The 111,129-nt window shown below is 69.9% G+C and carries 114 protein-coding genes, 1 tRNA gene and 4 pseudogenes (1 of these 119 only partly in view); 46 read left to right on the top strand and 73 right to left on the bottom strand.

Translation table 11 applies throughout. The features are described from left to right. Positions 1-20, top strand: a pseudogene (locus LXN57_RS14700) (AAA family ATPase); its annotated part reaches 482 nt to the left of the window's first position; the annotation flags it as partial. Between the two features lie 282 nt (positions 21-302). Here the strand turns inward: LXN57_RS14700 and LXN57_RS14695 are convergent. The 8 genes from LXN57_RS14695 to LXN57_RS14660 form a co-directional block, all read right to left on the bottom strand. Then, positions 303-1,451 carry an endo-1,4-beta-xylanase gene (locus LXN57_RS14695; RefSeq protein ID WP_251798690.1) on the bottom strand — a complete coding sequence of 383 codons (1,149 nt, stop codon included), beginning with the start codon at positions 1,449-1,451 and terminating at the stop codon, positions 303-305. A gap of 148 nt (positions 1,452-1,599) precedes the next feature. Continuing rightward, positions 1,600-2,139: a cupin domain-containing protein gene (locus LXN57_RS14690; protein ID WP_251798689.1), complete on the bottom strand. Its 540-nt coding sequence runs from the start codon at positions 2,137-2,139 to the stop codon at positions 1,600-1,602. 39 nt (positions 2,140-2,178) lie between these two features. Then, positions 2,179-3,795: a long-chain fatty acid--CoA ligase gene (locus tag LXN57_RS14685; protein WP_251798687.1), complete on the bottom strand. Its 1,617-nt coding sequence runs from the start codon at positions 3,793-3,795 to the stop codon at positions 2,179-2,181. Further along, complete coding sequence (locus LXN57_RS14680; protein WP_251798686.1) at positions 3,795-4,664, bottom strand: SMP-30/gluconolactonase/LRE family protein; 870 nt, start codon at positions 4,662-4,664, stop codon at positions 3,795-3,797. The genes LXN57_RS14685 and LXN57_RS14680 overlap by 1 nt, the downstream gene beginning before the upstream one ends. A gap of 10 nt (positions 4,665-4,674) precedes the next feature. Continuing rightward, positions 4,675-5,697, bottom strand: coding sequence for an ABC transporter permease (locus LXN57_RS14675; RefSeq protein WP_251798684.1), 1,023 nt, complete (start codon positions 5,695-5,697; stop codon positions 4,675-4,677). After that, positions 5,694-6,686 carry an ABC transporter permease gene (locus LXN57_RS14670; RefSeq protein WP_251798682.1) on the bottom strand — a complete coding sequence of 331 codons (993 nt, stop codon included), beginning with the start codon at positions 6,684-6,686 and terminating at the stop codon, positions 5,694-5,696. The genes LXN57_RS14675 and LXN57_RS14670 overlap by 4 nt, the downstream gene beginning before the upstream one ends. Then, positions 6,683-8,221 (bottom strand): sugar ABC transporter ATP-binding protein, encoded by a 1,539-nt coding sequence (locus tag LXN57_RS14665; protein WP_251798681.1) that lies wholly within the window; start codon positions 8,219-8,221, stop codon positions 6,683-6,685. The genes LXN57_RS14670 and LXN57_RS14665 overlap by 4 nt, the downstream gene beginning before the upstream one ends. Beyond that, positions 8,218-9,258, bottom strand: coding sequence for a sugar ABC transporter substrate-binding protein (locus LXN57_RS14660; RefSeq protein ID WP_251798680.1), 1,041 nt, complete (start codon positions 9,256-9,258; stop codon positions 8,218-8,220). Before LXN57_RS14660 ends, LXN57_RS14665 begins: the two co-directional genes overlap by 4 nt. Before the next feature lie 151 nt (positions 9,259-9,409). On the opposite strand from LXN57_RS14660, the gene LXN57_RS14655 reads away from it, so the two are divergent. From LXN57_RS14655 to LXN57_RS14645, 3 genes are all read left to right on the top strand, one after another. Then, positions 9,410-11,194, top strand: coding sequence for a helix-turn-helix domain-containing protein (locus tag LXN57_RS14655; RefSeq protein ID WP_251798679.1), 1,785 nt, complete (start codon positions 9,410-9,412; stop codon positions 11,192-11,194). Between the two features lie 126 nt (positions 11,195-11,320). Next, complete coding sequence (locus LXN57_RS14650) at positions 11,321-11,935, top strand: hypothetical protein (protein ID WP_251798678.1); 615 nt, start codon at positions 11,321-11,323, stop codon at positions 11,933-11,935. A gap of 144 nt (positions 11,936-12,079) precedes the next feature. After that, positions 12,080-12,391: a hypothetical protein gene (locus LXN57_RS14645; protein WP_251798677.1), complete on the top strand. Its 312-nt coding sequence runs from the start codon at positions 12,080-12,082 to the stop codon at positions 12,389-12,391. 261 nt (positions 12,392-12,652) lie between these two features. On the opposite strand, the gene LXN57_RS14640 is transcribed toward LXN57_RS14645, so the two are convergent. Continuing rightward, positions 12,653-13,441 carry an SDR family NAD(P)-dependent oxidoreductase gene (locus LXN57_RS14640; protein WP_251798676.1) on the bottom strand — a complete coding sequence of 263 codons (789 nt, stop codon included), beginning with the start codon at positions 13,439-13,441 and terminating at the stop codon, positions 12,653-12,655. Between the two features lie 117 nt (positions 13,442-13,558). Here LXN57_RS14640 and LXN57_RS14635 point away from each other — a divergent pair, with 117 nt between their 5' ends. After that, positions 13,559-14,107, top strand: a complete 549-nt coding sequence (locus LXN57_RS14635; RefSeq protein ID WP_251798675.1) for a TetR/AcrR family transcriptional regulator — start codon at positions 13,559-13,561, stop codon at positions 14,105-14,107. Between the two features lie 7 nt (positions 14,108-14,114). Here LXN57_RS14635 and LXN57_RS14630 read toward each other — a convergent pair. The 10 genes and pseudogenes from LXN57_RS14630 to LXN57_RS14585 all read right to left on the bottom strand — a co-directional run. Next, positions 14,115-14,192 (bottom strand): annotated as a pseudogene (locus tag LXN57_RS14630) (IS5/IS1182 family transposase); the annotation flags it as partial. A gap of 765 nt (positions 14,193-14,957) precedes the next feature. Beyond that, positions 14,958-16,274: a nitrate/nitrite transporter gene (locus tag LXN57_RS14625; protein WP_251798674.1), complete on the bottom strand. Its 1,317-nt coding sequence runs from the start codon at positions 16,272-16,274 to the stop codon at positions 14,958-14,960. Continuing rightward, on the bottom strand, positions 16,271-16,573 hold the full coding sequence (locus tag LXN57_RS14620) for a Rieske (2Fe-2S) protein (protein ID WP_251798672.1): 303 nt from the start codon (positions 16,571-16,573) through the stop codon (positions 16,271-16,273). The genes LXN57_RS14625 and LXN57_RS14620 overlap by 4 nt, the downstream gene beginning before the upstream one ends. After that, on the bottom strand, positions 16,570-19,026 hold the full coding sequence (gene nirB / locus LXN57_RS14615) for a nitrite reductase large subunit NirB (protein ID WP_251798670.1): 2,457 nt from the start codon (positions 19,024-19,026) through the stop codon (positions 16,570-16,572). The genes LXN57_RS14620 and nirB overlap by 4 nt, the downstream gene beginning before the upstream one ends. Continuing rightward, entirely contained in the window at positions 19,026-19,373 is a 348-nt protein-coding gene (locus LXN57_RS14610; protein ID WP_251798669.1) for a molybdopterin oxidoreductase, read from the bottom strand. Before LXN57_RS14610 ends, nirB begins: the two co-directional genes overlap by 1 nt. Positions 19,374-19,389: 16 nt before the next feature. After that, positions 19,390-21,447 carry a molybdopterin oxidoreductase family protein gene (locus tag LXN57_RS14605; protein ID WP_285904623.1) on the bottom strand — a complete coding sequence of 686 codons (2,058 nt, stop codon included), beginning with the start codon at positions 21,445-21,447 and terminating at the stop codon, positions 19,390-19,392. 68 nt (positions 21,448-21,515) lie between these two features. Further along, positions 21,516-22,166: a sirohydrochlorin chelatase gene (locus LXN57_RS14600; protein WP_251798668.1), complete on the bottom strand. Its 651-nt coding sequence runs from the start codon at positions 22,164-22,166 to the stop codon at positions 21,516-21,518. A 97-nt stretch (positions 22,167-22,263) separates the two neighbouring features. Continuing rightward, positions 22,264-23,370: a uroporphyrinogen-III synthase gene (locus LXN57_RS14595; protein ID WP_251798667.1), complete on the bottom strand. Its 1,107-nt coding sequence runs from the start codon at positions 23,368-23,370 to the stop codon at positions 22,264-22,266. Between the two features lie 93 nt (positions 23,371-23,463). Next, positions 23,464-23,661, bottom strand: a complete 198-nt coding sequence (locus LXN57_RS14590; protein WP_251798665.1) for a hypothetical protein — start codon at positions 23,659-23,661, stop codon at positions 23,464-23,466. Positions 23,662-23,665: 4 nt separating this feature from the next. After that, complete coding sequence (locus LXN57_RS14585) at positions 23,666-23,851, bottom strand: hypothetical protein (protein ID WP_251798664.1); 186 nt, start codon at positions 23,849-23,851, stop codon at positions 23,666-23,668. Between the two features lie 219 nt (positions 23,852-24,070). Here LXN57_RS14585 and LXN57_RS14580 point away from each other — a divergent pair, with 219 nt between their 5' ends. Genes LXN57_RS14580 through LXN57_RS14565 form a run of 4 tightly spaced genes read left to right on the top strand, consistent with a single transcriptional unit; the run spans position 24,071 to position 27,587 of the window. After that, a complete protein-coding gene (locus tag LXN57_RS14580) occupies positions 24,071-24,574 on the top strand; it encodes a GyrI-like domain-containing protein (protein WP_251798662.1) in 504 nt (167 codons plus the stop codon). 31 nt (positions 24,575-24,605) lie between these two features. Next, a complete protein-coding gene (locus LXN57_RS14575; RefSeq protein ID WP_251798660.1) occupies positions 24,606-25,292 on the top strand; it encodes a TetR/AcrR family transcriptional regulator in 687 nt (228 codons plus the stop codon). Continuing rightward, entirely contained in the window at positions 25,282-26,721 is a 1,440-nt protein-coding gene (locus LXN57_RS14570; RefSeq protein ID WP_251798659.1) for a flavin-containing monooxygenase, read from the top strand. Before LXN57_RS14575 ends, LXN57_RS14570 begins: the two co-directional genes overlap by 11 nt. After that, positions 26,718-27,587, top strand: a complete 870-nt coding sequence (locus LXN57_RS14565) for an SDR family NAD(P)-dependent oxidoreductase (protein ID WP_251798657.1) — start codon at positions 26,718-26,720, stop codon at positions 27,585-27,587. Before LXN57_RS14570 ends, LXN57_RS14565 begins: the two co-directional genes overlap by 4 nt. On the opposite strand, the gene LXN57_RS14560 is transcribed toward LXN57_RS14565, so the two are convergent. Next, on the bottom strand, positions 27,584-28,417 hold the full coding sequence (locus tag LXN57_RS14560) for an alpha/beta fold hydrolase (RefSeq protein WP_251798651.1): 834 nt from the start codon (positions 28,415-28,417) through the stop codon (positions 27,584-27,586). The genes LXN57_RS14565 and LXN57_RS14560 overlap by 4 nt on opposite strands. A gap of 93 nt (positions 28,418-28,510) precedes the next feature. Between LXN57_RS14560 and LXN57_RS14555 the strand changes: the two genes are divergently transcribed. Next, on the top strand, positions 28,511-29,083 hold the full coding sequence (locus LXN57_RS14555; RefSeq protein ID WP_251798649.1) for a mycothiol transferase: 573 nt from the start codon (positions 28,511-28,513) through the stop codon (positions 29,081-29,083). A 33-nt stretch (positions 29,084-29,116) separates the two neighbouring features. Here LXN57_RS14555 and LXN57_RS14550 read toward each other — a convergent pair whose 3' ends face one another. Beyond that, positions 29,117-29,404, bottom strand: coding sequence for a DUF1905 domain-containing protein (locus LXN57_RS14550; RefSeq protein WP_251798647.1), 288 nt, complete (start codon positions 29,402-29,404; stop codon positions 29,117-29,119). A gap of 146 nt (positions 29,405-29,550) precedes the next feature. On the opposite strand from LXN57_RS14550, the gene LXN57_RS14545 reads away from it, so the two are divergent. Beyond that, positions 29,551-30,144 (top strand): TetR/AcrR family transcriptional regulator, encoded by a 594-nt coding sequence (locus LXN57_RS14545; protein WP_251798645.1) that lies wholly within the window; start codon positions 29,551-29,553, stop codon positions 30,142-30,144. Between the two features lie 161 nt (positions 30,145-30,305). On the opposite strand, the gene LXN57_RS14540 is transcribed toward LXN57_RS14545, so the two are convergent. Together LXN57_RS14540 and LXN57_RS14535 are read right to left on the bottom strand one after the other, a co-directional pair. Continuing rightward, positions 30,306-30,743, bottom strand: coding sequence for a CBS domain-containing protein (locus LXN57_RS14540; RefSeq protein WP_221374897.1), 438 nt, complete (start codon positions 30,741-30,743; stop codon positions 30,306-30,308). Positions 30,744-30,842: 99 nt separating this feature from the next. Beyond that, complete coding sequence (locus LXN57_RS14535; RefSeq protein WP_221374898.1) at positions 30,843-31,427, bottom strand: TetR/AcrR family transcriptional regulator; 585 nt, start codon at positions 31,425-31,427, stop codon at positions 30,843-30,845. A gap of 118 nt (positions 31,428-31,545) precedes the next feature. Between LXN57_RS14535 and LXN57_RS14530 the strand changes: the two genes are divergently transcribed. Then, on the top strand, positions 31,546-33,726 hold the full coding sequence (locus tag LXN57_RS14530; RefSeq protein WP_251798643.1) for a glycoside hydrolase family 3 C-terminal domain-containing protein: 2,181 nt from the start codon (positions 31,546-31,548) through the stop codon (positions 33,724-33,726). A 315-nt stretch (positions 33,727-34,041) separates the two neighbouring features. Here the strand turns inward: LXN57_RS14530 and LXN57_RS14525 are convergent, their stop codons facing one another. Then, entirely contained in the window at positions 34,042-34,560 is a 519-nt protein-coding gene (locus tag LXN57_RS14525) for a CGNR zinc finger domain-containing protein (RefSeq protein ID WP_251798642.1), read from the bottom strand. A 50-nt stretch (positions 34,561-34,610) separates the two neighbouring features. Between LXN57_RS14525 and LXN57_RS14520 the strand changes: the two genes are divergently transcribed. The 4 genes from LXN57_RS14520 to LXN57_RS14505 all read left to right on the top strand — a co-directional run bounded on the left by LXN57_RS14520 (position 34,611) and on the right by LXN57_RS14505 (position 40,575). Beyond that, positions 34,611-35,375 carry a sulfite exporter TauE/SafE family protein gene (locus tag LXN57_RS14520; protein WP_251798641.1) on the top strand — a complete coding sequence of 255 codons (765 nt, stop codon included), beginning with the start codon at positions 34,611-34,613 and terminating at the stop codon, positions 35,373-35,375. 473 nt (positions 35,376-35,848) lie between these two features. Next, entirely contained in the window at positions 35,849-37,222 is a 1,374-nt protein-coding gene (locus LXN57_RS14515; RefSeq protein WP_285904627.1) for a M20/M25/M40 family metallo-hydrolase, read from the top strand. Between the two features lie 348 nt (positions 37,223-37,570). Next, a complete protein-coding gene (locus LXN57_RS14510; protein WP_251798638.1) occupies positions 37,571-39,205 on the top strand; it encodes a methyl-accepting chemotaxis protein in 1,635 nt (544 codons plus the stop codon). Positions 39,206-39,402: 197 nt separating this feature from the next. After that, positions 39,403-40,575, top strand: a complete 1,173-nt coding sequence (locus tag LXN57_RS14505; protein WP_251798636.1) for a calcium-binding protein — start codon at positions 39,403-39,405, stop codon at positions 40,573-40,575. 36 nt (positions 40,576-40,611) lie between these two features. On the opposite strand, the gene LXN57_RS14500 is transcribed toward LXN57_RS14505, so the two are convergent. From LXN57_RS14500 to LXN57_RS14490, 3 genes are all read right to left on the bottom strand, one after another. Beyond that, positions 40,612-41,214 (bottom strand): Crp/Fnr family transcriptional regulator, encoded by a 603-nt coding sequence (locus tag LXN57_RS14500; protein WP_438872874.1) that lies wholly within the window; start codon positions 41,212-41,214, stop codon positions 40,612-40,614. A gap of 65 nt (positions 41,215-41,279) precedes the next feature. Continuing rightward, positions 41,280-43,388, bottom strand: coding sequence for an adenylate/guanylate cyclase domain-containing protein (locus LXN57_RS48180; protein WP_308206621.1), 2,109 nt, complete (start codon positions 43,386-43,388; stop codon positions 41,280-41,282). Between the two features lie 63 nt (positions 43,389-43,451). Then, a tRNA-Gly gene (locus tag LXN57_RS14490) sits at positions 43,452-43,524 on the bottom strand. A gap of 246 nt (positions 43,525-43,770) precedes the next feature. Here LXN57_RS14490 and LXN57_RS14485 point away from each other — a divergent pair. Next, positions 43,771-44,091: an STAS domain-containing protein gene (locus LXN57_RS14485; protein WP_251798632.1), complete on the top strand. Its 321-nt coding sequence runs from the start codon at positions 43,771-43,773 to the stop codon at positions 44,089-44,091. Between the two features lie 89 nt (positions 44,092-44,180). After that, positions 44,181-44,384: a DNA-binding protein gene (locus tag LXN57_RS14480; RefSeq protein WP_221374918.1), complete on the top strand. Its 204-nt coding sequence runs from the start codon at positions 44,181-44,183 to the stop codon at positions 44,382-44,384. Here LXN57_RS14480 and LXN57_RS14475 read toward each other — a convergent pair. Together LXN57_RS14475 and LXN57_RS14470 are read right to left on the bottom strand one after the other, a co-directional pair. Next, positions 44,381-45,301, bottom strand: a complete 921-nt coding sequence (locus LXN57_RS14475; RefSeq protein WP_251798631.1) for a DUF5995 family protein — start codon at positions 45,299-45,301, stop codon at positions 44,381-44,383. The genes LXN57_RS14480 and LXN57_RS14475 overlap by 4 nt on opposite strands. Positions 45,302-45,642: 341 nt before the next feature. Beyond that, positions 45,643-45,921, bottom strand: a complete 279-nt coding sequence (locus tag LXN57_RS14470) for a hypothetical protein (protein WP_251798629.1) — start codon at positions 45,919-45,921, stop codon at positions 45,643-45,645. Between the two features lie 583 nt (positions 45,922-46,504). On the opposite strand from LXN57_RS14470, the gene erm reads away from it, so the two are divergent. Further along, positions 46,505-47,299: a 23S ribosomal RNA methyltransferase Erm gene (gene erm / locus LXN57_RS14465; RefSeq protein WP_251798798.1), complete on the top strand. Its 795-nt coding sequence runs from the start codon at positions 46,505-46,507 to the stop codon at positions 47,297-47,299. Between the two features lie 7 nt (positions 47,300-47,306). On the opposite strand, the gene chrA is transcribed toward erm, so the two are convergent. From chrA to LXN57_RS14445, 4 genes are read right to left on the bottom strand one after another with little or no spacing between them, the layout of a single operon-like run. Then, positions 47,307-48,443, bottom strand: a complete 1,137-nt coding sequence (chrA, locus tag LXN57_RS14460) for a chromate efflux transporter (RefSeq protein ID WP_251798628.1) — start codon at positions 48,441-48,443, stop codon at positions 47,307-47,309. Further along, positions 48,436-48,828, bottom strand: a complete 393-nt coding sequence (locus LXN57_RS14455; protein WP_251798625.1) for a VOC family protein — start codon at positions 48,826-48,828, stop codon at positions 48,436-48,438. The genes chrA and LXN57_RS14455 overlap by 8 nt, the downstream gene beginning before the upstream one ends. Further along, entirely contained in the window at positions 48,825-49,547 is a 723-nt protein-coding gene (locus tag LXN57_RS14450; RefSeq protein ID WP_251798623.1) for an arsenate reductase/protein-tyrosine-phosphatase family protein, read from the bottom strand. Before LXN57_RS14450 ends, LXN57_RS14455 begins: the two co-directional genes overlap by 4 nt. 9 nt (positions 49,548-49,556) lie before the next feature. Next, positions 49,557-50,639, bottom strand: a complete 1,083-nt coding sequence (locus LXN57_RS14445; RefSeq protein ID WP_251798621.1) for a M20/M25/M40 family metallo-hydrolase — start codon at positions 50,637-50,639, stop codon at positions 49,557-49,559. Positions 50,640-50,736: 97 nt separating this feature from the next. On the opposite strand from LXN57_RS14445, the gene LXN57_RS14440 reads away from it, so the two are divergent. From LXN57_RS14440 to LXN57_RS14425, 4 genes are all read left to right on the top strand, one after another. Next, complete coding sequence (locus LXN57_RS14440; RefSeq protein WP_251798620.1) at positions 50,737-51,402, top strand: GNAT family N-acetyltransferase; 666 nt, start codon at positions 50,737-50,739, stop codon at positions 51,400-51,402. Continuing rightward, a complete protein-coding gene (locus tag LXN57_RS14435) occupies positions 51,399-52,031 on the top strand; it encodes a MurR/RpiR family transcriptional regulator (protein ID WP_251798619.1) in 633 nt (210 codons plus the stop codon). Before LXN57_RS14440 ends, LXN57_RS14435 begins: the two co-directional genes overlap by 4 nt. Next, positions 52,028-53,137 carry an o-succinylbenzoate synthase gene (gene menC / locus LXN57_RS14430; RefSeq protein WP_251798617.1) on the top strand — a complete coding sequence of 370 codons (1,110 nt, stop codon included), beginning with the start codon at positions 52,028-52,030 and terminating at the stop codon, positions 53,135-53,137. Before LXN57_RS14435 ends, menC begins: the two co-directional genes overlap by 4 nt. A gap of 90 nt (positions 53,138-53,227) precedes the next feature. Then, positions 53,228-54,376 (top strand): alpha/beta fold hydrolase, encoded by a 1,149-nt coding sequence (locus LXN57_RS14425; RefSeq protein WP_438872872.1) that lies wholly within the window; start codon positions 53,228-53,230, stop codon positions 54,374-54,376. A 92-nt stretch (positions 54,377-54,468) separates the two neighbouring features. Here the strand turns inward: LXN57_RS14425 and LXN57_RS14420 are convergent, their stop codons facing one another. Next, positions 54,469-55,479 carry an aldo/keto reductase gene (locus LXN57_RS14420; protein WP_251798614.1) on the bottom strand — a complete coding sequence of 337 codons (1,011 nt, stop codon included), beginning with the start codon at positions 55,477-55,479 and terminating at the stop codon, positions 54,469-54,471. 191 nt (positions 55,480-55,670) lie between these two features. Here LXN57_RS14420 and LXN57_RS14415 point away from each other — a divergent pair, with 191 nt between their 5' ends. Further along, the gene (locus LXN57_RS14415; RefSeq protein WP_251798613.1) at positions 55,671-56,582 is read left to right on the top strand and encodes a fructosamine kinase family protein; all 912 of its coding nucleotides are present in this window, start codon (positions 55,671-55,673) and stop codon (positions 56,580-56,582) included. A gap of 28 nt (positions 56,583-56,610) precedes the next feature. Here LXN57_RS14415 and LXN57_RS14410 read toward each other — a convergent pair whose 3' ends face one another. The 7 genes from LXN57_RS14410 to LXN57_RS14380 all read right to left on the bottom strand — a co-directional run bounded on the left by LXN57_RS14410 (position 56,611) and on the right by LXN57_RS14380 (position 61,027). Then, positions 56,611-57,090: a serine hydrolase gene (locus LXN57_RS14410; protein ID WP_285904626.1), complete on the bottom strand. Its 480-nt coding sequence runs from the start codon at positions 57,088-57,090 to the stop codon at positions 56,611-56,613. Positions 57,091-57,117: 27 nt separating this feature from the next. Beyond that, on the bottom strand, positions 57,118-57,756 hold the full coding sequence (locus tag LXN57_RS14405) for a hypothetical protein (RefSeq protein WP_251798612.1): 639 nt from the start codon (positions 57,754-57,756) through the stop codon (positions 57,118-57,120). Between the two features lie 5 nt (positions 57,757-57,761). Next, positions 57,762-58,100: a hypothetical protein gene (locus LXN57_RS14400; protein ID WP_251798611.1), complete on the bottom strand. Its 339-nt coding sequence runs from the start codon at positions 58,098-58,100 to the stop codon at positions 57,762-57,764. Between the two features lie 8 nt (positions 58,101-58,108). After that, positions 58,109-58,834 (bottom strand): hypothetical protein, encoded by a 726-nt coding sequence (locus LXN57_RS14395; RefSeq protein WP_251798609.1) that lies wholly within the window; start codon positions 58,832-58,834, stop codon positions 58,109-58,111. After that, positions 58,827-59,144, bottom strand: coding sequence for a type VII secretion target (locus LXN57_RS14390; protein ID WP_251798608.1), 318 nt, complete (start codon positions 59,142-59,144; stop codon positions 58,827-58,829). Before LXN57_RS14390 ends, LXN57_RS14395 begins: the two co-directional genes overlap by 8 nt. Before the next feature lie 11 nt (positions 59,145-59,155). Then, positions 59,156-59,902, bottom strand: coding sequence for a hypothetical protein (locus tag LXN57_RS14385; RefSeq protein ID WP_251798607.1), 747 nt, complete (start codon positions 59,900-59,902; stop codon positions 59,156-59,158). 81 nt (positions 59,903-59,983) lie between these two features. Then, on the bottom strand, positions 59,984-61,027 hold the full coding sequence (locus LXN57_RS14380) for a hypothetical protein (RefSeq protein WP_251798606.1): 1,044 nt from the start codon (positions 61,025-61,027) through the stop codon (positions 59,984-59,986). Positions 61,028-61,240: 213 nt separating this feature from the next. On the opposite strand from LXN57_RS14380, the gene LXN57_RS14375 reads away from it, so the two are divergent. Beyond that, positions 61,241-62,125, top strand: coding sequence for an AbfB domain-containing protein (locus tag LXN57_RS14375; RefSeq protein WP_251798605.1), 885 nt, complete (start codon positions 61,241-61,243; stop codon positions 62,123-62,125). 52 nt (positions 62,126-62,177) lie between these two features. Here the strand turns inward: LXN57_RS14375 and LXN57_RS14370 are convergent, their stop codons facing one another. The 8 genes from LXN57_RS14370 to LXN57_RS14335 all read right to left on the bottom strand — a co-directional run bounded on the left by LXN57_RS14370 (position 62,178) and on the right by LXN57_RS14335 (position 70,555). Then, positions 62,178-62,954, bottom strand: coding sequence for an RNA polymerase sigma factor SigF (locus LXN57_RS14370; RefSeq protein ID WP_251798604.1), 777 nt, complete (start codon positions 62,952-62,954; stop codon positions 62,178-62,180). A 232-nt stretch (positions 62,955-63,186) separates the two neighbouring features. After that, the gene (locus LXN57_RS14365; protein ID WP_251798603.1) at positions 63,187-63,564 is read right to left on the bottom strand and encodes a CU044_2847 family protein; all 378 of its coding nucleotides are present in this window, start codon (positions 63,562-63,564) and stop codon (positions 63,187-63,189) included. A gap of 62 nt (positions 63,565-63,626) precedes the next feature. Next, entirely contained in the window at positions 63,627-65,291 is a 1,665-nt protein-coding gene (locus tag LXN57_RS14360) for a putative bifunctional diguanylate cyclase/phosphodiesterase (protein WP_251798602.1), read from the bottom strand. Next, complete coding sequence (locus LXN57_RS14355; RefSeq protein WP_251798601.1) at positions 65,288-66,106, bottom strand: SAM-dependent methyltransferase; 819 nt, start codon at positions 66,104-66,106, stop codon at positions 65,288-65,290. Before LXN57_RS14355 ends, LXN57_RS14360 begins: the two co-directional genes overlap by 4 nt. A gap of 128 nt (positions 66,107-66,234) precedes the next feature. Next, positions 66,235-67,431 (bottom strand): L-2-hydroxyglutarate dehydrogenase, encoded by a 1,197-nt coding sequence (gene lhgD, locus LXN57_RS14350; protein ID WP_251798600.1) that lies wholly within the window; start codon positions 67,429-67,431, stop codon positions 66,235-66,237. Positions 67,432-67,457: 26 nt separating this feature from the next. Beyond that, positions 67,458-69,395, bottom strand: a complete 1,938-nt coding sequence (locus tag LXN57_RS14345) for an ATP-binding protein (RefSeq protein ID WP_251798599.1) — start codon at positions 69,393-69,395, stop codon at positions 67,458-67,460. A gap of 7 nt (positions 69,396-69,402) precedes the next feature. Then, on the bottom strand, positions 69,403-70,053 hold the full coding sequence (locus LXN57_RS14340) for a 4'-phosphopantetheinyl transferase family protein (protein WP_251798598.1): 651 nt from the start codon (positions 70,051-70,053) through the stop codon (positions 69,403-69,405). Further along, complete coding sequence (locus LXN57_RS14335) at positions 70,043-70,555, bottom strand: GNAT family N-acetyltransferase (protein WP_251798596.1); 513 nt, start codon at positions 70,553-70,555, stop codon at positions 70,043-70,045. Before LXN57_RS14335 ends, LXN57_RS14340 begins: the two co-directional genes overlap by 11 nt. 325 nt (positions 70,556-70,880) lie before the next feature. Between LXN57_RS14335 and LXN57_RS14330 the strand changes: the two genes are divergently transcribed. Beyond that, complete coding sequence (locus LXN57_RS14330) at positions 70,881-71,252, top strand: VOC family protein (protein WP_251798595.1); 372 nt, start codon at positions 70,881-70,883, stop codon at positions 71,250-71,252. A gap of 7 nt (positions 71,253-71,259) precedes the next feature. Here LXN57_RS14330 and LXN57_RS14325 read toward each other — a convergent pair whose 3' ends face one another. Then, complete coding sequence (locus tag LXN57_RS14325; RefSeq protein ID WP_251798594.1) at positions 71,260-72,180, bottom strand: S66 peptidase family protein; 921 nt, start codon at positions 72,178-72,180, stop codon at positions 71,260-71,262. Positions 72,181-72,200: 20 nt separating this feature from the next. Between LXN57_RS14325 and LXN57_RS48330 the strand changes: the two are divergent. Then, positions 72,201-72,311 (top strand): annotated as a pseudogene (locus LXN57_RS48330) (cellulose binding domain-containing protein); the annotation flags it as partial. Positions 72,312-72,395: 84 nt separating this feature from the next. Here LXN57_RS48330 and LXN57_RS14320 read toward each other — a convergent pair. Further along, positions 72,396-73,802 (bottom strand): class I adenylate-forming enzyme family protein, encoded by a 1,407-nt coding sequence (locus LXN57_RS14320; protein ID WP_251798593.1) that lies wholly within the window; start codon positions 73,800-73,802, stop codon positions 72,396-72,398. Positions 73,803-73,807: 5 nt separating this feature from the next. Next, the gene (locus tag LXN57_RS14315; protein ID WP_251798592.1) at positions 73,808-74,497 is read right to left on the bottom strand and encodes a hypothetical protein; all 690 of its coding nucleotides are present in this window, start codon (positions 74,495-74,497) and stop codon (positions 73,808-73,810) included. Here LXN57_RS14315 and LXN57_RS14310 point away from each other — a divergent pair. Further along, positions 74,483-75,496 (top strand): sensor histidine kinase, encoded by a 1,014-nt coding sequence (locus tag LXN57_RS14310; protein ID WP_251798591.1) that lies wholly within the window; start codon positions 74,483-74,485, stop codon positions 75,494-75,496. The two genes, LXN57_RS14315 and LXN57_RS14310, sit on opposite strands and share 15 nt — an antisense overlap. 4 nt (positions 75,497-75,500) lie before the next feature. Here LXN57_RS14310 and LXN57_RS14305 read toward each other — a convergent pair whose 3' ends face one another. Continuing rightward, positions 75,501-76,022, bottom strand: coding sequence for a MarR family winged helix-turn-helix transcriptional regulator (locus LXN57_RS14305; RefSeq protein WP_251798590.1), 522 nt, complete (start codon positions 76,020-76,022; stop codon positions 75,501-75,503). An 85-nt stretch (positions 76,023-76,107) separates the two neighbouring features. Between LXN57_RS14305 and LXN57_RS14300 the strand changes: the two genes are divergently transcribed. Continuing rightward, positions 76,108-76,887 carry a hypothetical protein gene (locus LXN57_RS14300; protein ID WP_251798589.1) on the top strand — a complete coding sequence of 260 codons (780 nt, stop codon included), beginning with the start codon at positions 76,108-76,110 and terminating at the stop codon, positions 76,885-76,887. Here LXN57_RS14300 and LXN57_RS14295 read toward each other — a convergent pair. After that, the gene (locus LXN57_RS14295) at positions 76,872-78,491 is read right to left on the bottom strand and encodes a GGDEF domain-containing protein (protein WP_251798588.1); all 1,620 of its coding nucleotides are present in this window, start codon (positions 78,489-78,491) and stop codon (positions 76,872-76,874) included. The two genes, LXN57_RS14300 and LXN57_RS14295, sit on opposite strands and share 16 nt — an antisense overlap. 150 nt (positions 78,492-78,641) lie before the next feature. Here LXN57_RS14295 and LXN57_RS14290 point away from each other — a divergent pair, with 150 nt between their 5' ends. Beyond that, entirely contained in the window at positions 78,642-79,490 is an 849-nt protein-coding gene (locus tag LXN57_RS14290) for an aminoglycoside phosphotransferase family protein (RefSeq protein WP_251798587.1), read from the top strand. A gap of 136 nt (positions 79,491-79,626) precedes the next feature. On the opposite strand, the gene LXN57_RS14285 is transcribed toward LXN57_RS14290, so the two are convergent. Continuing rightward, positions 79,627-80,001 (bottom strand): amino acid permease C-terminal domain-containing protein, encoded by a 375-nt coding sequence (locus LXN57_RS14285; RefSeq protein ID WP_251798586.1) that lies wholly within the window; start codon positions 79,999-80,001, stop codon positions 79,627-79,629. Between the two features lie 331 nt (positions 80,002-80,332). Here LXN57_RS14285 and LXN57_RS14280 point away from each other — a divergent pair, with 331 nt between their 5' ends. After that, positions 80,333-81,244 carry a DUF4231 domain-containing protein gene (locus LXN57_RS14280; RefSeq protein ID WP_251798585.1) on the top strand — a complete coding sequence of 304 codons (912 nt, stop codon included), beginning with the start codon at positions 80,333-80,335 and terminating at the stop codon, positions 81,242-81,244. On the opposite strand, the gene LXN57_RS14275 is transcribed toward LXN57_RS14280, so the two are convergent. After that, positions 81,227-81,826 (bottom strand): HEAT repeat domain-containing protein, encoded by a 600-nt coding sequence (locus LXN57_RS14275; protein WP_251798584.1) that lies wholly within the window; start codon positions 81,824-81,826, stop codon positions 81,227-81,229. The two genes, LXN57_RS14280 and LXN57_RS14275, sit on opposite strands and share 18 nt — an antisense overlap. A gap of 115 nt (positions 81,827-81,941) precedes the next feature. After that, positions 81,942-83,432, bottom strand: coding sequence for an MFS transporter (locus LXN57_RS14270; RefSeq protein WP_251798582.1), 1,491 nt, complete (start codon positions 83,430-83,432; stop codon positions 81,942-81,944). A gap of 132 nt (positions 83,433-83,564) precedes the next feature. Here LXN57_RS14270 and LXN57_RS14265 point away from each other — a divergent pair, with 132 nt between their 5' ends. Together LXN57_RS14265 and LXN57_RS14260 are read left to right on the top strand one after the other, a co-directional pair. Further along, a complete protein-coding gene (locus LXN57_RS14265; protein WP_251798581.1) occupies positions 83,565-84,542 on the top strand; it encodes a phospholipase D-like domain-containing protein in 978 nt (325 codons plus the stop codon). Beyond that, positions 84,539-84,799, top strand: coding sequence for a hypothetical protein (locus LXN57_RS14260; protein ID WP_251798580.1), 261 nt, complete (start codon positions 84,539-84,541; stop codon positions 84,797-84,799). Before LXN57_RS14265 ends, LXN57_RS14260 begins: the two co-directional genes overlap by 4 nt. Here the strand turns inward: LXN57_RS14260 and LXN57_RS14255 are convergent, their stop codons facing one another. Genes LXN57_RS14255 through LXN57_RS14245 form a run of 3 tightly spaced genes read right to left on the bottom strand, consistent with a single transcriptional unit; the run spans position 84,800 to position 87,170 of the window. Next, the gene (locus LXN57_RS14255) at positions 84,800-85,453 is read right to left on the bottom strand and encodes a GOLPH3/VPS74 family protein (protein ID WP_251798579.1); all 654 of its coding nucleotides are present in this window, start codon (positions 85,451-85,453) and stop codon (positions 84,800-84,802) included. 23 nt (positions 85,454-85,476) lie between these two features. After that, the gene (locus LXN57_RS14250; protein WP_251798578.1) at positions 85,477-86,079 is read right to left on the bottom strand and encodes a response regulator transcription factor; all 603 of its coding nucleotides are present in this window, start codon (positions 86,077-86,079) and stop codon (positions 85,477-85,479) included. Beyond that, positions 86,076-87,170: a sensor histidine kinase gene (locus LXN57_RS14245; protein WP_251798576.1), complete on the bottom strand. Its 1,095-nt coding sequence runs from the start codon at positions 87,168-87,170 to the stop codon at positions 86,076-86,078. Before LXN57_RS14245 ends, LXN57_RS14250 begins: the two co-directional genes overlap by 4 nt. Positions 87,171-87,278: 108 nt before the next feature. Here LXN57_RS14245 and LXN57_RS14240 point away from each other — a divergent pair, with 108 nt between their 5' ends. The 7 genes from LXN57_RS14240 to LXN57_RS14210 all read left to right on the top strand — a co-directional run bounded on the left by LXN57_RS14240 (position 87,279) and on the right by LXN57_RS14210 (position 91,403). After that, the gene (locus LXN57_RS14240; protein WP_251798575.1) at positions 87,279-88,151 is read left to right on the top strand and encodes an ABC transporter ATP-binding protein; all 873 of its coding nucleotides are present in this window, start codon (positions 87,279-87,281) and stop codon (positions 88,149-88,151) included. A 9-nt stretch (positions 88,152-88,160) separates the two neighbouring features. Then, positions 88,161-88,868 (top strand): ABC transporter permease, encoded by a 708-nt coding sequence (locus LXN57_RS14235; RefSeq protein ID WP_251798574.1) that lies wholly within the window; start codon positions 88,161-88,163, stop codon positions 88,866-88,868. 17 nt (positions 88,869-88,885) lie between these two features. Next, complete coding sequence (locus LXN57_RS14230; protein ID WP_251798573.1) at positions 88,886-89,035, top strand: hypothetical protein; 150 nt, start codon at positions 88,886-88,888, stop codon at positions 89,033-89,035. 13 nt (positions 89,036-89,048) lie between these two features. Beyond that, a complete protein-coding gene (locus tag LXN57_RS14225; protein ID WP_251798572.1) occupies positions 89,049-89,342 on the top strand; it encodes a 2'-5' RNA ligase family protein in 294 nt (97 codons plus the stop codon). Between the two features lie 83 nt (positions 89,343-89,425). Then, the gene (locus LXN57_RS14220; protein WP_251798570.1) at positions 89,426-90,274 is read left to right on the top strand and encodes a DedA family protein; all 849 of its coding nucleotides are present in this window, start codon (positions 89,426-89,428) and stop codon (positions 90,272-90,274) included. A gap of 195 nt (positions 90,275-90,469) precedes the next feature. Further along, positions 90,470-90,628, top strand: a complete 159-nt coding sequence (locus LXN57_RS14215; RefSeq protein ID WP_251798569.1) for a hypothetical protein — start codon at positions 90,470-90,472, stop codon at positions 90,626-90,628. A gap of 85 nt (positions 90,629-90,713) precedes the next feature. Beyond that, the gene (locus LXN57_RS14210) at positions 90,714-91,403 is read left to right on the top strand and encodes an SCO2207 family protein (RefSeq protein WP_251798568.1); all 690 of its coding nucleotides are present in this window, start codon (positions 90,714-90,716) and stop codon (positions 91,401-91,403) included. A gap of 843 nt (positions 91,404-92,246) precedes the next feature. On the opposite strand, the gene LXN57_RS14205 is transcribed toward LXN57_RS14210, so the two are convergent. Beyond that, on the bottom strand, positions 92,247-92,456 hold the full coding sequence (locus LXN57_RS14205) for a hypothetical protein (RefSeq protein ID WP_251798567.1): 210 nt from the start codon (positions 92,454-92,456) through the stop codon (positions 92,247-92,249). Between the two features lie 436 nt (positions 92,457-92,892). On the opposite strand from LXN57_RS14205, the gene LXN57_RS14195 reads away from it, so the two are divergent. After that, complete coding sequence (locus LXN57_RS14195; protein WP_251798565.1) at positions 92,893-93,288, top strand: hypothetical protein; 396 nt, start codon at positions 92,893-92,895, stop codon at positions 93,286-93,288. On the opposite strand, the gene LXN57_RS14190 is transcribed toward LXN57_RS14195, so the two are convergent. From LXN57_RS14190 to LXN57_RS48325, 3 genes are read right to left on the bottom strand one after another with little or no spacing between them, the layout of a single operon-like run. Beyond that, complete coding sequence (locus LXN57_RS14190) at positions 93,260-93,967, bottom strand: transposase (RefSeq protein ID WP_251798564.1); 708 nt, start codon at positions 93,965-93,967, stop codon at positions 93,260-93,262. The two genes, LXN57_RS14195 and LXN57_RS14190, sit on opposite strands and share 29 nt — an antisense overlap. Continuing rightward, positions 93,877-94,110: a hypothetical protein gene (locus LXN57_RS14185; protein WP_251798563.1), complete on the bottom strand. Its 234-nt coding sequence runs from the start codon at positions 94,108-94,110 to the stop codon at positions 93,877-93,879. The genes LXN57_RS14190 and LXN57_RS14185 overlap by 91 nt, the downstream gene beginning before the upstream one ends. 5 nt (positions 94,111-94,115) lie before the next feature. Further along, on the bottom strand, positions 94,116-94,409 hold the full coding sequence (locus LXN57_RS48325) for a transposase family protein (RefSeq protein WP_369077281.1): 294 nt from the start codon (positions 94,407-94,409) through the stop codon (positions 94,116-94,118). 548 nt (positions 94,410-94,957) lie between these two features. On the opposite strand from LXN57_RS48325, the gene LXN57_RS14180 reads away from it, so the two are divergent. Further along, positions 94,958-95,482: a GNAT family N-acetyltransferase gene (locus LXN57_RS14180; RefSeq protein ID WP_251798561.1), complete on the top strand. Its 525-nt coding sequence runs from the start codon at positions 94,958-94,960 to the stop codon at positions 95,480-95,482. Positions 95,483-95,508: 26 nt separating this feature from the next. Here the strand turns inward: LXN57_RS14180 and LXN57_RS48320 are convergent, their stop codons facing one another. From LXN57_RS48320 to LXN57_RS14170, 3 genes and pseudogenes are all read right to left on the bottom strand, one after another. Next, positions 95,509-96,447, bottom strand: coding sequence for a phosphotransferase (locus tag LXN57_RS48320; protein WP_369077279.1), 939 nt, complete (start codon positions 96,445-96,447; stop codon positions 95,509-95,511). 17 nt (positions 96,448-96,464) lie between these two features. Further along, positions 96,465-98,936: a TIR-like protein FxsC gene (locus LXN57_RS14175; protein ID WP_251798560.1), complete on the bottom strand. Its 2,472-nt coding sequence runs from the start codon at positions 98,934-98,936 to the stop codon at positions 96,465-96,467. A 676-nt stretch (positions 98,937-99,612) separates the two neighbouring features. Then, positions 99,613-100,849: pseudogene (locus LXN57_RS14170) on the bottom strand (IS256 family transposase). A 307-nt stretch (positions 100,850-101,156) separates the two neighbouring features. Here LXN57_RS14170 and LXN57_RS14165 point away from each other — a divergent pair. The 3 genes from LXN57_RS14165 to LXN57_RS14155 are packed head-to-tail and all read left to right on the top strand — an operon-like array spanning position 101,157 to position 104,394. Beyond that, positions 101,157-101,831, top strand: a complete 675-nt coding sequence (locus LXN57_RS14165; RefSeq protein WP_251798559.1) for a class I SAM-dependent methyltransferase — start codon at positions 101,157-101,159, stop codon at positions 101,829-101,831. Between the two features lie 54 nt (positions 101,832-101,885). Next, complete coding sequence (locus LXN57_RS14160; RefSeq protein ID WP_251798558.1) at positions 101,886-103,265, top strand: DegT/DnrJ/EryC1/StrS family aminotransferase; 1,380 nt, start codon at positions 101,886-101,888, stop codon at positions 103,263-103,265. Between the two features lies 1 nt (position 103,266). After that, positions 103,267-104,394 (top strand): Gfo/Idh/MocA family protein, encoded by a 1,128-nt coding sequence (locus LXN57_RS14155; RefSeq protein ID WP_308206618.1) that lies wholly within the window; start codon positions 103,267-103,269, stop codon positions 104,392-104,394. A 151-nt stretch (positions 104,395-104,545) separates the two neighbouring features. On the opposite strand, the gene LXN57_RS14150 is transcribed toward LXN57_RS14155, so the two are convergent. Both LXN57_RS14150 and LXN57_RS14145 read right to left on the bottom strand, forming a co-directional pair. Continuing rightward, positions 104,546-104,836 (bottom strand): hypothetical protein, encoded by a 291-nt coding sequence (locus LXN57_RS14150; RefSeq protein ID WP_251798555.1) that lies wholly within the window; start codon positions 104,834-104,836, stop codon positions 104,546-104,548. 365 nt (positions 104,837-105,201) lie between these two features. Next, on the bottom strand, positions 105,202-105,405 hold the full coding sequence (locus tag LXN57_RS14145; RefSeq protein WP_251798554.1) for a hypothetical protein: 204 nt from the start codon (positions 105,403-105,405) through the stop codon (positions 105,202-105,204). A gap of 37 nt (positions 105,406-105,442) precedes the next feature. Between LXN57_RS14145 and LXN57_RS14140 the strand changes: the two genes are divergently transcribed. Next, positions 105,443-106,012 (top strand): hypothetical protein, encoded by a 570-nt coding sequence (locus tag LXN57_RS14140; protein ID WP_251798553.1) that lies wholly within the window; start codon positions 105,443-105,445, stop codon positions 106,010-106,012. Here LXN57_RS14140 and LXN57_RS14135 read toward each other — a convergent pair. The 4 genes from LXN57_RS14135 to LXN57_RS14120 form a co-directional block, all read right to left on the bottom strand. Then, positions 105,968-107,743, bottom strand: a complete 1,776-nt coding sequence (locus LXN57_RS14135) for an acyl-CoA synthetase (protein WP_251798796.1) — start codon at positions 107,741-107,743, stop codon at positions 105,968-105,970. The two genes, LXN57_RS14140 and LXN57_RS14135, sit on opposite strands and share 45 nt — an antisense overlap. 472 nt (positions 107,744-108,215) lie before the next feature. Next, positions 108,216-108,671 (bottom strand): MaoC family dehydratase, encoded by a 456-nt coding sequence (locus tag LXN57_RS14130; RefSeq protein WP_251798552.1) that lies wholly within the window; start codon positions 108,669-108,671, stop codon positions 108,216-108,218. A gap of 34 nt (positions 108,672-108,705) precedes the next feature. Beyond that, positions 108,706-109,587, bottom strand: a complete 882-nt coding sequence (locus LXN57_RS14125; protein WP_251798551.1) for an amidohydrolase family protein — start codon at positions 109,585-109,587, stop codon at positions 108,706-108,708. Continuing rightward, positions 109,588-110,502 (bottom strand): SDR family oxidoreductase, encoded by a 915-nt coding sequence (locus LXN57_RS14120; RefSeq protein ID WP_251798550.1) that lies wholly within the window; start codon positions 110,500-110,502, stop codon positions 109,588-109,590. Between the last annotated feature and the right edge of the window lie 627 nt (positions 110,503-111,129).

The following is a 111,129-nucleotide window of genomic DNA, read 5'->3' as shown; positions in this document are numbered from 1 at the left end:
CGACACGACCAGCGCCACCCCGGCCGACATCGTTGCTCGCATCATCGAACGGGCCGGGGCGCCGGGTTGTTTCCTCGACCCTCGTCGGGTGCGGCGGACGTCGTCCATCGACAGCGGCGGCGAGATCGAGGTTGTCCACCAGAGCCCACACTTCTTTGCCGTACGCGGTGGGCTGCGCCTCGACGCGGCTGTGCGGGCCGGGGAAACCTTGATTCCGGTGCGGCTTGTGGACGAAGCCGGGAGGTAGCGCATGCGGACAGCAGGCTGCCGCCGGCTACGCGCCGGCGGCAGCGGGGCGGCTCTCAGCGGCGCGGGGCGCCCGCGGCAAGCGCCAGATCCTGCTGCAGCACGTCGTACTGTCCCTTCGGATTCAGCTGCTCGTCGTAGATGAGAGCAGCGCCTTCCTGCGGGTCGGCGAACACGCCGGGCACCCACGAGTAGGCGTCGCCGAAGCCCCACGGCGTGAACGAGATGCAGGCACGGATGGCCAGGCATGCTTTGAGCGTGCGCGACCAGTAACTTTCCTGGGCGTACGGGGCAAGCGCGTCGACCGGCTCGTTGACCGCGTCCGCCTTGGTCAGCGTGCGGACGTCCACCTCGGTGAGGGCGACCTTCAGCCCCAGGGCGGCGAAGCGCTCGAGGTTGTTCGTGAGGTCGGGGTAGCCGTACTGGGTGGAGAGGTGACCCTGGAATCCGAGGCCGTGAATCGGCACCCGCTGAGCCTTGAGCGAGCGCACCAGCGCGTACACGGCGTCGCTCTTCACCCCGGTGAACTCGAGGTTGTAGTCGTTGTAGAAGAGCAAGGCCTTGGGGTCGGCCTGATGTGCCCACCGGAACGCGTCGGCGATGTAGCCGGTGCCGCCCCACGCCTTGTACCAGATCGTCTGGCGGGGCTGGCCGTTGTCGTCGAAGGCCTCGTTGACCACGTCCCATTGCCAGATGTCGCCCTTGAAGTGACGCGCCTGGTCGAAGATGTGCTTCTTCAGGACCGCCTTGACCTCGTCGTTCGACAAGGTGGTCGTGTAGCCGTCGGAGGACAGCCACGTGGGCAGCTGGTTGTGCCAGAGCAGCGTGTGGCCACGTACCAGTTGCTTGTTCTTCTTCGCGAACGCGACGAGCTGGTCGGCCTTCTCCCAGGTGTAGTTGCCGCGGGTGGGCTCCACTTCGGACCATTTCATCACGTTCTCCGCCGTGACCGAGGAGAACTGCTGCGCGGTGATCTGCGTGTACTTCTCGTTGGTGCCGAGCTGATCCATGTTCACGGCCGTGCCGACGCGCAGGCCTACGCGGGCGGCGAGCGCGCGAAGCGAATCGGCAGGGTAGGCCTGAGGCGGTGACGGTTTCGCAGCCGGCGGCGCGGCGCCGGCCGGAACCGAGCCGACAAAGGTCAGTTGTCCGCCCAGCAGCACTGCGGTGCTGGCAACAGCAAAGGTAAGTCGAAGACGATGCACCGGAACTCCTTGCGAAGAGGACGATGGAGACCGAAACTTCCGGAAACCTTCCGGAAGTAATGACAGGAATCTATGCGTTATCTCTTCGGGCGGTCAAGAGGCTTCCTTCCGGCGCCGCCTGACTGCGAGCGGAACAGGGCCGTACGCCTCAGACGCGCACCGCACCGATCTGCACGTAACACATCAGCGCCGGCTGATCGCTTTTGTTCTTCCACGCATGCCTGGTGCCGCGCTGGACCACGCATGTTCCCGGCGTCAATATCGTTTCCGCCCCGTTGTCGAGTTCGAGACTCAGCTCGCCCTCGATGCAGATCGCGTAGTCGACGGTGTCGGTCGTGTGCATGCCGTCGCCGTCGTCCTCGAATGGATCAAGCAGGCCGGGAAGCTTGTCCGCGACCTCGGCCTGGACACTTCGCGCATCCGGTACGAGCTCCGGATCCGACGATCGAGCCGCCCACCGGAGGAAGATGACCCGGCTGCCGCCGACACCGGGGAAATAGGGGCGCAGGACCGGCACGGCGTCCTTGTCGCCCACCGTCGGCGCCCCGTCCGCGGTGCCCCACATCAGGTAGAAGTCGGCTCCGGGAAGGGCCTGGACACTCAGCGGTTCGGGGTGGCGGTCGTCGACGAAGACGGCATCGCCGCCGGAGCTGTGGCCGGTGACGACCAGGCGCGGTTCGATCGGCATGGCGGTTCCTCTCGCTGGTGCGGTCTCAGTGATGCGGTCTCAGTGCGAATCGGTCGAGTCGGCGAACCGTTGACGGAGCGCTTGCTTCGACCATTTGCCGGTGGCGGTCTTCGGGATCTCGTTCATCAACTCGATGCGTTCGGGGATCCACCACGATGCGACTCGGTCGCAGAGGTGCGCGCGAACGTCCTCCGCGGTGAGGATCGCACCCTCGGAGGCAACGACGCAGGCCAACGGACGTTCACCCCAGCGTGGATCGAGGACGCCGATCACGGCCGCCTCCTTGACCCGCGAATCTGACATGATCGCGTTCTCGAGCACGACGGATGAGATCCATTCGCCGCCGGACTTGACCAGGTCCTTGGTGCGGTCGACGATGCGCAGATAACCCCATTCGTCGATCGTTGCCACATCGCCGGTGCGCAGCCATCCGTCCGGGGTGAAGGCATCTCCGTCCGCGCCGAAATAGGCGCCGGCGATGGTGGCTCCGGCGACCTGCAGTTCGCCCGGGGATCGTCCGTCACGCGGCTGTTCGACGCCGTCATCGGCGACGACCCGCATCTCGGTCAGCGGCACCGCCGGGCCGGGGCTGCCGAGCAGAAGCCGTCGCTCCTCGCCGGTGAGGCCGTCGTGGTGCGTCGCCAAGCGGGAGGTGGTGACGACCGGGCTGGTCTCGGTCATTCCCCACGCGTTGGTCAGCGGAATCCCGACCGCGTTCTCGTACGCCTGGGACAGCGCATCGTCGACGGCGCCACCACCACAGGCGATGTGGCGCAGGCTGCTGAGGTCGTGGCCGCTCAGCGACGGAATCACATCCCGCCAGACCGTCGCGACGGCAGCGCTGAACGTGACGCGGTGACGGGACAGGAGCGAGACCAGTTCGTCCGGGTTCTTGACCGGGCCGGGCAGGACCAGGTCGGCACCGCACTGCATCGCAGCGTACGGAAGCCCCCAGGCATTCACATGGAACATGGGCACGATCGGCGCCACGACGTCCCTCTCGCTCAGCGCGAAGACGTCCGCGCCGAGAAGAAGCAGGCTGTGCAGGACGATGGAGCGGTGGCTGTAGAGCACGCCTTTGGGGTTGCCCGTGGTTCCCGAGGTGTAGCAGAGAGACGCTGCCGCGTTCTCGTCCTCGATGACGTTCTCGAACGGCCCGTCCGCCTGCCGGCTCAGAAGTTCCTCGTAATCGAGTACGCGCGGGTCGTCGGGCAGCGGCATGTCCCCGCCGTCGTCCATGACGACGATGTGCCGGACCGTGCCGAACGAGGAGACCAACGGCCAGACCACCGGCAGAATCGTGCGGTCGACGAACAGCACGTCGTCAGCCGCGTCGTTGACGATGAACGTGATCTGCTCGCCGAAGAGCCGGTGGTTGATCGTGTGCAGGATCCGCCCGGAGCTCGGGATCGCGAGATAGAGCTCGACGTGCCGCTGAGTGTTCCAGGCGAAGGTGCCGACGCATGCGCCGGCCGGCACCCCGAGGCTCTCGAGGACCCGAGCCAGTCGGCGGACGCGCGGCGCCACCTCGCGCCAGGTAGTCACGGTCTCGGTGGCGCCGCCGGTGACGATCCGCTTGTGCCCGAAGGTGGTCTCCACCCGCGACAGCAACGTCGGCACGGTCAGCGGACGGTCCTGCATCAGGCCGTGCATCATCACCGGATCCCCGATTCCATGCTCGCGGGTCGCAGCGGGACGTCCACCTCGACCGCTTCTATCCGTCCGGCCCGTACCGTGGTCTCGGACGGCTGCCAGCTGTTCGACGTGAGCAGGAAGAGCGTCGTCCCGCGGGGCCCGCCGAGCACGCAGTCGGTGGCGCAGCGGCCGTCGACCTCGATCGTCCGAGTGATCCGGCCACCCGCCTCGACCCGGAGGAAGCGGGACGTGGTGATGGACGAGACCCACACTCCGCCGGCCTCGTCCACGCAGATCCCGTCGGGAGTCGAGCCCGCCGGAAGTTCGGCCCAGATCCGCTTGCCGGTCAGGTCACCGCGATCGTCGATATCGAAGGCGGTCAGGCGGGCCGCCCACGTCTCCGCCACCACCAGAGTGGCGGTGCCGGGCAGGACGACCATGCCGTTCGGGAAGACCATGTCCGTGGCGACGAGGGCGGCCCGGCCGTCGGCGTCGATCCGGAAGATGGGGCCCGGTTTCTGCGGAGCGTCGGCGTAGAGGTCGTATCCGAAGCCGCCGAGAAAGGTCTCCCCCGTCTCGGTGGTCACCAGGTCGTTGATCGGCGCGTCGGTGAGGCCCGACACGTCGGACAGGACACTCAGGCGTCCGTCCGGACCCAGTCGCCGGACTTTGCGATCGGTCATGCAGCTCACCAGCAGCGAGCCGTCAGGCAGCCAGCCGAGACCGGACGGTTGGTCGTCGACGACGGTCACCTCCTCGAGGGTCCGCGCGGCGGGGTTGGACCGGAACACCTGTCCGGTGTGCATGTCGGAGAACCACAGCCGGCCGTCGTGCCAGCGGGCGCCTTCGGGAAAGCGGAGATCGGAGAAGAGCAGTGACGGTTCTGGCATGACGCGCTCCTTAGGTCTGGTTGCCCGGCTGGGCACCCGCGGGTGACGGGCGACTGGTCCCGGCTCGGAGGCGTGTCCGCTCCCGGACGAGCGCGCTGTGCAGATCCGGGGCATCGATGACGACGATGATGCCGAGCAGGCCCGCGAAGAAAAGCTGGGTGACGTACACCGGCAGAGCGGCGACCGTCACGATCTCGGTGAGCAGGGCGACCCCCATGATCCCGCCGAGCAGCCCGAGCGGATTGCCGCGACCGCCGGTGAGGGAGACGCCCCCGAGCAGTGCGGCCGCGGCCGCCACGATCAGCGGCTGCACACCGGGGTCGGGGTTCGCCGAGCCGAGGCTGAAGCTCAGCAGCGAGCCGCCGAGCGCGGACAACACGCCGGAAGCCACGAACGTGCCCACGAGGAGACGGTCGACCCGGACTCCGGCCACCCGGCTCGCCCGCCGGTCTCCGCCGATCGCGCGGAGCTCACGGCCCCACCGGGTCAGCGACAGGACGACCGCGGCGAGGACGAAGAGCCCCAGGGTGATCAGGCTTCGCGGGGAGAAGTAGGTCAGGACCGTCCGGTCGACCCAGAGGGTCACCGACGCGTTGGAGTACGTCCTGGTGAGCCCGCCGGACAGCGCGCTGGTGAGTCCGAGCAGCGCGATGTAGGTCGCCAGGGTGACCGGCATCGAAGGGAGCTTGAGACCGGCGATCAGGCCGCCCTGCACCAGGCCGATCGCGGCGCCGGCGGCCACCGCGGCGAGCAGGCCGTAGGCGTAGTGCTCCTGACCGGCCTGGACGGTGAGCATCCCGCCCAACGCGTACGTGCCCACCACGGACAGGTCGAACTCGCCGGCGATCATCGTGAGCCCGAGCGCGAGTGCCAGCAGGCCGAGCCGCGCGAAGATCTGGAAGGTGTTGTAGACGTCGAACGACGAGAGACCCGCATCGGTGTACGCCGGGAGTAGCGCGAACGCCGTGACGGTGAGGCCGGCCGCCGCCGTCGGCAGCAACATCTCGGGTCGCCCGAGCCGTCGGGCGCTCATGCCCGGCTTCCCTTGGTACGCAGGTGCACGATGACGACGACGAACAGGACGATGAGTCCCTTCACCATGATCTGCACTCCGGTGGAATAGCCCCGCAGCAGGAGGATGTCCGATACCCCGGCGATCAGGACCGCGCCGGCCAGGGTGCGGAGCGCCGAGCCCCGCCCGCCCGCGATGGACGTGCCGCCGACCAGAACCGCGGCGATGGCGTCGAAGGTGAGCGTGCCGCCGAGGTTGACGTTCGCCGAGGTGTTGAACGCGGCGGTGAACGCCGCGGTCACGGCGAACAGCGCGCCCGCCCCGAGCCAGGCCACCGCGGTCGTCCGCCCTACCGGCAGGCCCGCGACCCGGGCCGCGGGTCGGTTCGCGCCGATGAGGTAGAGGGATCGCCCGAAGCCGGTCCGCCGCAACGTCCATTCGACGGCCACCGCCAGCACGATCAGCACGTAGACGCTGAGTGCCACCCCGCCGGGTGTCGCGTTCAGCCGGTCGTACCCCGATCCGGTGGGCGCGACCGATGCGCCCCCGCTGATGCCGATGGCCAGTCCGGTGATCGCGAAGCTCGCCGCGATGGTGAGGACGACGGGGTTCGCGGCGGCGTAGCCGACGACAGCGCCCTGCACCCCGGTGATGACAACGCCGCAGAGGAGGGCGATGGCCAGGGCCGGAACGAGACCGAGCGACTGGGCCGACAGGAACATCATGCCGACGGCCGCCACGGTCGGGGCGATGGCGAGCGAGACCGCCGATCCACCGATCGTGATCAGCGTCAGTCCGAGCGCGGCGATGCCGACCAGACTCGCCGACGTGATGATCGCCTTGGCGTTCGCGACGGTCGCGAAGCGATGGGTGGACAGGCCCACGACGATCGCCGCCAGCACAGCCAGGACCACGATCACGTTGATGACGACGTCGGCACGCGAGCGCTGCCGCCGCCCGCCCGGGGACGCGGCCGCATCGAGGCGGGCCGGCGCGGACAAGGCGTTCACCTCCGTTCCTCGGTGACGGTCGCGGCGCCGTGCGTCATCTCCCGCAGCAGGACCGAGCCGGCCGTGTCCCCGTCGTGCCGCCGGACCGCTACGCCCTTGTGCATGGTGACCACCACGTCGGCGAGGTCGAGCAGCTCTCCGAGGTCGGTCGAGCTGAACAGCACGGTCATGCCGCGGTCGGCGGCGTCCCGCAGGAGCGCGTGGATCGCCGCGCGGCCGCCGACGTCGACGCCGCGGGTCGGGTCGTCGAGCAGCAGGACCCGGACGTCGTCGCGTCCGAGGCACCGCCCGACGAAGACCTTCTGCTGGTTGCCGCCGCTGAGCGAACCCACGTCGTGGCCGGCGCGCCGGCCGTCGAGACCGCACAGGTCGATGAGCGCGGCCAGGGCCGCCGACCACCGCCGGCGGTCGAGGACCCCCAGCCGGGTGACGTGGGGCAGGCGCGTGGCGAGCAGGTTCCAGCTGACCGGCTTGTCGAGGAACAGCCCTTCGGCCTTGCGGTCGTTGGAGACGAACGCGATGCCGGCCCTGATCGCGGCGGCCGGACGGCCGGGGCGGACCGTGACCCCGTCGACGGTGATGCCGGCGGTGGCCGCCGGAACCAGGCCGGCGATCGCGCGCAGCACGTCGGAAGCGCCGGACCCGAGTTGACCGGCCACGGCGTACACCCGGCCCGCCCGCAGCGTGATGTCGAAGTTCCCGACCCGGCCGGGGACGGTCAGCCCGGAGACGGTCAGGACCTCGGCGGAACCCTCGATGTCCGGGCCGGTCGACCGGCCGAGCCGGTGCGGGGCCTCACCCAGCATCTGAACGATGAGCGAGTCGATCGTCAGGCCGGCGACGGGCGTGGTCGCCACCACGGCGCCGTCGCGCATCACGGTGACCCGATCGGACAGGTCGAGGACCTCACCGAGCCGATGCGAGACGAACAGCACGGCGCAGCCGGCCGCGGCCACACTGCGCACCGCCGTGTACACGTACGCGCTCTCGACATCGCTGAGGGTGGCCGTCGGCTCGTCGAGGATCACCAGTCGCGCGTCCTGGCCCAGGGCCCGTGCGATCTCGATCAGCTGGCGCTCGCCGATGCCGAGCTCGGAGAGTCGCTGGTCGAGACCGACGTGGCCGAGGCCGACGCTGTCGAGCAGGGTCCGGAACCGTACGCCGGAGGTGCGCCGGCGATTGACCCAGCTCGCCTTGATGTCGCCGAGCAGGAGGTTCTCCGCGACCGTGAGCGTCGGCACGACGCTGAGCTCCTGGTCGACCAGGGCGATGCCACCGCGTTGCGCCACCCGCCGGCTTCGCAGGTCGACGACCTCGGCGCCGACGCGGATGGTGCCGTCGTCCGGGACTTCCTGTCCGGAGAGCATCTTGACGACCGTGCTCTTGCCGGCGCCGTTGTGCCCGCACAGTGCGTGGATCTCACCGGGGGCGATGCCGAAGGACGCGCCCCGGACCGCCCGGGTGCTGCCGTAGCTCTTGACGAGGCCGTCGACCCGGACCAGTTCGCCGCCCGCCGTCGTGGACGCGGAGCTCATGCCTTGCTGCACTGTTCCGCGTACTGCGCGACGTTCGCGGCGGTCACGCGCTCTTCCTTGACGAGCTCCTTGGCCGGCGGCTTCTCCCCGTTGAAGTACCGGGCCACGTACGAGGCGGTCTGCTCGGCGATCGTGCCGGGATCCTCGGTCGCGGTTCCGTAGAGGGTGCCGGCCTTGATCGCGTCGATGCCGACCTTGAAGCAGTTGCTGCCGGTGACGACGACGCCGTTCTTGCCGGCCACCGCGCAGCCCGCCTGCTTGGCCGCCGCGATGATGGGCAGCGCCTGGTAGTCCGCCATGCCGTACGCGCCCTGGATACCCCCGCAGCCGTACTTGGCGAACAGCTGCGTGGCTATCTTGCCGGAGAGCGTCGGATCCCAGTTGCCGTCCTGGACGTCGACGATCTTGTACCCGGGCGTCTTGGCCAGTTCGGCCTCGAAGCCCTTCATGCGGTCCTGGGACGCGAATCCCGACTTGGTGCCGGTGATCGCGACGATGCTTCCGGATTCCTTGCCCTGCGCCTTCAGGCCTTCCACCAGGTTCTGCGCCGCGGCGGTGCCGAGCGCTTCGTTCTCGGAGAGAACCTGCATGACGTCGCCGTCGACGGACGGATCCGGCCGGCCGTCGAAGACAAGCACCGGGATGTTCGCCTGCTTGGCCTTCTTGATCGGGACCACCATCGACGACGTGTCGAGGAGGGCGGCCACGATGAGATCGGGCCGATTGGAGACAGCCTGGTTGAAGTTCGACACCGCGGTGCCGGGATCCATCGTGGTCAGATCCACGATCTTCGCGCCCTCGGCCTCGAGCTTGGCGGTGAAGACGCTGTTGAAGTAGGCGCCCCACGGGTTGTCCTTGCCGTACCCGACGAAGTCGATGGTCTTGCCCTTGAGCCCGCCGCCGGTCGCGGCCGCGGCGGTGTCGTCGGCCGAACCGTCTCCGCATGCGCCGGTCAGGAGCGCGATGCCGACCATCGCCGTGGCGAGCTTCATCACGGTCGGTGACCGGCGCTGGTGCACGAAATGGGAAATGGTCATGAGAGACTCCCGATTTGCGCATTGGTTGTGACTCGTGTCACACGCTTGTTCGGGAACTCTAGGTGCGCCGGAAGGCGCCGGTGAGGGATGATCACCCCACTGTTTGGCCGAAGGCAGTGGATGGATCCTCCACCAGGGGCAGGGCCGATCGATGAGCGAGCCGCCGGAACTTCGAACGTCGAGCCCGGATCTTGCGTCCTATCGCCTGCGGCGCGAACGGGAACTCGGTTCGCTGTATGCGACGGCCCGGTCGTTGACCGCCCTGGGAGAACTCGATGCGGTGCTGGCTTCGATCGTTCACGCGGCACACGAACTGATCGGCACCGATTTCACGTACCTCTCCTTGCTGGGGCCGGACGGTGAGGTGACCCTCAAGGCCTCGGAGGGGACGATCTCCTCGACGTTCAACGAAGCCAGGGTGCCTTCCGGTACCGGTGTCGGCGGCCGGGTGATCGCCACCGGCGCGCCGGCCTGGGTGAGCAACTACCTCAAGACGCGCGATGTCCCGCACGACCGGACGTTCGACGATCTGGTCATCCCGGAAGGCATGGTCGCGCTGCTCGGCGTCCCTCTCCTGGTGGGCGAGGAGGTGATCGGTGTGCTGTTCGCCGCGGACCGCACGGAACGGCCCTTCGAGCACGACGAGGTGGCACTTCTCAGCGCGTTCGCCGACCACGCGGCCATCGCTCTGAACAACGCCCGGCTGTACGACGAGAGCCGCTCCGCCCTCAAGCAGCTGCAGGCCGCGTTCCTCACCATCGAACAGCAGGTCGCCATGATGGAACGGGCCCAATCCGTCCATGAGTCCCTCACCAACGTCGTGCTGAAGGGCGGCGGAGCCGACGAGATCGCCCAATTGCTCGTCGAGCACCTGAAAGGCGCGGTCACGGTCTTCGACCGGACCGGCACAGTCACCGCGACGTGCTCGCTCGATGCGGAGGTCGTGCAGTCCGCACAGCGGCCGTCACCCGATGCAGTGGAGCAGGCCCGGCAGTCCGGGAGATGGGCGACAACCACCGACGGCACCGGGCTCTGGCACAGCGCGGCGGCGATTCAAGCGGGCGACACCCACCTCGGTGCGCTCCTGCTGACCCGCACCGAGGAGCCCGCCCCGGTCGACATACGCATGCTTGAGCGCGCCGCCCAGATCATGGGTCTGCTCATCCTGAAGGAGACCGCCGTCGCCGCGGCGGAGGAAAGGGTCAGCGGCGAACTGCTCACCGAACTTCTGGTCTCCGCTCCCCCGGTACGCCCGACCCAACGGGCCCGGGCTCACGCGCGGGGCGTGGACATCAATCTGCTGAACGTCGTCGTCGTCGCGAAATCGGCGACAAAATCGGCTTCGGAGATCGGCCGCCGTCTTCATGCGCAGTCCCCCGAATGGAACGGGCTCGCCGGGGAACATCTGGGCCGCGCGGCTCTCCTCGCCGCGGCGCCGGACCCCGCGCGACTGGCGGAGACGGTGCACCGGCGCCTCCGCCGGGAACTCGGCTCCGCAGTGCGGGTCGTCGCCGAGCCGGTGACCGACGACAACTGGCGAAAGGCGTTCGAGCTCGCCGGCAAATGCTGCGATCTCATGCAGAGCCTCGGGGTGACGGACCGCGGCTCGACGGCCGAGCCGTTCGCCATGTTCGCCCTGTTGTTCGACACCGAGCGGGCATCCGACCTCGACCGATTTCTCGCCGATTCGCTACAGCCATTGCTGTCCTACGACCGGCACCGGTCGACCCAGCTCGTAGCCACGCTGTCGTCCTACTTCGGAAACTCCGGCAACCTCACCCGCACGGCCGGCGCCCTCCAGGTGCACATGAACACACTGCTCAAGCGACTCGACCGCGTCGAGAGCATCCTGGGGGCGGACTGGCGCACGCCGGACCGGGCCCTGCAACTTCAGGTGGCACTGCGGCTGCACGACCTACGAACCCGGATCGAATGAGTTCGCGGCTACCGCGAGCTTCCCGATGATCAAGACCGGCGGCACACCCCTCGATATCCTCGGCGCCGGCGAGGTGGATGTCACGGGCAGGGCTGCGGCAAAGTCGGGTCGCACTAGACTCCGCGCATGCAGCACTGGGCAGATTCCCCCACCAAACGCATCGCGATCGGGGCGCTACTGCTGGTTTTGGCCATGGCAGGCTGCGGCTCCAATGTGGAATCGTCCCTCGGCGCCACGTGGTCGAGCCCTGACACCGCCCCCACCGCGACCGGCTACCGCGCTTCGTCCTCCCCGAACACCCGTGATGCCGAACGTTCCGCATCCTCATCCCCCATCGTGGACAAGACCGAGTCACGGGAAGCGGAGACGGCACCAAAGCCCCAAGCGCCACGGAAGACGAAGGCGCCGAGCGAGGGCGGCACCACATACGCGGAGTGTGCCGACGGCGACTGCAAAGTGTCCTTCTCCGGTTCGGTCGAATTCTCACTCCGCAGATGGACGGTGTCGGCTTCTGTGGAGGATGGCGGTGTCAGGGTGCGACTGACCAAACCCAATGGCATGGGCGGCGGTGGCGGTTTCCTGGCAGGCCCCGGATGCGCTGTGGCGATACACGCCGACGGCGGCGGGCGAGTCGGATGCGACGAACCCGAACCCGAAGCCAAGCCCGAACCGGGAGGGTACGTCGTACACCTGCTGAAACTGAACGGGGGCACCGCGGTCATCCGAGCGATCGTGGGCTGACGGTGAGCACACGCCGGGCTGCGGCGGGTCGAGTCCACGTTCCAGATCACCGGTGTCTACGGCCGGACCGTCGAAGACCTGCAGCTGGCCGGCGACTACGGCGACCCGCTGAGCGCGATCCTGGAGTTGTTCCGGCACGGACCGTTGAAGCATGGCCAGTCCTACCGGTGGCGGGCGCGGGGCACACCGCCGACGGTCGGGGCGGCCGGCTGGTCGCCCTGGTGCGAGTTCACGATTCCCGAGAAGGCCCCGGACGACCTGGGCCTGGACGACTCCCGCAACTTCCGGGCGACGTTGACCGCAGCCGAGTGGCGGCAGGTCCTGGCCGTCTTCGCCGACACCGAGGACGACGCCGCCGCCCGAGCCTCGATCGAGACCGCCACGAAGGCCGCCCGGCACCAGCGGCCGGACCCTCTCGATGCGGGCTCTCACGGCTGTCACAGCGATCGGACATGAGGTGTCGGACGAAGCCCGCGTGGTGGAAGCACTTCACCGAAGTCGATCGACCCCACACATGACCGGCACGGTGACCTCGCTGCTGGCATCACCAGGCGCAGCGCCGGTTCAACGGCCGTCATCCATGATTGCCACGTATTGACCCGCGGGACAGGGGTGTGGCGCTGAGAAGGCCGCGCGATTGTGAGCGCCCGTCCTTCGATCAAGAAGGACGTCCCAGCGAACCGGGTGATCCTCACCAGGTGCGGGCTGCGGGGAACGTCAGACGGCCTTTACCGAGCCGGCGTCCACCGCCCAGATCTCGCCGATCGTGCTCGGCATGACCGGGGAGGCCAGCAGCAGCACCGCGCGTGCGATCTCGGCCGGGTCAATCAGGGTGCCGGTCAGCATGCCTCCGTTCGCCGGCATCGCGGCGAGCAGGTCGGCGTGGTCGATACCCATGGTCGCGGCCACTGTGGCGAGGTAGCCGTCCTTGCCCGCCATCAAGTCGGTGTCCGTGCCGCCGGGGGTGACGACGTTTACCCGGACCCCGTCGGCGGCGACCTTTTCGGCGAGGCCCCGGGAGAACGTGTTCAGGGCGCCCTTGGCGCTGGTGTAGGCCAGCGGTGTGCCGAACGGGGCGCGGGCGCTGTTGGAACTGATGTTGACGATGGCTCCCCGCGATCGGGTCAGTGCCGGTAGGGCGTGGCGGGTGGTCCGTACGGTCGCGAAGAGGTTCAGGGCGTAGACCTCGTTCCACAGGTCGTCATCGCCGTCGAGCGGGTCGGCCATGGCCTCGGCTGTCGTGGTGCCGCCACCAACGTTGTTGATCAGGATGTCGAGGCGAGGGTCGGCGGCGAGCACGGTCTCGACCATCCGCCGCGGACCGTCCGGGTCGGCGAGGTCAGCCGGTACGAACGTGGCCGTGGTCGCGTCGAGCTCGGGGGTGCTGCGCCGGGACACGGCGGAGACCACGGCACCCTCGTCGAGGAAGGCGCGGACGACGGCGAGCCCGATGCCCTTGCTCGCACCGGTCACGAGGACGCGCTTACCGGCAAGGTTCAAATCCATGGTGGTGCTCCTGTTCGGCTGGTCTGATTCAGGCATGACAAATGCAACCCCCATGTCGCCGCTGTGTCAATAACTGAGTCAGTTGTGTCTCAGTTATGGGTTCGGTATGGTGATGCCGTGAGGGCAGACGCGGAGCGCAGCACCGCGCGGATCCTGGAAGCCGCCGAGAAGGTTCTCGCCGGAGACGCGAGCGCCTCTCTCGAGAAGATCGCCGACGCCGCGGGGCTTGCCCGCGCGACGGTCCACCGCCGCTTCGCGTCCCGCAAAGCGCTGATCGACGCCTTGTCCAAGCGGTTCAACGACCGCTACCGGCACGGCATCGACCAGGCCCGGGTGGGGACGGCGCCCCCACTGGTCGCCCTGCACCGCCTGACGGAAAGTGCCTTCGAGATCAAGGCGAGCTATCGCCTCGTCGTCGACCTCAGCTATGGGCCCGACGACGACGTCCTGGCAGGCATCGACCTGCTCTTCGCGCGCCTGTACGAATCCGGCGTGATCACCGCCGCGCAGCCAACCTGGTGCCGGAATGTCTACCTCGCACTGCTGCACGAGGTGTATCTGCTGCCCGCGGACGCTGCTGAACTGGCCGACGGCGGCGACGAGGTGGGAGCCCGATCGGCGCTGCTGATCCGCAGCGTGCTCGGCGCCCTCGGCGGCAAACCGTAACCTCGCTCGCGCGTTCGCCGCGGGCGCGGATCTTCGCGTGGGCGCGTCTGACGGCCTTCTGCCGCCGTGCCAGGTTCGGCCGGAAGGTGACACCCGGCGCGGAACGGCCCAGGGCAACCGTCCGGCCCCGGCGGGCGTAGGCGGCGCCGGCGTCGCCCGGCGCATTGATCAGCAACCGTCCGAACGGCGGATCGGCGTCGTCCACCGGCAGCGCGGCGACCCGGCTGACCTCGAGCGAGATGTCCCGGTCGGCCAGGGCCCGCATCGCGCCCGCCAGCACCCGCCCGTAGAACGGCTTGGCGCTCATGGCGTCCGGATCCGGGTCGACGATCAGAACCTCGACGCGTTCCCGCCTGCCCGCGCTGGCCCGCCCGGTAGCCAGCGCTCGAGCCACCGCGTGCGGCTCGAATCCGAGTTCCGCGGCCACCTCACGAACGCGTTGCCGGCCAGCCTCGGACGCGCCGTAGGCCCCGTTCATGGCTCGCGACGCGGCCGCCATCGAAACGCCGGCTGCTCGGGCCACATCGGCTGGCGTGGGGCGCTGATCCATCATGGTCCGACGATAGACGGCGGCGTCAGTCTCGTTGAAGAAGCGTAGACCGGCGGGTGGAGGTCTGCTCGATGGACCAGCGCCGCCGCACAGAAGCGGATCGACGTGAACGGACCGCCGCCCGGTCCGGCCGTCCGGCAGTCCGTTCACGAGGCCGGCGAGCTGAGCGCGCATGATGCGCCTCGACGGGCGTGGCCGGAAGGGGCGTGGGCCCAGGCGTGTCCGCCACGGAACCGCACGCCCCTTCCAGGTCGAACTCGACGGCGCTGACCGATGCGTCGATCCGTTGACGGGAAGGCCTCAGACGCGGGCGGTGGCCGGGCGCAGGTAGACGACCCAGGTGACCAGGACGCAGAGGGCGTAGAAGGCGATGAACCCCAGGTACGCCGCGTCCGCCTCCTTGGTGGTCAGGAACGACTGGCGGAAGGCCAGGTTGACCAGCACTCCCCCGAAGGCGCCGATCGCGCCGGCGATGCCGATGACCGCGCCGGAGAGGCGGCGGGCCTCGTGGTCGTCGTGCGGGTGCTTGCGCTTGAAGATGGCCGGGATCATCTTGTACGTCGAGCCGTTGCCCACGCCGCTGAAGACGAACAGGGCGATGAAGCCGACGATGTAGAGCGGCAGCGAGCGCATCTGGGCTGCGAGCAACACGATCGAGGCGCCGACGGCCATGGCGATGAAGTTGTAGAACGTGACCTTCGCCCCGCCCAGGCGGTCGGCCAGGGCGCCGCCGACGGGACGGATCAGCGAGCCGAGCAGCGGACCCAGGAACGTCAGGTAGGCGGCCTTGACCGGGGTGCTGAACACGTCGGCGAACTGCACCTGCAACACCTGGCCGAAGGCGAACCCGAAGCCGATGAACGAGCCGAACGTACCGATGTAGAGCAGCGACATCACCCAGGTGTGCGGCTCGCGGACGGCGTCGCGCATGCCGCGCTTCTCGTTGCGGGCCTGCGCGAGGTTGTCCATGTAGAGGGCCGAGCCCAGCGCGGCCAGCACGATCAGCGGGATGTAGATGCCGGCCACCAGCCCGGGATGGCCGGCGCCGAAGACGGCCAGCACGAAGAGGCCTACCAGCTGCACGGCCGCGACGCCCAGGTTGCCACCGCCCGCGTTGATGCCGAGCGCCCATCCCTTGAGCCGGTCCGGGTAGTACGCGTTGATGTTCGTCATCGACGAGGCGAAGTTGCCGCCGCCGACGCCGGCCACGGCCGCGATGATCAGCAGCGTCGAGAAGTCGACGCCGGGGCGGATGAGGAACGCCGCGAGCAGCGACGGGATGAGGAGCAGGGCGGCGCTGAACACCGTCCAGTTGCGGCCGCCGAAACGGGCCACGGCGAAGCTGTACGGGATCCGCAGCGCCGCCCCGACCAGCGTCGGCACGGCGGTCAGCAGGAACTTGCCGGCCGGGTCGATCCCGTACTCGGGCCCGAGGAACAGCACGAGCACCGACCACAGTGACCAGACCGAGAAGCCGATGTGCTCCGACGTGATCGAGAAGATGAGGTTGCGCCGGGCGATCGGGGCGCCGGTGGTGTCCCAGAACTCGCGGTCCTCGGGACGCCAGTCGTCGATCCACTGACCCTTCAAAGACGGCGCGGGCAAAGTGGCAGTCATGAGAGCTCCCCCAGCAGGATCTTGTCGTTGTCGATGTGCACGTCGTAGACCGCGAGATCGGGCTGGCCGCTCAGGGAGCAGCCGGTCGTCAGGTCCCAGGCGTTCAGGTGCAGCGGGCACAGCACCTGTTTGAGGTCGATCTGCCCGTCGGCCAGTGGGCCGCCCTTGTGCGGGCAGACGGCCTGAGTGGCACGGACCGAACCGTCGCGCAGCCGGAAGACGGCGACCATTTCCCCGTCGACGGCGAACGTGCGTCCTTCGCCGAGCGGGATCTCGTCGACGAACCCGATGGCCCTCATGCGCGCACCGGAACCTGAGGCAGCACTGTCAGGGGCAGCGACGTGCGGAACTGGCCCGGTGTCGCCGGATCGTCACGGTCCTTCCACGGGTCGCGATAGGCGGCGACCGACGCGGCCATCGCCGCGTCCAGCTCCGCGGCGATCCCGTCGGCGTCGTCGACCACAATGTCGCGGACACGCTCGATGCCGATGCGCGGCACGAACGCGTACGTCCGCTCCAGCCAGTTCGCGTTCTCGCGGTAGTACTGCAGGAACCGCCCGGTCAGGGTGATGACTTCCTCGGCCGTGCCGACCGTCGTGAGCAGATCCCCCTTGCGGATGTGGGCGCCGGCCGCGCCGCCCACGTAGATCTCCCACTTCCCGCCGTCGATGGCGACGACCCCGAGGTCCTTCACGTACGCCTCGGCGCAGTTCCGCGGGCAGCCGGTGACCGCGAGCTTCATCTTGCCCGGCCCCTCGATGCCCTGGTACCGCTCCTCCAACGCGATGCCGAGGGCGGTCGAGTCCCCCACGCCGAACCGGCAGAAGTCGGAGCCCACGCACGTTTTCACGGTCCGGAAACTCTTGCCGTACGCGTAACCGGATGGCATATCCAGATCGGCCCACACCTGGGGCAACTTCTCCTTCGGCACGCCGAGAAGGTCGATCCGCTGCCCGCCGGTGAGCTTGACCATCGGCACCTCGTGCTTCTCGGCCACCTCGGCGATGCGCCGCAGCTGGGCCGGTGTGGTGACGCCGCCCTTCATCTGCGGCACCACCGAGAACGTGCCGTCGCGCTGAATGTTGGCGTGCACCCGGTCGTTGATGAACCGGGCGTCGCGCTCGTCGACGTACTCGCCGCCCCACGTCATCTTGAGCAGCGAGGCCAGGCCCATCTTGCTTTTCGCGTCCTCCTCGCCGCCGAGCGTGGCGAAGACGGCCGACACGGACTTGAGCGAGTGCACGCGGATCGCGTTCATCAGCTCCGGCTTGGGCATCGGGATGCCCGGCACGTAGTACGAGGCGGCCGGGTCCTCCTCGACCTCGCCGCCGGCGGCCCACTCGACGATCCGTTGCACGAGTGGCTTGCAGGTGCCGCAACCCTTGCCGGCGCGCGTCTTGTCCATGACACCGGTGACCGTCTTGCAGCCGGACTGCACGGTCGAGCAGATCGCGCCCTTGCTGACGCCGTTGCAGTTGCAGACCTGCTCGTCGTCGGCCATCTCCTCGACCTTGACCTCGCCCGCCGGGCCGCCCAGGTCGAACATCAGCTCGGCCCGTTCCTCGGGCAGCGCCAGCCCACGGTCGAAGGCCTGCATGAGGAAGGCGACCTTCTTGACGTCGCCGACCATGGTGGCGCCCACGAGGCGTCCGTCGCGGATGATGACGTTCTTGTAGATGCCCTTGCGCGGCTCGGTGAACGTGAGCGACTCGTCGTCGTCGCGCTCCGGCTCCTTGAGGCCCATGGCCGCCACGTCGACGCCGGCCACCTTGAGCTTGGTGGCCACCTGCGAGCCGTGGTACTCGGCGAACGGGTTGACGCCGGTGAGGTGGTCGGCGAGCACCTTCGCCTGGTCCCACAGCGGCGCCACGAGGCCGTAGACCTCGCCGCGGTGCTGGGCACACTCGCCCACCGCGTAGATGTCGTCCTCGTCCTGGCAGCGCATCTGGTCGTCGACGACGATGCCGCGTTCGACGGGCAGGCCACTGGCCGCGGCCATCTCGGCGTTGGCCCGGATGCCGGCCGCCACCACCACGACGTCGCACGGGATGACCCGGCCGTCGCCCAGTTTCACGCCGGTCACCGCGTGCTTGCCGAGGATCTCAGTGGTCTGACCGTTGACGACGACCTCGATGCCCAGCCGCGATTCGATCGAGGACTTGAGCGTCTCGCCGGCGACCTCGTTCAGCTGGGCGTTCATGAGGTGGCCGGCGGCGTGCACCAGGGTCACGTGCGGCAGGTGGCTCTGCAGGCCGCGGGCGGCTTCCAGGCCCAGCAGGCCGCCACCGATGACCACGGCGCGCTGGTGCTCCTTGGCGTACCGGATCATCGACCGGGTGTCGTCGAGCGTGCGGAACGCGAAAACCCCTTGGTGGTAACCGCGGCCGGGCCGGTGGATGCCGGGGATCGGCGGCACGAAGGCCCGGCTGCCGGTGGCGATGATGAGCTTGTCGTACGGGGTCTCGGTGCCGTCCTCGGCGTAGACCCGCTTGGCGAAACGGTCGATGCGCTCGATGCGGGTGCCCGTGTGCAGGGTGATGCCGTTGTCGGCGTACCAGGAAAGGTCGTTCAGGAAGATGCCGGACTCGTCCTCGACGCCCGCGAGGACGTTGGACAGCATGATGCGGTTGTAGTTGCCGTACGGCTCGTCGCCGAACATCGTGATGTCGAAGTCGCCGCCGCGGGCCAGGATCTCCTCGACGGTGCGGGCGCCGGCCATGCCGTTGCCGATGACCACGAGACGTGTGCGCATCAGATCTCCACCAGCCCGAGGTCGACGACCACGGTGCCGGAGACACCGGCCGGCGCGGCCAGCCACAGCTCCATCGCGGTTCCGGCGACCAGGTCCTCGACCACGCGCAGCGGCACGTGGACGTCGCCCTTGGCCCCGATCGGGAAGTAACGCATCGGGCTGCCGTCCCGCATCAGCACGACGCTGACGAGTTCGGCGGCTGCGTTGCCGCCCCGGAAATAGACGGCTTGCGCGGTGATGCCGCTCGGCACCACATAGGACAGCGCGGGGTCGATCGGGGCGGGCCGGTCGAGACCCTTGCCCTCGAACGAATAGACGCCTTGCAGGAATCGTGGGGTGGAGTGCACCGCTGATCGGTTCCTCTCACTGAGGTTGCAGACGGGTGATGGCGACCGCGCACGCCTTGAAGGCGGGCATCCGCGAGTGCGGGTCGAGGGCCGGGTTGGTGAGCGCGTTCGCCCCCGGCCAGTGGAAGGGGGCGAAGACGGTGTCCGGGCGGATACCGTCGGACAGCCGGGCCCGCAGCACCGCGGCGCCGCGGCGGCTGCGCAGTTCGACCAGGTCGCCGTCGGCGATGCCGTGGCGGCGGGCCAGGTCGGGGTGGATCTCGGCGCGGGGCTCGGGCAGCGCCACGTTGAGCGCCTTCACCCGCCGGGTCTGTGTGCCGCTCTGGTAGTGCTGCATGTTGCGGCCGGTCGTGAGCACGTACGGGTATGTCCTGTCGGGCGTTTCCGCCGGGTCGCGATGCTCCACCCGGATGAATCGGGCGCGGCCGTCCGGCGTCGGAAAGCCGTCCGCGAACAAGCGGGGCGTGCCCGGGTGGTCCTCGGCCGGGCACGGCCAGAAGACACCGTCCTCGGCCTCGATGCGCTCGTAGGTGATGCCGGCGTAGTCGGCGATGCCGCCGGCGCTGGCCCGGCGCAGCTCGTCGAAGACCGTGCGCGGGTCGCTGCTCTCCTCGCGGCCCAGTCGCCGCGCCAGCTCGGCCAGCGTCTCCAGGTCGGTCTTCACGTCGGGCGGCGGGTTCAGCGCGCGCTTGCGGCGGATCACGCGGCCCTCGAGGTTGGTCATCGTGCCCTCCTCCTCGGCCCACTGGGCGGTCGGGAGGACGACGTCGGCCAGCTCCGCGGTCTCGGACCGGAAGATGTCGGAGACGACGAGGAAGTCGAGCGCTGCGAGCTTGCTCCGCACGAGGTTGCTGTTCGGGGCGCTGACCACGATGTTGCTGGCCAGCACCAGCAGCACCCGGAGGCTGTCGTCGGTGAGCATCTCGTACGCCGACCGGCCGGGTCCAGGCAGGTCGTCGGGGTCGATGCCCCACACCGCGGCGACATGCCGGCGGGCCGCAGGATCGTCCAGTTTCCGGTATCCCGGGAGCTGGTCGGCTTTCTGGCCGTGCTCGCGCCCGCCCTGCCCGTTGCCCTGGCCGGTGATGGTCCCGTAACCGGAAAAGGGCCGGCCCACCAGACCGAGGGCCAGGGCCAGATTGAGGTACGCCTGGGCGGTGTCGGTGCCGTTGCTGTGCTGTTCGGCGCCGCGCGCGGTCAGGATCATCGCCGGTCCCTGCGTGGCCAGCAGGCGCACGGTCTCCCGCAAATGCTTCTCCGGTACGCCGGTCATGCGCTCGACGCGTTCGGGCCAGTACGAGTTGGTCGACGCCCGGACGGCGTCGAACCCGGTGGTGCGGGCCTGGATGAAGTCCTCGTCGACGTAACCCTCACGGATCGCTATGTGCAGCATCCCGTTGGCCAGAGCGAGGTCGGTGCCGGGCAGTGGTTGCAGGTGCAGATGCGCGCCGGCAGCCGTGTTGGTGCGGCGCGGGTCGACGACGATGTGGCGCGCGCCGTGCTCGCGGCCGGCATCGAGATATTGCATGCTCGGCGGCATCGCGTCGGCCGGGTTGGCCCCGACGAGCAGGATCGTCTTCGCCTGCGCCAGATCCTCGATCGGGAACGGCAGCCCGCGGTCGATGCCGAGCGACCGGTTGGCCGCGGTGGCCGCGCTCGACATGCAGAAACGGCCGTTGTAGTCGATCGACGAGCTCCGCAGCACGACCCGGACGAATTTGCCGAGCGCGTAAGCCTTCTCGTTCGTCAGGCCGCCCCCGCCGAACGCCCCGACGCTGTCCCGCCCGTGCTTCTGCTGCGCCGTCGTGATCGCGGTCGTGATGGCATCGAGGGCCTCGTCCCACGTGGCCTCGCGGAGCGGACTGGTGCGATTCCCCGCTTCCTTGCGGACCAGCGGCGTCAGCAGCCGATCCCGATGATCCAGCAGGTCGGCCGCGGTGAACCCCTTGGCGCACAGGCCACCCTTGTTGACCGGGAATTCGCGCGGCTCGAGCTTGACCCGCGGGATCCCGGGGGTCAGCGTCATGCCGCACTGCAGTGCGCAGTAGGGGCAGTGCGTATCGGTCGCCGTCACACCCCGAATACTCGGCGTCGTTTGTTTACCGCCGGGACCACCGTCGTTGCGACGCCGTACGGAAAACCCTACAAGCGGGTGTTCGCCGATGTGAGAAGCGCGGACTCGTAGCGGCGCAGCACGAGATCGGTCACCTCGGGGTCGAGACACAGCGGCGGGGTGACCGAGTCGGCGCCGGCCTTGTTCAGGCTGCGGTAGAAGAGCCCGTCGGCCAGGAAGTACGCCGCGATGGCGATCCGACGTGCGCCCTGCCGACGGAGGTCGGCGACCACGTCGGGTACGCGTGCCCCCGGCCCCGAGACGTATCCGGCGCGCGCGCCGACCCTGGTCGCCAGCTGCTCGACGTCGGCGCGCCAGGCGGGGTCGGAGGAGCCGGCGGCGGCCAGCACCACGGCGTCGGCGGCGGGCAGACGGCGGAGCATGCCGGCGAGCAGCACGTCGTCCGGGCCGAGCGGTTTGGTCACCGGTATCCGGGTGCCGGCCACGGCTTCGGCTATGTCGACCCGTACGTGATAGCCCGCCGACAGCAGCAGCGGCACGACCACCGCGTCGGGCAGCACGCGGGTGAATTCGGCGACCTTGGGTTCCTGGACGTCCACGTAGCTGAGGCGGACGTCGAGACCGGGGCGGCGGGCTGCGACCCGGGCGACGAGGTCGCGGATCTGGGCCTGGCCGGCGGGGCTGCGGGTGCCGTGCGCGACGGCGATGAGAGCGGGCATGCGAAGTCCTTCCGATCGGGGCTCCGCCGCGACGTTGCGGCCGTTCGGGGGCGGCACTCGGCCCGACCGGCCGGTCCGGGTGCCCGGCGTTCGAAGGTCAGGCGGCCGGCTCGTCGAGGCGGAGGCGGTAGCCGCGTTTGATGACTGTCTCGATGTGGCGGCCGGAGCCGAGCGCTGTCCGCAGGCGGGCCACGGCGACGTCGACCGCGTGGCCGTCGTTGCCGCGAGGCAGGGCGGCGATCAGCTGCTCCTTCGAGACGACCACGCCGGGGCGCGCCGCCAACGATGACAGGATGGCCATCGCGGCCGGGGCGAGCGTGTGCGGCGCCCCGTCGATGAGGACGGCGTGGCCACGCATCTCCAGCGTCGAACCGGCCACGTTCAGCTTCACCGAGCGCCGCGGCAACTCGTCCGTCAGCGTCTTGATGAGGGCGCCCAGGCGGTAGCGCTCGGGCATCACGATCGGGATGCCCCGGTCGGTGAGGGGCCCGGCCGTGACCGGCCCGACGCAGGCGGCCACTGTGGCGCCGGTGCGGAACTCCTCCAGCACGGCGGGTTGCGACTCCCCCGCCACCCGCAGGAACGCTTTGACCGCGGGGGCGCTCGTGAACGTCACGGCGTCGATCTGCCCGGCCGCGATCTGGTCGACGAGACGGCGTACGGGACCCAGGTCGGACGGAAGCACCCAGCGATACACCGGCACCTCGACGACCGCCGCGCCCGCCCCGCGCAGAGCGGCCACGAACTCGGTCTGCGGCTCGCCGTGCTCCTGCACCACGATCCGTTTCCCGGCGACGCCGTCGGCGAGCAGCCGTTCCAGGATCTCGTCGGTCGACTCGGTCTTGGCCGCCCAGTCCTCGGTGAGCCCGGCCGCCCGGATCGCCCCGCACGGCTTCGGCCCCCGCGCGATGATCCGGGCCCGGCCCAGCACCTCGCGCAGCCGCTCGGCCATCCCCCAGCCCTCGGCCGCCTCGAGCCAGCCGCGAAAACCGAAGCCGGTCGTCGCGACGACCAGGTCGGGCTCGAGCCCGATGCAGGCCGCGGTGGCCGCGTGCAGCGCGTCGTCGTCGGCCAGCGGCACGATGCTGATGGCCGAGGCGGTGACAACCCGGGCGCCCCGCCGCGCGAGCAGCGCCGCCATCTCGTCGCGCCGCCTCTCCGCGGTCACGGCCACGGTGAAGCCGGTCAGTGCACCCTCGGTCATCCCGTCAGGGTTCCCACGCCTCATTACCGCGAGGTCGTCGTCGTGTTTCGGCCGCAATAAGCCGACCTCACATCGACCCGGTCCCTGCGGTGATCAACGAAGGAAGTCCCCGTCCGACTCGTCCTGGATCCGGCGCACGGCGGCGAGCAGGTGAAACACTTCGATCCGCCCGTCCAGGAATCCCATCCGGTAGTCCGCCCCGGTGGCCGCATGGCTCGCACGCACCGGGTCCCGGTGCCCGGCGATGCCGTCGGACCGCCCGGTGACGTACGCGAAGATCTCGTCATCCATGATGTCAGCGCTTGCCGTCCATCGCCTTGCGGATGGCCGCGATCAGATCGGCCTCGAACGCCTCGAGCTCGCCGTCGGCCAGCCCCACGCGATAGTCCGCGTCATCCCCGCGCTCGCGGTCGTGGCGCCTGGCCACACCGTCGGCACGCCCCTCGGCATAGGCCCGCAGGGCAAAGTCAGCGCTGTCCAACCGATCCTCCTCGAACGCTCAGCCGCGCGTTCGAGCGCAGACACCGCAAACCAATCTCACATGATGGTCCGACCTTTTCCACCCCCCGATCCGGCCCGCCCGAAACCCTAAAGTCCGAGGTCAAGAGTGCGATCAGACAGAATCAGTTCGGAATCATTACCGAAGGTCACCGAGCAATTTCCGAGCGTCACAATGGCGTCGGAAAGATACGCTGCGCCGGTGGAGATCCTCGACGGCCCCGGCGTGGCGGCCAAGCCCGAGCGACACACCGCCGGGATCCGTGTGGTCACCCCGTTCCGGGGCATGTTCGCCGTCCGCGACAGGCTGATGGACGAGCTCTACACCTGGCTCGACGCCCGCGATCTGACGTACGGCCCGACGCTCTTCCGCCTGCATGTCGTGGCCATGGAAGCCGACATGGACGTCGAGGTGGCGGTGATTCTGGACGACCCGGTAAAAGGCGACGACCGTGTTACCGCGGGCATTCTTCCGGCCGGCGATTACGCATTCCTGAAATACGTCAACCACGGCCGCCAGGCCAACAAGACCCTCCTCGAATGGGTCCGCGCCCAGAGCCTCGCCCTGGACGTCCGCGAAGACCCCTCCGGCGACCGGTTCGGGTGCCGCTACGAGGCCTACCTGACGGATCCGCGCACCGAACGCATGAAGACCCGCTGGCAGATCGAGCTCGCCGTCCGCTTGGCACAACCTCCCAAGGCTTGACGTTACCCGGGGTAACAGTTACTTCTTGTACATGAAGCCGGGACAGGCAGCGGCGAACACCGACGGCCGGCGCGGGCGCTGGGCCGGCCATCGTGAGCAGCGCCGGGCCGAGCTCACCGAGGCCGCCATCGATGCGATCCGGCAGCTCGGCCCCGAGGTCGGCATGGAGGCCATCGCCGCCCACGCCGGGGTCAGCAAGCCCGTCCTCTACCGCTACTTCGCCGACAAGTCGGAGCTGTGGCTGGCGGTCGGTCAGCGCTCCGGGGCCCTGGTGCTCGAGGCGATCGTGCCGGCCGTCGCCGCCGTCCGTGAGGAACGCGAGGCCGTCGGTGCGGCGGTCGACGCCTACCTGGCCCACATCGCCGCCGACACCAGCCTCTACCAGTTCGTCGTGCACCAGCCGGGGATCGCGCGCCAGCACGACGTGGTCGCCGACGTCGTCGACACGGTGGCCAGCGGGCTGGCGCGCATCTTCGGCGACCGGCTGCGGGCCCGGGGGCTCGACTCGGGCGCCGCGCTGCCCTGGGCGTACGGGGTGGTGGGGTATGTGCAGTCGGTCGGCGACTGGTGGTTGCGGCAGCAGCAGCCGATCAGCCGCGAGGCGCTGGCCGACTATCTGACAACTTTCCTGTGGAGCGGGGTATCCGGGATACGGCACGCGGCCGACGTACCGGGCGGGCTGGCGGCCTATCGGGAGGAGACCAGCAGTGGACGGTGACCACGTCGACGTGCTGATCATCGGCGCCGGCCTGTCCGGCATCGGCGCCGCCTGGCGACTGCAAGAGGCCTTCCCCACCACGTCGTACGCGGTTCTGGAGGCTCGCGACGCCATCGGGGGCACCTGGGATCTGTTCCGCTACCCCGGCATCCGCTCCGACTCGGACATGTTCACGCTCAGCTACCCCTTCCGGCCGTGGACCGACACGCAGTCGCTGGCCTCCGGTGACAAGATCCGGGCGTACATCCGGGAAACCGCGCAGGACGCCGGAATCACCCGCCACATCCGGTTCGGGGCCAAGGTGGTCGCGGCCGACTGGTCGTCGCCGGACTCGCGCTGGAGCGTGCGGCTGGCCGACGGTTCCACTCTGACGTGCGATTTCCTGTACGCCTGCACGGGCTACTACTCGTACGAGGCCGGGTATCAGCCCGAATTCGCCGGCCTCGCGTCGTACGGCGGACGGCTGGTGCACCCGCAGTCGTGGCCCGGCGACCTCGACTACCGGGGCAAGCGCGTCGTCGTGATCGGCAGCGGCGCGACCGCGGTGACGCTGGTGCCCGCGATGTCGCCGACGGCGGCGCACGTGACGATGTTGCAGCGCTCCCCCACGTACCTGACCTCGCTCCCCCGCCGTGACGTGATCGCCGACGGGCTGCGCCGGGTGCTGCCGGCCAAGCCGGCCAACGCGCTCGTCCGGGCCAAGAACATCCTGCTCACCCAGGCCTTCTATCAGCTCGCCCGGCGGCGCCCGGAGCGCGTGCGCAAGGCGCTGCGCACGATGGCGGTGCGCGGGCTGGGCGACGAGGCCTATGTGGACGAGCACTTCAAGCCGGCGTACGACCCGTGGGACCAGCGGCTGTGCGTGATTCCGGGCGGCGACCTGTGGGAGGAGATCCGCGCCGGCCGGGCGTCCGTGGTCACCGATCACATCGATTCGTTCGTGCCGTCCGGGATCCGGCTGCGGTCGGGACGGGTGCTCGAGGCTGACATCGTCGTCTCGGCCACCGGGCTGAGGCTGCTGCCGCTGGGCGGCGTCGAGGTCTCGATCGACGGTTCGCCTGTCACGATCGGCGAGCGGGCCGCTTACCGGGGTCTCATGCTCAGCGGGGTGCCGAATCTGGCCTACTGCATCGGGTACGTGAACGCGTCGTGGACGCTGCGGGCCGATCTGTCCCACCGGTACGTCATGCGGCTGCTGCGGCACATGCGGAAGCACGGGCTCGCCGTGGCCACCCCGACAGCCCCCGGGGGCACCGGCCGTCCGCTCCTCGACCTCTCCTCGGGGTACGTGCAACGCGCGCTCGACCTCTTCCCGCGGCAGGGCGACCGGGCACCGTGGATCGTGCGGCAGAACTACCTGCGGGACGTGGTCACCACTCCGCGGGCCGACGTCACCCGCGACATGACCTTCCAGGAGGTAGCTTCATGACCCCGTACCGGTTCGCCGGGCGCACCGCCGTCCTGACCGGCGCCGCCAGCGGCATCGGCGAGCAATTGGCGTACGGCCTGGCCCAGCGCGGCAGTCATCTCGTGCTCATCGACGTCGCACCGCTCGACGCCGTCGCCGCCCGCATCCGGGAGGCGCACCCCGCCCTGCAGGTCGAGACCGTCCAGGCCGATCTGAGCGACCGGGCCGAGGTCACCGCCGTCGCCGATCGGGTGCTGTCCGCCCATCCCACCCTCGGCCTGCTGATCAACAACGCCGGCATCGCGCTCGGCGGCCGCTTCGACCAGATGACGGTGGACGAGTTCGAGACCGTCATGAACGTGAACTTCCGCGCCCCGATGCTGTTGACCCACGCGCTGCTGCCCGCGCTCACGGCCACGCCGGGTGGCCACCTCGTCAACGTGTCCAGCCTGTTCGGGCTCATCGCGCTGTACGGGCAGAGCGCGTACTCGGCGAGCAAGTTCGCCCTGCGCGGGCTGAGCCAGGTGCTGCGGGCCGAACTGGCCGAGAACGGCGTGGGCGTCACGACCGTGCACCCCGGCGGCATCCGGACCAGCATCGCGACCAGCGCCCGCATGGGCAGCAAGGTGCCCGCCGACCAGATCGCCCCGCAGTTGCGGTCGTTCGACGCCCTGCTGACGTTTCCGGCCGAGAAGGCGGCCGCCCAGATCCTCGACGCCGTGACCCGCCGCCGGGCCCGCCTGCTGATCGCCTCCAGCGCCAAGCTGCCCGACCTGCTGGCCCGCCTCGCACCGGTCGGCCACACGAAGCTCATAGCCCTGGTCACCGCGGCGGTGAACAGCCGCAGCCGCCCCAGCACGGCTTCGCCGAACCCCGTTGCCGACTAGTTGTGCACGGCCCGGGGTGCGGCCTCGTCGAAAAGCATCGTCACGTGGTTGGCCGGGATGCGTTCGGCGGTCAGGCGCGGCAGCTGGGTGCGGCCGGCTTCGAGGCCGCGGTCGGTGATGAACGGGCGGGTGGAGTCGTCGCCGTCGTGCTCGGCCAGGATCACGTGGACGGGAACGTCGAGGGCGGCCAGCAGCGGCAGCGTGGGGGCGCCGGTCAGGGTGTCCACGGCGTCGTCGATCAGGCGGGCCTGGTCGACCCGGGGGCGTCCGGCGCCGTCCATCAGGTGGGCCGCCCACCGCAGCAGGTGGGGCCGCAGGTCGGGGCGGCGGGCGATCGCCCGGCCCTCGACCTGGTCGACGAACGCGCCGGCGTCGGGGAAGGCTCGGCCCAGCGGGCGCACGATCAGCTTCCACTGGGCGCGGACCACGGGACGCCGGAGGGTCCACCGTGGCTCGGGCAGCACGCCGCCGTCGAGCAGCACCAGCTTGCGTACGCGGTCGCCCAGCTTCGCCGCGACCAGGGGCGCCAGATAACCGCCCATCGAGTGGCCCACCAGCACCACGTCGTCGAGGGCGCATTCGCCGGCGACCCGCACGACCTCGGCGGCGTGCCCCGCCAGGCCCGGCGCCGCCTTGGTGGTCACCGAACCGCCGCGGCCGGGCAGGTCGGGGGCGATCACGCGGGTGCCGGGCAACGCCTCGGCCAGCGCCCGCCACACCTCGGAGGTGTTGGTCAGCCCGTGCAGGGCCAGCACCGTGGGGCCGTCCGCGCCGGCATTCCAGTCGGCGCAGGTGAGTCCGGCGATGTCGCGCCGTTCGGACTGAGTCACGCGGCGACCCTAGCGCCCGCGCGCACGCCCGGACCGCCGGGAGTCGCCGAGTTCCGGAAGCCGACCGTCCGGAATGGCCCCTATGGTGGCGCCATGACCGACATTCCGTGGGAGCCGCCGCTGGCCGGCTCCGAGACAGAGCATCTGCTGGGCGCGCTCGACCGGATGCGGACGACATTCCGCTGGAAGGCCGACGGCCTCGACGGAGCCGGCCTGAGCGCCCGGCTCGGCCCCTCCACGCTGACCCTCGGCGGACTGCTCAAACACCTGGCCCTGGTCGAGGACTACAAGATCGCCACGAGGTTCTTCGGCGAGCCGCTGACCGGCTGGGACGACCTCGACCCGGACGACGAGGACTCGGAGTTCACGTCGGCCGTCAACGACGAACCCGGTTCCCTGTACGGCCGGTACGACGACGCGGTCGCCCGGTGCCGGGCCCGGCTCGACGCCGCCCTGGCCGACGGCGGCCTCGACCAGCTCGCGCGCGCACCACTGCCCGACGGATCCCGCTTCAGCCTCCGCCGCATCGTCGTCGACCTGGTCGAGGAGTACGGCCGCCACACCGGCCACGCCGACCTGCTGCGCGAGTCGGTCGACGGCCGCACCGGCGAGGACCCGCCCGCCGGCTGGCGTCCCGTCTCGGGCCACTACGTGTTCCACGGCTGAACCGGCGCCCGGCCCGCTCCCGCCGCTTCCCGGTCAGGCGTCCACGGTGAGGTGGACGGTCACCGTGTCGCCGATCTCGAGCTTCTCGCCGCGGCGGACGGCCGTCTTGATGGGGACGATGTAGCGGCCGTCCTTGGGCCACAGCGAGGTCGTCCAGTCGGTGGCGCCGATGCGGGCGGTCACCGGGACCATCCCCCAGCCGTAACTGACCAACGACGACGCCGACTCGATGGCCGCGCACTCCTCGTCGGGCACCGTGACGAAGTGCCAGGGAGCCGGGCCCCGCCAGAACCAGATCTCGCCCGTGAACCGCAGATCCATGGCCGAACCCTAGTGGCGGCCATCGATCGACCCTCCGGCGACACAGGTGGCGCTGGAAATCGGTCGTGTAGAAACGCCCTGGTGGGGTACCCGGCGCGACGCTGCGGTCCGGCGGGGACGTGGTGCTACGAGGAATGGGGAAGCGGTTGCCCAAGATTGTGGACCACGACCAGCGACGCGGGGAGATCGTCGACGCCTTCCTCTCGGTGGTCGGGCGTGACGGTCCGGCGGCGGCCAGCAGCCGGGCCATCGCGGCCGAGCTGGGGGTGGGAGCGGGTGCGCTCTGGCACTACTTCGACAGCTTGGACGCGGTGGTGGCGGCGGCCTGCCGGCAGGTGCTGAAGGGCGCCGACGCGCGCATCGCCGCGGCGGCCGCCGGCCGGCGGGGGCTGAACGCGCTCGAGGCCACGTTGTGCGAGATTCTGCCGCTGGCCAAGCACACCCGGGACGAGGCGAAGGTGGTGATGGGCTTCTGGGGGCGGCTGGCGGTCGACCGGCAGATCGCGACCGGGAAGTCCGACGCCCTGTCCATGTGGGGCGGCCGGGTGCGCCGGCACCTCACCGAGGCGGTCGAGGACGGCGAGCTCGTACGGGATGTGCCCGTAGACTGCCTGGCCGACGTCCTGCTCTCGATCGCCATCGGTCAGCAGGTGCACGCCGTTCTCGACGCCGGCCAGGACGACCCGCAACGCCAGCTCGCCCTGGTCCAGCATTGCCTGAAGCCGTGGCGGCTTTCCTGATCCCGCGGCACGCGCGACCCTGAGCCGGAACACGCTCTCGGCGAGCAGCCACGAACGACCACCCTGGCCCGCCACGGCGCGCGCCGCGACCTGCCGGGCGCCGTCGCCGAGTGCTACGCCATGCGCGGCCGACGACCTGCTCGACGCCTGCGCGGAGGGCGTCAGGCCCGTTCCCCGGTGATGTAGTCGGCGAGACTGCTGCGCTCGTGCTCGAGCTCGTCGATGCGGAACTTCACCACATCGCCGATGCTGACCACGCCGCGCAGCGCGCCGTCCTCGATCACCGGCACGTGGCGGAAACGCCGCTCGGTCATCAGCCGTTCGACCTCGTCGAGCGCCGCGTCGCGGGTCACCGAGCGCACGTCGGTGGTCTGGATGGTGGCCACCGGCTCGGTCAGCACGGCCGCGCCGCGGGCGGCCAGAGCCCGTACGATGTCGCGCTCGCTGACGATGCCGTCGACCCGGTCGCCGTCCCGGCTCACGATGACCGCGCCGATCTTGTGCTCGGCCAGGACGGTGAGCAACTCCGTCACGTCCGCCTCGGGTGACACCGTCACCACTCGTTCGCCCTTGACCCGGAGAATGTCGCTGATCCGCATGGTCGCCCTCTTCCGTCCCGCGTTTCGGCCTGGAAACCTCCGCGGGACCTCGCAGCGCCGCGGGGCATACGCCTAGATGCCGTTATCCGGGCCGTGATGTCAAGGGGTGCGCCCCTCTTCGGCGACGGGGACGAACAGCCGGGCCGAGGCCAGGTCCCATTCCGACACCAGGTCGACCGACTCCGGGTAGCGCAGCCACTGGAGTTGAAGGCCGTCCATCAGCGCCACGATCTGGCGGGCCAGGGCGGCGGGATCCTCGGCCTCGCCCTCGGCCAGCTCGCTGAGCATCTCGACCGTGCGCTGCTGGCGTTGGCTGAAGTAGGTGTGGGCCGGATGGTCGGGGGTCAGCGACTCGGCCTCGAGAACGGCGAACAGTCGGACGATCTCGGGCTGGGCGGCGTTACGACGGACCAGGGCCGCGCACGTCTCGCGCAGGGAGGTTGGCGCCTGCTCGAAGACCGAGCGCATGTCCTCCTCGTCGCGGCGGTCGAGCACGGCGACGAGCAGTCCGTCCTTCGAGCCGACGTGGTGCAGCAGGCCCGGCACGGTGAGCCCGCAGCCGTCGGCCACGTCCTGCATCGACAGGCCCCAGAAGCCTCGCTCGGCGATCAGGCGCGTCGTCACCTCGACGATCTGGCGCCGGCGCTCGGCGGCGGGGAGCCGCGCACGGTCACGCCGATACATCACACTCACTCCTTGTTCGCCGCCGCTCTTGTCCTGCACGCAACGTAGAGGTTAGGTTACCGCCTAGTTATTACCTAGTAAGTACTCAGTAAGCTTCTCATCTGCCGCCGGAGGATTCGTGGAACTGACCGACCAGGCCGCCCTGACCAGTGGCAGCGCCTTCTGGAAGACGACGGCCGCCGGTGACGTTCCGGCGATCACGCTCACCGACGGGCCGCACGGCGTCCGGCTGCAGAGCGACGCCGGCGACATGCTGGCCGGCCGCCCGGCCACCTGCTTCCCGCCCGCGGTCGCGTCCGGCTCGACGTGGGATCCCGAACTGCTGCGCCGCATGGGCGAGGCCCTGGGCGACGAGTGCCGCGCCATGGACGTACAGGTGCTGCTCGGCCCCGGCATCAACCTCAAGCGCACGCCGCTGGGCGGCCGCAACTTCGAATACTTCAGCGAGGACCCGATCCTGTCCGGCGTTCTCGCCACCGAATGGGTGCGCGGGCTGCAGAGCAAGGGCGTCGGCGCCTCGCTCAAGCACTTCGCCGTCAACAGCCAGGAGACCGACCGCATGATCGTCAGCGCCGAGGTCGACGAGCGCACCCTGCGCGAGCTCTACCTGCGCGCCTTCCAGCGGGTCGTCACCCAGGCCCAGCCGTGGACGGTCATGTGCGCCTACAACAAGGTGAACGGCGTCTACGCCTCGCAGCACCACTGGCTGCTCACCGAGGTGCTGCGCGACGAGTGGGGCTTCGAGGGCCTGGTCGTCAGCGACTGGGGCGCGGTGGTCGACCGGGTGGCCGCGCTGGCCGCGGGCCTCGACCTCACGATGCCCGGCCCCGACGACGCCGGGGACGCCGTGGTGGCTTCGTCCGTGCGGGACGGAAAGCTACCGGCTGAGGTGCTCGAGACGGCCGTGGCCCGCATCCGCGCCCTGGTCGAGAAGTCGGTGTCGGCCACCGGCACGTACGACGCCGAGGCCCACCACGCCCTCGCCCGCGAGATCGCCGCCCGGGCCATCGTGCTGCTCAAGAACGACGACATCCTGCCGCTGCGCACCGAGGGCCAGTCGGTGGCCGTGCTCGGCGAGTTCGCCCGCACCCCGCGCTACCAGGGCGGCGGCAGCTCCCAGATCACCCCGACGCGGCTCGACGACGCGCTCACCGAGATCACCGCGACCACGACCGCGCCGGTCCGGTTCGCCCCCGGCTACCGCACCGACAACGACGCCGCCGACGAGACGCTGATCGCCGAGGCCGCCGCCCTGGCCGCGGGCAGCGACGTGGCGGTCGTCTTCGTGGGCACCACCCGCGAGACCGAGGGCGCCGACCGTACCGACCTCGATCTGCCCGAGGCGCACCTCGCCCTGATCGAGCGGGTGGTCGCGGCCAACCCGCGCACAGTGGTCGTGCTCAACAACGGCGCTGTCGTACGCACCGCGCCCTGGGACGCGTCGGTGCCCGGTGTCGTCGAGGCGTGGCTGCTCGGCCAGGCCGGCGGCAGCGCGATCGCCGACGTGCTGTTCGGCCGGGTCAACCCGTCGGGCCGGCTGGCCGAGACGATCCCGCTGAAGCTGTCCGACCACCCGTCCTACCTCGACTTCCCGGGCGAGGCGGGGTTCGTGCGCTACGGCGAGGGCCTGCACGTCGGCTACCGCGGCTTCGACGCGCGCGAGCAGCCGGTCTCCTACCCGTTCGGCTTCGGCCTGTCCTACACCACCTTCGCGTACGGCGAGGCGAGCGCAACGGCCGGAGCCGAGAGCGTCGACATCACCGTCCCGATCACCAACACCGGCGGCCGCGACGGTCGTGAGGTCGTGCAGGTGTACGTGGCCAAGCCGGATTCCCGGGTGCGGCGCGCCCCGCGCGAGCTGAAGGGCTTCGCGACCGTCGACCTGGCGGCCGGCGCCACGGCCACCGTGACCGTACGAATCCCCCGCGACGACCTCGCCTACTGGGACACCCGCCTCAACCGCTGGCTGGTCGAGGACGGCGGCTACGTGTTCGCGGTCGGCGCCTCCTCGCGCGACCTGCGCACCACAGTGACGCTCGCGGTGCCCGGCTCCCCCGACGCCCGGTGGCCGCTGGTCGCACACTCGACGGTCGCCGAGTGGATGGCCGACCCGCGCGGCGCCCAACTGCTGCGCGACGCGTTCGCAGCCGGCAGCGACAGCCCGCTCGTGTCGATGGCGGGCGACGATGGCCCGTACGAACTCCTGGGTGGCATGCCCCTCGACCGGCTGGCCCTCTTCCCGGGCAGCCCCTTCACCCTCGACACGGTCGACAAGCTGGTCGAGCAGGCCAACGCCTGACCGCCACCCGGCCCGGACGCCGGCAATCGTGCACCCGTCGCGTCCGGGCACGCTGACCGATACCGTTCGCCCGCATCGGGAGTACGGCACGGATCCAGCGCGGGCGGCCGTGGGCATATCGCCTCGGGGCACGGCAACGGATCCAGCGCGGCGGATTTCGTTCGCTCACGCCGCCCAACTGCCCAAGCGCCTGTCGCATCGGCACGGCGTCCAGCACAGCAGCTACTTCGCGGCGCAACGCTGGATCGACCAGCACGTCCAAGCCGGCATCGGCTGTCCGTGCGCACATCGCCTCCTGACACGCGTCCGCGTTTGCTATCGCGTTCGGGCGCGGTGGCGGCGGACCGCTGAGCGGTTGGCGCAGGCCGGGGAGCAGTAGGTCTGCGTTCCGGTGCGACTGAAGTCGGCGTAGGGGCGGCCGCAGCCGTCGGCGGCGCAGCGGCCCAGGCGGTGCATGCCACGCCCGGCCAGGTGCAATGCGGTGCCGACGCTGATCAGGGTGCGCAGCACCGAGGCCAGCGGCTGTTCCGGGTCGCGGTAGTGGATGTGCCAGCCGTCCTCGGCGTGGTTTGTCAGCCGGGGGTAGGCGGAGGCCAAGCGCAGCAGGTCGTTGAGGCGCTCGGCCCGTTCCTCGGGAACGGTGGCGTCAATCACGGTCAGCCATTCGGCGAGGAACTCCGCGGTGGCCTCCCTGTCCCACGAGGTCACCGGCAGCTCGATGACCAGGTCATATGCGAGGCAGCGGGCACGTAGCTCGTCATCGGTGGCCGGTGGGTCGGTCACCAGGGCGAGGGCGAGCCGCACCGCATCTTCGCCGTAAGGGTTGAGATGCATAAAGCCATTACACCAGGATGATCTTCGACTGAGAAGGGGGACATCCGCACGTGGAATGGCAGTACATCATCTTGCTCCTGGCCGTGGCCGCCGCTGCGGGCTGGGTCGACGCGGTGGTCGGCGGCGGCGGGCTCGTGCTCGTGCCGGCGCTCATGCTCGGCCTGCCCAACCTGCCGCCGGTCACGGCGCTCGGCACCAACAAGGTGGCCAGCATCTGCGGCACAACGTCAGCCGCCATCACGTATGCGCGGCGAACGAAGATCGACTGGCGGATAGCCGGCCCGGCCGCAGCGCTGGCCGTCGCCTGCTCGGCGGTCGGCGCCCTGGCCGCTTCGCACATGCCCGCCCAGTACTTCCGCCCAGCCGTCATGGTGCTCCTGCTCCTGGTGCTGGCCTTCGTGGTGGCACGCCCCAACTTCGGCGTCGTGGTCGACGAACCGACCCGCACCTGGCGCCGGCGCCTCGCCGCTGTGCTGCTGGCCGGCATGGTGATCGCCTTCTACGACGGCGTCTTCGGCCCCGGCACCGGCACCTTCCTGATCATCGCCTTCACCGCCCTGCTCAACCTGGACTTCGTCGCCAGCTCGGCCACCGCCAAAATCATCAACGTCGGCACCAACCTCGGCGCCCTGCTGGTCTTCGCCGCCGGGGGCCACGTCCTGTGGAAACTGGGCCTGGCCATGGCAGCCTGCAACATCCTCGGCGCCCGCTTCGGCGCCCGCACCGCCCTGAAACGAGGAGCCGGCTTCGTCCGCGTCGTCCTGGTCGTCGTGGTCGTCGCCATGGTCGGCCGGCTGGCCTCCCTGTACCTCTGAAACCCGCGCCCAACACAGAAGGACCGGACCCGGGTGGTGACATCGACGGTCTGGCCCAGCCGGGAGCGTTGTTCCTGGACGAGCCGACGTCGGGGGCCTTCGCCCCACTGAGCGCAGCACTCAGAGCAGAGTGCGTCTGCCTGCCGCTGAACGCCGCGCCCGAGGCGGAGCCCTTCGGCCGACTTCCGGGTGAGGCGTTCCCGGCGGGCGGGCCATGCGGCGGCGACAATCGAGTACATTGCCGAGTCGCGGAGTTTGCCCTCCTCGCCCGGCGCCCACGAACGGAACCAGCTCCGCAGCACCCCTTCGAAACGCGCGCCCGCGGCCTCGATCGCGGCGCGGGAGCGGGCGGTGCCGGCCTCGCGGGCCGAGGAGAACACGCCGATGACGAGTGGTCTGGCCGGGCAGAGCAGCCGACATGGTCCGGCCTCCAGCGGTACTTGACATGTTGACTTGACTTGACATGTTGACGACTGAATCAACATGTCAAGTCAAGTCAACATGTCGTATCGAGGGAACCGCGGCGTCGCAATGAGGAGTGGTCGATGACGGAGACGGTCACGTTCGCCAGTGAGCTGATGGCGATCGACACCAGCAATCGCGGCGACCCGGAGGCGCCGGGCACGGAACGGCCTGCCGCTGAATACGTGGCGGAGAAGCTGACCGAGGTGGGCTACGACGTCACGTACGTGGAAACGGGTCTTCGGCGCGGCAACGTGATCGCGCGGCTCGCCGGGCGGGATCCGCGGGCTCTGCTGATCCACGGCCACCTCGACGTCGTGCCGGCCGACGCCTCCGAATGGTCGGTGCACCCGTTCGCCGGCGAGGTGAAGGACGGCTTCGTGTGGGGGCGCGGCGCGGTCGACATGAAGGGCATGGTCGCGATGACGCTGGCGACCGCCCGGCGGCTCAAGCGTGACGGCTCAGTCCCCCCGCGCGACCTGATCTTCGCGTTCCTGTCCGACGAGGAGGCCGGCGGATGGCTCGGCGCGCGCAAGCTGGTCGACGAGCGCCGGGAACTCTTCGACGGCGCGACCGAGGCGATCAGCGAGGTCGGCGGCTTCTCGGTGCCACTGGGCGGCGAGCGCGCGTACCTCGTCCAGGTCGCCGAGAAGTCGTCCGTCCTGCTCGAGTTGCTTGCTCGGGGCGTCCCCGGCCACGGCGCCCTGCTGCACGACGACAACCCGATCGCCCGCCTGGCGGCGGCCGTCGACCGGCTCGACCGGCATCGTTTCCCGCTGACGCTCACCGATCCCGTACGCCAGTTCCTGGCCGGCGCGGCCGCGGCGCTCGCCGACGACGGCGACGATCCGGACGCCCTCGTCGCCCGGCTCGGCTCCTTGTCGCGGCTCATCGGGGCCTCCCTGCGCGACACTGCCAACGTGACCGAGTTCAAGGCCGGCTACCGGTCCAACGTCGTGCCGTCGGTGGCCACCGCCACGGTCGACTGCCGCGTGCTGCCCGGGCGCGAGGATGCGTTCCGCCGCGAGACCGAGTCCGTGCTCGGCCCGGGCATCGAAACCGAGTGGCGCAGCCTGCCCGGCGTCAGCACGAGCTTCGACGGCGCCCTGCCCGCAGCCATGGCGGCCGCGATCACGGCCGAGGACCCCGGCGCCCGCCTGCTGCCCTATCTGCTGCCGGCGGGCACCGATGCCAAGTCGTTCGCCCGGTTGGGTGTCCGCAACTTCGGGTTCGCGCCGCTGCGCCTGCCCGAGGATCTCGACTTCGCCTCGCTGTTCCACGGCGTCGACGAGCGCGTGCCGGTGGACGCCCTCGAGTTCGGCACCCGGGTCCTCGACCGCCTGCTCACCACCGACACGACCGGCGGAGCGGACACAGCCGGTTAGCTCTCCCCGCCGCCGGGCCGTAGCCGGAGCGGTCCGGCGCGGCGAACGCGACCGTAACGATCGACACGGCCGACGTGGCCAGCACGACCAGCACGACCAGCACGACCGACGTGGTTAGCACGACCGACGTGACTGGCCGGACTGACGTGGGCGGGACCGATTCGCGGCAGCGCGGCCAGGGGTGGTGGGGCGGACACCTGTGGCGGAGCCTGCACCATCGGCGCCATCCACACCGTGCGGCCACTCCCACCACGCTGACCTTGAGAACATTTCCGATACGTGCCGCTTTGGTGAGAAACCTTCGTAATAGTAGGAGGATCAGACCACGGCGAACCATCGGAGAGCGACATGAGTGCCCTGGCCCTCACCGAGCCGATTCCCGCGACACGCACGGGACGGCGTTCGTTCGACGACCTCGGCGTCAGCGTCAAAGTCCTGTCCGCGGTGGCCGCGGCGGCTCTGGTGGCATTGGTCGTCGGCATCATGGGCCTGATCGCTCTGCAGCACGTCAGCGCGTCGGCCCAGCTGATTTACGAGAGCAACGTCGCCAGCATCCGGGCCGTGGGCCAGGTGCGGGCCAAGGTCAGCGACGTCCGCCTGGCTACTGCCAACCAGGCGCTCTCGACGACGGAAGCGACCACGCAGAAGTTCACCGACCAGTTCACGGACAACACCAACGGCTTCGCCGAAGCCCTGGCGGCTTACCGCAACAGCAATTCGGCCGGCGAACCGGCGGTGATCGACCAGCTGCAGTCCGACTGGAACGACTACCTGGACGTGGCCCGCAACCGGCTCATCGCGGCCGGTGAACGCGACGATCTCAACGCGTGGGCGGCGATCCGCGACAACGAGGCGATGCCGATCCTGAACAAGGTTGCCGCCTCCGTGGCCGCCTTGGAAGAGGACGAGATCCAGGACGCCGCCCGCAATTCCGCCGCCGCGCACGACGGCTACACCAGCAACCGCAACCGGGCGATCATCATTCTGGTCGTGGGCCTGGCCGTCGCTCTCGGACTCGGGTTGTGGGTGGCCCGGCGGATCGTGGGCTCCCTGACCAAGGTCACGGTCGTGTGCGACGGCCTGGCCGACGGCGACCTCACCCGTACGACCGGACTCACCACCGCCGACGAGCCGGGCCGCATGGGCCGATCGCTGGACACCGCGATGACCCGGCTCCGGGCGACGGTCGCCACCATCGAAGCCTCGGCCGCCTCCCTGTCGGGCGCGTCCGACCGGATGACCGACACCACCACCCGGATCGCCTCCACCGCCGAGGAGACCTCCGTGCAGGCACAGGCCGTGTCGGCCGCCGCCGAGCAGGTCTCGCGCAGCGTCGACAGTGTCTCGGCCGGCGGTGAGCAGATGGGCGCGTCGATCCGTGAGATCTCGCAGAACGCCGCCGAGGCCGCGCGGGTCGCCTCGGAGGCGGTCGCCGTCACCGCCACCACGTCGGCCACGATGGGCAAGCTGGGCGAGTCGTCGGCCGAGATCGGCAACGTCATCAAGACGATCACCTCGATCGCCGAGCAGACCAACCTGCTGGCGCTCAACGCCACCATCGAGGCGGCCCGGGCCGGCGACGCCGGCAAGGGCTTCGCGGTCGTCGCCAGCGAGGTGAAGGACCTGGCGCAGGAGACGGCCCGCGCCACCGAGGACATCTCGAAGCGGGTCGAGGCGATTCAGGCCGACACCAGCGGCGCGGTCGCCGCGATCGAGGAGATCTCGGTGGTCATCGAGCGGATCAGCGACTTCCAGACGACGATCGCGTCGGCGGTCGAGGAGCAGACGGCCACCACGGCCGAGATGAACCGCAGCGTCACCGAGGCCGCCGCCGGGTCGGGCGAGATCGCCGAGAACATCACCGGTGTCGCCGAGGCCGCGCGCCTGACGAGTCAGAGCGTCGCCGAGACCCAGGAGGCCACTTCCGACCTGGCCCGGATGTCGTCGGAGTTGCGCAGCGTCGTTTCCGCATTCCGCGTGTGACTTGCGCGCAGGAAATGCGTGCGGAATAGTAGCAAGGAGATGCAAGAAAGCGTCCGCTAGCAATTAGGCGACAGTTTCAACAGGCATCTTTACCAGTTCGGAGGCGTAATTCTTCCTCATACCCGAGCCCATTCGGCTGCGAAGGTTCAGCGGTGCCCGTTCCAGGGTGCGAGACCTTCCAGGGGGGAAGAAAGCACATGAATCCACTGCAGAACGCGACCGGGCGACGACGAATGCTCCGGCTCGCCGTCCTGGCCGTAGCCGGCGCCGCTCCCGCGTTCATTCTGTCCGCGCCGGCCCATGCCACCACCAATGTGTTCAAGGCCGGCAATGCGCTGGTCGTGAACGCGTCGGTCAACCGGGCCAACAACATCACGGTCGACCGGGTGGGAAACTTCTTCTTCGTCCGGGACACCGGTGACAACCTGGTGGCCGGCGCGGGGTGCACGGCCGTCGCCAACACGATCCGGTGCTCGGCCAACAACGTGGTCCGCATGGTCATCAACTCCGGCAACCTCAACGACCGCGTGACCAACCGGACCAGCACCCGTTCGACCATCAACGGCGGCGCCGGCAACGACATCCTGACCGGCGGCTCGGGCAACGACACCGTCAACGGCAACGCCGGCAACGACGTCCTCGCCGGTGGCGCGGGCAACGACCGGCTCGACGGCGGCGCCGGCAACGACAACGAGAACGGCGGAGCGGGCAACGACACCTTCATCGGTGGCCTCGGTGCCGACCTGCAGCGGGGTGGCAACGGCAACGACCGGCTCAACGGCGACGCCGGCAACGACACCCAGTTCGGCGACGCGGGCAACGACGTCCTCGTCGGCGGCAGCGGGAACGACCGTCAGTTCGGCGGGGTCGGCAACGACCTCCTCGTCGGCGGGCTCGGCAACGACACCCAGTCCGGGTCCACCGGCAACGACCGGCTGAGCGGCGACGCGGGCAACGACAACCAGCTCGGCGGGGCCGGTAACGACATCGTTTCCGGCGGCTCGGGCAACGACACCCAGCGTGGTGACGCCGGCAACGACAACCTGCAGGGCGGCACCGGCAACGACCGGCAGGACGGCGGAGCCGGGAACGACGTCGTCAACGGGGGCGCCGGCAACGACACCCAAGCCGGGCTCGCGGGCAACGACATCCTGCGGGGTGACGCGGGCAACGACGTCTCGCGCGGCGGCGTCGGCAACGACAACATCACCGGCGGGGCCGGCAACGATCTCCTGTTCGGTGACGCCGGCAACGACCGGCTCAACAGCCTCGACGGGGTGAACGCCAACGACCGCAACTTCGGCGGCGTCGGCACGGACACCTGCTTCTCGAACGCGGGCGACCTGCGGAACAGCTGCGAACTGCCCTGACAGACAGATCAACCACGCGGCCGCGCGAAGTGACAGTCACTTCGCGCGGTCGCGCAGCCGGTCGAGGTCGATCACCGACACCGACCGGCGGCTGGTCTCGATGATTCCGTGGCGGCGCAGAGTACGCAGCGCCTTGGTCACCGACTCTCGCGACGACCCGGTCCACGCGGCCAGCTCGTCCTGGGTGAGGGGCAGGGTGATGCGTACGCCGTGCTCGGCATCGGCCCCGAACCGGTCGGCCAGTTCGGCCAGCCGCAGCGCGACCCGGCCCAGGGCGTCGTACGTGCCGAACTCGACCCGCTTGCGGTCGGCGTCCCGCAGCCGCGACACGATCATCCGGACGATCCGCACCGCGGCGTCCGGATGTGTCCCCAGGAAGTCGAGAAATGCGGACACCCCCACGACGTACGCGTCGAGGGGCTCCAGAGCGGACACGGAAGCCGAGCGGGGAGCACCGTCGAGCGCCGACATCTCCCCCAGCAGAGCGCCCGGCCCCCGGATGGCCAGCAGCACCTCGCCACCCTGCGCGGTCAGCGAGAACACCTTGGCCCGGCCGGTCAGCACGAGCACCACCGTCGTCGACCGGTCGCCCTCGCTGAACAGGGTCGCCCCGGCCGGCCACCGCCGCCGCCGGCCCATCCGGAACAGGTCGTCCCGATCGCCCTCGGTCAGCAGGCCGACGAACTCCCCGGGGTCGGTGCGGGTCAGGAGACCAGGCTCAGGGACCACGGGCCCTCCCCTCGCAAACCGTGCAGCACGAAGGCGGACACCGGCTGGACCCGCCCCTTGACCATCAGATCGCCCAGCGGGGTGACCAGCGCGCAGTCGCCCATCCGGTCGCGGGTGGCGGCGCCGATCACCACCTGGCCAGGCTGGGCCTGCGACTCGAGCCGGGCGGCCACGTTGACCGCGTCGCCCATCGCGTTGAAGTTGCGCAGCGCCTCGCCGCCGATGTTGCCGACCAGCGCCTCGCCCGTGTTCACGCCGACCCGGAACCGCGGCCAGCCCGGGCGGACGGCGGCTATCCGGTCGACCTCACGCTGGATGGTCAGCGCCGCGCGGGCCGCCCGCAGCGCGTGGTCGGGCTGGCGGGCGGGAGCGTTGAACAGGGCCATCAGCGCGTCGCCGACGAACTGGACGACGGTGCCGTTCTCGTCGAGCACGGCCCGGGTGGCCACGTCGAAGTACTGGTTGAGCATGTCCACGATCTGCGTCGGCGACGAACGCTCCGAGAAGGTCGTGAAGCCCCGCAGGTCGGCGAAGAGCGAGGTCACCTCGAGCACCGCCCCGCCCAGCGCGGCCTGGCTGGGGTCGGCGACCAGGGCGGTTGCGACGTCGGGCGACATGTACTGCCGGAACAGCACGTCGAGACTGCGGTAGAGGCGGGCGTTCTCGAGCGCGATCGCGATCTTGGCGGCCAGCGAGGCGAGCAGGACGGCGTCGCGTTCGGGCGCCGGGCCGCGGCGGGTGGCGATCAGCACGCCGGCCGGATGCCCCTTGACCAGGAACGGCAGGTACAGCGAGCCGTCCTGCTCGCGCTCGTGCGCCTCGGCCAGGGCGGCCTGCGCCAGGCGTACGGTGTGCACCTCGACCGGCGCGGCGGCGTCCGGTCCCGCCGCGAGCATCGGCGGCAGCACCAGCCTGTCCTCTTCGACCAGAGCTATCCGTACGGTGTAACCCCCGAAGACCGACGCGACCCGGCGCACCGCCCCGCACAGCAACTCGAGATCCGCCACCTTGACCCGGGCATCCTGTCCGACGGCGACGAGCGCGCCCAGCTTCCGGATCTGATCCCGCTCGGCGGCGAGGGCATCGGCGGCCCGGCCCAGCACGGCGGCCTGACCGTCGGTGAGCTCGAAGCGCCGCGCCACCCGTTCGGTGGCGGCCGCGGTCTGACCCTCGGTGAGCGCGCCCTGCTCCCCGCTGCGCAGCGTGTCGACCAGTCCTTCCAGCGCCGCGCTGTATTCGGCGCGCACCTGACGTACGGTCTCGTCCCGCCCCACCGCGGCGAACAGCCCCGAAGCCGCGCCCTCGTTGCGGTACTGCACCCAGGCGCTGTACGCGACGTAACCGAACCCGACCGCCATCAGCGCGTGCCACAACCACCAGGACGCGTGCCAGCTGGTGCCGGCGGCCATCGCCACAGCCGACTCGGCGAGCAGCACGTACGCCGTGACCACGGACAACAGCATGACCGCACGCCGCCGCCGGTAGAGCAAGTAGTAGCGGACGGCCGCGTACCCGAAAAGGACGAAGCCCGCCGCGGCCAGCAGGATCGCCGGCGTGCCCTCGTCGGCGCCGGGCACCCGGTTGAGCGGCGGGCGGCCGGTGAGCGACACGACGGCCCAGGCCCCGGCGACCGTCAGCACGGCCCCGCGCAGCCACCCCGACCAGCGCAGCAGTCGCTTCTCGCCGACCGGCGACAGCTCGGCCGCACTCGCTGCCGCGAAGAACGCCGCCAAGGTGAGACCGACCGGGGACGCGTACGCGAAACCTGCGTTACGCGCGTCGAGCACAACCTGCGGGGTGGCCGCCGCGTGCAGCCCGAGGAACACGGCGGCGACCAGGAACGACAGGCCGACCAGCAGCAACCGCGTGTCGCCGCGACGCCGGGCGGCCTGGTTGATGACGATGGCGAGCCCGAGGCTGACCAGCGCCACGACGAGAACCAGCCAGAAGTGTGCGGGCTCGTGCTGCCAGTGGAGGTCGAGATCGGGCCGGGCGACGAGCAGCCAGAGACCGGCCATCGGGGCACTCAGATGAGCGACCCAGACCATGACACGCGCCGCCCCGCCGCGGCCCACCGGCTCCATCGGCACGAACTCACACTAGTCGCCTGTGACCAGGGTGACGGTGTCAGAAATAAGCGTGGAAAGAGCGGACGACGGGATTCGAACCCGCGACCCTCACCTTGGCAAGGTGATGCGCTACCAGCTGCGCTACGTCCGCGATGAGAGAACCATACCGGATCGGTCGGCAGGGCTGCGCGACCGCCCCACCGGTCAACCGACGGATTGTCGCGAGAGCTACCTCGGCTTCCCGTTCGGGCTCAGCCGGCGGCCCGGACCGTCGTGCAGGCGCTGAAGTCCGGGGCGCATCTGGCCGGCCCGCGCGCCGTGGCCGGGATGCGCTCGCGGCCGGTCGGAGTTGATCTCTCCCCGTGCCGCGATGACGACCGCCGGGTAAGTTTGGCCAATGCCCTTGGACGCCACGATTCTGTACGAGCCGGCCGACGCCGACGGTCTGGTCGTCGCCACGCTGAGCGGCGAGCTCGACCTCGACCGGGCCGACGCCGTGCGTGACCAGCTGGCCGCCATCGCCGCCGATCCCGCCGTCCGCTACCTGCGGATCGACGTCGCCGGGCTCGACTTCATCGACTCGTACGGCCTGGGCGCCCTGGTCAGCGCCCGCAACAGCGCGGCCGCCAGCGGCGTGTCCTTCACGTTGGCCGAGCCGTCACCGCCGGTCCGCAAGGCGATCGAGGTAACCGGGCTCGGCCACGTGTTCGGGCTCTAGCTCCCTCGCCACGGTGCGCGGGTGGCTCACGCAAGCCTAGTCACCGGGCAAGGCGGCGTGACCAGCGGTGTCGCCTATAGTCTCGCGACATGGAGAAGGTGGTCCTGATGGGCGCCGGCGAGATCCGCCGCAGACTCGGCATCAGCCGCCAGCGCGTCCAGCAGATCATCACCCGCAAGGACTTCCCCGACCCGTATCAGGAGCTCGAGATGGGCAAGGTCTGGGACGCCCGCGACGTGGAGATCTGGATCGCCACCTACCGCCCCCGGCTCAATCAGGAAGACGGTCTCTAACGGTCCGCCTCCGGGGTCGTCAGCAGGCGGCGCAGCAGGCGCCAGCTCAGGGTGACGCCGGTTCCGGTGTGGCTCACCAGGCGGTCGCCCACGATGGCCCACTCGGCGAGCAGCGACGCGGCGCGGTCCATCGTGCGACGGGCCTGCTCGAAGTCCTCGGTGTCGTGGCGCAGCAGCCACAGGCGGCGCGCCTGGTCCCAGGCCCGGGCCCGGGTCACGGTGACCAGGATGCGCTGGCTCCAGTCGTCGAGCGGCCCGACGAACTCGTCCAGCTCCAGCTGCCAACGGGTGGCGAAGCCGCGGCGCAGCGGCGGGATCTCCTCGTAGAAGATCTCGTTGACCAGCAGATAGTCGGGGTGGATCATCTCGTCGCCGGCCTCCGGGGCGCCGAGTTCGTTCCACGTGCCGATCAGGGCGAGCGCCAGGTCGTGGTTGATGTGCGCGTTGACGCCGAGCATGGCCGCGGCCAGCCGGCTCACCCGCACGTCGCCGGCCCGCTTGAAGAGCACCTCCCAGACGTCCGGGGTCTGTTCGTCGTCGTTGTTCCACAGCGTCAGCGCGTCGAAGTAGCGTTTGGCGAACTCGACGTCGAGCAGCTCGAGAAAGTCGGCGGAGTTGACCCCCGTGACCAGCGCGGCCTCCACCCGCCGGGTGATCTTCAGGTAGAGCTCGTTGAACGCCGACACCCGGTTCGCGGCCCGGCTCGGCGGCAGCTCGTCCAGAATCTCCTGCAGGGTGACCAGCCGTTTGACGACCTCACCGATGCCGGCCGGATGCCCGTCGAGCGCCTCGGCAACCCTCTCTTGCAGCGGACTCCAGCCGCGCCCGGCCGGAATGGCGAGAGAGGACAGCTCGAGCCGCTTGACGCGCAGAAGCTCGGCGCTGTCCCGCGCAAGACCCCGATCAAAGCCCGTCATGCGGAACAGCTTCGTCACCACCCCGCCCCCGCGCCACCACCTTGTCGGCAAACCGTCCCGCGAGTTCCCTCACATCACCCGCGCCGGTGGATCGCCGCCCCCGGACCCACTACGTTCTGCGCCATGGAGCTCTTCGACCACCGAAGGCCCGCATGGTGCTGTACGCCCATCGCAGTGCGCCGGGTGACCTTGCCGGCGCGGCCTTCGCGGCAGCCACCGAGGCGCCCAGCACCGTGTGAGGAGCTTCGCGTTCAGCAGCGCGCAGGCCGGAGTGGCTCCCGGACATCGTCGAACGGTTCGGACTGACCATGTAGGCGCGACGCTCGAAGCCGCGTCCCTGATCAGAACGGTGCGGGGCCGCTCCCGGCCAGCGACACCAGTGTCTGTGTCGCGAGCAGCTTCCGGACACCGGTGACGGAAACCGACCCCGTCTGGTCGTAGGGCAGTTCCAAGGTGAGTCCGTCACCCGCGTTACGAATGTCCGCGCTCGTCTGGTCGGGGCGGAACGTGCCGCCCCAGCCGTCGATGCCGCCACGCTGGTTCTTGCTGAGCGAGGCCATGCCGGACACCTGGATGCCGTCGGCCAGGGTGAGCCTCGCCGGGCCGGAGTACGTCGTCATACCACCCACCGTAACGAAACCCCCGAACATCGCGGTCCACCGACGTCTCCCCTGGACAGTTCTCCCCTCGCGACGAGGGTTTTCATGACATGGCGTAGCGTCGCGGTCACCGCAAGATTGCGGCGAGCATGACCGCGACGGTGGCCGGCACGCCGGCGACTGCCGCACCAGCGCACCGGTGTTCGCCACGGTGCCGGAGCCGAGGAAGCGCAGCACCGTGGCGCCCGCCGCTGTGACCGGGCCCGGCTGGATCTCGTGCGGCGTCATGCGCTTCCCATCGCATCGCCTTCCGGGGTCCGGGATCGTAAATCGGGTGCGGGTCGGCGGGCTGGTGGCTATCGTCGCCGGATGCCTATGACGCACGCTCTCCTCGCCGGGGCTTGGATGCCCGCGCGGGGGTCGCAGCAGTACGCGATCCGTCAGCGCGCCGGGCGTCCGGTCCCGCGCAGCGCCGCCTGAAGTATCTCCGCGGTTCGCCGCCGGGGCCCGCTGAGTCCTCTGTCTCCAGCGGACGGCCCGGGACGATCGAGGCTGTCCGCGTTCCGCCGCCCCTGATGTGTGGGTGGCAGACGGGAACCCGGTTGTGGCGTCATCTTTCTCCCGTCGGCGCGAGCATGCCCGCGTCCGGCGGATTCTTGGTCAGAACCTGCTCGCCGATCAAGCGGCGGTGCGTGAACTTGCGGACGTTGCTGCGCCCGCGGAAGGCGAGTTGATTCTCGAGGTGGGTGCGGGGCGGGGGCGCCTCACCGGTGAGCTGCTGCGGCGGCGGGCGCGGGTCATCGCGTACGAAATCGATGCGGGGCTGGCTGCGGCGCTGCCGGTCGCTGAGGGGCTGAGCGTACGCACCGAGGATTTTCTGACTGTGGCGCCGCCTCGGGAGCCGTTCTCGGTGGTGGGCAACATTCCGTATGCGCTCACGTCGGCCGTTGTCGACTGGTGTCTGGGTGCGCGCACGATGCGGCAGGCCACGTTGCTCACGCAGTGGGAGTATGCGCGCAAACGGACCGGCGACTATGGGCGCTGGTCGCGCCTGACGGTGCTGACCTGGCCCGAGATCGCCTGGGAGCTGGCGGGGCACGTGCCCAGGACGGCGTTCCGGCCGGTGCCACGGGTGGACGGCGGCATCCTGCGCCTGCGGCGTCGCCCGGTCCCGCTGGTGCGGGAGGATCTGCTGCCGCGCTACCGGGCGCTGGTCGAGTGCGGTTTCACCGGGCTGGGCGGGTCGGTGCAGGCGTCGCTCGGGCGGCGCTACGGACAACGTCAGGCGGCGGCCGCGTGCCGGGCCGTGCGACTGACTCCGGGCGTACCGGTCGGCGAGGTCTGGCCCGAGCAGTGGATCACGATGTTCCGCCTGCTCGGGGCGCGGCCAAGGCGATGACGGCTGCTCAGCTCGGGAGGGGGCCGCCCGCCAGGACGACGATGACTCCGGCCGCGGCCGCGGTCAGCAGGGTCAGGACGGGGCCGCGGCGCGCGGCCAGGGTCAGGATGACGGCGCCGGCCAGGACGGCGTACTGCCAGGGTTCGGTCAGGGCGCGGATCAGCGGGACGGCGGATCCCAGGATCGCGCCGATCGCGGCCGGGCCGGCGCCGTCCAGGAAGGCGCGTACCCGGCGGTTGGCTCGCAGGCGGTCGAAGCGGTCGGCGCCGAGCAGGACGAACGCGAACGAGGGGCTGAACGCGACGACGGCGGCCAGCAGGCCGCCGGCGAGGCCCGCCGCGGCGTAGCCGACCACGGCGACGGTGTGCACCACCGGGCCGGGGGTGATCTGGCCGAGCGCGACGGCGTTGAGGAATTCGGCGGCGGTCATCCAGTGGTGCTGGTCGACGGCGTCGGCCTGCATGAGCGGGATGATCACGAAGCCGCCGCCGTACGAGAGCGCGCCGACCTTCAAAGCCGTCCAGGCCAGCGGAAGCAGCGGCCCGGCTGCCACCAGCAGGGGCAGCGCGGCGGACGGGCGCCGGGTCGGGGCGGGCAGTCGCTGGGCCAGGACCTCGGCGACGCCGCAGGCGACGAGGACCAGCACCAGCCACGGTCCGACGGTCGCCGCGGACACCGCGCCCAGCACCAGATACACGATCCAGCGGCGACGGTGCGGCGCGCGCTTCCAACCGGCGGGGATCAGCGCCGCCCCGGCCTGCAGGGCGATCGCGGCCACGGCGGCGCCCGCCCCCGCACCCGCGGCCTTGACCCAGGTGGGCGGGTCGCCGAGGAAGAGGGCGGCGAGGACGAGGATCGCGATCAGGCCGGGCAGGATGAAGGCCGCGCCGCCGACGAGGGCGCCGGCGCGGCCGCGGACACGCCAGGCGCAGAAGATCGCCAGCTGGGTCGAGGCCGGGCCGGGCAGCAGGTTGCAGGCGGCGATGGCGTCCTCGAACTCCTGGTCGTCGAGCCACCCGCGGTCGTCCACGCAGAGCTTGCGGAACAGGGCGATGTGCGACGGCGGCCCGCCGAAGCCGATGCACCCGATGCGGCCCCACTCCCTGAGGACGGTCGCGAGGCCGGCGCGGTGCTGATCAGGCATTCGCGGGTTCGAACAGCTCGACCGGATTGCCGGCCGGGTCGTCCAGGACGATCTGGCGGCCACCGGGGCCCGTGACGATGTCGCTGCGGAACTCGATGCCGGTCGCGCGCAGGCGGGCGACCTCGGCGTCGAGGTCGGTGACGATCAGATGGATGCGGTTCCAGCCGCCGGGGCTCGGGCGGCGCCCGTCGGGCAGGGCTCGGCCGGCGGAACTGGCCGGGCCGGACAACAGCAGGCGCAGACGGCCGCGCCGGACATCGGCGAAGGCGGGCAGGAAGGTGGTGATCGAGGTGAAGCCGAGACGGCTCGTGTAGAAGTCGATCGCGGCGGCGACATCGTCGACGAGGTAACGCACGCTGACGGTGTCTTCGGCTGGGTGGGTCATGACGCCTCCTTCGAGGGGACGGCCAGGGTGTGCAGCAGGAAGCCGATCCGCCGGGCCAGTTCGTCCGCGACCTGCTCGAACGCCGGCAGGTCGGCCGGCTCGGCGATGCTCCAGTGGGCTCGTACGGCGTCGCCCGGGAAGTCGGGGCAGACCTCCTTGACCTTGTCGCACAGCGTGATCACCCGGTCGAACGGCCGGCCGGTGAACTCGTCGAGGTGCTTGGGCCGGGCGCCGGTCAGGTCGATGCCGCGCGTGGCCAGCACGCTCACGGCGTACGGATGGATGGGCTTGGGACGACTGCCGGCGCTGAACGCCTGCACGGAACCGGCGGTGTGCTGCCGCAGCAACGCCTCGGCCATCTGCGAGCGCGCGCTGTTGCCGGTGCACAGGAACAGCACCCGCCCGGTCACTGTCATCGCTGCGGGTGACAGCATTCGCAGCCCGGGATGCAGAGCCGCACCGGCGCCGGCGAGCAGGCTGCCGCACCGGGCCAGGTCGAGCGTGTAGTAGGTGTCGCGGCCGTCGGCACTGCTGCGCCGGGCACTCACCAATTCGGCCTTCCGCAACTTGCCCAGGTGGTACGAGACCAGGTTCTGCGGCTGGCCGAGGAGCGCGCTCAGTTCGCGTACGGCCAGGTCGCCGTGGGCCAGCTCGCTCAGCAGATGCCAGCGCAGCGGGTGCCCGGTGGCGGTCACGAACGCGGGTGGGCCTGTCGTCACGCCCGCAGATTACATCAAACTGGTTTGATGCAATAGGGCTTCCAGCAAGTCGGCCCGGGAGAGGATGCCTCTGTGCGAGACCCACTCGTGCCGGGCGTGGGCGCCGCCGCCGGGCGGGGCCAGGCCGTCCACGGTCGGGACGCCCAGGGCGCCGGCGGTGTTGGTGTCCGCGGCCCCGTCGGCGGGACGGCCGGAGAGCGTCTGGCCCAGCCCGGCGGCCACCTGCGCGATGCGATGCAGCAGGGCATCGGTGGCTTCGGCCGGGCGCCAGGTGGGGCGGTGAGCAAGCAGGCGGGTGCTCACCTCGGCCCGGTCGCGGAGGGGAGCCAGGGCGGCCAGGGCGCCCAGCACGGCCTCCTCGTCGTCGGGGTTGAGGAAGCGCAGCCCCAGGTCGGCGTGGGCGTGCCCGGCCACGACGTTGGTGCGGCCACCCCCGGCGATCGTGCCGGTGTTGAGCAGAACCGGCCGGCCGGCCACGACGGCGCGGAAGGCGACCAGGTGGTCGACCAGTTCGTCGATCGCGTTGACGCCGGCCTCCGGGTCGAGCGCGGCGTGCGACTCGATGCCGGTCACCTCGATGCGGGCCCGGGTGCTGCCCCGGCGGCCCGTCTTCAGGTCGCCGCCCGGGTGGGGTGGTTCCAGGCCCAGTACGGCGGTCGCCCGCTTCGCCTCGGCCCGCACGAGGTCGCCGGCCGTGGGCGAGCCGACCTCCTCGTCGGCCACGACGACGACCCGCACCTCGGGATGCGGCCTTCCGGACGCCACCACCCGCTCGACCGCGGCCAGGAGCGCGACCAGGCCCGCCTTCGTGTCGTAGACGCCGGGGCCGCGGACGGTGTCGCCGTCGACCGACCACGGCATCTCGGCCAGCGTGCCCACCGGCCACACCGTGTCGTAGTGGCTGAGCAGCAGCAACTCGCCGCCCCGGGTGTCGCGGGCGGGCAGGGTCCACATCAGATGGGCGCCCTCGCGGGCGGTGGCGAAACCGGCCCGGGCCGCGTCCGCCTCCAGCACCTCGGCCAGCGCGGCCAGCGCCTGAGCCTCCCCGGTCGGCGACTCGAGCAATGTGTAGGTGCGTAACGCGTCCAGCATATGCGAACGCTAAGTTTCGCGGGAACCGTTGTCAACGCGGCTCAACAGCGGGCACCATGACGGTCATACGTTTCGTATCTTCACCGCGGAGGGCGCGATGGGCATCGTGGTGCGCGACCTGGCCGGCCTCGGCGAGTGGTCGGCGGCGTCGGCCCTCTACCGGCGCGTGTTCGGCTACGACCACCCCGAGTTCGGCATCAGCCCGCGCCTGCTGGCCGCACTGCGCGAGAACTCGGGCTCGGTGCTCGGCGCGTTCGACCCGGCCGGCGAGCTGATCGGCTTCTGCTACGGGTTCAGCGCGGTCGACGGCGGCGAGCTCTACCACTACTCGCAGGCCGCGGTGGTCGCCGCCGGCGCACAGGGTCTCGGTGTCGGCCGCCGGCTCAAACAGGCGCAGGCCGAGACGGCCCGGGCCACGGGGGCCCGCACGATGCGGTGGACCTTCGACCCGTACGCGCTGCGGAACGCGCACTTCAATCTCAGTGTGCTCGGGGCGACGGCGATCCGTTTCCTGCCCGACTACTACGACGACGGCACGTCGGACAGGCTGCTCGTCTCGTGGGATCTCACCGGGCCGCACGCCGTCAAGCACGAGTGCGTCACGGTGACCGCGCCGGCCGGTGAGCACATCGCGGCGCCCGGCCCGGCCGACCGCGCGGTCCTGCGTCGCGAGCTGGCCGAGCAGTTCGCCCTCGGACGGCTCGTCCGGGTCGAGCGCCGCGACGAACACGCGGTCTACACATTCGAGAGAGACACCCCGTGACGATCAATCCCTCCCCCGCCGAGCGGTTCGAGCGCAACGTCCAGCGCCGCTCGGCCCAGGTGCTCAAGCACCGGGTGCTCGAGCAGCAGCGCACCGCGTTCGACAAGGCCCTGTCGTGGGCCGCCGAGCACGACGCGATCGAGCAGGCCGCGGCCCGCATAGTCTCGGCCCGGCGGCGCTATCTCCTCGGAAACGGCAAGTCCCTGGCGTACGCGTCCCTGCTCGCGGCCGACCTCAGCGCGGGGCTCTCCGGCGTACACCTCGTCGACGGCGCCACCGTGCGGCCGCTCGACGTCCTCGGGGACATCCGCCAGGGCGACCTGCTCGTCGCGGTGGCCATGTCCCGCTACCGGCGCGACACCGTGTCCGTGGCCAAGTCCTACGTATCGCACGGGGGCGAACTCGTCCTGATCACGGACTCCGACTACGCCCCGCTCACCGGCCTGGCGAGCGCCCGCATCGTCATCGGGACGGACACCGCCTCGTACGCCAGCTCGCCCACCTCGGTCGTGCTGGCCCTGCACCTGCTGGCCACCCTGACCATCGCCAGCTCCAAGGGCGCCGGCCGCCGCCTGCACGACCGGGACGCCCTCGCCGCCGAACTCGACCTCTACGTGGATCCGGCATGACTCGCATCAGCACCGTCGAGCTGCGCCGCGTGCGCCTCCCGCTCGTGCACGAGTTCCAGACCAGCTCGCACGCCAAGCGCTCGCTCGAGCACATCCTGGTCACCCTCACGGCGACCGACGGCGCCGTGGGCTGGGGCGAGATCGCGTCGCCGAGCGGCCCCTTCTATTCGGCCGAGACCGTGGCGACCTGCTGGTCGATCGCCCGCGACCATCTGGCGCCGATCGTCCTGGCGACGGATTGGGACCATCCGGCCGACCTCGCCCGGGCGCTGGCCAAGGTGCGCGGCAACCAGTTCGCGCGGGCTGGTTTCGACATGGCCGCCTGGTCCCTGTGGACTGCCGGGCAGGGCGTCCCGCTGGCGAAGGGGCTGGGGGGTGTGCGGACCGAGGTCGAGGCCGGCGTCTCGCTGGGGATCGAGCCGACGATCGACGACCTGCTGGCCCAGGTCGCGCCGCGGGTGGACGAGGGTTATCGCCGGATCAAGCTGAAGATCGCCCCGGGCTGGGACGTCGAGCCGGTCCGGGCGGTCCGGTCCGCGTACCCGTCGGTGCCCCTGCACGTCGACGCGAACGGGGCCTACACGCCGGCCGACCTGCCGGTGATGAAGGAGCTCGACTCGCTCGGGCTGCTGATGATCGAGCAGCCGTACGGACCACGGGCGCTGGCCGACCTGGCCGACCTGCAACACCGGCTGACGACGCCGGTGTGCCTCGACGAGTCGATCGAGGAGCTGGACGACCTGGTGACGGCGCTGCGGCTGGGCTCGGGGCGGATCCTGAACATCAAGGTGTCGCGGATGGGCGGGCTGACCCCGGCCGTGCGGGCACACGACGTCGCCGTCGAGCACGGGGTGCCGGTGTGGTGCGGCGGCATGCACGAGTTCGGCATCGGGCGGGCGGCGAACGTGGCGTTGAGCGCGCTGCCCGGCTTCACGCTGCCGTCCGATGTGTCGGGCTCGGACAAGTACTACGCGCGCGACGTCACGACGGAGCCGATCGTCTCGGCCGGCGGGCTGGTCGCGGTTCCGACGGCGTACGGGCTGGGTCGTGACCCCGATCTGCCGTTCGTCGAGTCGACCGCGACGGACCGGCTGATCATGCCTTAGCGCAGGTCGCGATGCATCATGCCGGGAGGGTGATCACCCGGACGAGCGCGGTGCGGCGTACGGAAAGTCGCTTTTGAGCGGTCGACGATGATGTCCGTGCGCAGACAGATGATCGTTCGCCTCCTCGCCGCCACCCTGGTGGGCGGCGCGGCCGTCGCCCCGGCGCCGGCCCTCGCCTCGCCCGCCCCGGTACTGCCGGTGGCCGGCCACGTCTTCAAGTGGGACCCGGCCCGCCCCGGCACGGTGGTCAGGAAGGCCCCGGCCACGCTGCCCGAGGGACTGCGAAGCCTGGGCCACGCCGTACGGATCGTCTACGTCACCACCGACGTACGCGGCCGCACGACGACCGCGACCGGGCTGGTGATCACGCCCAAGGAGCGCCGGAAGAACCGCACGGTTGCCTGGGCCCACGGCACGGTCGGGCTGGCCGACCAGTGTGCGCCCTCGACCAACCAGCAGGCCTTCTATCCCGAGGCCCGCACCGCCGTGGCCGAACTGCTGCGGCGCGGCTGGACGGTGGCCGCGCCCGACTACCCGGGCATCGGCACCGACGACCCGCACCCGTACCTGATCGGCAACAGCGAAGGCCGCTCGATCATCGACAGCGTCCGGGCCGCCCGCAACCTCGACGACGACCTCTCCCCGCAGTACGTGGTGGACGGTCACTCGCAGGGTGCGCAGGGCGCGCTCTTCGCCAACCAGCTCGCCGGCTCGTACGACGGGGACCTGCAACTGCGCGGCACGGTGAGCATCGCGCCGACCAGCGGGGTGCGCACGCTGGCCGAGCTGATCCCGCAGTCCGAGGGCAAGGGTTACCTGGTGATGGCGCTGTTCGGCCTCAACGCGGTCGAGCCGTCGTTCGATCCGGCCGACGTGCTGGCCGCGCCGGCCGAGCGCCGCCTCGGGGTGCTGAAGACCGGTTGCCTGTACGAGATCCTCGGGGCGTACGCGAACCTCATGCCCTCGCAGTTGCTGAACAACGGCACGTTGCCGGAGCGGTGGGTGGACGAGCTCTACCAGCACGTCGAGCCGGCGCAGACCCGGCCGACGGCGCCGGTGTTCATCGTCCAGGGGGCCGACGACGCCACGGTTCCGGCCACCCTGACCGACGCCCTGGTGCAGCGGCTGCGGGACCAGAACGTGGTCGTGCGCTACGACACACTGCCCGGTCAGGACCACGACACCGCGGTCACTGCCTCGGCCGAGCGGGTCGCCGACTGGATCGCGCAGCGCTTCTGACCTGCGGTTTCCGCGCAACTCTCAACCTCGGCTCTAACCTTCACGTTCAGGTCGAGGTTGAGAGTTCCACTCGGATGCCGGCAGCGTTTCGCTCAGGCGCCGGCTTCGTTCAGGCGCCGCAGCTGGTCGTCGCTCAGCTTGACGTCCAGGGCGGACAGCGCCGCCTCGAACTGCTCCCGCGTGCGCGGCCCGATCAGCGGCAGCACCGGCGGCGAATCCTGGTGCAGCAGCCAGGCCAGCACGAGCTGATTCGGCGTCACCCCGGCCTCGTCCGCGACCTCAGCGAGGACCGCCAGCCGGGCGTCGGCGTCCGGCCCGGTGTAGTTCTCCATCAGCCAGTGACCGTCCCGCTTGGCCGCGCTGTCGTAGACGCCCTTGAGGATCGGCGAGTACGCGACCAGGGTCTGGTCCGGGTGCCGGCGCAGGTAGTCGAGTTGCTCGAAGCTCACGATCGAGGCCGAGTCCGCCGATGCCCCCGGCCGCAGGTACGAGTGCTGTTGCTGCACCGCCACCGGCAGCGTCCAGCCGTTGCGCTCGCACAGCTGCCGGATCCGCTCGAGGCGCCAGGTACGCACGTTGGACCATCCGAGGTGCCGCACCTTGCCCGCCCGCACGAACCCGTGCAGCGCCTCCAGGGTCTCCTCGAGCGGCGTGTTCAGATCATCGACGTGGACGTAGTAGAGGTCGATGTGGTCGGTGCCGAGCCGCCGCAGGCTGCCGTCGAGCGCGTGCCGCAACGTGTCGGCGCCGGCCCCCTCGAACGTCCGGCGGGCCAGCTCCCAGTCCGGCTGGCCCTGGTCGTCCCACAGCTCGGGCGAGAAGATCGGCACCGCGGTGCCCTTGGTGGCCAGGAAGACCTGGTCGCGCCGGTTGCCGTCGCGCATCCACCGGCCCAGCAGCTCCTCGCTCTGGCCGCCCAGGGTGCCCGGGTGACGCCACCACTCGTAGCAGTTCGCGGTGTCGATGAAGGAGCCGCCGGCCTCGAGGTAGCGGTTGAGGATGTGCACGGAGTCGTGCTCGTCGGTGGCCCCGCCCATCTGCATGGCCCCGAGCGCCATCGCGCTGACGTGCTGACCGGTCCGGCCCAGTTCGATCGTCTGCATGCCGCCGACGCTAGGTCTTAGAGCGCACTCGAAGTCAACCGGCGGAAGTCGGTGACTTCCGGTTGCTGCCGAAAACCGGCGGAGACGTACGTGGCCACGCCGCCGGCGTTGCCGCTCCGTGTGCACACCGTCGCGCTGGACGACATTTACGACGGGTCCACGGCGTCCTCTTGGTCCGGTACCTTGGCGCGATGGCTGAGACTCGCGAAGACGCCCTCGCGATGCGGCCGGCGGCGTTCCTGCTCGAGTGCCTGCACCGGTCCGGCATGCGCGACGTCGTCGAGGTGAACCCGGTGACCGGCGGACTCGCCGCGCTCGCCGGCATAGCGACCCGCCGTGACGCTCCCCCCGTTTTTGTCAAAGCGTTCGCCGATCGGCCGGACGGTTTTCCCTTCCTCGCCGAGGCCGAAGGGCTGACCGCCCTGCGCGAGATCGGCGGCATGGCGACACCCGACGTGATCCTGGCGAACGAGGAACTGCTCGTGTTGTCGGAGCTGCGGGCGAGACCCGGCAGCGAGACCTTCTGGGAACAGTTCGCCCACGCGCTCACCCGCCTGCACACCAGCACGGTCCACCACCGCTTCGGATGGCACAGCGACAACTGGCTGGGCCGCCGCCGCCAGATCAACACGTGGAACAACAACGGCTTCGCTTTCTTCGCCGAGCATCGCCTGCTGCGCTGGCTGGGCGAACCCCGGGTCGAAGCCGCGCTCGACGCCAACGACCGCACAGCGCTGGAGCGACTGTGCAATCGCTTGCCCGAACTGCTCCCGCCCCGCCCGGCGTGCCTGACCCACGGCGACCTGTGGAGCCAGAACCTGCTGGCAACCCCGGACGGGCGGCCCGCATTGATAGATCCGGCGGTGTCCTACATGTGGGCCGACGTCGACCTGGCCCATGTATGGACCACCGCACCCCCGCCCGAGGCGCAGCTGTTCTTCGCGGTCTACGCGGAGCTGACCTCTCTCGACAGCGGCTGGCAGGCCCGCATGCCGATCATCCAGCTGCGGCAGCACCTCGCCGTTCTGGCCCAGTTCGACGACGACTGGGGCGCAGCCGACCTGATCCGCGCCACCCTCGCGCCCTTTCGGACGTCACCGTGACCTGACGGCCTCGACCGGATCGGCCGAGTCAGTCGTCGATTGCCTGGTAGAGGGTGGTCCAGAAGTCGAGGTTGGCCCGCGCCGAATCCGGGGTCGACATGCCGGTCTGAGTGAGCAGGATGCCGACCAGCTGGTTGTGCGGGTCCGCGTAGGTGGTGGTGCCGCTTCCGCCGTCCCAGCCGAACTGGCCGACGGGCGCGTAGTCGCTGCGGTAGGTGCGCACTGCCATCCCGAAGCCCCAGCCGCCGTGCTGCCCCAGTCCGTAGGCCAGGTGGACGGCGTTGCGACCCCAGGCTTCCCGGGCGGCCAGCTGCTCGGGCGTGAGACGGTTCGTGGTCATCAGCTCGACGGCGCGCCGGGACAGGATCCGCTGAGTCCCGTGCATCCCGTGGTTGAGCAGCATCCGGAAGTAGTGGTGATAGTCGTCGACGGTGGAGTCCAGTCCGCCACCGCCGGACTCGAACGCCGGGGGCTTGCCATGGTGTCCCCCTTCGGCCTCGTCCTCCAGCCCGGCCAGGGGCGAGCGCGGGCCGGGCTACCTGCCGTCCAGCAGGGCGGCCAGGTGCAGCAGCGGGCCGAGGTCGCCGACCGGGTGGGCGGGGCGCATGCGGCCCTCGGTCCAGGTCATCAGTTCCGGGCCGGCCACGCTCCACGGCACCGGCGTCCGGTGAGCGAGATGGGCGGCGATCAGCGCCGGCGTGCACCACGGGCCCACCGTGCCGCTGATCCGGAACGCCTTGTCGAAGCCGGGGTCGCCGGTGGCCTCGTTGCGGCGGGACAGGCGGCCGCGGGTCGTCACGGTGGCTGGGGGCCACGGACGGTCGAGGATCGCCACGGTCACCACCCAGTGGCGGGTGTGCGGGGTGGTGGTGGCGCTGCCGTCGGCGCCGGTTGCCACCTGGACGTCGGTGACGTCGTACTCGCCCACCAGCACGGGGCGTCCGCCAGCCTGGCCCGAGAGCAGCAGCCGTACGCCGTCAGGGTTGCCCCCGGGCAGGCGGCGGCCCCAGTCGACCGCCGGCCGCATCACCACCTGCCAGCCGGCCTTCGCGGCCCACTCGGCGATCCGGCCGTCGCGGCGGCGGCGCCCGCGGGCGGCCACCAGCGCCACGATGACGACCAGCGCCAGCGACGCCACGCACAGGAAGGCCAGCGCGCCGGTCAGCGGGTCCATGGCGATCATCGGCCGCGGCGGACGAACCCGGCCAGCACCACCCCGAGCAGCGAGTCGAACACAGCGAGCAGACCGGCCGCCGCGGGCGTCAACTCGCCCACGGCCACCAGCACCGCGCCCGCGATGAAGACCCCCAGCAGCCGCAGCCAGGCCAGTGCCGAGCCCAGGGCGGCCCGTCCCAGCAGCAGGACCAGCAGCACCACGACGCCGGCCGCGCCGGAGGCGCCCATCAGGACCAGGGCCCCGACGCCGCCGTCCGCACGCAGGGTGGACCACGCCAGGCCGCCGATGACGGCCAGGCCGGCCTCGCACAGCAGCAACAGGGCCAGGAGCGTTTTGATCACGGCGCGGCTCAGCCGGTGGTGGCCGGCGGCCAGGCGCCGTCCCGGTAGCCGACGTTGTCGTTCAGTTTCTGGCGGAGCGTGCTGTTCGCGGCCGATGCGGTCGCCTTCAGGGTGAGGCCGCCGGCGGCGAACGCGGCGGCGGCCGCGGCGGCTGCCCCGGCCGCGATGAACGGGGCGGCGGGCAGCCCGAGCAGCGTGGCCGACGACGAGGCCGCGCCGACGATGCCGATGATCAGGGCGACGAGGGCGACCACGAGCCCGCCCCAGAACACATAGATCGCCTTGACCATCTCGCCGAGCGCGGTGGCGATGCCGTCGCTGTAGACCGCCTTCACCTTCTCCAGGGCGGCCTTCTGCAGGGGCAGCATCTGGCGGTACGCCTCGGCGGCGTCGCCGTCCCAGTTGGTGTCGATCTCGAGCATGCCGGCATCGGCGGCCTGCACCCGGCCGCTGACCGGGCCGCCTATTCGGTCGCTCCACGCGTTGGCGGTGGTGGCGAGCGTGCTGGGCGAGCCCATGTTGGAGACGAACTCGCGCACGTCGGCCCAGACCTGTCTCATGAAGTCGCAGAACCTGTTCCAGCCCGAGACGACCTTGTCCTGCAGGAAGCCGGGCAGGTAGCCGATCTTCGAGTTGATCGAGTTCTGCAGGTCGTTCGTCTTCTGCTCGATCTTGTCCAACAGCGACATGATCTTGCCGACGAGGTCGTCCTCCTGCGCGGTCGAGCTAGTCACGGACGTCCCACACCCCTCCGAGCCGCGCCGCGGCCTGTTCGTCGTCGCGCTCGTAGGCGGTCGCGACCTGGTCGAGCGTGCGGGCCAGCTCGGCGTGGGTCTGCGCGCCCTGTGCCAGCAGCGCCCCCACCTTGGCCTGGATCTCGGCGTACGTGTCGAGCAGGCCGGTCGGCCGGCTCGCCCACGACAGCTGTCCCTCGGTGAGCGTCAGCGCGTTCGCCTCCTCGGCGGCGCGGCTCAGCACGCCGGAGGTCTCATCCCAGGTCGTCGCGTCGGTGCGCAGCGCGTCGGCGGCCGCCTTGAGCGTCATCGTTCCCCCGTTCAGTCGGTCAGCCGCAGTCGCCGGGCCAGCGCCAGCGGGTCCTGAGCCAGCTGCTGCGCCTCGCCGAGGCGGCTGCCGGCGATCATTTCCCGTACGCCGTGACGCCCGGCCTCCTGATAGGCGGCGCGGAACGCCGCGGCGGTCTGGCGCGCCACGTTGATCTCGTGGGCTTCGAGCAGCCACTGCCGGTCGTAGCCGATGGCCGTGACATCGCCGCCGCCGGTCACCGTGACGTGAACCTTGCGGTCGGGACTGCGGCCCGTGTACGTCGCCGACAGCGCCCCGGCCAGCGCGCCCGACACCTCGTCGAGCCCCTGGTCGATCGACTCGACCAGCGCGAGCAGTTCGCGCAGCGCGGCCTCACTGTCCTCGACCGACATGGGACCGCCGCCGCTCGCCGCCGCCTGCAGGCGCTGAGCGAACGCGTCGTGGTCGAGCCCGGCCGGCGGGGCGGGGGCCTGGTCGGCGTACGCCTCGCCCCAGGCCTCGAGCCGGCGCTGGGACGCCGCACCGATCGCCTCGATCACGGCGTGGTCGAGCGCGAGCGAGCCGATCAGCCGCCGCCAGCCCGGCGCGACCGCGACCCCGCTCACCCGGCCCTCGTCGTCGAGCGTGACGGTGACCGCGCCGGCGCGGTCGGTGGCGGTGGCGCCGGACGCCCGCCGCTCGGCGGCACGTGCCTGCCCGGCGAGGGCCGCACCCTCCTCGGCCAGCGCATGCAGGTGGTCAACTCGATCGTCCGACACAGTGCATTCCCCCCGGCGCAACTCCGTGGACTCTCCCGCAACGGGTAGGCGTGCCGCAACCCCGCCCGGAGGAAAGCCGCATTACGGCTCGATGGGCGCCACCGAAAGTGAGCCGATGCCGGACACCGCCTCGATCCGCAGGCCGCCCGACTTCGCGTCCGAACCCTGCGAACGCAGCGTCTCGCCCCGGTCGACGCCCTGGTCGCGGTCGCCGTTCAGGTCGACCGAGCCGGCTCCCTTTCGGATCTTGACCTGGACCGGGAACTCCCCCTCGGTCCCGATGCGCCAGCGGTGCACGCCGCCGGCCATCCGGATCTCGATCTGGCGTTCCTGGCGGGGCAGGGTCAGCTCGAGCCGGTCGGCGCCGCCCTCGAAGTAGAAGTCGCGCACCTTGCCGCCGGCCATCGCGAACATGCCCCGCTCGACGCCGCCGTCCATCCGCACGGACCAGGCGATCCGCTCGTCGAGCACCACGTCGACCTGGCCCGACCCGTCGCGCTTGCGGTCGGCGGTCAGCTTCAGGGTGGTGCCGTCGAGGGCGGCGTCGGGCACGAGGCCACTGTCGTCGGGCGAGCCGACCCGGGCCACGCCGTTGCTCGCCGGGCGCCCGAGCGTGACGTTGAGCTCGGTGAGGTCGGAGGCCAGCACGAAGGTGCCGGCCGCGAAGGCGGGACCGGGCGGGGGTGGCGGCGACGCCGGGGCCGAGCTGGGCGGTGTCGTGGCGGCGGCCGAGGTGGGCGCCGGTGCGATCGACACCGGCGGGTTCGGCGCGCCACCGACGATGATGCCGCGGCCGGTGGTCGCGGTGGGCGCCGGCGCGGGTTCGTCGGCGCTGGTCAGCCGGGCGAAGGCGACCCCGCCGGCGCTGAGGACGAGCACGGCGCCGGCCGCTCCGGCGACCCATCGCCAGCGGCGCCGGGGCTCGGTCTTCTCCGGTTCGGACGGTTCAGACGGTTCGGACGGTGCCGACGCTGCGCCCGTCTCGTCGGGCCAGTAGTCGGAGATCCGGGGGAAGGCCACGGTGGCGGGCCGGGCGGGCTCCTCCACCGGTTCCGCGTACGTGCTGGTGTCGTACGTGTCGGTCTGCTGGGTGTCACTGGGCGGAGGGAGGGCGGTGCCGTCCATCGCGCGCCTCCTCGGTGCGGCCGCGGCGGCCCGCCAACCCGGGCGCCGTCACCGGGGAGTACGAACGAGATCAGCCAGCGGTTCGATGAGGATGCGTCCGCTCGGTGTCTGCCCGATCGCACACAGCCCTTGCCCTTAGCTGATTTCACCGTAAGAATGCCTTTCCGTCAGCTTAAAAGTGTCTTAGCCGATGGCGCGGAGCGGATTGCAAAAATGCCCGACGAGGACAGCCAGGACCGCCTGCGGATCGGCGGCTGGGTCCCGCCCTATCGCGACGCGAACGGGCCCTTGCGCCCGCCTGCTCCCCCGAACAAGCTCGGCTCGGTGGCCCGCCGGGCGCTGCCCGCGGGTTTCTGGCCCACCTCATCCCCGTCGCACGGACGGGGCTCCACCAGCCGGCGCGCGATGGCGGCGCTGGCCACCGGCACGCTGATCGCGGTGACCGGGCTGGCCGCGCTCGCCCTGAGCGACGGCGACCCCGGCGCCACCTCGCTCGCCCAGCGCATGGTGGTGCCGCCGCTCGACCCGACCGACCCGGTCTCGGTACAACCCTCCCCGACCAGCAGCGACCCCGGCTCGGTGATCCGCACGCCCGCCCACCACCGGGCCGTCACCCGTCCGGCCGAGAAGGCGCAGACGACGAGGCCCACGAGCCGCCCACCCTCGACCACGCCGACGGTCGCGGCTCCTCGCCTCACGGCCGGCGCGACGGTCGGTCTCGAACTCGCCGACCGCCCGGGCTACCGCCTGCGCCACCGCAATTTCGTGGCCCGCCTCGACCCCATCGGCGACGGCCGCGACGACGCCCGCTTCACGGTTCGCCGGGGGCTCGCCGACGACGGTTGTTTCTCCTTGGAGGCCGCCAACTTCCCCGGCTTCTTCCTGCGGCACCGTGACTTCGTGCTGCGCCTCGACCGCCGCGACGGCTCCGACCTGTTCGACCGGGACGCCACGTTCTGCTCGCGGCCGGTGCGCGACGGCGCCGCTCTCGTCCTCGAATCGGTGAATTACCCGGGCCAGTTCCTCGCCGCCGGCGACGACGGCGTACGGCTGTCACGCCGCGGCGCCACGGCCTTCGTCGTCCGCAGCCCGGTCTGATCGTCCACTGACGATCTACACAGGGCGTCGTCTGCACGGACCCCGGAAGCGGTCAGCCTGCGGCCAGCTGGCGGCGCAACTTGGCCAGCGCCTGGGCGATGATCCGGGACACGTGCATCTGGGAGACGCCGACCTGCTCGGCGATCTCCGTCTGCGTCAGGTTGCCGTAGAAACGCAGGGTGATGATGCGCTGCTCACGCCGGCTCAACGACGTCATCGCGGGGCCGAGCGCGATCCGGGCCTCGGCCAGCTCGAACTCGTGGTCCTCGCTGCCCAGGGTCTCCCCCAGCTCGAGGCTGCCGTCCGGACCGGCCGGCGTCGACAACGACGTGGCCGAGTACGCACGGCCACCCTCGAGGCCTTCGAGCACGTCCTCCTCGGTGACCTTCAGGTGAGCGGCGATGTCCGCGACGGTCGGCGAACGGCCGAGGGTCTGCGTGAGCGCGCTGTTGGCCGCCGTGATGGCCAGCCGCATCTCCTGCAGACGACGCGGCACCCGGATCGACCAGGTGCGGTCACGGAAGTGCCGCTTGATCTCCCCGACGATCGTCGGGATGGCGTAGCCCGCGAAGTCCACGCCGAAATCGGGGTCGAACCGGTCGACGGCCTTCAGCAGGCCCACCGTCGCGGTCTGGAACAGATCGTCGATGTGCTCGCCGCGGTTGGCGTAGCGCTGGGCGAGATGGCGTGCCAGCGGCAGCCACGCCTCGACCGTGCGGTCCCGGAGCCCGGGCCGGGACGGATGCTCGGCCGGCAGGGCGGCCAAGGCGGTGATGAGCTCGGCGGCGTCGCCCGTGCGGTGGACTCTTGTCTTTGCGGTTGTGGTCATGGATGGTCCTTCACTTCACAGCTGAGCTGCCGGACGTCCCCACCACTGACGCGCAGACTCCGGCCGGACCGGTGCGCGTCATCCGTCGCTCAACGCTGTGACACTAGCTCATCGGACGACTGACCGACCAACCGAAAGAACTACTTTCATTGTCGTCCGTTAAGTACTAGGAACCCGCCGCCCCGCACGTCGGTGTCCGGAATGTCGGCCCGGGCCCGCCGGCGTGGCTCGTTCATCCCGGGTAAGGGTCCTCGTCACCGCCGTCGAAAGCCGGACGGCCCACCGGGTGGGCGCCGCCCGACCACGACATGCGGACCACGATGTGCCCCTCGGCCGCGGTGCGGGCGAACACCGCGGAGCCGGCCTCGGCCTTGAACTTCACGCCGAACTCGAGCTCGATCGACTCCGGCGCGGTCTCGCCCGCGCGGAACGTGTCGAGCGCCTTGAGCGCGATGCCGCGCACGCCGGCCAGTGCCTGCTCGAGCGTCTCGCGCGCCTTGAAGATCCGGCCGTCGAAGGCCACCTCGCCGGAGCCGGCGTCCGGGGTGTCGATCTCGATCAGCACGGTGCTGCCGTCGTCGGCCTGGACCTGCATGAGCTCGCTGGGCACGTCTCATCCCTCCTGGGTGTTTTGTCGGGTCAGCCGAGCATCCTCCGTCGACCGGTCCGGCACTATCGGCTGTCTGTCCGATCACTCGCTGCGAGGGGGACGCTGTGCGGGAGCCCGGCCCGTGGACGGCCCAGGTGGTAGCCCTGACCGTGGTCGCACCCGAGCTCGCGCAGCAACCGCTCCTGTTCCGGGGTCTCGATGCCCTCCGCGGTGACGGTCATACCCAGGGCGTGGCAGGTGTCGATGATATGGCCGAGCACGTCGCGGCGCCGGGTGTCGCGCAGGAACTCGCCGGCCAGCTTGGCCTCGGTGAACGGCAGCGTGGCGAGGACGGCCAGGCTGGAGTAGCCGGTGCCGAAGTCGTCGAGCGCCAGGCGGATGCCGAGCGCGGCCAGGCCGGCCAGCGCCGGACGGTGGTGCAGCGTCTCGGCCGTCTCGGTGATCTCGAGCTGGAGGCGGGCGGCCGGCAGGCCGGTGCGGTGCAGGATGTCGGCCACCGAGGCGACCAGGCCCGGGTCGCGTAGCTGGACCGGTGACAGGTTGACGCTGATCAGCAGGCCGGGCTCGGCGGCGCCCCGGCGGCAGGCCAGTTCGAGCAGGTGGCGGCCGAGCGGACGGATCAGGCCGGTGCGTTCGGCGACCGGGATGAAATGCAGCGGCATGACGAGGCCGTCGCCGGGCCGCGACCAGCGGGCCAGGGCCTCGACGCCGATCACCGCGCGGTCGGCCAGGCGCAGCAGAGGCTGGTAGTACAGGGTGAACTCGCCGCGGGTGAGGGCGGCGGGCATCTCGGCCGCGAGGTGATGCCGGCGGCGCTCCTCGTCGGCGCGGACCGGGTCGAACAGGGCCGGGCCGAAGCCGTCCTGGCGGGCCCAGCGCAGGGCGAGCCGGGCGTCGTGCAGCCAGCCGTCGGGATCGGAGCCCGCCGCCGGGCGCTCGACCAGGCCGGCGTGGGCGGTGACGTGCAGGTCGTGACCGTCGATCGGGAACGGGGCGTCGAGCAGACGGAGCGCCTGGTCGGCCACCTTGAGCACGTCGTCCGGCCCGGTCGTGCCGGGCGTCAGGACGGCGAACACGTCGGCCGAGAGGTGGGCCAGGATGCCCAGCGGCCGCAACCGCCGCGCGACCGACGTCAGCAGCCGGGCGCTCCGGTCGTCGCCGAGAGTGTCGGCCAGCTCGTCGAGGCGGTCGAGGCCGAGCAGCAGCAGTCCGCTGCGACCACCGCCGAGCTCGGCCAGGGTCTTGCGCAGGTGCTGCTCGTTGGGCAGGCCGGTGTCGGGGCGGTGGAGCAGGGCCTGCTGGAGGCGCCGCTGCAGGTCGAGCTGGACGGCGCGCCAATGGATCTTCTCCGACCGGTTCATTTCTTCGGCGGCCCGCACCGCCAGGTCGCGCTGGGCGGCCACGAAGCCTACGACCAGGCTTTCCAGCAGGGCGAGGACGCGTTGGCGCTCGCCGTCGCCGTCGCCGTCGAGCAGTGCGGGCAACCGCCCGGCGAGCAGGTGGACGGTCGTGCCGAGCACCGGGGGCGCGGACATGCGCAGATCGACCAGCTCGGCCCCGATGCGGCGGCCGGGCGCCGGGTCGAAGGGCTCGGCGCGGACCGCGGCCACGAATTCTTCCAGCAGATCCTCGAGGGCGGAACGCGCCCGGGCCCGGACGCCCGGGACGAACCCCGCCGCCACCACCCCGCGCAACCAGTCGTCGGTCAGCGCGGCGTACGAGGTCACGACCGCTTCCGCGCGATCGCCACCAGCGCCGTGGGCTGCGGCGGGTCGCCGGCCTCGTCGGGGTCGGGATGCCACTCGGCCGAGCCGACCACGCCCGGCGGCAGCAGCTCGAACTCGCCGCCGATGAGCGCGGCGATCTGCTCGCGGGTGCGGATGACGACCGGGGTCGGCGTCTTCTCGTAGAGCCGGCGGGCCTGTTCCTGCGCCGCGCGGCCCGCGGGCGTCGCGTCCGGGCCGAGGTGCGAGATGACGAGGTGGCTGCCGGAGACCAGGGGTTCGCCGAGCCGGCGCAGGATGCCGGCCGGGCCGGCCGAATCGGGCACGAAATGCAGCACGGCCACGGTGAGCACGGCCACCGGCTCGGAGAAGTCGAACAGGTCGAGCACGTCGGGGTGGTACAGGATGTCGTCGGGCTTGCGCAGGTCGCCCTGGATCACCCGGGCGTACGGGTTGCCCGCGAGCAGGCTGCGGCTCTGTTGCACGGCGATCGGGTCGATGTCGACGTACATGACCCGGGCCTCGGGGTCGGCCTCCTGAGCGACCTCGTGCACGTTGCCGAGCGTGGGGATGCCCGACCCGATGTCGAGGAACTGGCGGACGCCGAGCCCGGTCAGCCGCCGCACGGCCCGGCCCAGGAAGGCGCGGTTGGCCCGCGCCACCAGCCGTGCGTCGGGAAACATCTTCTCGGCCCGATGCCAGAACTCGCGGTCGACGGCGAAGTTGTGCACCCCGCCCAGCGCGTAGTCGTACACGCGCGACGCGTCGGGCACGGTGATGTCGACGCCTTCCGGCACCCATCCGTACGATTCGGTCATTTGAGTCCCCTCCCACGCGGGCAGCAAACAGCCTACTGCCCAAAGTGGAGGCACGCTCGGTCCTGCCCGCCTGCTTTCGCACGGTCCTGCCCGCCTGCTTCGGCACGGCCGGCCCGCTGCGGGTCTGGCTACGCCTCGAAGCCTGACGCGTCGGCCACGTATTCGGCGATGGCCAGGCTGGAGGTCGCGGCGGGCGAGGGCGCGTTGCGCACGGCGGTCACGGCGCCCAGGCGGTGGATGCGGAAGTCGTCGACGAGGCTGCCGTCCCGGTCGAGCGCCTGGGCCCGTACGCCGGAACCCGCCCGCACGACATCGGCCGCGACGATCTCGGGCACATAGCGGCGGGCCGCCTTCATGTAGGCGCGCTTGGAGACCGAGCCGTACATCTCGCGCACGCCGGTCTTCCAGTGCTTCGCGGCCATCCGCCACATGCCCGGCCAGCCCGCTATCCCGGCCAGGTCGCGCGCCGACACGTCGCCCCGGCGGTAGCCCTCGCGCGCGGTGGCCAGCACGGCGTTCGGCCCCACCTCGAGCTCACCGTTGACCCGGCGGGTGAAGTGCACGCCCAGGAACGGGTAGCGCGGGTCGGGGACCGGATAGATCATGCCCCGCACCAGGCCCGACTTCGGCGGGCGGACCTTCATGTACTCGCCGCGGAACGGCACGATGCGCGGGGCGGCGGCGTCCCCGGCCAGCCGGGCCACCCGGTCACTGTGGATTCCGGCGCAGATGATCAGGCGGTCCACCGGCACCTGATCCGACGCCGACGACACGACGAGCCGGCTGCCTTCGGTGATGCCGGTGACGCGGAAGCCGAACCGCACCTCGCCGCCGCCGGCCACGACGTCGCCGGCGAACGCCCGCGCTATCCCGGGGAAGTCGGTGATCGCGGTGTGCGGCGAGTGCAGCGCGGCCAGCCCGGTGGCGTGCGGCTCGATCTCGCGGATCCCGTCCGGGCCGATCCGGCGCAGACCGCGCACCTGGTTGCTCTCGGCCCGGGCCGCCAGCGCGTCGAGCCGGGCCACGTCCCCGGTGGTGACGGCGACGACCAGCTTGCCGCATTCCTCGTACGCGATGCCGCGCTCCGCGCAGTACTCCCGCAGCAGGGCCCCGCCCCGAGTGCACAGGCGGGCCTTGAGGCTGCCCGGGGTGTAGTAGATGCCGGCGTGCACCACCCCGGAGTTGTGCCCAGTCTGGTGGGCCGCGACGCGGTCCTCCTTCTCGAACACGACCACCCGTGTGCCGGGCCGGCGCCGCGTCACCTCACGCGCGACGGCCAGCCCCACTATGCCCGCGCCGACGACCCCGACGACCTCATCCGCCATGCATGAGGGTCTACACCAAGGTCGCGTCAGACCGCCGACCGGGTACGCCCGGCCAGCGCGTCGTGCACCTCGTGCAGCAGGTCCTGGGCGGTGAACGGCTTCTCGACGAACGGCGCCCGCGGGTCGAGCGCCCCGGTCACGTCGAGCATCCCGCTGCTGTAGCCGGACATGAACACCACCGGCAGCCCGGGTTGCCGCTCCCGCAGCAGTTCGGCCAGCCGGGGCCCGGTCATGTCGGGCATCACCACGTCGGTGACCACCACGTCGACGTCCCGGTCGCCGATCACCACCAGCGCCTCGGGTCCGGTGGCGGCCGCGATGACCCGGTAGCCGGCCCCGGTCAGGATGCGGGTGGCCGCTCGCAGCAGCGGGGGCTCGTGCTCGACGACCACGACCGTGCGGCCGTCACCGGGCGGCGGCTGTTCGCGGCGCTCGGGCGGCGCGGGCGCGGCTACCAGCGGCAAATAGACGCGGAACGTCGTGCCGACGCCGGGCTCGGAGTAGACGGCGATCGAGCCGCCGGCCTCGCTGACGATCCCGTACGCGGTGGACAGCCCCAGGCCGGCGCCCTGGCCGGGCCGGGTGGTGAAGAACGGCTCGAACACGCGCTCGGCGACCTCGGGCGCCATGCCGGTTCCGGTGTCGCTGACCAGCAGCCGGGCGTACGTGCCGGGTGGCAGCGCGGGTTGCGGCCCTCGGGCGTCGGCCGAGATCTCGGCGGTGTTGGCCTCGAGCACCAGCGTGCCGCCGTCGGGCATGGCGTCCCGCGCGTTCGCGGCCAGGATCCGGAGCACCTGCTGGAGCTGCGCGGGATCGGCGCGCACGGCGAGCGGCCCGGACGCGGGCCGGCCGACGATGGTGATCCCGTCCCCTACGACGGCCGCGAACGCCTCACGCGCCTCGGTCAGCGCGGCGTTGAGGTCGAGGTCCTGCGGCTGGGCGCGGTCGCCCCGGGTGAACGTGAGCAGCTGCCGGGTCAGGCCCATGGCACGGTCGGCCGCCGCCCGCACGTGCTGAAGATCCTGCTGCACACCGGGCTTGTCCGCGGTGTCCTCGATCGCGAACTCGGTGTAGTTCACGATGATGGCCAGGATGTTGTTGAAGTCGTGGGCCATCCCGCCGGCCAGGTTGCCCAGGCTCTGCATCCGCTGCGCCTGATGGGCCTGCTCGTCGGCGACCCGGCGCTGGTCGGCCGCCTCCTTGAGCGCGCTGATCTCGCGGGCGGTGATCGACGCGCCGGTGACCGCGCCGGCCGCGTCCTTGATCGGCGTGACGTTGATCGACAGTTCGAGCGGCGAGCCGTTGCGATGCACCCGGCGGGCCTCGTAGTGGATGCGCGGTTCGCCGTGGCGGATCCGGGCGATCACCGCCGTCTGATCGGCTGCGGCGCCGGCGTCGCCCGAGAAGATGGACATCGGCTGGCCGATCACCGAGCCCGCGTTGAAGCCGAACAGCCGCTCGGCGCCCCGGTTCCAGGCGGTGACCCGGCCCTCGAGGTTGACGCCGATGATCGCGTCGTCGGTGTGCTCGACCACCGCGGCCAGGAAGCCACGATGCTTCTCGGCGGCGTTGCGGGCGTCCAGCTCGCGGGCGTCGGCCTCGGCCAGGCGGTGCTGCTCGCCGGGCGAGCTGTAGATCGTGCCGCCGTGGAGCAGCACCTTGTAGCTGCGGCGCAGCGTCCAGTAGTAGATGCCGACGGCCGCGGTGAGGGCGTCCCAGACCGCCGCCGGCCAGATCCAGCCGCCGGCGAGGTGCCCGCCGGGATGGTCGAGATCGCGGATCGCCATGAACGCGTGCAACCCGTGCCCCACCGAGCAGGTGAAGAAGATCATCGCGGTCGCCACGCCCAGCTTGTTGGTCCACAGCTGGCGCGCACGGGCAACCGGCACGATGATCGCCAGCATGATCGCGGCGTAGGCGACCATGATCACCAGGTTGCCGAGAAGATAGACCTGTTCCGGCACGATCGTCCTATCGGCCGCTCCGGGCCTCAGCTGAGGGCACGACGATCGCCGCGACCAGCAGACTGTGCTCCGCCCGCCAGCGACCCCGGAATCCGCTCACCGGCCCGTCGACCAGCAGCCGCACGGTGAACGAGCCGTCCGGGCGCAGCTCGGCGTCGGCCTCGGTGAAGTCGAGCCAGCGCTGCGTGAGCGGGAACCACGCCTTGTAGACGGCCTCCTTCACGCAGAACAGCAGCCTCTCCCAGGACACCCCGCCGGGCTCCAGCCGGGCGAGCCGGTCGCGCTCGGCGGGCAGCGAAATTGCTCCCAGTACGCCTTCCGGCAGCGGTTCGTCGGGCTCGGCATCGATCCCGATGGTCGCCACCCGGTCGCTCCGCCCCACGACGGCCGCCGCGTAGCCCGGGCAGTGCGTGATCGACCCGACGATGCCGGGCGGCCACCCGGGCGCTCCCCGTCCCCCTGTCAGGATCGGCGCCGGCGCGACGCCGAGCTGGGCCAGCGCCCGCCGCGCGCACCACCGCCCGGTGGCGAACTCGCGGCGGCGCTTCTCGACGGCCCGGGCGACCAGCGCCTCCTCCTGCGGGAACAGGTCGCTCGGGGCGTGGTCGAACCGCTCGGCCCAGCCGGTGCGGCCGACCGGCAGGACCTCAGTGATCATGTTGAGCAGTCTGCCCCCGCAGATCGCGCACGTGCAAAGCGGCCCGCTTGTGGCCGAGATCGCTGATGCTCAGCACCCGGAAACCGGCGCTCAGGAACATGCGGCGGGCCATGGCGTGGCGCTCGTCGGGGTCGGCCAGCAACCGCCGGCAGCACGGGTCGGCGCGGGCCAGGCCCTCGGCGATCGCCACCACCATGGCCCGGCCCGCGCCCCGGCCGGTGCGCTCCTGGTCGCCGATCGCCAGGTGCACCCCCAGATCGTGCGGGTCGGTGTCGTAGTGCAGGCCGACCACGTCGCGCGGCGTCCGGTAGATCTCGACGTAGGCGAAGGGCTCTCCCTCGTACGAGATGAGAAGCGGCCTCGAGCAGTCGCCGGCGAGCTGCCGGGCCAGCGCTTCCGCCCACTGGCCGGGCGGCCACGCCTGCTCCCAGAAACGCTCGACGTGCGGCTCACCCATCCATCGGCTGACCAGCCCGGCGTCCTCGTCGCCGGCGGTCAGCAAACGGACACTCCAGGGTGGCGACAGAACAGGAACCGGCGGAGGCCCGGCCGCAACGGGACCCGCCGCCACCTCACGCGACGACACGCTCAGCTTCCGGCCTCGGCGGCTTCCGGGATCGCCGGCGGGACGTTCCCGATGAGGAACTGCACGGCGGCAGCACGGCGAACGGCATGGATCGAGTAGAACATGTCGGGCCTCACGTTCGATTAGGTGAGGCTAAGCTAAGCGACGATCCCGGGCGGGGCAAGACGGGCCCGGCCGCGTCCGCTCGTCGCCGCTCTTCCGGCCGGCAAAAGTGTCGTACCCCCCGCGCAGAATGCCGGGCATGACTGAGCAGACGACGCACCAGCACCACACCATCGACTACATCGAGATCACGGTCGGCGATCTCGCGGCGGCCAAGCGCTTCTACGCCGAGGCGTTCGGCTGGCAGTTCAACGACTACGGCCCGCAGTACGCCGGCATCCGGCGGGCCGGCAGCGCCGAGGGCGAGGTCGGCGGCCTCCGCGCCGGCGAGCCGGTCGGCGTCGGCGGGCCTCTCGTGCTGCTGTTCTCGTCCGACCTCGAGGCTTCCGTCGAGGCTGTCGGGGCCGCGGGCGGCCGGGTCGTCGAGGGCCCCTACGAGTTCCCCGGCGGCCGCCGTTTCCAGTTCACCGACCCCAGCGGCAACGAGTTGGGCGTCTGGGCCGAGAAATAGCGGACGGTCAGCTGACAGCCGGCTCCACCACGAGGGTTCCCGCGGTGGCGTCGAGGCGGGCGGGGACGCCCAGGCCGACGGCGACCTGCTCGGCGCCGTGACCGATCGGCAGGCCCCCGAGCACGGGCACGCCCAGCGAGGTCAACTGCTCGCGCAGCACGTCGACGACGGGAGGATAGTTCGGGTTGGTGTCGACGCAGTTGGTGAACTGACCCAGGGCGACTCCGCGCAGGCCGGTGAGCCAGCCGGCGCGCCGCAGGTGGACCAGCATGCGGTCGACGCGGTAGGGCTCCTCCTCGACGTCCTCCAGCAGCAGGATCGCGCCGTCGAGGTCCAGGGCGTGCGCGGTGCCCACCGTGCCGGCGAGCATGGCCAGGTTGCCGCCGAGCAGCGTTCCGCCGGCAACGCCGTCGACACGCACGGCGTAGGTGGGCTCGTCCGCGGTGGCGGTGACCGCAACCGGCTCGTTCGAGGTGACCGCACGCCGGGCGGCCCTGACGGTCAGGGATTCCGGACCTCGGTCGAACTGGCCGGCCGTCGGGCCGTGAACGGTGGCGAGCGCGGCCTCCCGCCACAGTGCCGCGTGCAGCGCCGTGATGTCCGAGAAGCCCATCACCACCTTGGGGTCGGCGCGCACGGCGGCGAAGTCGACCCGGTCGACGATGCGCTGCATGCCGTAGCCGCCGCGCAGGCAGAAGACGCCGCGAACGGCGGGGTCCCGCAGCGCGTCGTTCAGGTCGGCCAGGCGCTCGTCGTCACGGCCGGCGAAGAACGCGTGCCGCCCACCCGCGTGCGCGCCCAGCCGCACGCGCAGTCCCCAGCTCTCCAGGGCCGAGACGGTGGCGGCGATGCGGCCCGGCTCGCTCGCCCCGGACGGCGACACGAGCGCGACCAGGTCGCCCTCGACCAGTCGGGTCGCTCTGATCATGAGCGGCAGCCTACCCAGACCGCATCCCGCCCGGCGGCGGCGTCACAGCCGGCGTGCTCGGCCGGTGGACATCCAGCAACGCTGCCCCCACCTCATTCCTCCTCAACGGCGACACCTGCGCCAAAGCTTGAAGCCCCGGCTGCGGTCCTCTCGCAGACAGCGGCCTTCACGCTGAACGGGTCGCCCTGCGCCACCGCTGAGCCGCAACGGCCGGGCTACTTCGTGGCGACCGCGTCGGCCGCGGCGAGCAGCGCGTGTTTGTCGGGCTTGCCGCTGGCGGCCACCGGCACCCGGTCGATCAGCGCCACCGTGCTGGGCGCGGCATGCTCCCCCAGTTCCGTCGCGACCAGGCGGGTCAGCGCGGCCGGATCCGGTGCCGTTCCCGCCGCCGGCACGACGAAAGCGTGCACGGACTCGCCGGTCAGGTCGTGAGGACGGCCCACCACGTACGCCTCGGCGACCGCGGGATGGCCGGACAGCACGCGTTCGACGGCCCCGGCGTAGACGATCTCGGCCTGAACGATGATCACGTCGCGGGCTCGTCCGGTGAGCCGCATGTAGCCGTCCTCGCCCACCGTGCCGATGTCGCGGGTCCGCACCCAGCCGTCCTTGAAGACGGCCGCCGTCTCCGCCGGATCGTTCCAGTACGAGGAGGCCTGAGCGGGCGTGCGCACGTAGATCTCGCCTTCGCGCGGACCAGTGTCTCGCGACTCGTCCGGCCCGCGCACCTGCACCTCGACGGGCGAACGGCCGACCGAGTCGAGCCGGGTCGAATCGTGCATCTCGTCCGGCGTGAGCAGGGCGATCATGCCGGTCTCGGTCTGCCCGTAGCCGTGGAAGACCACCGGTCCCAGCACCTCCAGCGCCTCGGCGAGCCGGCCCGGCGGCAGCGGCGAGCCGGAGACCAGCAGGGCGCCCAGGCTGCTCAGATCGGCCGGCTGTTCCCGCTGGTCACGGACGAGCTGGTGGAGCTTGCCGACCGTGATGACACTGGCCGTCGCCCGATGGCGCACGATCGCGTCGGGAAACCCGGGCGGCCGGGCGACGACAATCGTTCCGCCCGCGGCCAGCGTGAGGACCCCGTACTCGAGCATGACCTGGCTGGTCAGCGAGCCGAAGACCAGATAGCGCTGCAGTCTCGCGGCCAGCGCGCGAACGGCCGGCGGCCATCGGTCCGGGTGTGCGGCCCAGGCCGCTGTCATCGACGCGTACGTCTGGCAACAGCCCTTGGGCGTGCCGGTGCTGCCGCTCGTCCACAGGATGCGCGCGATGTCACCGGGCCGCCCCCTCACGGCCTGGGGACGGTCGGGCGCTCGCAGAAGGCGAGCGACCTGCTCGTCGTCGATCAGCGTGGACCATGCCCCCGGCGGGACCTGATCGCGTACGCCGGAGACGCGCGCCCCCACGACGAAGGCCGCCATGATCGCCGCGAACGCCTCGGCGGTGACGCCGAGGCGCAACCCGACGCCGTCGCCCGGCTCGACACCGCGCTCGCGCAGCCCGGTGGCGATCCGCCGGATCATCGACAGCATCCTGTCCCCGGTGACGTGCCGGTCGCCGTCCTCGAAGACGGTCCGCCCGCCCGCCCCGGCCAGCAGGTCGACCACGGCCTGGGGCCACATCCCGCTCATCCCTGTCGCGCCTCCGCCGCGGACGAGGCCGCGTCCGAATCCACCGGCGGCACCACAGCCGAAGAAGCCGGCGGCGCCACGGCCGGAACGGGCGCGTCGGCCAGCACAGCCTTGACGAAGACGATCAGCGGTTCGACGTGGACGTCCGGCAGGTTCCAGTGGTTCTCCAGGTTCTCGGCGAGGTGGTGGGTGGCGAGCACCCGGCCGCCGCGGTGGGCCCGCACCACCGGGTGCAGATAGCTGGCGTCGTGCGCGGCGGCCGCGTCGTTCTCGGCGATCCGGGGCACGGTGATGTCGAACGGGTCCACCTGGTCGTGATCCGGCCCGTACTCGAGCGTCACCACGAAAGCCGTCTCGTAAGCGGGAAACTCGTCCGAGGCGAAGTACGCGACCGGCACCTCCTCGAGGTAGGCCGCCTTCCCGCCGGCGACCGTCACCACGTCGCCGAGCACGGCGAACTGCTGCCACAGGGCCGAGGTGCGATTGATCCGGGCGATCACCGCCGCCGCGATGCCCTCGGGCGTGTCGTCGAGCGGAGTGACCGGCCACGGCCGCCCGTGATGCCGGGCGCCCAGGATGCGGTGCAGCGCGCGGACCCCGTACCGGAAACCGTGGATGAACCCGCTGGTCGACTTCTTGAAATCGCGCTGCTGGGTCAGGGTGCCCGCGAAGTGGAGCCCGGGCACGTTCACCGATTCGAAGGCCGGGGTCTGGCGGCGGGCGGCCCGACCGAGATCACCTCGGTTCCTCGCGGTGACACGGTTTATCACGTACGCACCCAGGCCACCGCCGAGGGCGCGATGCAGGTCGTGTTCGACGCCCGCTACCAGCTCGCCGACCGCCGGCACCTGCTGTGGGCATTCGCCCTGGCCGCCATCGGCCTGCTCGCCGCCCTGGTCACGGGACTGATCGTCGCCCAGCGCGCGGTGGCCCCGCTGGCCGAGGCCCTGTCCCGGCAGCGCCGGTTCGTCGCGGACGCCAGCCACGAGTTGCGCACCCCGATCGCCCAGGTGCACACCCGGGCCCAGCTGCTCGCCCGGCGAGCCGCCGAGGCTGACCGTCGCGAACTCGAACGGCTGGTCGGCAGCACCCGCCGACTCGGTGAGATCGTCGAGGAGCTCCTGCTGTCGGCCCGGCTGGCCGGCTCGCCCGACGACCGTCCGCCGACCGAGCCGGTCGACCTGACCGCCCTGGCGGAGGCCGCAGTGGCCACCGAGACCGACCGCAGCGCCGAACGCGACGTGACGATCGACCTGTCCACGCCGGGCCGTCCGGTCGAGGTCGCCGGCATCGCCTCCGCGCTACGCCGGGTGGTCGGCGAACTGCTGGCCAACGCCCTCACCCACACTCCCCCGGGCGGCGGGATCTCGGTCGTCGTACGTACCGGGGACGAGCGGGCCGAACTGATCGTCCACGACACCGGGGACGGCTTCGATCCGGTGGACGCCGACCGGCTGTTCGACCGCTTCCACCGCGGCGCCGGCGCGGGCGACCGCCGCTTCGGCCTCGGGCTGGCCCTCATCAAAGAGGTGGTGACCAGCCACGGCGGCGCCGTCACGGCCACCGGGCGTACCGGCGGGGGCGCCACGTTCACGGTCACGCTGCCCGTCGCATCCCGGCCGGTACCCACGACCGTGCGCCCGCGCTGGATCCACCCCCGCCGGGCCTACGCCGCGCGACGCTGACCGCTCAGCGGGAGGCCTCGATCACCAGCCTGCGCAACAGGTCGGCCAGGGTGCGCCGTTCGTGCGGGTCGAGGGTGGCCAGCAGCGCCGCCTCGCCCCGATTCTCGGCGGCCGCATGGCGTTCGAAGGCGGCGTCGCCCGCCGCGGTGAGCCGCACTCGCACCCGGCGGCGGTCGTGGCCCGGCTCGGCGCCGCGCTCGATCAGGCCCGCCCGTTCCAGCGGACCCAGTCGCGCCGAGAGCGCGCCGCGGGTCAGGCCCAGGCGGTCCGCCAGCTCCGACGGGCTCGCCGCATAGGGAGAACCGCCCCGCCGCAACGCCAGCAGGATCTTGAACTGCCCGTGCTCCAGACCGCCGCCGGCCAATGCCGCCCGCCGGGCCTGGGTGAGATGCCGCCCCAGCACGGCCAACCGGACGACGATCGCCTCCTGCACCGGATCCAGCCACGGCAGTTCGTCACCCCAGGCGTCGATGTGCCGGTCCGCCGAATCCCGCGCCTCGCCGCCGAATCCCTCATCCACACCCACCGCGACCCAGTCCCCTCTCGCACCACAGCGGCCGTGCCAACTAGTTTTCTTGTGGATAGTTTTTTGCATTACTACCGTTCGCGGCATGACGCTACTCGATGAAATCCCGGACGCGGCACGGGAACTGGCTCGGGCCGGGCGCGGCATGCGCGCCCTGCGACTGCTCGACGCCGCCGGCACGGACGACCCTCGGATCGCCCTGGCCGCGGCCCAGGTGGCGATGGAACTCGACATGCGAACGGGCACCTGTGAAGCGGGCGCACGAGTGACCATCGCCGAGCGGATCTGCGGGCCGGTCTGGGACGTGCGGTTCCTGCGCCTGCGCTTCGATTACTTCGCGCAGCTCTTCACCGGCGGTGACTTCGCGTTCGGGCCTGACGGCAAGGATCCGGCGCTGCCGGCCGAGCTGGACCAGCGGGCCGGAGCATTGGCGGCTGACGCGCCCGACGCGGTTCGTGCCGGGTGGGCCCACATGTACCACGGCGTCATCCTCGACAACCTGGTCGCCGACCGCGCCGCGGCGCCACCGCACTACGCGATCGCGTTGCGCGCCGGCGAGACCGGCCGCGACGACCCGCTGACCTGGGAAGCGCTGCGGCACCTGGGCGATCACGACCGCGATGCCGGTGACCTCGCCCGGGCCCGGGAACGCTGGGAACGGGCCACAACCCTGGCCGCCGGCTCGGGCGCTGTCGGCGCCACACTCGCCCAGCAGATGCTGCTGGCCGTCCTGGCCCGCGACACCGGCGACGAGGCCGGATCCGTTGCCCTGGCCCGCGAGATCTCCCGCTGGTCAGCCGCGACCGGCGCCATCCGCTTGCACCGGCAGGCCGAAGCGTTCCTGGCCGGTCAGGCGGTGGCCTGAGCACCATCCACGCCACAGCCGCTCGAGTCAGTCGCGTCCGGTCGCGCGTGTCCCGGGCCGGGAAGTGACGGGTGGACCCGCAGCGCCCGATCGGGGCGGTCGTAGCACTTCCAGCTGCCCTTGCCGGCGTGCTTGGCGGCGTACATGGCCAGGTCGGCGCTGCGCAACAGGCTGCTGGTGTCGTCGCCGGGTTCGGCGCAGGCGATGCCGATGCTGGCGTGCCCGCGCACTGCCTGACCCTCGTACGCGATGGGCGAAGCCAGCTCGTCCAGGATCCGGTCGGCCGTCTCCGAGGCGCCGCTCGTGCCGCAGTCGCGCAGCAGGACGGCGAACTCGTCGCCGCCGAGGCGGGCGACCAGGTCGCCGGTGCGCACCGCGACGCGCAGCCGGTCGGCCACCCCGGCCAGCAGGGTGTCGCCGGCCGCGTGGCCGAGCGTGTCGTTGACCGCCTTGAAGCCGTCGAGGTCGATGATCATGACTGAGGTCGGGCGGGAGCCGTCCGAGGCGGCCAGTTCGGCTGCCACCTCCTCGTGGAAGCAGGTGCGGTTGGCCAGCCCGGTCAAGCCGTCGGACTGGGCCTGGCGCCGCAGGCGCGCCTCGTGCTCCCGCAGGTCGGCCAGGGTCGCGTCGAGCTGGTCGATCAGCCGCTTGTTGTCGTGGAAGGCCGACAGCTGGCGGCACACGACCAGCGCGAAGATCAGCCCGAGCCCGGTCACCGCTCCCCACAGGCGGGCGTGGGGCCCCTCGGGGATCACCGTGAGCACGGCCGCGAAGGCCACGGCGATCGACCCGTACGGCAGAAGGCTGTAGGACTTGCGGCGGCGCGCGCCGAAGGCCGCGTTCTCGTCGAAGCGCGCCAGCAACTCCTGGAGGCGCGGTCCCAACGCGACGAGGAGCGACGGCAGCAACCGGACGGCGTAGACGTACGCGGGCATCGGACCATCGGCGCCCGGCGACACGAAGATGCCGATCGCGTTCAGGGCGGCCGAGGCGACCAGCGTCCCGGCCACGGCCTTGTGCATGGGCGCGTTGCCGCTGAGCACGAGCTTCACCGCCGCGAAGCCCGCGGTGAAGACGACCGCGCCGGTGACCATCGTGTTCAGCACGTCCTCCGGTCCGGCCAGGAAGCACCAGGCCACCACGGCCCCGGCGACGAGCACCGTCGCCGAGTCGAGCCAGAAGGCGACCTGCTCGCGACGGGTCCGCCCGGGCATCGGATGGGCCAGCATGGCGACGATGAGGGCGACCAGGGCGACCGTGAAGCAGGTCGCCTGCACTACTCCGCCCGAGGTCGACCACTGGTTCTTCCCGGACAGGGCCACCGCGACCTGCACGGTGTCGCCGACGGTGACCAGTGCCCCGACGAAGGCCAGCACCAGCCAGAAGCGCCGCAGGGCGCCGGTCGCCCGCCGCGCGACCTGCCACGACGAGTAGGCGAGCAGCATGTCGAGCGGCGGCTGGAAGATCCAGAAGGTGCGCACCTGCGCGTTGGCGTGCCCGGAGAGCGCGAACAACAAGACGCAGCCGGTCAGCATCCACAGCACGGCCGCGATCACCACCGGATCGCGCCGCGCCGTCCGCAGAACAGACCTGTGCTGGCTCACTAGGAGGCTATCGGCACGGCAGGCAGTCGCCTGAGGTCAACGCGACAGCCGAATTGTCACCGCTGTGCCGCGCGGCCCCGCCGTGCGGCACACGGCGCTCGTAGGAATCGCGGTCGCACGATCGGGGTGCGCCTCGGCACCATACGGGGCATGACCGAATTCGAGATGCCGGCCAACCTGGTGACGACCATCGGGAAGGACGAGCCGTTCGACCGGTGGGCCGGCGAGTTGCCCGAGGTGGTGGCCGGGCTCTGCGAGCGCTGGGAGGTCGAGGTCGCGCGGCCCTATCAGCCCGGCGGCACGGCCTCGTGGGTGGCGCCGACGACGGACGGGCGGGTGCTCAAGGTCGGCTGGGCGCACTACGAGGCCCGGGACGAGGCGGCCGGGCTGCGGGTCTGGGACGGGCAGGGCGCCGTACGGGTGTATCGCGCGGAGCGCTTCGGGCCGACCGACGCGTTGCTGCTGGAAGCGTGCCGGCCCGGGACCACGCTGACCGCGTCCCTGCCGCCGGTGGAGCGGGACGAGGTGGTGGCGAAGTTGCTGCCCCGCCTGTGGATGACGCCGCCGCCGGGAAGCGGGTTCCGTCCGCTGCAGTCGATGACCCAGGCGTGGGGAAAGAGCGTCGCGCCCGAGAAGCTGCCCGATCCCGGCCTGGCCCGGGCCGGCCTGGAGCTGTGGCTGGGTCTGGCCGGCAGCGCCGATCGTGAGGTGCTGCTCTGCACCGACTTGCACCCCGGCAACGTGCTGCGGGCCGAGCGCGAGCCGTGGCTGGTCGTCGACCCCAAGCCGTACGTCGGTGACCCCGCCTACGATCCGATCCAGCACATGCTCAACTTCCCCGACCGCCTGGCCGCCGACCCGGGCGGATTCGCCGGCCGGATGGCGAACCTGCTCGGACTGGACCCCGACCGGGTACGGCAGTGGTTGTTCGCCCGCTGTGTCGTCGAGGCGGAGCGGCAGCCCGACCTGTGGACGGTCGCCGAGCGTCTCGCGCCCTGACGGCGCGGGCGTCAGGCAGCCAGGCGGGCCCGCGGCCGGACCACCCGGTCGGTGATGTCAGCCGCCAGGGGAAGCCCGGGATGACCGCCCGAGCGCCGTCGAGCACCCCGCACAATCAGCACAGGACCGGACCCGGTCAGCGGTCGTTCAGCTGGGAGTGGTGGCGGCCGTAGAACCAGTACAGGAGCAGGCCCAGCAGGAACCAGGCTGCGAAGCGCAACCACGTCACCGGGTCGAGGAACGTGATCAGCCAGATCGAGAAGATCACGCCGATGGCCGGGATGACCGGCATCAGCGGCAGCCGGAAGGTGCGCGGGATGTCGGGCCGCCGGTAGCGCAGCACGATGATCGCGATGCACACCACCACGAAGGCGAGCACGGCGGGCCCGGCCGTCTCGTTGGCCACCGCCCCGGCCAGCGCGAATATGCCCGCGCCGATGATGCCGCCGACGGTCGAGATCGGTGCCCTGCTCGTCGGTGACCTCGTCGACGGGCTTGCGCCGGAAGACACCCGATCCCCGGCCGAACCTCTGTGGTGACACCGACATGACCGCCTCCTCGCTGAGCGCTCCTCTCGGAGTACCACGCGGAGCCGCACTTCGCATCCACAAAGGTGGATGCAAGCTACGCTCGGGCCAGTGCCACCGCGATGAACAGCCCGTAAAAGACGATCAGACCCGCGATCAGCGCGAAGGTCGTGCCCGGCCCGATGCTGTGTTCGTGCTCCTCGTCATCCACATTCGGTCAACGAGGACGGTCCGCGGGATCGACGGCCGTTCCCCCGATCGGGGCTTGCCCGTTGTGGACAGTGCCACCACGATGCAGGTCAGGAGGACAGCCACTTGAGCTTCGAGATCGACTATCCCGCCCTGTACTACCCCGCTGACGCCGACAGCCTGGCCGGCCAGCACCGGTTCGTCCGGGCGACCCGGCTGCGACTGTTCGCCCTGTTCGCGGCCGCGGTCGGCGGCGCCGGGTCGATCGAGGCGGGCTCCCTCGACCTGTTCGGGCTGCTCGGCCTCCTGTCGTTCGTGGTCGCGCTGGGCACGAGCGCTTATCTGCAGGCGACCGACCCGGCGCGGCACTGGTACGACGGCCGCACCGCGAGCGAGTTCATCAAGACGCTGACCTGGCGATACGTCGCGGGCGGCAACCCGTTCCCGCGGAGCCTGACCGCCGAGGCGGCCGACCGGGCTTTCCGGTCCCAACTGGCCGAGGGAATCGAGCTGGAGAAGCTGCCGGCCCCGCGGGTGGGGACACCGACCAAACAGATCACCGACCGGATGCGGGAGCTGCGCGGCAGGCCGTTCACCCAGCGGCGGCAGGACTACCGCGACGGCCGGATCGAGGAGCAGCGCCTCTGGCACGCCCGGAAGGCCGACGTCAACGAGCAGCGGAAGAACACCTTCACGGGGATCGCCATCACGCTCGAGTTCGCCGGTGTCGTGGGCGCCGCGTTCAAGGCGTTCGGCCTGCTCGACATCGACCTGCTGGGCGTCTTCAGCGCAGCCGCCGCCGGGCTCGCGGCCTGGATGCAGGCGCGCAGCTACGGCGACAACCAGCGCGCCTACGCTCGGACGGCCCACCAGCTCGGGCTCATCGCCGACGAGCTCGACACCGTCACCGAGGACGACTGGCCGCGGTTCGTCGACCAGGCCGAGAACGCCCTCTCGTCCGAGCACATCCAGTGGCGCGCCGCCAAGGGACTCGGCCCCCCGCGGCAGCGTGGGACGACCTCAGCCGCGGAGTCTTGAGGTCAGCTCGTCGGCGGCGGCCCGCCAGCCGGCCTCGGCCGGGCCGGTGATCATGTCGAGGAGGGCGGGCACGTCGTCGACCGGGCGGCGGTCGCCCGCCCAGCGCAGCAGCGCGTTGGCGGCGTGGTAACGCACCAGGTATTCCTGATCCTGCACGCCGGCGACCATGGCGCGCACCGACGCCGTGGTGGGCGGGAAGCGGCCCAGGGCGATCGCGGCCTCCAGGCGTACGGACTCGGCCTGCGCGCCCGCCAGCACGCCCGCGACCGGCGTGGCCCAGCCGGGATCGCGCGTCAGCGCATAGAGCCCCTCGGCCACCCGGATGCGGAACTCATCCTGCGCGCGGATCAGCGCCGTCCGCAGGATGCTGACGGCGTCGGCCGGCGCCAGACCGGCCGCGGCCAGCGCGGTGAACGACTGCGCGGCCACCGAGTCCCCCTCGGCCAGCCCTGCCCGCAGCATGCGCTCGACCACTTTGGGCTCGCGCCGCGCGGCCTCGAGAAGAGCCCCGAACCCGGGTTCCCCCGCGGAATCGGCGAAGATCCCGCGCCGCCATCGCTGCCACTTCGCATCCCCGTCCATCGACGGACATTATTACCACGCCTAGCTGAGAGTACTCACATCGCCACTCGATAGTGCCGGGAAACACGGACGCCCCGGCCACCGTCGTGGTGGCCGGGGCGTTCCGGTACGAACCTCAGTGAGCCATGGCGCGCGGGGCGTCCGGGTCGACGTCCAGCGGGCCCGTGCGGAACAGCAGGGCCGAGACGACAGCGCAGGCCAGGAACAGGCCGGCCGACCACCAGAAGACCGTGTGGTAGCTGGCCAGCGACGCCTCGAGGGCGACCTGGGGCGAGCGGGCGTGCGAGGTCGCGTAGTTCGTGGCCGCGGTCGCGGCGAACGAGCTGAGCAGGGCTGTGCCGATCGAACCGCCGATCTGCTGGACCGTGTTGATCATCGCGGAGGCGACGCCGGCGTCCCCGTGCTCGACACCGCTGGTGGCCGCGTTCTGCGTGGGGGCGAAGACCAGACCCAGACCGAGACCGATGATCAGCAGGCCGGGGAGCACGCCCGAGGCGTACGTCGAATCGAGGTCGAGCCGGGTCAGGAAGACCATGCCGGCCGAGGCGATCAGCGCGCCGACCGGGACCAGCGGACGGGGACCGACCCGCGGCGTGAGCATCGAACCGGCCGTGGTGGCCGAGAGCATGATGGCGCCGAGCATCGGCAGGAACGCCAGGCCGGTCTGCACCGGCGTGAACCCGAGGTTCCCGACCAGGTAGTACGTGAGGAACAGGAAGATGCCGAACATCCCGGCGCCGGCGATGCCGATGGCCGCGTACGAGCCACCGCGGTTGCGGTCGAGCACGACGCGCAGCGGCAGCAGCGGATGCGGCACCCGCAGCTCGATCAGCACGAAGGCGATCAGCACGACGACGCCCCCGATGATCGGCACCAGCGTGACGGCCGACGTCCAGCCGTCGGTCTCCGCCTTGCCGAGGCCGAAGACCAGGCCGACCAGACCCACGACAGCGGTGATCACGCCGGGGATGTCGATGCGGGCGCGGTTGCGGACCGGCTCGTCCGACAGCTTGGTCAGCGCGCCGGCCACGGCGACGGCCGCGATGACCAGGTTGACGTAGAGGCACCAGCGCCACGAGGCGTACTCGGTGAGAACCCCGCCCAGCAGCAGGCCGACCGCGCCGCCGGCGCCCGAGATGGCGCCGAAGATGCCGAAGGCCTTGCCGCGCTCGGCGGGCTCGGTGAAGGTCGTGGAGAGCAGCGAGAGGGCAGCCGGGGCCAGGGCCGCGCCGAACGCGCCTTGGAGGGCCCGCGCGACGATCAGCATCTCGAGGCCGTCGGCGGCGCCGCCCAGAGCCGAGGCCAGGGCGAATCCGACCAGGCCGATGAGGAACATCCGCTTGCGGCCGAAGAAGTCGGACAGGCGGCCGCCGAGCAGCAGCAGGCTGCCGAAGGCGAGCGCGTAGCCGGTCACGACCCACTGCCGGTCGGCGTCCGAGAACGCCAGGTCGGCCTGGGCGGTGGGCAGCGCGATGTTCACGATGGTGGCGTCCAGCACGACCATCAGCTGGGCCATGGCGAGGACGACCAGCGCCCACCAGCGCTCGGTCGAGGCCGGCGACGCCCCGGGCGGTTGCGCCGGGCGTGCTTGGGTATCGGTGGTCATCCATAACCTCTCGGGCGAGCGCGGTTCACGTCCCCTTCCGCATCGGCAACCGGCCGCCCGAGGTTAGGCCGCGTCGGGTGGATCACGCGCCCCGGAAATCGACGGTTGTGGCTGGCTGCCACCATGTGGGGCATGCGACGGCTCTCGTACGTGTACGTCGGCATCGGGGCCGTGCTGCTACTCGGCAGCTTCCTGCTGCTCTATCCCCTGCGGCACAACGAAGGCTTCGGCGACGAGCTGCGGATCAACATCGGCGCCAACCTGTTCGATCTGGTCCTGGCGGTGCTGGTGTTGCAGCCGCTGGTGCTCTCGCTCAACCGCAACGCCGTCCGGTGGCGCAACCGGCTCGACTACCGCGAGGTGATCCGGCTCATCGATCGCGCGAACGACCAGGTCGACATCTGGAAGCACTGGACGGGGCTGCTCGAGCCCGCGTACGAGGCGGACTTCACCGCCGCCGTCCGGGCCGCCCTCGACCGCGGGGTGCGCTTCCGCATCCTGCTGACCGACCCGTCCTCGTCCGACGCCGCCGAGCGCGCCCGGCAGGTGGCGCCGACCGACGCGCTGGCGCTGATGCGGCAGAACATCGAGCGGCTGGACGAGTTCCGGCACGAGCTGCCCGAGCGGCACCGGCCGCTGTTCCAGGTGCGGATCAGCCCGGTCGGCCCGGCGCACGCCTTCTACCGGGTCGACGACTGGCTCTCGTACGGCCTCTTCCGCGACCGCCGGATGAGCGAGAACCTGCAGCGTGAGGTGCGGGTGCGCGGCGACGTCGGCGGGCTCGCGCTCGAGGCGTTCACAACCCGCTGGAACGCCCCGGGGCTGCGTGAGATCCCCGAGCACTACCGCATGCCGCTGCGGTTCACGATCGGCGACGAGACCGTCGAGCACGACCTGCGCTACGTGCTGCACGACGGCGAGCACTGGGTGGACGTCCACCCGGCCGCCCTCCCGTACGCGTTCCACCCCGATCACCTGGTGAGCGACGGCCACCAGCGCTACGTCCTGGCCGACGCCGCCATCGAGACCCGCGAGCGGGTGATGGCGCTCTACTCCGCCAAGTACGGCCCCGGCCAGAGCGCCGTCCTGCTGCGCCTCACCAGCCCGTGACGGCCTGCTCTCTCTTCCTCGGCGCGCCGGCGCAGGCAGTCAAGGTCGAGTTCAAGCGCACCGGCGATGTACGGGTCACGTCCACCGCCAAGACCGCGACCGATGTCGGCTACGTCCACACCGGTACGAGCACGGCCACGCCCTGGTATTCCGACAACGGGCTGACCGTGGCCGTCTTCGACCAGTTCGGCGCCCAGGTCGGCGCGGGCACGGCCAAGTGCGTCATGTTCCGGCAGGGCCAGCCGGTCGGCTACTGATCACGACGGATTGGTCACGACCGTGACGGCTACGACCGCGGTGGAGGCAGCGATCGCCGCCGCGGTCCGGACGACCGCCGTGTTCACCGCGTCCGCACCCCAGTTGCCCTGCTCGAGCGCCTTGGCACGCTCGATGACGGGGGTCGACCAGGCCAGCTGGGGTCGCAGCATCGGCAGGGCGCCGCTCGCCGAGAGCAACGCGGTCAACGCGGCGGTCCGCGCGTCGGGTTCCGCGCCGTCGACCAGGACGGCGCGGATCTTGGCGCGCACGGCGGCCTCGTGCTCGTGCTCGGCCGCGGGCAGCTGCGTCATCCGGAACAGGCCGAGCACGCGCTTCTTCTCACGCCGGATCAGGCCCCGCTCGAGCAGCCGGTCGATCACCGGGTCCCACAGGGACGAGCCGATCGTGAGCAGCAGAGTCTGCGCGCCGCGGGGCTTCTCGGCCACCTTGTCGTACGCGTCCTGCAGCAGCGGGTCGGGCAGGGGCCCGTCCCCCACGGCGTGCACCTTCCTGCCGTCGGTCTCGATGCGCCCGAGCAGCGCCAACTCGACGAGCACAGCGCCGCCGAGCGTGTAAGGGAGCGTGCCGGCGGCGGCTGGAGTGCCGGTCTCGTCGTCGAGCAGCAGCAGCATCAGGTCTTCGACGATCAACATGGTCTTCCCCTCGTAGGACGAACTCAGAGCCAGTCGTGCTCGCGGGCGTAGCGGGCCGCGTCGTGGCGGGTCTGCGTCTGGGTCTTCCGCATGGCGTTGGACAGGTAGTTGCGTACGGTGCCCGGAGCCAGATGCAGCCGGGCGGCGATCTCAGCGACCGAGTAACCGTCGCGGGTCACCCGCAGCACGTCGGCCTCGCGCTCGGTGAGCGGGGAGTCGTCGATGACGGCGAGCGCGGAGACATCCGGGTCGATCCAGCGCCGGCCCTCGTGCAGCGTGGCGATCACCGACGTGATGTGGGCGGGCTCGGCCGCCTTGCTGACGAAGCCCTGCACCCCCAGCTTCAAGGCCTTGCGCAGCACGCCGGGACGTGCGTGCCGGGTCAGCATGAGAATCACCTGCTCGGGCCGGCTGCGGCGAATCTCGGCGACCGCGCCCAGCCCGTCCACCCCGGGCATCTCCAGGTCGATGACGAGCACATCGGGCGAGTGGGCGAGCGTTTCCCGTACGGCGGAAGCGCCGTCGAACGCCTCGGCCAGCACCGTGATGTCGCCCTCGAGCGGCAGCAGGGCGGCCAGGGCCTTGCGCAGCAACGCCTCGTCGTCGGCCAGCACCACGGTCGTCATCGGAACACCGCCGCCGTCACGAACTCCCCTTCCCGCAGCGAGACCGTCAGCTCGCCGCCCTCCTCGGCCACCCGGCGCCGCAGCGTGGACAGCCCGCGCAGCTCGGGCAGCGTCTCGCCCCGGGCCCCGTCGTTGACGATCGTGATGCCGTCCGCGGAGAGCGTCATCCGCACCCGGGTGGCCTGGGCGTGGCGCAGGATGTTGGTCGTCGTCTCCCGCAGCACCTGGCCGAGCAGCTCGGCGGTGCGGGCGTCCGCCTCGGCCTCGCGGGTGATCCGGACCGCGATGCCGGCCGCTTCGAACAGGTTCTTGGCGTTCTCGAGCTCGGCCGTCAGGTTCAGCCGGCGTTGGCCGTACGCCAGGTCCTTGGTCTGTTTGATGGTGTCGCTCACCAGCAGGTTGATCTCGCGCAGCTCTTCCTCGGCCCGGTCCGGATCGGCTCTGACCAGCTTCTGTGCCAGCGCCGCCTTCAGCTTGACCACATGCAGCGTGTGCCCCTGGATGTCGTGCAGGTCGCCGGCGAACCGGACGCGTTCACGGATGACGGCCAGCTCGGCCTCGCGCTGTTTGGACATCTCGAGCTCCTGGACGATGTCGTAGAACCGCTCGCCGACGTACGACAGCGCCATGATCAGCGCGGTGACGCCGACCGGGATCAGGAGGTACTTCTGCACGTCGCCGGGCTCGATCAGCAGCCGCAGCGCCCCGACGGCGCCGACGTAGCCGACCAGCGCGACGCCCGCCGCGTACCGCAGGCGGGGCAGCCGCGGGATGGCGAGCGACCCCACGCTCGCGACCCCCCACCACGCGTTCGGGCTGTCGATCACGAGCGCCCCCAGGGGCCACACCACGGCGCCGATGATCAGGCACGGGACCGCGACCCGGCCGACGTCGTTGGCCGTCCATCGCTCGAACGCGACCACCGCCGCCACCGCGCCCGGCGCCAGGATGAAGGCGTGCCACCAGACCTGCAGGTCGACCATCACCACGACCACGGCCGCGAGGATGATGGGCGGCAGCGCGGTGGCCAGGTTCAGTCGCCGCAGCCGGCCCTGGGTGGCCTCGGTGAGCTGCAGCGCGTGGGAGTTCACACCCCCAGTATTCGGACCTTCGAGGGCGCCGCACAGTGACACCACGTCATACGGGGTCGTGACACGGCGGCACTGACCGGCGCGCCGATCCGCTGGTGTGATCGAGTCATGTCCACGCCAGTCATCGAAGTCGAGAAGCTGAACCTCAAGTACGGCGACTTCCACGCCGTGAAGGATCTGTCGTTCGAGGTGCGCCCGGGGGAACTGTACGCACTGCTCGGCACGAACGGAGCCGGAAAGACCTCGGCCCTGGAGACGGTCGAGGGGCACCGGGAGCCGACCTCGGGCACCGTGCGCGTCTTCGGCCACAGCCCGCGCGACCGGAAGGCCGTGCGTCCCCGGATGGGCATCATGCTCCAGGAGAGCGGTTTCTCCCCCGATCTCACCGTACGGGAGTCGGTGCGCCTGATCGGCCGGCTCACCGGTCGCACGGACGACGACGGCCGGGTGCTCGACGTCGTCGGGCTGACCCGCAAGGCCGGCACCGTGGTCTCGCAGCTCTCCGGCGGTGAGAAGCGCCGCCTGGACTTCGCCACCGCCGTCTACGGCACCCCCGAGCTGATCTTCCTGGACGAGCCGACCACGGGTCTCGACATCCAGTCCCGCGACGCCCTGTGGGATTCGGTCGACCGGCTCCGCGAGAACGGCTCCACCATCGTGCTGACCACGCACTATCTGGAGGAGGCGCAGCAGCGCGCCGACCGGATCGGTCTCATGCACCAGGGCGTCTTCCGCCGGCAGGGCACGGTCAGCGAACTGACCCGCGCGCTGCCCTCGCACATCCGGTTCGCGCTCCCGGACGGTCCGGCGCTGCCGCTTGCCTCGTCGGTCGACGGAAACGCCGTGGTCGTCGAGACCTTCGAGCTGCAGAAGGACCTGCACCTGCTGCTCGGCTGGGCCCAGGACAACGGCGTCGAGCTCCGCGACCTGTCCGCCGGGCCGACCAGCCTGGACGACGTCTTCCGCGCCATCGAAGCCTAGGGGGCCCTCATGTTCGCCATCGCTCGCAGCGAGCTCATCCAGATCTTCCGCAACCGTCTCGTGCTGGTCACCAGCCTCATCATGCCGGTGGTGGTCAGCGCGTTCTTCATCTACCGCCGCGAGGGGTTCGCCACGCTCGGCAGCCTCGGCTACATCGCGGCGATCATCATGTTCACCATCGGGGCGTTCGGCCTCTACACGACCGCGGTGACCACCCTGGCCTCACGCCGGCAGAACCTGTTCCTCAAGCGGCTGCGCTCCACCGCGGCCGATGACAAGAGCATCCTGGGCGGGCTGCTGCTGCCCGTCACTGTGCTCGCCGTCGTCCAGATCGCCGCGATTCTGACCGTGTTCGGCGCGGTGAGCGGCAGGCCCGGCAGCATCGCCCTGCTGGCGCTGGCCGCCCTGGCCATCGTGGCCATGATGGTCGGGCTGGCCCTGGCCACGGCCGGGCTCACCAACTCGCCCGAGCACGCCCAGGTGACGACCCTGCCGGTCAGCCTCGGGGTCATCGCCGTGGCCAGCTGGGTCGGCATCAGCGGCACCGAGGAGCTCACCCTGCTCAAGCGGCTGCTGCCGGGCGGCGCGGCCACCGAGATGGTCGTCGACGCCTGGAACGGCAGCGCCTCGGTGATCCTGCTGGCGCCCACCCTGGCCTGGGTCGTGGTGGCCGTGGCCCTCGCCGCGCGTCTGTTCCGCTGGGAGCCCCGCCGCTGACCTAATCTTGGCGTGACATGACTGCTGACCTGCCCGAGATCCGCCCCATCTACGCCGAGCCGGCGGCGGCCGCGCTCCCCCGCTTCCCCGGCGCCGAGGTGGTCGAGGTCGAGAGCGATCAGCGCATCGACGAGCTCTACGGCGGCAGGCGCTGGTCCTGGGGGTGAAGAGCCGCCGCCGTTGCCGCTCCCGATCGCAGCGACGCTCACCGAGGTGCGCCTTCTGGGCCGCGCGCTGGTGTGGGCGGTCGAGCCGTCGCCCTGCTTGCGGGCTTTGCACGAGGCGGTATGGTCGTCGGTGGGCGGCTGGCCTTCGCCGGAAGAGTTCGTTCCACACCTCAGCCTGGCCCTGCGCGTGCCACCGTCGTCACAAGCAGCCGCCCTGCAGTTGCTGACCGCGGTGCCCCCGATGTCCGGCTTGTTCGTGGCCGCCCGCACCTATGACACCGAGAGACGCACAGCACACCCTCTGTGAGCCGCCCGGGCTGACAGGCAATTCTCAGGGCGGCCGCCGATACTGCTGGGGGTCCTGCCGTCGAACCTGCTCGAGGAGTTTTCGTGTCCGTCCTCGCTCAAGCCGCCCCCGAGACGTCCGGCGGGCTGACCGGGTGGGCCGTCGGCCTCATGGAATCGCTCGGTGGCGTGGGCGCGGCCCTGATCGTCGGCCTCGACAACCTGTTCCCGCCGATCCCGAGCGAGCTGGTGCTGCCGCTGGCCGGCTTCTCGGCCAGCCGGGGCGTGTTCAGCCTGCCCGAGGCCCTCTTCTGGACCACGCTGGGCTCGGTCGTCGGCGCGATCATCGTCTATTGGGCCGGCGCCCTGCTCGGCCGTGAGCGCACCCGCCGGTTGGTCGGGCTGATCCCGCTGGTCAAGGTGCAGGATTTCGACCGCTGCGAGGAATGGTTCGCCAAGCACGGCACCAAGGCGGTGTTCTTCGGGCGCATGGTGCCGCTGTTCCGCAGTTTCATCTCGCTGCCGGCCGGCGTCGAACGGATGAGCTTCTGGAAGTTCACCGTGCTCACCACGCTCGGCAGCTTCATCTGGAACACGCTGTTCGTGACGGCGGGCTACATCCTCGGCGAGAACTGGCACCGCGTCGAGGGCTACGCCGGCGTCTTCCAGAAGATCGTCATCGCCGGTGTGGTGATCGGCATCGGTTACTTCGTCTGGCAGCGCCTGCGGTCCAATCGCCTCGGGCCCCCCGACGCCGACGCCACCATGGTGCTCCCGGTGATCCGCGACCGCCGCTCGGACGCGTCCGACGTGGGTCTCAACGGTCTGCTCGGCCGGCGCGACCACGACGCCACCACGGTCCTGCGGTCCGTGCGCGAGCCGCGCCACAACCCCGACAACGACGCCACGATGATCATGCGGCCCGTCCGCGACGAGCCTCCTCACCGCCGCTGACCGGCGGGCCCACCGCCCAGCCGCCCCGGCCGCCCCGGCCCTCGGCCGGAGGTCGTTCTTCGTAGGCTGTCGCGATGTTCGACCTCACGCGTGTGGCCCGCCGCTGTTCCCGGATCGTCGACTCGCGCGCGTTCGAGGTGACCATCGTCGTGATGATCGGGGCCAACGCGGTCCTGCTCGGCCCGCCGCCTGGAGATGACCGAAAGCCTGGGCGCCGACGAGGACGAGGACGGCGTACCCGACGACATCGACCGCATCCTGGTCAGCCAGCGCCTCGACGACCTCCGCACGATGATCGCCGAACTCGAACGCGACCTGCGCATCGACCGCCGTCCCCGATTTAAGGATCTTTAAGGTAGAGCCCTCATCTGCCGGCCCGACCAGGGTCGTAGTTGTCGGTGCTGCACCAAGCAGCACCCGACGGCGAAGGAGCTTCACGATGTATCGGACCCGGCAGCGCAAGATGACCTCGACGACGCGCAAGGTCGTCCTGGGAGCTTCGGCGCTGGCGCTGGCGGGTGGCGCGTTCGCCGTCAGCACCGGCATGAGCAGCGCGGGCGAGAACTGCGTAGGCCTCGACCAGGCCCTGCGCCAGAACCTGCAGTTCATCGCGGGCCAGCGCTCGGCGCCCGACGCCCAGTCCGAGGCCCGGATCGCGAATCGCCAGGCGGTGGTCGACCTGATCAACCAGCGCCGCGCGGTGGCCGGCTGCAACGCCGACGTGGCCGGCGAGGTCCCCGGCGCCGCCGCCCCCGCCGGCAACCAGGCGACGAAGCCCCCGGCCGCCAACCCGCCCGCGGCCAACCCGCCCGCGGCCAACCCGCCCGCGGCCAACCCGCCGGCCGCCAATCCTCCGGCCGGCGACGCTGGGAGCGGCGCGGGCGAGGTCGTCTGCAAGGGCTCGACCGTGACGCTCTCCGGCGAGGCCGGCGCCCCGTTCGCCTCCAGCGGCACGTTCCCGATCGGCACCACCCTGAAGGTCACCAACCTCGACAACAACAAGAGCACCACCGTCAAGGTAGAGACCACCTCGGGCAGCTGCATCCTGCTCAACAACGCCGCCTTCGAACAGGTCCGCGAGCCCGGCAAGTTCCTCATCCGCCGCGCCGTCATCGAGCGGGTCGGCTGACCCCACCGCTCCCCCGCTGTTCCGGCACCCACCAGAAGAGCCACGCCGCCGCCCGGCGAGGGTCCCCAGACGCGCCGCCGCTCGGCAAGGCGTCGGCCGGAGCGCCCGGCGAACGAGTAACCGTTCGCCGGGCGTGCCCGTGTCCACCACCCGGCGTGCGAGTCACCGCTCGTTGTGCGCGGCCACGTTCAGCAGCAGCCCCCCGGTTACCGTTCTCCGGGCGTGCCTGTGCTCAGCGGCCGGGCTCGTAGCGGCGCTTTGCGAACCTTGTTCGAGCCGGTGCGAGGCAGGTCGTCGACCACGTCGAAAATTGCAAGTCCAAACCGCTCCAAGATCGCTAACAACTACGAACTGACGTAGCGACTTGCCGGTCAACTCCTAGGGATTAAACAGCGATCCACTAGGGGTCTTTGGGTCTAGTCACATGGCAACCCGCGGAGGGTTGCCGGCAAATTCCCGGCAAGGTCCAGAACACGTGTTCTAATGTTGCAGAGTTGTAAAGTTTCTTGATGTCTATCTGGGTGAGCCGGACTTTGGCGAGGATCTCATCGGTGGTCGCGGTGCATTGGAACGGCCGGGGATTGGTGTTCCAGGCGTTGTGTAGGCCCGGATGGCCCGGACGAAGACCTGCACGGAGGCGAAGGTGCCGCGGCGGACGGCCTGGCGGGTGATGATGCCGAACCAGGTCTCGATCTGGTGAGCCAGCTGCAGCCTTTCGGGGTGAAGTGGAAGTGGGCGCTCGGATTGGCGTCGAGCCAGACCCGGACGTCGGAGGTGGTGTGGGTGGACAGGTTGTCCAGCACGACATGCATCTCGCGGCCGGCGTACGGGCGACGGCCTTCTTCAGGAAGGCCAGAAACGCGGGCCGTTACGGCTGGGCGCGCAGTCGCAGGCGATTTCGCCGGTGCCGACATTGAGGGCGGCGAACAGGTTGGTGGTGCCGTGCCGCACATAGTCGTGGGTGCGCTGCTCGCTGCGGTCGAACTCGATCGGCAGCAGCGGCTGAGCGCGGTCCAAGGCATGGATCCGGGTCTTCTCGTCGAGGCTGAGCACGACCGCGCCGCCGGGCGGGTCCAGATAGAGCCCGACGAGTCGACGACCTTGTCGGCGAACTGCGGGTCCCTACTCAGCTTGAAGGTGCCCTGCTTCTGCGGTTTGAGCCCGTGCTCGCGCCATAGGTTTGCCACCCAGTGATGCGACACGCTCGCGCCGGGGGTGCGGGTGACGTAGTCGGCCATAGTCCGGGTCGACCAGTGCGACAAATCCCGTCTCCGCCGGCGGCGTGGTGTGGGTCAGCGCCAGCACCCGCGAGCCGACGTCCGCGCTCACCTGCCCGCGAGGGCTTCGCGGCGAACAGTTCCGCCCCGCCCTCGGCCACATACCGGGCCAGCCACAGGTCCACCGTCGGACGCGACACCCCGGCCAGTGCGGCGATGTCCTTCTTCATCCGTGTCAACGGTCAAGACGAAGTGGCTCTGGCACGAAGTTGGTGATTCCGCCGAACCTGCGGCGTGACGGCTATTCGTCGAGGACGACGCGGAGCCGGAGGAAGTCGAAGTTCGCACGGCCGTACATCTGTCTTTTGATCGCCTTCAATCGACAAACGTTTCCCTTCGACAGCGCCGCTGCTGTAGGGCAGGGTGAGGCCGTTGCGGACGGCGTCGTAGTCCTTGATCAGGCCGGCGGCGAAGCCAGCCAGATGCGCGATGCCGCTCTGCTTGGCCTGGGCGATCCAGGTGTCCGGATGCTGGCCCTGGAAGTGGCGCAGCATACCGGCGAAGTCACTGACCAGCCGGTCAACGGTGCGCAGGCTGTCACAGCGCTCGAGGATGCGGTTCAGGCCGGACTGCTCGTCTTCAGTACGGTCGCCGGCCGGGGCGAATGATCCACCCGGTCACCTGCCGTGGTTTCGGCGCGACCGCGGTCACGGCGGTCGGTTTGACTGTGCCGTCGCGCCAGGTCTGCAGCAGTCGACGCACCGTGCGGGCGCTGCCGCGGTAGCCGCGGTCGCGTAGTTCGGTGGTCAGCCGGACCGCGTTGGTGCAGCCCTGTTCCCACCGGAAGACGAGGTAAGCGGTGTGCTCGTCGAGATCTTTCGGCCGGGGGACGGTCTCGGTGAGCAGTTCATCCGCGGTCGCCGCGCGCAGGTAGCGGCGCACCGTCTTGCCGTCGAGGTTCAACGCCCGGCTGATCGCGGTGGCGCCGACGCCGGTGGCGTGCAGGGCATGGATCTCGGCGTGCCGTTGCCGGGTCACCTCGGCTCGGTGGCCCGGCTCGCCCTCGGTCGACGGGCGCGGCTGGGCGACGGCTTCGGCTTCGGGCCGGTCCTTGAGGCAGGCGCGGTGGGCACGAACGACACGGTCGACGGCCTTGGTGAGGTTCTGCAACAGGTGGAAACGGTCGGCGACCTGGATTGCGTCGGGCGCGCCCAGCCGGGTGCCTTCGGCGTACCCGCTGGCCCTGCCGCGGCAAATCACCTGAGCACCAGGGTGAGCGCGCAGCCAGGCGGCGAAGGTGTCGCCGTGACGATCGGGCAGCAGGTCGACGGGTCGGCCGGTGTCCATGTCGACGATAATTGTCCGTAGGTGTTGCCCTTGCGGAACGCGAAGTCGTCGACCCCGACCACCGTGATCGTGCCGGGCTCGGGCACCGGCAGCGCCCGGGCCAGCCGCAACATGGTCGTACGGGACACCTCCACGGCCAGCATGCGGGTCATCCTTGCGCCAGGCCGGCCGCCCAACGCCAGGGCGATCTTCTCCAGGGCCACGCAACAGTGGAGTGCGGCGGGCATACGGTGTCGTCAGTTCCGGCACCTGCTCGGCAAAAGGTCAGCCGCTGGCAGGCGGTGTTGTCGCAGAAGAACCTGCGGACCCGCACACGCAGCAGGGCCGGCCGGCCACCGATCGCCGGGTCGGCCAGGACCCGCTGGTAGCGGCTGTGCACTCGGGCCGACCTCGACTCGCAGGCCGGGCATCCCGCATCGTCAGCCGAAACGTCAGCTTCCAGTCAGACCGTGCGTCCCTCGGCACGCACGTGCCGGATCCGGAGGGCCGAGAGGTGGGGCAGCAGCCCTTCCAACCATGATCATCGCACCATGAACATGATCATCCATAGTGGACCACATCCGATGGCCGGGGTCGAGACGATCCCCGGTTCACCAACCGGCCCTCGGCATGCCACAACACGATCCTCGCCCGGCTACCGACCGCCCGCTGACACCTCGGCACTGGTGGTCAGCGCACGCACCTCAGCATCCTGGTCAGCCGTCAGTTCTGCCTGGACAGCCAACGACACCAACATCACGTAAAGACAACAAAATTACGATGCACTAGACGTTTCGCTCGGCGGGAATCGCTGGTGAGGGCTCGTGGTCGACCTGCTCGCGCGGATCGTCTCACGTGGGCCGGCCAAGCTGGGCTAGGCCGTCGACCACGAATGATCGAAAACCTCTCGCAATTCGAGAGAAAAGACTCGGATCCGTTCCCTATCGAGAAAGTATACTTGACGAAGAAAGATACTGACATCAGCTCTCTTCTAAATGTCGTGGAGGTGCCATGTCCATCGGAGTTTCGATCCGGGACGCAACTATCGCAGACGTCCGTTCGATAGATTGGGCCTCGTCTAGGGTGCAATCTGATGCTTGGCTGCGAGAATGCCGAAGAGGCCAACGGGAAGCATCGTTCATGGTAGCCGTCTGCAATGGTCTTGTAGTCGGAAAGGTCAGTGTGGACTGGGTCCGGAAGCCGGGCGTGGCCTGGATCTGGATGGCATCGGTCTGCCCGGCATGGCAAGGTCACGGTATCGGTACAGCGATGATCGCCGCTGCCGAGGTTCGAGCGATACGAAATCGTGTCGTCTTCGCCGAGCTGGCCGTCGACGACGACAATCCTCGTGCAGCCGCGCTGTACGAACGTCTCGGCTACCGGTTCGTGGGCTCACACTTTGAACGCCGCCCTGCGGTTGATGACCACGGCAATGAGTATGTCGCGGAGAAGAACGGGAGGGTCATGAGAAAGGCTTTGGACACCGCCGGGACCGATTCCCCGGAATTTCCCGTGGCGCTGATGATCTCGATCTGACACCGCCCGGCGGCCGAGCAGTTCGATCAAGATACCGAGAAGTCGAGTGCGACCAGGCTTTCCGCGGCGAGTTCGTCGTCGTTGGCCTGAACGGCGCACACGAGGTTGTGGAGCGTGTGCCAAACGGCACGGAAGCGGGCACGCGCAATCTCCTCCGATGTAGTTTGCCCGTAGGAGCTCATCAATTTTGGTCTAGCTTCGGGCGGAAGAAAAGAGAATGCCAACGACAAGTCGAGTGCCCGATCACCGACATGCGTCTCGCCCCAATCGATGACTGCAGTCAGACCGGACCGAGAATTGAGTACGAGATGTCTCGAGTAGAGATCCCCGTGCACCAGAGCGAGGCGCGCTCTCCCCGCTCCGGACAAGGAATCGATCACTCTTCGCAACGAGCAATTGTCCCGGACTAAACCGACAGAAACCAGCTTATCCAAATTCGCGTGAGCCTCTGCGATCCGGATGCTGGGATCCAGCCTTCCCATCCTGTCATCGGGAGCGCCCCACCGTCTCGCGCGAGCCGCGGGTATCCGATGGAGGGCCGCAAGGAACCTCCCGATGGGACGAGCCAGCGCAATTCTCGCTCCGATCGTCATAGGAATGGCACAGGCGGGGTTCCCCGGAAGCATCCGATAGCCGAGAAACGGAAAATGGAATCCCGCTGTCGGCCGGCCACGAGCAACGAACCTCGGGACCTCTACTGGCACGACGCGTGCGATATGGCGTAAAAGTCTGCCCTCGGTCATCAGAAAGCGAGCCGTAGCGCTGCTGCGCGGAAACTTGAAGACATACAGTCGGTTCACAAGAAAGGTGACATTGTCCCATCCGCCGCCCAATTCTTGGAGCGAGGCTGGAGCCAGCGTGGGAAACTGCTGCTCGATCAGCGAAGCCGCCGCGCCGGAGCCCAGTTCGCGGCCGGTCGGCCGATCACCGCCGGGATGCGGCCTATCGAACGAACTTCTGCTCACCCGATCTCCAATTCGCGCTACAGATCCACGTCCCGGGCCGGCCGCAGACCCAAGTCCCAGTCGGGGCTCACCGAAGGATCACCGTCTCTGCTGGCAGATCTGCAACGGCTGGCTTCGCTTCGCCATCCGCCGCCTCGATTTACCTTCCAATTGCTGTCATCCGATATCCACGAGCTTCCATCGGTCGGCGCGCCAGAAAAGGTTGGATGCCATGTGTCCCGGCACCACTCCCAGACGTTGCCGTGCATGTCATGAAGCCCGAATGCGTTTGGCGACAACTGCCCCACCGGGTGCACCGCGCCCTCCGAGTTCCCCGAAAACCAAGCGAAACTGTCCAACTCCTGCTCATCGTCGCCGAAGTAGAACGCTGATGAGCTGGATGCTCGGCAGGCATACTCCCACTCGCATTCCGCCGGAAGTCTCAAATCCACATTGCCGAGGACCTCAGTGCAGGTCTGCCATGAGACCGACTCGACCGGCAGGACACCCACATCGCTCACCGGAAGTTCAGGATGGAGGAAGCTCGGGTCATTGCCTGTGATGTTTTGCCACTGCGCCCGCGTCATCTGGAATTTCGATAGGAAGAACGGTTGGATCCTGACATGATGAACAGGCCCCTCCTCGGGTTGTGCTCGGTGGTCGAGGTTGGGTTGCTTGTAGCGCTGGGCGCCTATGGCACCCGTTCCGCGGGGTATGAGGACGAGTACAAGTCCAGCTTCGGTATCAAGAACATGCTGGCCTTTTCGCTTCTGAGGCGGCCGTCCGGTGTCCTCGCACAGAAATTCCCACAGGCCTGAAAGCGGGTCGGCTCCGAGCGGCACAAGGCCGTGTTGCCGACCGATCCTCAGCCTGCCGTAACGCCCGCTGTCTGCGATGTCTTTCAAGGCACGGTTCCACCGACCGGAACTACCCGAGCTTCTACTCCTGACTGCCTCTCGCTTCGCGTTCGCAGACGAGCGGCTATGGTCGATCGTCGCACGAAGAGCTTCAGCGAAGTTCGCTATTCGCATATAGCGACGGGATGGAGACTCGGCCAGGGCTCCGCGTACCACCCTCAGCAGCTCGCCGCTGGCCACCTGTTCGGCAAAAGCATCTGGTCGACGGAAGGCCGCTATCGGTAGATCTCGTCCGTAGAGGCAGAAAAGAACGGTCATTCCAAGCGAATAGATGTCCGCACCAGGAGTCGCGTCCTTCGCGGTCTCCCAGATCTCAGGTGCCGCAAACATTGCGGTGCCGAATGCTCCAGTACGCGTTCCACCGGTGCTGTCCGCTACCCGCGCCAAATCGAAATCAGTAATGCGAGGACGTCCTTCGTCGTCAAGCATGATATTCTGCGGTTTTATGTCGCGATGTATGACACCCCGATCGTGCGCGAACTGGAGTGCATTTCCCACCTCGGCAAGAATTGAGAGACAATCCGGCCGGGTGAGCGTCCCGTCCAGCACCGCCTCTCGCAAGTCCCCGCCGCGCAGCAACTCCATGACGAAGAAATAGCGACCCTCGTGTTGTCCCCGAGGATCGAGAATGCGCACGACACTAGGGTGACGAAGACCCGACATGACGCGAGCCCCGCGGTAGAACCTATCGATCATACTTTGATCTCGGGAGAACTGAGCGTGCAGCAACTTCACACCGACAAACTCTCTGCGGCTGCTGTCGTAGGCCTTCCAGACCTCGCCGAAGCCTCCGCTGCGCAGCCGCGCGACCAGTCGTAGACCCGGTCCGATATTGTCGCCCTCAGAAAGGTGGCGCTCGCGCCTGAGCATGCGTTTCACCGCGGCGATCTCGATATCGACGTCATGGGTCTGCCGACCTTCCAGACGAACTTCCGCCCGCTTTTCGTAAAGCGACTCCAACGAATCGAGGAGTTCGTTACTGGAACGTTTCGAAGTCGCAGCTAAGTCAGGCTTGTATAGTTTATCGAAGGCGTTCTCGACAGTATCCAGATCGATTCTTTCGGTGGACGGCGGGAGGTTGTTAGCAGTAACGCCCTTGACGAGCGCCTTGGCGAACTGCGACAGAAATGCTTGGTAGTCGTCCTCAAACTTCCTCATCCTCATCAGTTCGAGCAGCCCGAGGTCGCGGTAACGCTCACCGAAGGCCGCCGTGCCGTACTGCAACTCCGCGACCGCCAGCGGAAGGTCCGCCACCGGTCTCCATACCACCGGAAAAACTAGTTTTATGGTGTCGCCGGTTCCGCTGGCGTCGCTAACCCGCTGGCTGAAAACCGACCATTCACGGCCTGCGAACTGACTGAGGAAAAGGCTCGGCGAGTAGTTCGGAACAAAACATCGACAAGTCGTCAGTGCCTGCTCGATGCTCTGTAGCCATCGCATGCCGACGGAGATGTCCGCCGTGTCCCGGAACCCGGTTTCGTCGGGATTGATGCCGGTGAGACCGGCAATCTCGTTACATAGGTCGGTGTAGAAGCGGTCGAGCTGGGGGCCGGCGTCGCGCCTGGCGTAGCTGAAGAAGAAATATGGCGTCAACTGCACCCCCTGGGTGGACGGCGATGCCTAGGCAGATTCTAGGGCTCACTTCGGGTGTGTGCCCGGCAGGCGTGAAGCATCAGGTGGCGCTTCGACCGGTGATGACGTGTGACGCATGTTCATGCCTGCAGTGCGGGCCAGCGGTCTCCGCTCACAAGACGTTTCTCCCGCCGACCGGGGTGCCGGGTCGTCGAGCCGCCGTTCGTTCATCAGGCCGCATCGCGTCCACTACCACAGCATGCACCATTCGCACGTCAACGTGGATGATCGAGTTGGACGAGGAAGGCGCGGATCTGCGAAGCCTGCCCCTCGTGTGACGGTAAGCCAACGTCGACTTGGCCTTCGCCTTGGCCTTGGCTGAGCGCTTGGCCTCGGTGTGTACAGGTGCTGAGCGTACAGGTGCTGGGACTTTCCGCGAGCTGGCAGGCCGAGCCCACCGCCGCATCCTGTCCACACTCGGCACGGGGCCCTAGGCGCGGCGCCAGCTCTGCTGGTAGGGGCTGTGCCAAGCCGAAAGACGACTTCGGCCCAGAAGTCCGGCGCGTCCGCACCGACCCCGCGATACCAGGAATCCACTTCGAGGGGGACAGATCGATCACGCCGAACAGGCAGGAAGAGGGTCACGTCCGCGGGCATGGTGTCAGAGTCCGCCATGGCCGACCCGTGTGGGTTGATGCTATGCGGCGATCTCGACGGGCTGGTCGGGTTCGGTGTCTTGGCTGGCGATGATGGGTGTGAGGCGGGCTTTGCGGAGCAGGGCCAGGCCCATGTAGCGGCGTCCTTCGACCCATTCGTCGGTCTGTGCGGCGAGCACGGCGCCGACGAGGCGGATGATCGCGGCGCGGTTCGGGAAGATCCCGACGACGTCGGTTCGCCGCCGGACTTCTTTGTTCAGCCGCTCCTGGGGATTGTTCGGCCAGATCTGGCGCCAGAGTTCACGCGGGAACGCGGTGAAGGCCAGGAGATCGTCGCGGGCGTTGTCGAGGTGTTCGGCCGCGTCGGGGAACTTGTCGGCGATGGTGTCCAGCACTCGGGCGAACTGGGCTTTCACCTCGTCGGTGCCGGGCTGGTCGAAGGCGGTGCGGACCACAGTGGCGACCCACGGCTGCGCGGACTTCGGGACTTTGGCGAGCAGGTTGCGCAGGTAGTGGGTGCGGCAGCGCTGCCAGGACGCGCCGGGCAGGGCGGCGCCGGCCGCGCTGACCAGGCCGCGGTGGCGTCGGAGACCATTAGCCAGGCGCCGGACAGACCGCGGGCGGTCAGCGAGCGCAGGAAAGCGAGCCAGCCCGTGCCGTCCTCGTCCGAGCTGATCTCGAGGCCGAGGACTTCGCGGCCGCCGTCGGCGTTGACACCGACCGCGATCAGGGCGTGGACGTTGATGGTGCGGCCGGCCTCGTGGACTATGATGACCAGGGCGTCGACCCAGACGAAGGTGTAGGGCCCGGCGTCCAGCGGCCGGTGGCGGAATGCTTCGACCTGGGCGTCGAGGTGGCGGGCCATCTCCGATACCTGGCTCTTGGATAGCTGCTTGACACTGAGTTGCTCGACCAGCTTTTCGACCCGCCGCGTCGAGACGCCCAGCAGATACGAGGTGGCCACGACCGCGACGAGCGCCTGTTCGGCGCGGCGGCGGTGCTGCAGCCGGTCCGGTAAGTACGAACCCGTGCGTAGTTTCGGGATGGCCAGCTCGACGGTGCCGCCGGGGGTGTCCCAGTCGCGGTGACGGTAGTCGTTACGTGAGTTGCTCCGTTCGTCGCTGCGTTCGCCGTACTCGGCGGCACAGACGGCGTCGGCCTCGGCCGACATCAGCACCTCGGCGACGGTTTCACCATCGCCCGCAGTAGATCAGGGCTCGCCGATTCAAGATGCTCGCGCAACAGGCTGGCGACGTTCAAACTCGGGTCTGCGGCCATCGCAGGTCTCTCCTTCGAGATCTCAGACAATCCGAAGGATCTGCGATGGCCGCCTTCATGCATCGAGAAAGACCAGGTCCTACACCACATCGGTGGACGTGACCCAGGAAGAGAGGATCACGGTCATCGCATGGATCGCGGTTGATCACGCGGTCCGGAGTGGTTGTGGTCGCCCGCGACTCAAAGGGTGCAAGCCTGGGCCCGGGGCAAATTGTCGCGCGAATTGTGAGGCCGCCGAGTGATGCCGTTTCGGGCACCGGTGGCAGGGCATTGACTGCTTACCATGTCTAGGCGTTACACTCCAGACATGGTCGAAATTGGCTTTGAATGGTATCGGTCCTATGCCGCACGATATAGCGAGGTCTCCAACCAATACCTACAATCCGAATACCACGACAGCTCCGACAATCGGCTCACGCATGACCGGGACGTGTTGCGCCGGACTCAGGAACTCGCGCCGGGCCGCCACGGCCTCGATGTGGGATGCGGGCCGGGGGCACGCGATGTCGCGGCATTCGTGGCCGCCGGTTACGACATGATCGGTGTCGATGCGGTCGCTGAGGGCCTGGAGCTCGCCGTCGCCCTGCATCCCACGCTGGCAGGCAGGCTTATCTGCCATGACCTGCGCGACGGAATACCCTTCGGGGACAGCGAATTCGACTTCGTGACATGCAACTCCGTAATTCAGCATTTCGAACGGCAGGAGGTCTTCGACACCGTCCTGCCTGAAATCGTTCGCGTTGTCAAGCCCGGCGGAATCTGTCTGCTGCACTTCAAATACGGCTCTGGCATATGGACGGTACTAGACCCGGAATACGACACAGAACGGCATTTTCGCCTTTATGACCCGGACGAGGTAGTCGAATTCTTCCGGAGTTATGGCTTTGGCGTCGTGCCTTCGGCAGGCGGCCGCCTCGGTGGAGTAATCCGAGCGCGCGACACCAAGAACTGCCCGGAATGCATCGTCTGGTTCCAGTCATAACCGAACTTCGGCATATATCGCTGGATCGCTCTTCATGGCGGGAGCTCAACATCCATGGAATCAACCGAGGAACAACGCGATTCGAGCCGCACCCAACAGGCCGATGACGCTCCGGAGGGCCGATCGGCGCCAATCATCAGTGGTGACAGTCAAAGCCTCCATTTCCTGGTGAACCAGCTGGACAGAAGGCCCTTCACCTGTGTGTTGCGTCGCACACCAGCAAACGCGGAGCTCGAGAAAGCGGTGTTCGCAGCTGGCAAACTGAAGCCGCGTGAGATCCTGGAGAAAGAACTGTTCCCGGTTCGGACGCCGAACGGAAGGGTTACTTTCGAGGATCCGCAACGTCTACTGTCCAAAGCGGAGCAACGTGCCGCAGTGGAGGCCTTCCAGCAGATCGCACTACAAGGCCACTTTACGTCGGGACCTCACGTCGCACGTTTCGAACAGGCGTTGGCGGATTTTTCGGGCCTTCCATGGGCGATCGGAACCAGCAGCGGAACCGACGGTCTGGTAATCGCGCTGCGGGCGTTGGGGCTGACACCCGGTGACGAGGTCGTGATACCGGCGAACAGCTTCGCAGCCACCGAGAACGCCATCCTTGCTTGCGGCGGCGTGCCGGTCCTGGCCGATATCTGCGGCGATGGGCCGACCTTGGCTCCTGCCGATCTTGCCGCCAAAATAACTCCGCGAACCAAGGCGGTGGTTCCGGTGCATCTGTATGGCGAGTTGGCCAGGATGGAGGAGATCGCCGCAGTCGCGCGCGAACACGGAATCGCGATTGTCGAAGACGCATGCCAGGCCGTAGGGGTGACCGGAGTCGGTGTGTACTCGGACGCGGCGATCCTCAGCTTCAATCCGCACAAGAACTTTGGCCTCTGCGGCAAGGCCGGAGCCATACTCACCGAAAACGCCGACATTGCAGCACTGTGCCGTATGATCGGCTATCACGGTTTCCGACCGGGTGGGAAGAATGTCAAGCAAGTTTCCTTCGGCCTCAATGCCGGCATAGACAACATGCACGCCGCCATAGGCCTTGCCCTGTTCCCTCATCTGACGCTCAACAACTTCCGAAGGACCTTGTTGGCAAAACGGTACACGGAGGCACTTTTTCCGTTACAAGAGGCCGGGGCCATACGTCTTCCCGCGTTCGCACCGACCAGCTCGTGGCACCTCTTCCCGATTCAGGCGCTAAGGTCCGGACGAGATGAGCTTGCGCGACTTCTGAGCGCGCGATGGAACGTCGAGGCGGCGGTCTTCTATCCGGTGCTCACGCATCAACAGGACACTCCTCTGCTGCGAACCACTTTCGCCGGTGTCAGCCTGCCGAGAACGGAACTTTTCAGCGCGCGCCAACTGTGTCTCCCACTTTTTCAGCACATGTCGCTGGCCGAACAGGATCGCGTCATTGCGGCGGTTTTCGACGTGTATTCGTAGTGTGCTCGGCGTTTCTAGTCGTAGCGAGTACATATCCTCGTGCACGGCGAACGCCGGCCGTCCCATACTTGCTAGGTGTGAGGTTTGCTTGACTGAACTACCGGGCCTGCGCGTCGGAGTGATCGGAGCCGGTCGCGCCGCCGTTGCGCACATGACAGCCCTTTCCAATATCCCTTGGACGTATCTTGTCGGACTGCACGACCTACCCGGATCTCCCGGCACAGATGCGGCAGCACGCTTCGGGTGCCGGAACTTCGTGTCATTCGATGCTCTTCTGTCCGCCGCCGATGCGGTCATTATCGCGACTCCCAACAATACTCACAGCGTATTGGCTTGTGAGGCGCTCAGGCTTCGGCGGGCTGTGCTCTGCGAGAAGCCGATGGCAACCAGCGTCACTGACGCCGAACGCATGGTCGAGCATGCTGCGTCGGCCGGGCAGGTCGCGAGCGTCGGCTTCAACTATCGCTACCTTCCTGCAGTCCGGACCGCGGTGTCCGCAATTCGCGCCGGCGTCATCGGCGAGATGGTGAGCGTCCGCCTGAGTCTCTGCAGACGCAGCGGTTCGACTCACAATCCGGCGGCATGGAGGCAGAGCCCGGAACAGGGATTAACGGGAGGGGCGACCGGCGACCTCGGGGTCCACCTTTTCGACCTACTGCGCGCGATATCCGGCAAAGAGATAGTAATTGACTCCTGCGGCGCCACCGTTCGATCTGCCGGTGCAGCAGGAAACGGCCGCGCCTCGGCCGATACATTCGCAGCCGTGGAGGGCCGCCTCGAGGGTGGCGCCGAATTCGTGGCCGTTGCCTCGAAAATAGCCAGAAGGGCGACGTTTTCGATGAGGATCTCGGGATCGACCGGAAGGATCGAATATCGGTCAACGAATGCCGAGCTTCGAATCCTCAAAATGAACGGTGAGGTGGCGGATTTCCGTATGCCAGAGTCCGCAACCTCCGCGCCGGTGGCCGGCGAGATCCACGGATGGGAACACAGCTTCGAGATGCAGTTGCGAGAGTGGTCATTGCAGGTTACTGGAAGCGCCACTCCTCGTACGCTGGCGACCTTCAACGATGGCTTGGCGGCTCAACGCGTGCTCGGATGGATCAACTCTCGCAGCGTTGTAACTTAGTCTTACTGAAAGACACTAGCCGGCCCCGGCCCTTAGAGAGCACCGGGCAACCCGGCCGGGAGTTGCAGCCGCTGCTTATCGTCACGCGACTTCGGCGTGCATGTCCTCGCTGGCCCGGCCGTTCAGCGCCGTGCGGAACCGGAGGGTTCTATCACATTTCGTTGGGCTTAGTTCGGCTTCCTGGAAGCTGGCCGGCGATGATGTGTCCAGGAACAGGATCTCCGCTGATGTCGAATGGGGTGTGGCCGACCAACCCACTTAAGTGTGGAGGCGGTCCGGTCGGGTCGAATGCTTTGTGCCGGAGGGCTATGAGGAATCCGATGCGAACATCCGCGACTTGATAGGCGGCCGCTTGTTTGAGGTAGGCGGTTCTGTCGCTCTTGGGAACATTGGTTGAGTCGACCTTCATTGCGATGTTGATGGAGAAGCCGTCGAAGGTCACACGGAGGTCAATTCTGCCGCCACCGAGGTGTTGATCCTCGAATCTGACGTGAGATCCGAGTTCGCTGCCTGCTAGGAAATCGTTGAGGTCGAGGTGGATTTTATCTTCCTTGGCTTCGGGGTCGAACAGGTATGGGCGCAGGTTGGCTTGGCATTGGTTCTCGTTGTCACGAATCGGATGATGATGCGCAGCAATTCGTTGACGGCAACTTTGACTTCGCCTCGGTAGTCGGGGCTTGTTTGGAGTGCGTTGCAGATCGCGTCGTAGACGCTAGATTCGGTCAGGCTGAGGCTTTTTCTGCTGGTGGTTCGATCGCTGACCGCGTGCGCCAGCTCGGCGAGAATGGTGGGATCCCAAGTCCGCAGCTAACTGTGAGCGCGCTGGTCCGCCTTCGGCTCGGGTCGGCACTTCTCGCCACTGGCCTCAGCGCCTCCATCACGGAAGCTTGGCCGCCGGATGTACGCCCGCAGCATCGCACTCAGCGACGATACGGCTTCGACCAGCTCGTGATCTTGCAACCACGCCTTGTCAGAATGGCCGATGTCGGGAGTCCGGTTGAGGATCTTCATCAGTCACAGCTCGCGCGGGGACGATTACGCGGGGAACGTGCGCGAGCAGCTCAGTGATCGACGGAAGGACCGCTACGAGGTGCTCGTCGACATGGACGCGCTCCGCCCCGGCGATTTGTGGTGCGTGACCCTCTACCGCTGGCTGCGCGAGGCGGACGCCGCGATCGTCCTGATCAACCAACGTGCTATAGGTCCATCGCCGATCTTCGGGCCGCGCTCCGGCCCGACGACCACGACTACGTCGATCCGGGGCCGCTATGGTGAGCGCTGGCGCCCGAATCGGCACGGCGGCGCGGCCGCCCGGGCCGCGGGCCGGTCCGGCGCCCCGCGGCCGGACCGCACCCGTCGCTCAACGAACGGCGGCGCGGCCGGGGCCGCCGCGGTACTGATCGATGAGGCCGATCCCGACTTGCCGAACGCCCTGCTGGTGCCCCTCGGCACCGGCGAGTTCACCGTTGCCGAGACCGGCTCCGTCGTCCGGCCGAGGCCGTTGCCGACGGTCCACCGCCGCCGACAGAATCACCTCTCACCCGGCGTGCCCGCATTCGCCGCCGCGCACGAATCACCGCTCGCGGGGCGTGCCTGTGTTCAGCGGCCGGGCTCGTAGCGGCGCTTTGCGAACCTTGTTCGAACCGGTGCGAGGCAGGTCTTCGACCACGTCGAAATAGGCCGGGAGCTTGTATCGGGCAAGCCGGCCGCCCAGAAACTCACGCACCTCGGCCGGATCGACCTCTCGGCCCGGAGCGGCCACGACGAACGCCCGTCCCACCTCGCCCCACTTCTCGTCCGGCACGCCGACCACCGCCGCTTCGGCCACAGCCGGGTGTTCGAAGAGGACAGCCTCGACCTCAGCGGGATACACGTTCTCGCCGCCCGAGACGTACATGTCCGTCAACCGGTCGACGATGTGGAAATGCCCCTCGTCATCCACCACAGCGACGTCCCCCGACCGGAACCAACCCCCGTCAGCGAACGCGGCCGCCGTCGCGGCCGGATCGTTCCAGTAACCGGGTGTCACGTTCGCTCCCCGCACCCACACCTCACCCGGTTCGCCGGCCTCGGTGTCGCTGAGATCCGGTCGCACACAACGGACGTCCGCGAAGAACACCGGCACACCGGCCGACCCGACGTGCGCCGAACTCTCCCGAGCTTCCAAGAACGTCGCCCCAGGCGCGGTCTCAGTCAGCCCGTAGCCCTGGCAGAAGGTCAAACCCCTCTCCTGGTACGCGGTGATGAGCGCCGGCGGAACGGCGGCGCCCCCGCTCATGACGCTGCGCACCGACGACAGATCAGTCGACACCCACCGCGGCGACCGCGCCAGGGCCGCGAACATGGCCGACACGCCGAACATCCAGGTCACCCGCTGCGAAGCGATCAGAGTCAGAGCCTCGTCCACCTCCCAACGCGGCATGATCACGCTGGCGCCACCCTTGAGAAACGTCGGCAGCAAACACTGATTGAGCGCGGCCACGTGAAACAGCGGCGCCCCGATCAACCCCACCTCGTCGCCGCCGACGTCCACCCCCACCAAAAGGTTGAAGCAGTTCCAGACGACATTCCCGTGCGTGAGCACCGCCCCCTTCGGCCGCCCGGTGGTCCCGGACGTATAGAGAATGAAGGCCGCGTCATCCAGTGACATCGCCACGCCGTCCTCCACAGGCGCCCCGTCACCCACGGCTGAGACACCCGGTGACGTCGCCACAGCCTCATCCACAGACGGCCCACCCCTAGCTGAGCCAGCCAGTGACACCGCCACACCCTCATCCACAGAGGGCCCGCCATCACCAGCCGAGGCGCCCAGAGGCGTCGCCACGCCGTCGTCCACGGCCGGCCCGCCATCCCCAGCCGGGGCGGCCACATCCTCGTCCGCAGACGGCCCGCCGCCCATAGTCGAGGCACTCGGTGACGTCGCCACACTCTCGTCCACAGACGGCCCGCTGTCCCCAGCCATGGCGCTCAGTGGCATCAGCACGACGGCTGTGGACAAGGATTGGACGGTTTCCGCGCAGGAAGGGCCGTACACAAGCACGGACGTGCCGCTGTGGAGGAGCATGTAATCGATCTCGGGCGCGGTCAGCCGGAAGTTGAGCGGCACGAAGACCGCTCCCAGGCGATGTGTGGCGAACATCGTCTCGACGAACGCGGGATGGTTGGGACCGAGGTAGGCGACCCGGTCACCCGGCCCGACCCCTGCGGCCCGAAGACGTGCGGCCGCGTGGCCCACCCGCATGTGCAGCTCGGCATACGTAATTCGGTCGCCCTGGAAGACCAGCGCAGTCCGCCCCGGAGAGATGGCCGCCCGTCGCGCCGGCCAGGCCCCCAGCCCCACATTCGCCATTGTCATGAAACCGCCTCCCATCCCGCCGGTCGGCCGTCAACAAAGAACACCGCTTCACTCATGCCTCGCCGACCAGGCCCGTGAGCCCCGCACATGTCGCAGTCGCACCCAGGCCACGTCGACCCCATACCCGTCACAGTGGTGCCCCGCCACACCCGCCCGGCGGTCGTCGCAGTCATGCCTCGCCACACCCGCCCGGCACCGTCGCGGTCGTGCCCGCCATGCCGACCCCGGATCTGTCGCAGTGGTGCCCCGCCGCGCCGACCCGGAGCGTCGCGGTCGTGTCCTGCCACGCCCATCCGGCAGCTGTCGCGCTCGTGCCCCGGCACACCGGCCCGGCGCGTCGCGCTCGTGCCCCGGCACGCCAGCCCCGCACCCGTCGCAGTCGCGCGCCGTCATGCTGGTCTCGCACCCGTCGCAGTAGTGACCCGCCTGGCCCGCCCCACAACCACGCCGGGAGCAGCGGCGGACGTCATGCGTAGTAGCGGTATATCGGGTGGGCCACGCAGGCGGGCTTGTCGACGCCGTCGATCTGGACGATGAACGTCAGCGACATCTGGACGCAGCTGCGAGCCACCTGCTCGACCTCGTCCACCGTGGCCGCCAGGCGGATCTTGGAGCCGACGCGGACCGGGCTCGGGAAACGCACCTTGTCGAGGCCGTAGTTGACGCCCATCTTGATGCCGTCGACCGCCAGTAGCTCCGAGAAGAACGGGATGACCAGCGACAACGTCAGGTAGCCGTGGGCGATCGTCCCGCCGAACGGGCCCTGGGCGGCGCGCTCGACATCTACGTGGATCCACTGGTGGTCGTCGGTGGCCTGGGCGAACGCGTTCACCCTGTCCTGGGTGATCTCCAGCCACGAGCTGGGGCCGAGCTCCTGCCCGACCAGCGCCTTCAAGCCGTCCAGTCCGTTGACAGTGATCATGTGGTGTCTCCTTCTCGTCGGTGCGCCGTGGCCGTCAGCGAGCGCCGTCGTCGGTCAGCCCGAGGAGCCGGGCCGCGTTGTCCTTCAAGATTCTGGGGCGTACGTCGGGCTTGATGTCCAGTGCGGCGAAGTCGGCCAGCCAGCGGTCCGGGGTCAGCACCGGATAGTCCGAGCCGAACATCACCTTGTCCTTCAGCAGCGTGTTGGCGTAGCGGACCAGTTGGGGCGGGAAGTACTTCGGGGACCAGCCGGACAAATCGATGTGCACGAGCGGCTTGTGGGTGGCGACCGCGAGGGCCTCGTCCTGCCACGGGAACGACGGGTGCGCCAGGATGATCGTCAGCCCGGGGAAGTCCACGGCCACGTCGTCGACCAGCATCGGGTTCGAGTAGCGCAGCCGGACGCCGCCGCCACCGGGCACGCCCGCGCCGATTCCGGTCTGCCCGGTGTGGAAAAGCGCCGGTACGCCGAGTTCCTCGATCGCCTCGTAAAGCGGATACGCCATCCGGTCGTCCGGTGCGAAGCCCTGCAGGCTGGGGTGGAACTTGAATCCCCGTACGCCGTGGTCCCGCACCAACCTGCGGGCCTCCCGCACCCCGGCCCGGCCGCGGTGCGGGTCGATCGAGGCGAACGGGATCAGCACGTCGTCGTGTGTGGCGCAGGCGTCCGCCACCTCCTCGTTGGGGATGCGCCGATGGCCGGTGGCGTGCTCGGCGTCGACCGTGAAAATGACCGCGGCCATCCGGCGTTCCCGGTAGTAGGCCGCGGTCTCGTCGACCGTCGGCTGCCTCGGGCCACCCGATCCGAAGTACGCGGCGGAGGCGCCCAGCAGCTCCGGGCTCAGCGACCCGTGCCCGTCCCGGCCGACCTCGCAGTGGGTGTGGACGTCGATGGCCACCAGCTCGCCGACGTTCACTCAGGTCGCCGGGGGCAGGGTGGGGGCGGGAATCCCGTACGTCTCCGGTTCCGCGCCGATGCTGCCGGCCCAGGCCGCGGCGATCGCCTCGCTGGTCCAGCCGCCGTCGGCGAACGCAACCGTCTTCTCGTGCGGATGGGACCACAGGGACAGCCGATCGCCGCCGATGCCGATCGCCTGGCCGGTGACGTCCTTCGCGGCGTCCGACGCCAGGAACACGATCAGCCCGGTGACGTCGTCGACCGTGCCCATGCCCTCGTCGCGGCGCAACCAGGAGGGCAGGGGCGTCCCCGTGCGTTCGGCCTCCTCGATCACCGGGGCGAACGCGGGAATGGTCTTGGTCATCTCGGTGACGGCGACCGGAACGATCGCGTTCGCGGTGATGCCGGCCCGCGCCAGTTCCAGCGCCCAGGTACGGGCCATCGCCGCGATCCCGGCCTTCGCGGCGGCGTAGTTGGTCTGGCCGAAGTTCCCCCGCTGCCCCGCCGGTGACGAGACCAGAATCAGCCGGCCGCCCTCCCCGCGTTCCCGCATGTGGACAGCGGCCGCCCGTCCACAGGTGAACGTGCCGCGCAGGTGCACTTTGACCACAGCGTCGAAGTCGTCGTCGCTCATCTTCCACAGCACCCGGTCCCGCAGGATCCCGGCGTTGGTGACCATCACATCGAGCCGCCCGAACTCCCGCACCGCGGTATCCACAAGCAACTCGGCAGTCGCCGTCTCTCCCACCGCGGCGACAACCCCGGTCGCCCGTCCCCCACCGGCCACAATCGCGCCGACCGCGTTCTCCACAGCCTCCGGTTCGATGTCGTTCACCACCACCGCGGCCCCCGCGTCAGCCAGCGCCCGGGCGTAGCCCAAGCCCAGCCCTCGCCCGCTTCCCGTGACCACAGCGACCTTCCCGGAAAGTGTCATCGTTTCTCCCGTCCTGCTTCCGAACGAACAGAGGCCGAATTCCCGGACGCCGTGACCCCACCGCCAGGAGCGGAATCACCATCCACAGGACTTCCCGAGGCAGAGCCGTCACCACCAGAGCCCGGCGCAACACCAGCTGAGCCGGACCCATCGGCCGCAGCATCTGCGAAACCGGCTCCCGCTGCGGAGCCGGCAGACCCGTCGCCTTCAGGAGCGCAGCCCCCGGCCCCAGAACCCGAAGCGCCCGACGTCGAGCCACCGGAGGCAACGTCGGACGAAGGAGAGCCATCAAACCCTGAACCGACAGAAGCAGCCGCCTCCGTGGCGGAGCCATCGGACGGAACACCAGGCGAAACAGAGTCATCGAGCCCAGGACCGGCAGCGCGTGACGTGGATCCACCGGCGGCACCACCAGACGAAGCAGAGCCATCAGCCCCAGAACCGACAGAAGCAGCCGCGCTTGACGCGAAACCGCCGGAGGCACCGTCATCCGAAGCGGAGCCATCAAACCCTGAACCGACAGAAGCAGCCGCCTCCGTGGCGGAGCCACCGGACGGAACACCAGGCGAAACAGAGTCATCGAGCCCAGGACCGGCAGCGCGTGACGTGGATCCACCGGCGGCACCA

Origin of the sequence: Paractinoplanes hotanensis (genome assembly GCF_023717965.1) — a bacterium.
In the GTDB taxonomy this organism is placed as follows: Bacteria; Actinomycetota; Actinomycetes; order Mycobacteriales; family Micromonosporaceae; genus Actinoplanes; species Actinoplanes polyasparticus.
This window is presented reverse-complemented; position numbering and strand designations above follow the sequence as displayed.

What these genes read in the sequence shown, in the direction of transcription:
- LXN57_RS14690 (WP_251798689.1), bottom strand. Translation starts at nt 2,139, where the DNA reads ATGCCGATCGAACCGCGCCTGGTCGTCACCGGCCACAGCTCCGGCGGC.
- LXN57_RS14685 (WP_251798687.1), bottom strand. Translation starts at nt 3,795, where the DNA reads ATGATGCACGGCCTGATGCAGGACCGTCCGCTGACCGTGCCGACGTTG.
- LXN57_RS14680 (WP_251798686.1), bottom strand. Translation starts at nt 4,664, where the DNA reads ATGCCAGAACCGTCACTGCTCTTCTCCGATCTCCGCTTTCCCGAAGGC.
- LXN57_RS14675 (WP_251798684.1), bottom strand. Translation starts at nt 5,697, where the DNA reads ATGAGCGCCCGACGGCTCGGGCGACCCGAGATGTTGCTGCCGACGGCG.
- LXN57_RS14665 (WP_251798681.1), bottom strand. Translation starts at nt 8,221, where the DNA reads ATGAGCTCCGCGTCCACGACGGCGGGCGGCGAACTGGTCCGGGTCGAC.
- LXN57_RS14660 (WP_251798680.1), bottom strand. Translation starts at nt 9,258, where the DNA reads ATGACCATTTCCCATTTCGTGCACCAGCGCCGGTCACCGACCGTGATG.
- LXN57_RS14655 (WP_251798679.1), top strand. Translation starts at nt 9,410, where the DNA reads ATGAGCGAGCCGCCGGAACTTCGAACGTCGAGCCCGGATCTTGCGTCC.
- LXN57_RS14650 (WP_251798678.1), top strand. Translation starts at nt 11,321, where the DNA reads ATGCAGCACTGGGCAGATTCCCCCACCAAACGCATCGCGATCGGGGCG.
- LXN57_RS14640 (WP_251798676.1), bottom strand. Translation starts at nt 13,441, where the DNA reads ATGGATTTGAACCTTGCCGGTAAGCGCGTCCTCGTGACCGGTGCGAGC.
- LXN57_RS14625 (WP_251798674.1), bottom strand. Translation starts at nt 16,274, where the DNA reads ATGACTGCCACTTTGCCCGCGCCGTCTTTGAAGGGTCAGTGGATCGAC.
- LXN57_RS14620 (WP_251798672.1), bottom strand. Translation starts at nt 16,573, where the DNA reads ATGAGGGCCATCGGGTTCGTCGACGAGATCCCGCTCGGCGAAGGACGC.
- nirB (WP_251798670.1), bottom strand. Translation starts at nt 19,026, where the DNA reads ATGCGCACACGTCTCGTGGTCATCGGCAACGGCATGGCCGGCGCCCGC.
- LXN57_RS14600 (WP_251798668.1), bottom strand. Translation starts at nt 22,166, where the DNA reads ATGCCCGCTCTCATCGCCGTCGCGCACGGCACCCGCAGCCCCGCCGGC.
- LXN57_RS14595 (WP_251798667.1), bottom strand. Translation starts at nt 23,370, where the DNA reads ATGACCGAGGGTGCACTGACCGGCTTCACCGTGGCCGTGACCGCGGAG.
- LXN57_RS14590 (WP_251798665.1), bottom strand. Translation starts at nt 23,661, where the DNA reads ATGGATGACGAGATCTTCGCGTACGTCACCGGGCGGTCCGACGGCATC.
- LXN57_RS14575 (WP_251798660.1), top strand. Translation starts at nt 24,606, where the DNA reads ATGAAGCCGGGACAGGCAGCGGCGAACACCGACGGCCGGCGCGGGCGC.
- LXN57_RS14565 (WP_251798657.1), top strand. Translation starts at nt 26,718, where the DNA reads ATGACCCCGTACCGGTTCGCCGGGCGCACCGCCGTCCTGACCGGCGCC.
- LXN57_RS14555 (WP_251798649.1), top strand. Translation starts at nt 28,511, where the DNA reads ATGACCGACATTCCGTGGGAGCCGCCGCTGGCCGGCTCCGAGACAGAG.
- LXN57_RS14550 (WP_251798647.1), bottom strand. Translation starts at nt 29,404, where the DNA reads ATGGATCTGCGGTTCACGGGCGAGATCTGGTTCTGGCGGGGCCCGGCT.
- LXN57_RS14540 (WP_221374897.1), bottom strand. Translation starts at nt 30,743, where the DNA reads ATGCGGATCAGCGACATTCTCCGGGTCAAGGGCGAACGAGTGGTGACG.
- LXN57_RS14535 (WP_221374898.1), bottom strand. Translation starts at nt 31,427, where the DNA reads ATGTATCGGCGTGACCGTGCGCGGCTCCCCGCCGCCGAGCGCCGGCGC.
- LXN57_RS14525 (WP_251798642.1), bottom strand. Translation starts at nt 34,560, where the DNA reads ATGCATCTCAACCCTTACGGCGAAGATGCGGTGCGGCTCGCCCTCGCC.
- LXN57_RS14510 (WP_251798638.1), top strand. Translation starts at nt 37,571, where the DNA reads ATGAGTGCCCTGGCCCTCACCGAGCCGATTCCCGCGACACGCACGGGA.
- LXN57_RS14505 (WP_251798636.1), top strand. Translation starts at nt 39,403, where the DNA reads ATGAATCCACTGCAGAACGCGACCGGGCGACGACGAATGCTCCGGCTC.
- LXN57_RS14500 (WP_438872874.1), bottom strand. Translation starts at nt 41,214, where the DNA reads ATGGGCCGGCGGCGGCGGTGGCCGGCCGGGGCGACCCTGTTCAGCGAG.
- LXN57_RS48180 (WP_308206621.1), bottom strand. Translation starts at nt 43,388, where the DNA reads ATGGAGCCGGTGGGCCGCGGCGGGGCGGCGCGTGTCATGGTCTGGGTC.
- LXN57_RS14485 (WP_251798632.1), top strand. Translation starts at nt 43,771, where the DNA reads ATGCCCTTGGACGCCACGATTCTGTACGAGCCGGCCGACGCCGACGGT.
- LXN57_RS14480 (WP_221374918.1), top strand. Translation starts at nt 44,181, where the DNA reads ATGGAGAAGGTGGTCCTGATGGGCGCCGGCGAGATCCGCCGCAGACTC.
- LXN57_RS14475 (WP_251798631.1), bottom strand. Translation starts at nt 45,301, where the DNA reads ATGACGGGCTTTGATCGGGGTCTTGCGCGGGACAGCGCCGAGCTTCTG.
- LXN57_RS14470 (WP_251798629.1), bottom strand. Translation starts at nt 45,921, where the DNA reads ATGACGACGTACTCCGGCCCGGCGAGGCTCACCCTGGCCGACGGCATC.
- chrA (WP_251798628.1), bottom strand. Translation starts at nt 48,443, where the DNA reads ATGCCTGATCAGCACCGCGCCGGCCTCGCGACCGTCCTCAGGGAGTGG.
- LXN57_RS14455 (WP_251798625.1), bottom strand. Translation starts at nt 48,828, where the DNA reads ATGACCCACCCAGCCGAAGACACCGTCAGCGTGCGTTACCTCGTCGAC.
- LXN57_RS14445 (WP_251798621.1), bottom strand. Translation starts at nt 50,639, where the DNA reads ATGCTGGACGCGTTACGCACCTACACATTGCTCGAGTCGCCGACCGGG.
- LXN57_RS14440 (WP_251798620.1), top strand. Translation starts at nt 50,737, where the DNA reads ATGGGCATCGTGGTGCGCGACCTGGCCGGCCTCGGCGAGTGGTCGGCG.
- menC (WP_251798617.1), top strand. Translation starts at nt 52,028, where the DNA reads ATGACTCGCATCAGCACCGTCGAGCTGCGCCGCGTGCGCCTCCCGCTC.
- LXN57_RS14425 (WP_438872872.1), top strand. Translation starts at nt 53,228, where the DNA reads ATGTCCGTGCGCAGACAGATGATCGTTCGCCTCCTCGCCGCCACCCTG.
- LXN57_RS14420 (WP_251798614.1), bottom strand. Translation starts at nt 55,479, where the DNA reads ATGCAGACGATCGAACTGGGCCGGACCGGTCAGCACGTCAGCGCGATG.
- LXN57_RS14415 (WP_251798613.1), top strand. Translation starts at nt 55,671, where the DNA reads ATGGCTGAGACTCGCGAAGACGCCCTCGCGATGCGGCCGGCGGCGTTC.
- LXN57_RS14405 (WP_251798612.1), bottom strand. Translation starts at nt 57,756, where the DNA reads ATGGACCCGCTGACCGGCGCGCTGGCCTTCCTGTGCGTGGCGTCGCTG.
- LXN57_RS14390 (WP_251798608.1), bottom strand. Translation starts at nt 59,144, where the DNA reads ATGACGCTCAAGGCGGCCGCCGACGCGCTGCGCACCGACGCGACGACC.
- LXN57_RS14380 (WP_251798606.1), bottom strand. Translation starts at nt 61,027, where the DNA reads ATGGACGGCACCGCCCTCCCTCCGCCCAGTGACACCCAGCAGACCGAC.
- LXN57_RS14375 (WP_251798605.1), top strand. Translation starts at nt 61,241, where the DNA reads ATGCCCGACGAGGACAGCCAGGACCGCCTGCGGATCGGCGGCTGGGTC.
- LXN57_RS14370 (WP_251798604.1), bottom strand. Translation starts at nt 62,954, where the DNA reads ATGACCACAACCGCAAAGACAAGAGTCCACCGCACGGGCGACGCCGCC.
- LXN57_RS14355 (WP_251798601.1), bottom strand. Translation starts at nt 66,106, where the DNA reads ATGACCGAATCGTACGGATGGGTGCCGGAAGGCGTCGACATCACCGTG.
- lhgD (WP_251798600.1), bottom strand. Translation starts at nt 67,431, where the DNA reads ATGGCGGATGAGGTCGTCGGGGTCGTCGGCGCGGGCATAGTGGGGCTG.
- LXN57_RS14340 (WP_251798598.1), bottom strand. Translation starts at nt 70,053, where the DNA reads ATGATCACTGAGGTCCTGCCGGTCGGCCGCACCGGCTGGGCCGAGCGG.
- LXN57_RS14330 (WP_251798595.1), top strand. Translation starts at nt 70,881, where the DNA reads ATGACTGAGCAGACGACGCACCAGCACCACACCATCGACTACATCGAG.
- LXN57_RS14325 (WP_251798594.1), bottom strand. Translation starts at nt 72,180, where the DNA reads ATGATCAGAGCGACCCGACTGGTCGAGGGCGACCTGGTCGCGCTCGTG.
- LXN57_RS14320 (WP_251798593.1), bottom strand. Translation starts at nt 73,802, where the DNA reads ATGTGGCCCCAGGCCGTGGTCGACCTGCTGGCCGGGGCGGGCGGGCGG.
- LXN57_RS14300 (WP_251798589.1), top strand. Translation starts at nt 76,108, where the DNA reads ATGACGCTACTCGATGAAATCCCGGACGCGGCACGGGAACTGGCTCGG.
- LXN57_RS14290 (WP_251798587.1), top strand. Translation starts at nt 78,642, where the DNA reads ATGACCGAATTCGAGATGCCGGCCAACCTGGTGACGACCATCGGGAAG.
- LXN57_RS14275 (WP_251798584.1), bottom strand. Translation starts at nt 81,826, where the DNA reads ATGGACGGGGATGCGAAGTGGCAGCGATGGCGGCGCGGGATCTTCGCC.
- LXN57_RS14270 (WP_251798582.1), bottom strand. Translation starts at nt 83,432, where the DNA reads ATGACCACCGATACCCAAGCACGCCCGGCGCAACCGCCCGGGGCGTCG.
- LXN57_RS14265 (WP_251798581.1), top strand. Translation starts at nt 83,565, where the DNA reads ATGCGACGGCTCTCGTACGTGTACGTCGGCATCGGGGCCGTGCTGCTA.
- LXN57_RS14255 (WP_251798579.1), bottom strand. Translation starts at nt 85,453, where the DNA reads ATGTTGATCGTCGAAGACCTGATGCTGCTGCTGCTCGACGACGAGACC.
- LXN57_RS14250 (WP_251798578.1), bottom strand. Translation starts at nt 86,079, where the DNA reads ATGACGACCGTGGTGCTGGCCGACGACGAGGCGTTGCTGCGCAAGGCC.
- LXN57_RS14240 (WP_251798575.1), top strand. Translation starts at nt 87,279, where the DNA reads ATGTCCACGCCAGTCATCGAAGTCGAGAAGCTGAACCTCAAGTACGGC.
- LXN57_RS14235 (WP_251798574.1), top strand. Translation starts at nt 88,161, where the DNA reads ATGTTCGCCATCGCTCGCAGCGAGCTCATCCAGATCTTCCGCAACCGT.
- LXN57_RS14230 (WP_251798573.1), top strand. Translation starts at nt 88,886, where the DNA reads ATGACTGCTGACCTGCCCGAGATCCGCCCCATCTACGCCGAGCCGGCG.
- LXN57_RS14215 (WP_251798569.1), top strand. Translation starts at nt 90,470, where the DNA reads ATGACCGAAAGCCTGGGCGCCGACGAGGACGAGGACGGCGTACCCGAC.
- LXN57_RS14210 (WP_251798568.1), top strand. Translation starts at nt 90,714, where the DNA reads ATGTATCGGACCCGGCAGCGCAAGATGACCTCGACGACGCGCAAGGTC.
- LXN57_RS14190 (WP_251798564.1), bottom strand. Translation starts at nt 93,967, where the DNA reads ATGGACACCGGCCGACCCGTCGACCTGCTGCCCGATCGTCACGGCGAC.
- LXN57_RS14185 (WP_251798563.1), bottom strand. Translation starts at nt 94,110, where the DNA reads ATGCTGGCCGTGGAGGTGTCCCGTACGACCATGTTGCGGCTGGCCCGG.
- LXN57_RS14180 (WP_251798561.1), top strand. Translation starts at nt 94,958, where the DNA reads ATGTCCATCGGAGTTTCGATCCGGGACGCAACTATCGCAGACGTCCGT.
- LXN57_RS14165 (WP_251798559.1), top strand. Translation starts at nt 101,157, where the DNA reads ATGGTCGAAATTGGCTTTGAATGGTATCGGTCCTATGCCGCACGATAT.
- LXN57_RS14160 (WP_251798558.1), top strand. Translation starts at nt 101,886, where the DNA reads ATGGAATCAACCGAGGAACAACGCGATTCGAGCCGCACCCAACAGGCC.
- LXN57_RS14145 (WP_251798554.1), bottom strand. Translation starts at nt 105,405, where the DNA reads ATGAAGATCCTCAACCGGACTCCCGACATCGGCCATTCTGACAAGGCG.
- LXN57_RS14135 (WP_251798796.1), bottom strand. Translation starts at nt 107,743, where the DNA reads ATGGCGAATGTGGGGCTGGGGGCCTGGCCGGCGCGACGGGCGGCCATC.
- LXN57_RS14130 (WP_251798552.1), bottom strand. Translation starts at nt 108,671, where the DNA reads ATGATCACTGTCAACGGACTGGACGGCTTGAAGGCGCTGGTCGGGCAG.
- LXN57_RS14120 (WP_251798550.1), bottom strand. Translation starts at nt 110,502, where the DNA reads ATGACACTTTCCGGGAAGGTCGCTGTGGTCACGGGAAGCGGGCGAGGG.